The sequence below is a fragment of the Bacteroidia bacterium genome, from assembly GCA_016218155.1.
In the GTDB taxonomy this organism is placed as follows: domain Bacteria; phylum Bacteroidota; class Bacteroidia; order Bacteroidales; family GWA2-32-17; genus GWA2-32-17.
On record JACREQ010000105.1, the window covers coordinates 115,343 to 230,685 of the forward strand.

At 31.8% G+C, this 115,343-nt stretch carries 91 protein-coding genes and 5 tRNA genes (2 of these 96 running past the window's edge); 19 read left to right on the forward strand and 77 right to left on the reverse strand.

Annotated features, from left to right (window positions below; translation table 11 throughout):
- Positions 1 to 348, forward strand: partial view of a hypothetical protein gene (locus HY951_16950; protein ID MBI5541751.1) — the 3' portion only. 120 nt of this gene lie to the left of the window's left edge; 348 of the gene's 468 nt are visible here — the last part of the coding sequence; its start codon lies off the left edge, out of view; its stop codon occupies positions 346 to 348.
- On the opposite strand, the gene HY951_16955 is transcribed toward HY951_16950, so the two are convergent.
- The 5 genes from HY951_16955 to HY951_16975 are packed head-to-tail and all read right to left on the reverse strand — an operon-like array spanning position 345 to position 4,374.
- Positions 345 to 1,202, reverse strand: coding sequence for a UbiA family prenyltransferase (locus HY951_16955; protein ID MBI5541752.1), 858 nt, complete (start codon positions 1,200 to 1,202; stop codon positions 345 to 347). The genes HY951_16950 and HY951_16955 overlap by 4 nt on opposite strands.
- Before the next feature lie 42 nt (positions 1,203 to 1,244).
- Entirely contained in the window at positions 1,245 to 1,748 is a 504-nt protein-coding gene (locus HY951_16960) for an O-acetyl-ADP-ribose deacetylase (protein MBI5541753.1), read from the reverse strand.
- 2 nt (positions 1,749 to 1,750) lie between these two features.
- Positions 1,751 to 2,281 (reverse strand): DNA-3-methyladenine glycosylase, encoded by a 531-nt coding sequence (locus HY951_16965; GenBank protein ID MBI5541754.1) that lies wholly within the window; start codon positions 2,279 to 2,281, stop codon positions 1,751 to 1,753.
- The gene (locus tag HY951_16970) at positions 2,281 to 2,730 is read right to left on the reverse strand and encodes a nucleoside deaminase (GenBank protein ID MBI5541755.1); all 450 of its coding nucleotides are present in this window, start codon (positions 2,728 to 2,730) and stop codon (positions 2,281 to 2,283) included. The genes HY951_16965 and HY951_16970 overlap by 1 nt, the downstream gene beginning before the upstream one ends.
- 57 nt (positions 2,731 to 2,787) lie before the next feature.
- Positions 2,788 to 4,374, reverse strand: coding sequence for an O-antigen ligase family protein (locus HY951_16975; protein MBI5541756.1), 1,587 nt, complete (start codon positions 4,372 to 4,374; stop codon positions 2,788 to 2,790).
- Between the two features lie 258 nt (positions 4,375 to 4,632).
- On the opposite strand from HY951_16975, the gene rplM reads away from it, so the two are divergent.
- From rplM to HY951_16995, 4 genes are all read left to right on the forward strand, one after another.
- A complete protein-coding gene (rplM, locus tag HY951_16980) occupies positions 4,633 to 5,088 on the forward strand; it encodes a 50S ribosomal protein L13 (GenBank protein MBI5541757.1) in 456 nt (151 codons plus the stop codon).
- Positions 5,089 to 5,093: 5 nt separating this feature from the next.
- Entirely contained in the window at positions 5,094 to 5,480 is a 387-nt protein-coding gene (rpsI, locus tag HY951_16985; GenBank protein ID MBI5541758.1) for a 30S ribosomal protein S9, read from the forward strand.
- A gap of 100 nt (positions 5,481 to 5,580) precedes the next feature.
- The gene (rpsB, locus tag HY951_16990; protein ID MBI5541759.1) at positions 5,581 to 6,498 is read left to right on the forward strand and encodes a 30S ribosomal protein S2; all 918 of its coding nucleotides are present in this window, start codon (positions 5,581 to 5,583) and stop codon (positions 6,496 to 6,498) included.
- A gap of 19 nt (positions 6,499 to 6,517) precedes the next feature.
- Complete coding sequence (locus HY951_16995) at positions 6,518 to 7,348, forward strand: elongation factor Ts (GenBank protein MBI5541760.1); 831 nt, start codon at positions 6,518 to 6,520, stop codon at positions 7,346 to 7,348.
- A gap of 50 nt (positions 7,349 to 7,398) precedes the next feature.
- Here HY951_16995 and HY951_17000 read toward each other — a convergent pair whose 3' ends face one another.
- From HY951_17000 to HY951_17025, 6 genes are all read right to left on the reverse strand, one after another.
- The gene (locus tag HY951_17000; GenBank protein ID MBI5541761.1) at positions 7,399 to 15,201 is read right to left on the reverse strand and encodes a PKD domain-containing protein; all 7,803 of its coding nucleotides are present in this window, start codon (positions 15,199 to 15,201) and stop codon (positions 7,399 to 7,401) included.
- 65 nt (positions 15,202 to 15,266) lie between these two features.
- On the reverse strand, positions 15,267 to 16,499 hold the full coding sequence (locus HY951_17005; GenBank protein MBI5541762.1) for a PKD domain-containing protein: 1,233 nt from the start codon (positions 16,497 to 16,499) through the stop codon (positions 15,267 to 15,269).
- Complete coding sequence (locus tag HY951_17010) at positions 16,480 to 17,064, reverse strand: sigma-70 family RNA polymerase sigma factor (GenBank protein MBI5541763.1); 585 nt, start codon at positions 17,062 to 17,064, stop codon at positions 16,480 to 16,482. Before HY951_17010 ends, HY951_17005 begins: the two co-directional genes overlap by 20 nt.
- Before the next feature lie 96 nt (positions 17,065 to 17,160).
- The gene (locus HY951_17015) at positions 17,161 to 17,325 is read right to left on the reverse strand and encodes a rubredoxin (protein ID MBI5541764.1); all 165 of its coding nucleotides are present in this window, start codon (positions 17,323 to 17,325) and stop codon (positions 17,161 to 17,163) included.
- 130 nt (positions 17,326 to 17,455) lie between these two features.
- Entirely contained in the window at positions 17,456 to 17,635 is a 180-nt protein-coding gene (locus HY951_17020) for a hypothetical protein (protein ID MBI5541765.1), read from the reverse strand.
- Positions 17,636 to 17,792: 157 nt separating this feature from the next.
- Positions 17,793 to 18,383, reverse strand: a complete 591-nt coding sequence (locus tag HY951_17025) for a sigma-70 family RNA polymerase sigma factor (protein MBI5541766.1) — start codon at positions 18,381 to 18,383, stop codon at positions 17,793 to 17,795.
- A 173-nt stretch (positions 18,384 to 18,556) separates the two neighbouring features.
- Between HY951_17025 and uvrA the strand changes: the two genes are divergently transcribed.
- Positions 18,557 to 21,352 (forward strand): excinuclease ABC subunit UvrA, encoded by a 2,796-nt coding sequence (gene uvrA, locus HY951_17030; protein ID MBI5541767.1) that lies wholly within the window; start codon positions 18,557 to 18,559, stop codon positions 21,350 to 21,352.
- A gap of 106 nt (positions 21,353 to 21,458) precedes the next feature.
- On the opposite strand, the gene HY951_17035 is transcribed toward uvrA, so the two are convergent.
- Together HY951_17035 and HY951_17040 are read right to left on the reverse strand one after the other, a co-directional pair.
- Positions 21,459 to 21,920: a hypothetical protein gene (locus tag HY951_17035; protein MBI5541768.1), complete on the reverse strand. Its 462-nt coding sequence runs from the start codon at positions 21,918 to 21,920 to the stop codon at positions 21,459 to 21,461.
- 9 nt (positions 21,921 to 21,929) lie between these two features.
- Positions 21,930 to 22,835, reverse strand: coding sequence for a hypothetical protein (locus HY951_17040; protein MBI5541769.1), 906 nt, complete (start codon positions 22,833 to 22,835; stop codon positions 21,930 to 21,932).
- A 160-nt stretch (positions 22,836 to 22,995) separates the two neighbouring features.
- Here HY951_17040 and HY951_17045 point away from each other — a divergent pair, with 160 nt between their 5' ends.
- Complete coding sequence (locus HY951_17045) at positions 22,996 to 23,493, forward strand: hypothetical protein (protein ID MBI5541770.1); 498 nt, start codon at positions 22,996 to 22,998, stop codon at positions 23,491 to 23,493.
- Here the strand turns inward: HY951_17045 and HY951_17050 are convergent.
- The 11 genes from HY951_17050 to HY951_17100 all read right to left on the reverse strand — a co-directional run bounded on the left by HY951_17050 (position 23,483) and on the right by HY951_17100 (position 37,309).
- A complete protein-coding gene (locus HY951_17050; GenBank protein ID MBI5541771.1) occupies positions 23,483 to 24,163 on the reverse strand; it encodes a YggS family pyridoxal phosphate-dependent enzyme in 681 nt (226 codons plus the stop codon). The two genes, HY951_17045 and HY951_17050, sit on opposite strands and share 11 nt — an antisense overlap.
- A 158-nt stretch (positions 24,164 to 24,321) precedes the next feature.
- Complete coding sequence (locus HY951_17055; protein MBI5541772.1) at positions 24,322 to 25,569, reverse strand: DUF1015 domain-containing protein; 1,248 nt, start codon at positions 25,567 to 25,569, stop codon at positions 24,322 to 24,324.
- A gap of 45 nt (positions 25,570 to 25,614) precedes the next feature.
- Positions 25,615 to 25,989, reverse strand: coding sequence for a GxxExxY protein (locus HY951_17060; GenBank protein MBI5541773.1), 375 nt, complete (start codon positions 25,987 to 25,989; stop codon positions 25,615 to 25,617).
- Positions 25,990 to 26,036: 47 nt separating this feature from the next.
- Positions 26,037 to 26,957, reverse strand: a complete 921-nt coding sequence (locus HY951_17065; GenBank protein ID MBI5541774.1) for a 3-phosphoglycerate dehydrogenase — start codon at positions 26,955 to 26,957, stop codon at positions 26,037 to 26,039.
- Positions 26,958 to 26,994: 37 nt separating this feature from the next.
- The gene (serC, locus tag HY951_17070; GenBank protein MBI5541775.1) at positions 26,995 to 28,062 is read right to left on the reverse strand and encodes a 3-phosphoserine/phosphohydroxythreonine transaminase; all 1,068 of its coding nucleotides are present in this window, start codon (positions 28,060 to 28,062) and stop codon (positions 26,995 to 26,997) included.
- Between the two features lie 139 nt (positions 28,063 to 28,201).
- Complete coding sequence (locus HY951_17075) at positions 28,202 to 28,921, reverse strand: 2-phosphosulfolactate phosphatase (protein MBI5541776.1); 720 nt, start codon at positions 28,919 to 28,921, stop codon at positions 28,202 to 28,204.
- A gap of 62 nt (positions 28,922 to 28,983) precedes the next feature.
- The gene (gene gcvT / locus HY951_17080) at positions 28,984 to 30,072 is read right to left on the reverse strand and encodes a glycine cleavage system aminomethyltransferase GcvT (GenBank protein MBI5541777.1); all 1,089 of its coding nucleotides are present in this window, start codon (positions 30,070 to 30,072) and stop codon (positions 28,984 to 28,986) included.
- Positions 30,073 to 30,139: 67 nt separating this feature from the next.
- Positions 30,140 to 32,113 carry a PD40 domain-containing protein gene (locus tag HY951_17085; protein MBI5541778.1) on the reverse strand — a complete coding sequence of 658 codons (1,974 nt, stop codon included), beginning with the start codon at positions 32,111 to 32,113 and terminating at the stop codon, positions 30,140 to 30,142.
- A gap of 5 nt (positions 32,114 to 32,118) precedes the next feature.
- A complete protein-coding gene (locus tag HY951_17090; GenBank protein MBI5541779.1) occupies positions 32,119 to 34,182 on the reverse strand; it encodes an OmpA family protein in 2,064 nt (687 codons plus the stop codon).
- 14 nt (positions 34,183 to 34,196) lie between these two features.
- Positions 34,197 to 35,249: a tetratricopeptide repeat protein gene (locus HY951_17095; GenBank protein MBI5541780.1), complete on the reverse strand. Its 1,053-nt coding sequence runs from the start codon at positions 35,247 to 35,249 to the stop codon at positions 34,197 to 34,199.
- 107 nt (positions 35,250 to 35,356) lie between these two features.
- Complete coding sequence (locus tag HY951_17100) at positions 35,357 to 37,309, reverse strand: PD40 domain-containing protein (protein ID MBI5541781.1); 1,953 nt, start codon at positions 37,307 to 37,309, stop codon at positions 35,357 to 35,359.
- A 308-nt stretch (positions 37,310 to 37,617) separates the two neighbouring features.
- Between HY951_17100 and HY951_17105 the strand changes: the two genes are divergently transcribed.
- The 5 genes from HY951_17105 to HY951_17125 all read left to right on the forward strand — a co-directional run bounded on the left by HY951_17105 (position 37,618) and on the right by HY951_17125 (position 43,797).
- On the forward strand, positions 37,618 to 40,098 hold the full coding sequence (locus tag HY951_17105) for a PD40 domain-containing protein (protein ID MBI5541782.1): 2,481 nt from the start codon (positions 37,618 to 37,620) through the stop codon (positions 40,096 to 40,098).
- A gap of 5 nt (positions 40,099 to 40,103) precedes the next feature.
- Complete coding sequence (locus HY951_17110) at positions 40,104 to 40,676, forward strand: YfiR family protein (GenBank protein ID MBI5541783.1); 573 nt, start codon at positions 40,104 to 40,106, stop codon at positions 40,674 to 40,676.
- Between the two features lie 28 nt (positions 40,677 to 40,704).
- The gene (locus tag HY951_17115) at positions 40,705 to 42,561 is read left to right on the forward strand and encodes a response regulator (protein MBI5541784.1); all 1,857 of its coding nucleotides are present in this window, start codon (positions 40,705 to 40,707) and stop codon (positions 42,559 to 42,561) included.
- A gap of 109 nt (positions 42,562 to 42,670) precedes the next feature.
- The gene (locus tag HY951_17120; protein ID MBI5541785.1) at positions 42,671 to 43,018 is read left to right on the forward strand and encodes an Hpt domain-containing protein; all 348 of its coding nucleotides are present in this window, start codon (positions 42,671 to 42,673) and stop codon (positions 43,016 to 43,018) included.
- 17 nt (positions 43,019 to 43,035) lie between these two features.
- Positions 43,036 to 43,797 (forward strand): toxin-antitoxin system YwqK family antitoxin, encoded by a 762-nt coding sequence (locus HY951_17125; GenBank protein ID MBI5541786.1) that lies wholly within the window; start codon positions 43,036 to 43,038, stop codon positions 43,795 to 43,797.
- Positions 43,798 to 43,869: 72 nt separating this feature from the next.
- Here HY951_17125 and HY951_17130 read toward each other — a convergent pair whose 3' ends face one another.
- From HY951_17130 to HY951_17160, 7 genes are all read right to left on the reverse strand, one after another.
- Positions 43,870 to 45,057 carry an FKBP-type peptidyl-prolyl cis-trans isomerase gene (locus HY951_17130; GenBank protein MBI5541787.1) on the reverse strand — a complete coding sequence of 396 codons (1,188 nt, stop codon included), beginning with the start codon at positions 45,055 to 45,057 and terminating at the stop codon, positions 43,870 to 43,872.
- 1 nt (position 45,058) lies between these two features.
- Entirely contained in the window at positions 45,059 to 45,913 is an 855-nt protein-coding gene (locus HY951_17135) for an FKBP-type peptidyl-prolyl cis-trans isomerase (GenBank protein ID MBI5541788.1), read from the reverse strand.
- 223 nt (positions 45,914 to 46,136) lie between these two features.
- Complete coding sequence (locus HY951_17140) at positions 46,137 to 47,096, reverse strand: T9SS type A sorting domain-containing protein (protein MBI5541789.1); 960 nt, start codon at positions 47,094 to 47,096, stop codon at positions 46,137 to 46,139.
- A 54-nt stretch (positions 47,097 to 47,150) separates the two neighbouring features.
- Positions 47,151 to 47,384, reverse strand: a complete 234-nt coding sequence (locus tag HY951_17145; GenBank protein MBI5541790.1) for a T9SS type A sorting domain-containing protein — start codon at positions 47,382 to 47,384, stop codon at positions 47,151 to 47,153.
- Positions 47,385 to 47,553: 169 nt separating this feature from the next.
- The gene (gene rny, locus HY951_17150) at positions 47,554 to 49,089 is read right to left on the reverse strand and encodes a ribonuclease Y (GenBank protein MBI5541791.1); all 1,536 of its coding nucleotides are present in this window, start codon (positions 49,087 to 49,089) and stop codon (positions 47,554 to 47,556) included.
- Between the two features lie 233 nt (positions 49,090 to 49,322).
- Positions 49,323 to 49,628 carry a cell division protein ZapA gene (locus tag HY951_17155; GenBank protein MBI5541792.1) on the reverse strand — a complete coding sequence of 102 codons (306 nt, stop codon included), beginning with the start codon at positions 49,626 to 49,628 and terminating at the stop codon, positions 49,323 to 49,325.
- 9 nt (positions 49,629 to 49,637) lie between these two features.
- Positions 49,638 to 49,868, reverse strand: a complete 231-nt coding sequence (locus HY951_17160) for a hypothetical protein (protein ID MBI5541793.1) — start codon at positions 49,866 to 49,868, stop codon at positions 49,638 to 49,640.
- A 236-nt stretch (positions 49,869 to 50,104) separates the two neighbouring features.
- Between HY951_17160 and HY951_17165 the strand changes: the two genes are divergently transcribed.
- From HY951_17165 to HY951_17175, 3 genes are read left to right on the forward strand one after another with little or no spacing between them, the layout of a single operon-like run.
- Positions 50,105 to 51,205 carry an anhydro-N-acetylmuramic acid kinase gene (locus HY951_17165; protein ID MBI5541794.1) on the forward strand — a complete coding sequence of 367 codons (1,101 nt, stop codon included), beginning with the start codon at positions 50,105 to 50,107 and terminating at the stop codon, positions 51,203 to 51,205.
- Positions 51,206 to 51,217: 12 nt separating this feature from the next.
- On the forward strand, positions 51,218 to 52,354 hold the full coding sequence (locus tag HY951_17170) for an iron-containing alcohol dehydrogenase (GenBank protein ID MBI5541795.1): 1,137 nt from the start codon (positions 51,218 to 51,220) through the stop codon (positions 52,352 to 52,354).
- Between the two features lie 14 nt (positions 52,355 to 52,368).
- A complete protein-coding gene (locus tag HY951_17175; protein MBI5541796.1) occupies positions 52,369 to 52,611 on the forward strand; it encodes a CDGSH iron-sulfur domain-containing protein in 243 nt (80 codons plus the stop codon).
- Positions 52,612 to 52,642: 31 nt separating this feature from the next.
- On the opposite strand, the gene HY951_17180 is transcribed toward HY951_17175, so the two are convergent.
- The 5 genes from HY951_17180 to mltG form a co-directional block, all read right to left on the reverse strand.
- On the reverse strand, positions 52,643 to 53,209 hold the full coding sequence (locus tag HY951_17180; protein MBI5541797.1) for a hypothetical protein: 567 nt from the start codon (positions 53,207 to 53,209) through the stop codon (positions 52,643 to 52,645).
- A complete protein-coding gene (locus HY951_17185) occupies positions 53,206 to 54,324 on the reverse strand; it encodes a T9SS type A sorting domain-containing protein (protein ID MBI5541798.1) in 1,119 nt (372 codons plus the stop codon). The genes HY951_17180 and HY951_17185 overlap by 4 nt, the downstream gene beginning before the upstream one ends.
- A gap of 99 nt (positions 54,325 to 54,423) precedes the next feature.
- Positions 54,424 to 55,884: a hypothetical protein gene (locus HY951_17190; protein MBI5541799.1), complete on the reverse strand. Its 1,461-nt coding sequence runs from the start codon at positions 55,882 to 55,884 to the stop codon at positions 54,424 to 54,426.
- Positions 55,885 to 55,906: 22 nt separating this feature from the next.
- Complete coding sequence (locus HY951_17195) at positions 55,907 to 57,322, reverse strand: phosphoglucomutase/phosphomannomutase family protein (protein MBI5541800.1); 1,416 nt, start codon at positions 57,320 to 57,322, stop codon at positions 55,907 to 55,909.
- A gap of 214 nt (positions 57,323 to 57,536) precedes the next feature.
- Positions 57,537 to 58,598, reverse strand: a complete 1,062-nt coding sequence (mltG, locus tag HY951_17200; protein MBI5541801.1) for an endolytic transglycosylase MltG — start codon at positions 58,596 to 58,598, stop codon at positions 57,537 to 57,539.
- A 115-nt stretch (positions 58,599 to 58,713) separates the two neighbouring features.
- On the opposite strand from mltG, the gene HY951_17205 reads away from it, so the two are divergent.
- Positions 58,714 to 59,445 carry a DUF2807 domain-containing protein gene (locus HY951_17205; protein MBI5541802.1) on the forward strand — a complete coding sequence of 244 codons (732 nt, stop codon included), beginning with the start codon at positions 58,714 to 58,716 and terminating at the stop codon, positions 59,443 to 59,445.
- On the opposite strand, the gene HY951_17210 is transcribed toward HY951_17205, so the two are convergent.
- The 26 genes from HY951_17210 to HY951_17335 form a co-directional block, all read right to left on the reverse strand.
- Positions 59,442 to 60,626, reverse strand: coding sequence for a glycosyltransferase family 2 protein (locus HY951_17210; GenBank protein MBI5541803.1), 1,185 nt, complete (start codon positions 60,624 to 60,626; stop codon positions 59,442 to 59,444). The genes HY951_17205 and HY951_17210 overlap by 4 nt on opposite strands.
- A 93-nt stretch (positions 60,627 to 60,719) precedes the next feature.
- The gene (locus HY951_17215) at positions 60,720 to 61,547 is read right to left on the reverse strand and encodes a hypothetical protein (GenBank protein MBI5541804.1); all 828 of its coding nucleotides are present in this window, start codon (positions 61,545 to 61,547) and stop codon (positions 60,720 to 60,722) included.
- A 69-nt stretch (positions 61,548 to 61,616) separates the two neighbouring features.
- The gene (locus HY951_17220) at positions 61,617 to 61,937 is read right to left on the reverse strand and encodes a DUF3467 domain-containing protein (protein MBI5541805.1); all 321 of its coding nucleotides are present in this window, start codon (positions 61,935 to 61,937) and stop codon (positions 61,617 to 61,619) included.
- 9 nt (positions 61,938 to 61,946) lie between these two features.
- A complete protein-coding gene (rpoC, locus tag HY951_17225; protein MBI5541806.1) occupies positions 61,947 to 66,233 on the reverse strand; it encodes a DNA-directed RNA polymerase subunit beta' in 4,287 nt (1,428 codons plus the stop codon).
- 51 nt (positions 66,234 to 66,284) lie between these two features.
- On the reverse strand, positions 66,285 to 70,094 hold the full coding sequence (rpoB, locus tag HY951_17230; GenBank protein ID MBI5541807.1) for a DNA-directed RNA polymerase subunit beta: 3,810 nt from the start codon (positions 70,092 to 70,094) through the stop codon (positions 66,285 to 66,287).
- Positions 70,095 to 70,190: 96 nt separating this feature from the next.
- Positions 70,191 to 70,562: a 50S ribosomal protein L7/L12 gene (rplL, locus tag HY951_17235; GenBank protein MBI5541808.1), complete on the reverse strand. Its 372-nt coding sequence runs from the start codon at positions 70,560 to 70,562 to the stop codon at positions 70,191 to 70,193.
- A 36-nt stretch (positions 70,563 to 70,598) separates the two neighbouring features.
- Entirely contained in the window at positions 70,599 to 71,114 is a 516-nt protein-coding gene (locus HY951_17240; GenBank protein ID MBI5541809.1) for a 50S ribosomal protein L10, read from the reverse strand.
- A gap of 19 nt (positions 71,115 to 71,133) precedes the next feature.
- The gene (locus HY951_17245; GenBank protein ID MBI5541810.1) at positions 71,134 to 71,826 is read right to left on the reverse strand and encodes a 50S ribosomal protein L1; all 693 of its coding nucleotides are present in this window, start codon (positions 71,824 to 71,826) and stop codon (positions 71,134 to 71,136) included.
- Between the two features lie 13 nt (positions 71,827 to 71,839).
- Positions 71,840 to 72,283 carry a 50S ribosomal protein L11 gene (rplK, locus tag HY951_17250; protein MBI5541811.1) on the reverse strand — a complete coding sequence of 148 codons (444 nt, stop codon included), beginning with the start codon at positions 72,281 to 72,283 and terminating at the stop codon, positions 71,840 to 71,842.
- Positions 72,284 to 72,301: 18 nt separating this feature from the next.
- Positions 72,302 to 72,847 carry a transcription termination/antitermination factor NusG gene (gene nusG, locus HY951_17255; GenBank protein MBI5541812.1) on the reverse strand — a complete coding sequence of 182 codons (546 nt, stop codon included), beginning with the start codon at positions 72,845 to 72,847 and terminating at the stop codon, positions 72,302 to 72,304.
- A 16-nt stretch (positions 72,848 to 72,863) separates the two neighbouring features.
- Entirely contained in the window at positions 72,864 to 73,058 is a 195-nt protein-coding gene (gene secE, locus HY951_17260) for a preprotein translocase subunit SecE (GenBank protein ID MBI5541813.1), read from the reverse strand.
- Positions 73,059 to 73,072: 14 nt separating this feature from the next.
- Positions 73,073 to 73,145: transfer RNA gene (locus tag HY951_17265), tRNA-Trp, on the reverse strand.
- A 43-nt stretch (positions 73,146 to 73,188) separates the two neighbouring features.
- Positions 73,189 to 74,376, reverse strand: coding sequence for an elongation factor Tu (gene tuf, locus HY951_17270; GenBank protein MBI5541814.1), 1,188 nt, complete (start codon positions 74,374 to 74,376; stop codon positions 73,189 to 73,191).
- Between the two features lie 56 nt (positions 74,377 to 74,432).
- Positions 74,433 to 74,504, reverse strand: a tRNA-Thr gene (locus tag HY951_17275).
- A 7-nt stretch (positions 74,505 to 74,511) separates the two neighbouring features.
- Positions 74,512 to 74,584 (reverse strand) — tRNA-Gly (locus HY951_17280).
- A 7-nt stretch (positions 74,585 to 74,591) separates the two neighbouring features.
- Positions 74,592 to 74,674, reverse strand: a tRNA-Tyr gene (locus HY951_17285).
- Positions 74,675 to 74,699: 25 nt separating this feature from the next.
- A tRNA-Thr gene (locus tag HY951_17290) sits at positions 74,700 to 74,773 on the reverse strand.
- Between the two features lie 198 nt (positions 74,774 to 74,971).
- Positions 74,972 to 75,271, reverse strand: a complete 300-nt coding sequence (raiA, locus tag HY951_17295; protein MBI5541815.1) for a ribosome-associated translation inhibitor RaiA — start codon at positions 75,269 to 75,271, stop codon at positions 74,972 to 74,974.
- Between the two features lie 25 nt (positions 75,272 to 75,296).
- The gene (locus HY951_17300) at positions 75,297 to 76,178 is read right to left on the reverse strand and encodes a tyrosine-type recombinase/integrase (GenBank protein ID MBI5541816.1); all 882 of its coding nucleotides are present in this window, start codon (positions 76,176 to 76,178) and stop codon (positions 75,297 to 75,299) included.
- 84 nt (positions 76,179 to 76,262) lie between these two features.
- Positions 76,263 to 76,457 carry a 30S ribosomal protein S21 gene (locus HY951_17305; protein MBI5541817.1) on the reverse strand — a complete coding sequence of 65 codons (195 nt, stop codon included), beginning with the start codon at positions 76,455 to 76,457 and terminating at the stop codon, positions 76,263 to 76,265.
- 62 nt (positions 76,458 to 76,519) lie between these two features.
- The gene (locus tag HY951_17310; protein MBI5541818.1) at positions 76,520 to 77,452 is read right to left on the reverse strand and encodes a helix-hairpin-helix domain-containing protein; all 933 of its coding nucleotides are present in this window, start codon (positions 77,450 to 77,452) and stop codon (positions 76,520 to 76,522) included.
- A gap of 55 nt (positions 77,453 to 77,507) precedes the next feature.
- A complete protein-coding gene (fbaA, locus tag HY951_17315; GenBank protein ID MBI5541819.1) occupies positions 77,508 to 78,587 on the reverse strand; it encodes a class II fructose-bisphosphate aldolase in 1,080 nt (359 codons plus the stop codon).
- A gap of 52 nt (positions 78,588 to 78,639) precedes the next feature.
- On the reverse strand, positions 78,640 to 80,700 hold the full coding sequence (locus HY951_17320) for a BamA/TamA family outer membrane protein (protein ID MBI5541820.1): 2,061 nt from the start codon (positions 80,698 to 80,700) through the stop codon (positions 78,640 to 78,642).
- Between the two features lie 329 nt (positions 80,701 to 81,029).
- Positions 81,030 to 82,223, reverse strand: coding sequence for an OmpA family protein (locus HY951_17325; GenBank protein ID MBI5541821.1), 1,194 nt, complete (start codon positions 82,221 to 82,223; stop codon positions 81,030 to 81,032).
- Positions 82,224 to 82,385: 162 nt separating this feature from the next.
- Positions 82,386 to 83,213 (reverse strand): hypothetical protein, encoded by an 828-nt coding sequence (locus HY951_17330; GenBank protein ID MBI5541822.1) that lies wholly within the window; start codon positions 83,211 to 83,213, stop codon positions 82,386 to 82,388.
- A 280-nt stretch (positions 83,214 to 83,493) separates the two neighbouring features.
- A complete protein-coding gene (locus HY951_17335) occupies positions 83,494 to 89,685 on the reverse strand; it encodes a hypothetical protein (protein MBI5541823.1) in 6,192 nt (2,063 codons plus the stop codon).
- Positions 89,686 to 89,776: 91 nt separating this feature from the next.
- Between HY951_17335 and HY951_17340 the strand changes: the two genes are divergently transcribed.
- Positions 89,777 to 91,843, forward strand: a complete 2,067-nt coding sequence (locus HY951_17340) for a glycosyltransferase family 39 protein (protein MBI5541824.1) — start codon at positions 89,777 to 89,779, stop codon at positions 91,841 to 91,843.
- Between the two features lie 321 nt (positions 91,844 to 92,164).
- Here HY951_17340 and HY951_17345 read toward each other — a convergent pair whose 3' ends face one another.
- From HY951_17345 to HY951_17360, 4 genes are all read right to left on the reverse strand, one after another.
- Positions 92,165 to 93,958, reverse strand: coding sequence for a T9SS type A sorting domain-containing protein (locus tag HY951_17345; GenBank protein MBI5541825.1), 1,794 nt, complete (start codon positions 93,956 to 93,958; stop codon positions 92,165 to 92,167).
- Positions 93,959 to 94,139: 181 nt separating this feature from the next.
- Positions 94,140 to 96,077 (reverse strand): OmpA family protein, encoded by a 1,938-nt coding sequence (locus HY951_17350; GenBank protein ID MBI5541826.1) that lies wholly within the window; start codon positions 96,075 to 96,077, stop codon positions 94,140 to 94,142.
- Positions 96,078 to 96,087: 10 nt separating this feature from the next.
- Positions 96,088 to 96,711, reverse strand: coding sequence for a 7-carboxy-7-deazaguanine synthase QueE (locus HY951_17355; protein MBI5541827.1), 624 nt, complete (start codon positions 96,709 to 96,711; stop codon positions 96,088 to 96,090).
- A gap of 292 nt (positions 96,712 to 97,003) precedes the next feature.
- Complete coding sequence (locus tag HY951_17360; protein MBI5541828.1) at positions 97,004 to 98,506, reverse strand: NapC/NirT family cytochrome c; 1,503 nt, start codon at positions 98,504 to 98,506, stop codon at positions 97,004 to 97,006.
- A 279-nt stretch (positions 98,507 to 98,785) separates the two neighbouring features.
- On the opposite strand from HY951_17360, the gene HY951_17365 reads away from it, so the two are divergent.
- Positions 98,786 to 101,176: a cytochrome b/b6 domain-containing protein gene (locus tag HY951_17365; GenBank protein ID MBI5541829.1), complete on the forward strand. Its 2,391-nt coding sequence runs from the start codon at positions 98,786 to 98,788 to the stop codon at positions 101,174 to 101,176.
- Positions 101,177 to 101,280: 104 nt separating this feature from the next.
- On the opposite strand, the gene ygiD is transcribed toward HY951_17365, so the two are convergent.
- The 11 genes from ygiD to HY951_17420 form a co-directional block, all read right to left on the reverse strand.
- Positions 101,281 to 102,114, reverse strand: a complete 834-nt coding sequence (gene ygiD, locus HY951_17370; protein ID MBI5541830.1) for a 4,5-DOPA dioxygenase extradiol — start codon at positions 102,112 to 102,114, stop codon at positions 101,281 to 101,283.
- A 213-nt stretch (positions 102,115 to 102,327) separates the two neighbouring features.
- Positions 102,328 to 105,198 (reverse strand): T9SS type A sorting domain-containing protein, encoded by a 2,871-nt coding sequence (locus tag HY951_17375; protein ID MBI5541831.1) that lies wholly within the window; start codon positions 105,196 to 105,198, stop codon positions 102,328 to 102,330.
- Between the two features lie 136 nt (positions 105,199 to 105,334).
- Positions 105,335 to 108,121, reverse strand: coding sequence for a cytochrome c3 family protein (locus HY951_17380; protein MBI5541832.1), 2,787 nt, complete (start codon positions 108,119 to 108,121; stop codon positions 105,335 to 105,337).
- Between the two features lie 440 nt (positions 108,122 to 108,561).
- On the reverse strand, positions 108,562 to 109,431 hold the full coding sequence (locus HY951_17385; GenBank protein MBI5541833.1) for a hypothetical protein: 870 nt from the start codon (positions 109,429 to 109,431) through the stop codon (positions 108,562 to 108,564).
- 36 nt (positions 109,432 to 109,467) lie between these two features.
- Positions 109,468 to 110,364, reverse strand: a complete 897-nt coding sequence (locus HY951_17390; protein MBI5541834.1) for a CxxxxCH/CxxCH domain-containing protein — start codon at positions 110,362 to 110,364, stop codon at positions 109,468 to 109,470.
- 194 nt (positions 110,365 to 110,558) lie between these two features.
- On the reverse strand, positions 110,559 to 110,873 hold the full coding sequence (locus HY951_17395; GenBank protein MBI5541835.1) for a cupin domain-containing protein: 315 nt from the start codon (positions 110,871 to 110,873) through the stop codon (positions 110,559 to 110,561).
- Positions 110,870 to 111,049 (reverse strand): (2Fe-2S)-binding protein, encoded by a 180-nt coding sequence (locus HY951_17400; GenBank protein MBI5541836.1) that lies wholly within the window; start codon positions 111,047 to 111,049, stop codon positions 110,870 to 110,872. Before HY951_17400 ends, HY951_17395 begins: the two co-directional genes overlap by 4 nt.
- A 1-nt stretch (position 111,050) precedes the next feature.
- Positions 111,051 to 111,383, reverse strand: a complete 333-nt coding sequence (locus HY951_17405; GenBank protein ID MBI5541837.1) for a cupin domain-containing protein — start codon at positions 111,381 to 111,383, stop codon at positions 111,051 to 111,053.
- 110 nt (positions 111,384 to 111,493) lie between these two features.
- Positions 111,494 to 113,173, reverse strand: a complete 1,680-nt coding sequence (gene hcp, locus HY951_17410; GenBank protein MBI5541838.1) for a hydroxylamine reductase — start codon at positions 113,171 to 113,173, stop codon at positions 111,494 to 111,496.
- A gap of 84 nt (positions 113,174 to 113,257) precedes the next feature.
- Complete coding sequence (locus HY951_17415) at positions 113,258 to 114,106, reverse strand: 4Fe-4S binding protein (protein ID MBI5541839.1); 849 nt, start codon at positions 114,104 to 114,106, stop codon at positions 113,258 to 113,260.
- A gap of 309 nt (positions 114,107 to 114,415) precedes the next feature.
- Positions 114,416 to 114,814, reverse strand: a complete 399-nt coding sequence (locus tag HY951_17420; protein MBI5541840.1) for an Rrf2 family transcriptional regulator — start codon at positions 114,812 to 114,814, stop codon at positions 114,416 to 114,418.
- A gap of 271 nt (positions 114,815 to 115,085) precedes the next feature.
- On the opposite strand from HY951_17420, the gene HY951_17425 reads away from it, so the two are divergent.
- A protein-coding gene (locus HY951_17425; GenBank protein MBI5541841.1) for a manganese efflux pump crosses the window boundary here: on the forward strand, positions 115,086 to 115,343 show its 5' end (the start). Its footprint extends 300 nt past the window's final position; the window shows 258 of its 558 coding nt (coding positions 1-258); the start codon lies at positions 115,086 to 115,088; its stop codon lies beyond the right edge, outside the window.

Genomic DNA, 115,343 nt, shown 5'->3' on the forward strand with positions numbered 1-115,343 from the left:
GCTACAGTTAAGGCTGTTGAAGGCGAAGGAGCCGAAATAGTAAGAATGGAATTTGACCTTATTTTTAAAGACGGATCAAAAGAATCACAGCGTTGGCTATTTCCTGATTACACATATGGGATTATGGTTTGGGGCGATTACAGAATTAAAAAGATGGCGATAAATGTTTATAAACAAAATGCAAGTGGAGGTTGGGATTTTGTATCAACCGGTGAAATGAAAGATTTTATTTCAACTGCATTTATTACACCTACAGAAAAAGCACTTTATAAATTTGAAATTATTGCTCCTGAATTTTTTGAAGGATTTACCGCAGGTCACTACGGTCTTTTATTATTACACAACTAAAAATATAACGAGGAGATAACAAATCCTCCGAACAGCACTCCGGCAACGCCATTAACAACGGCAAATGCCATATTAACCCGGCTTAAATCACCGGGTTTTACAATTAAATGTTCATACAATAACATTCCTGAAAAAACAAAAAGACCTATCCAGAAAATTATCGAAAATGGTCCGGTAATCCCTGCATAAACAGCAATTCCTATTGTAACAACATGGGCTAAAGAAGAAAATAAAAGTGCTGTTTTGCGTCCAAGACTTACAGGTAAAGAATGAAGTTTTTGACTTTTATCAAATTCATCATCCTGCAATGCATATATAATATCGAAACCTCCTACCCATAACAAAACAATAAAAGAAAAAAGTAAGGGTAAAATATCAAATCTGGCTGTTACAGACAAATAAGCACCAATTGGCGCTAATGCGAGTCCAAGGCCCAAAACAAAATGACAAAGAGAAGTAAATCTTTTTGTAAAACTATAGCCAAAAATTACAATTAAAGCAACAGGTGAAAGATAAAACACCAAAGAATTAATAAACCATGTTGTAACAATAAACAATATAGAACTTAATGCAACAAAAACTGAAGCTGCAAAAAGAGAAATTTGCCCCGAAGGAATTTCGCGATTTACAGTTCTCGGATTTCTTCTGTCATACTGCACATCCACCATTCTGTTAAATGCCATTGCAGCACTTCGTGCAAGAACCATACATAAAATCACAAGCAAAAACACTTTTAAATCAAAACCGAACCCAGCAGTTTTTATTCCTAAAAAATATCCTATTAATGCAAATGGCATTGCAAAAATAGTGTGACTAAATTTTACTAATGATAAATATTTTTTGACCTCACTCATATAAAACAAAAACCATATTTTTAAATAAACTACAAAGTTATTTTATTTTAATAGTTTTTCATAAATACTATAATTTTCATCATCAAAAGCAACAAAAATAACTTTATCAATCTGATTATGTTCTTTTAAAAATAATTCTACTGCATGAACAGCTATTATAGCAGCACGATTTTTAGGGAAACCATATATACCGGTACTTATATTTGGGAAAGCAATTGTTTTAATATTATTCTTAATTGCAAGATCAAGACTATTCTTATAACAACTTGCCAGATATTTGTCTTCATTGTTTTTACCACCAACCCATACTGGTCCGACAGTATGAATAATATAATTTGCAGACAAATTATATCCTTTTGTTATTTTTGCTTCACCGGTATTACAACCATTCAGTTTTTTGCATTTCTCTAAAAGTTCTTCACCTGCGGCCTCATGAATTGCACCATCAACACCACCTCCACCAAGCAAACTGCTATTTGCTGCATTAACAATAGCATCAACATTTAACGTTGTTATATCCGATTTTATTAATTCGATTTTTTTCATTTTTATTGTTTTTGCAGCTTTTTACTTTCTAGAATAAATCTCCATGGTTTATTTTTCCATTCTTCTCCGGCATAATCAATTCCTATTCTGGTTGATGTAATAATATTTGAAGTTAATACATTATTTTCAATCCATAATCCATTTTCGGATTTTAATTTTTTGCCATAAAATTCTCCGCTTATTTGTAATGCTTTTGTGAGTTTACCCGGTCCGTTATATTTCTCAATCCCACGGATTAAAACTGCCTGTGGTTCATTTTCATCTCCTGTAACAATGTTTAACAACCAATACATTCCATAAATCAGATAAACATAAATTTTCCCTCCTTCGTGATACATCACTTCGGTTCTTTTAGTACGACCTTTACTTGCATGACAAGCTAAATCCTCTTCTCCACGATAGGCTTCGGTTTCGGTAATAATAAATTTTTCCACTTTATCGTTTTCTAATCTTCTACACAAAATCTTGCCTATTAAAGCTGGAGCAACTTCTAGTACATCTTTCTTAAAGAATTCCTCTTCTAAAACCGCCATTAATACTCTGTTTTATCTTCTTTTAATGACCATTTTTTAAAAGCCTCCAAGGCTTCTGTTTGCAATAATTGAGAGATTGGTAATTTTCTGTTTTTTAAAGGAACAAGAATTTCATCATAAATAAACGCATCATCAAAACCAATATTTTTTGCATCAACCTTAGTATTTCCATAATATATTTTATCAAGTCGCGACCAGTAAATTGCACCTAAACACATAGGACATGGTTCACAGGAAGTATAAATTTCACAGCCACTCAAATCAAAATTATTTAAAACTTTTGCAGCTTCGCGAATAGCAGTAACCTCGGCATGTGCAGTTGGATCGTTATTAACAGTAACTTTATTTACTCCCTTTGCTATAATTTTCCCATTTTTTACTATTACTGCACCAAATGGACCGCCACCATTGTCAATATTCTCTGTTGAAAGCCTGATTGCTTCCAACATAAATTCTTTATGTTCCTGACACATTGTTTTATTTTTTTGTAATATGCAAAGATAATCTTATTGTTCTGTATGAACAACTTCTTGTTTTCCTGAAAAAAGAAATAAGCAGTAAAACAAAACGAAAAATGTTACTCCTGCCTGAGATTCTAAAGTATCTTCATTAAAAAATGACAAAAACATAATCAAGAACAATACAGAAAAAAGAAAATCTTTATAACCTTTTTCTTTTATTACAGGATAAAATAACATGAAAATGAAGAAAATAAAACCAAATACTCCAAAAGTAAGAAAGAAAGTCACAAGTTGATTATGTGCCCTTAATCTCCACTCCTTATCAAGTTTACTTTGCATTATCTCATATTGCTTATCAAATGAATGCTGAACGTTTCCGGTGCCCACCCCAAAAAAGAAATTTGCTGAGATTATTTCTTTTGCTGCTTTTAAATATTCAATCCTTTGTGCTACTGAATGACCACTGGCCTGTTTATTATATTTATATTCATACAACTCCCAAATAACATTATATACTATTGGATAAATTTTCCATTCGCTAAGAAACAAATAATTTGGAACACCATTTTCTATAGCATTTATTTCTTCAGAATTTAATCTGGAAATACCTGCAGAATCTTTTCTTAAACCTTTAGATGTTAAAAATCTTATAAGAGTAAATCTAAGATCATTTCCATTTCTGTCTTTATCAAAATAATCAATTTTACTTCTTTTTTGCCACTCTGACATAAGTTCATTTTCGCAAACATAAATCCAAACTAGTTTCCCGTTTTCTACAGATTTTGCATCAGGAACGAACGTATAATATTTTCCCGACTCTGTTCTTGTATCAACACTAGAAAAATCTATTTCTTCAATTTTTGTAAAATTTATCAGGACATTATATATATAAATGCTAGGAAGAACAGGCAAGACAATCAAAAACAGAAAGATTACCCATTTAAGCCAATGCTTTATTTTAAAAGCTAAAAACCAAAAAATTAAATAAGAAATAATTCCAAAAATAACTATGCCTGTTAAACTTTTTAAAAGTATAAGAAAAACTATCAACCAAACAGATGCTATTAATGCACATATTTTCCATATACCTTTAAAAGCTGTTTCATTTTTATTAAAAGAATAATACATGAAAATAAAAATTGAAAAAGCTATCATTAAAGAAAACCTGATATGAGAAATAAATGGAGAAAGATCTCTATAGTTTGTAATATTTACAGATTGTTTAAAAATAAAGATTGTTATACTTATTAATGTACCAAGCAAAACCCCAGATGTAAAAAACAATAATATTGACTTTAACAGCTTTTTTGTCAATGCATACGAACTACCTATTAATATTGGTAAAACTAATATAGGTACCTTAACTTTCAAATCGTTAAAGGCATAATTATAATCTTGAGGTGGTAGCAACCAGATAACATGAACAATAAAAATTGACGAAAAAAATAAAATCCCATTTTTAGATTTTAATTTTGAGAACTTTTCTTTAAAATTACCTTCAGCTATCCAATTGCCCAATAATATTAATTCTGAAATACTTGTTCCAAAAGAAGAAAGTGGTAATGAAAATGCAAGGAGAGCTAATCCAAACAAATAAATATAACGATGAATAGTTGGAGTAAATAAAGGCATTAATAAATTTTAATAATGTTCGGAATAACGAAAAATGATTCTTTTTATTTCAAAAGGCAAAATTAATAATTTACATTTCATTATACATAAATTTTACACGCTGATTATCAGCCATTAACCAAGAGCCGCATTTTAACTGCAAATTATTTAAAAATTTAATCTCTCATTATTGGCATATTATAAAAATAATTGTATTTTTGCAGTCCGTATTTTCAAACGGTTATCGTATAGTTAATAAAGTAATAATAAGTCAAGAAAGTGGACGCATTAAGCTACAAAACAGTATCTTTAAATAAAGCAACTGTAAAAAAAGAATGGTTAGTTATTGATGCTACCGATTTGGTAGTTGGTAGACTTTGTTCAACCATTGCAGTAATTCTCAGAGGAAAACACAAAGCTGGATTTACTCCTCATGTTGATTGCGGTGATAACGTAATTTTATTGAACTCTGAAAAGATTCAATTTACAGGTGATAAATGGGCTAACAAACGTTATGTTCGTCATACCGGATACCCTGGTGGTCAACGCCTTATTTCTCCAGAGAAACAAATGGCTAAAGATCCAAGAAAGATTATCGAGCATGGTGTAAAAGGTATGCTTCCTCGTAATCGATTATCAAGAAGATTAATTCATAACCTGTTCATTTATACAGGCACTGAGCATCCACATGAAGCTCAAAAACCAAAAGTAATAAATATTAATACAATTAAATAAATAGTATGGGAATTGTAAACGCAATAGGTAGAAGAAAAGCTGCAATTGCACGCATATACTTAAAAGAAGGAACTGGAATAATAACTATCAATGATAGAGAATTTAAAAATTATTTTCCAACTCCTCAACTTCAGCATACCGTTATTCATCCACTTCTCACAATTCAGGCTGAAAACAAATTCGATATTAAAGTAAACCTTGATGGTGGTGGAATTAATGGTCAGGCAGAAGCGCTTCGTTTAGCAATTTCAAGAGCTATTGTAAAAGCAACTCCTGAACTAAAACCAGCATTAAAAGTTAAAGGTTTCTTAACCCGCGACCCACGCGAAGTTGAACGTAAAAAACCAGGACAGAAAAAAGCACGTAAAAGATTCCAGTTTAGCAAACGTTAATGGATTCTATTATAGTTTAGTATCTAAATTGTCAGGACTTCTTTTTAAGAACTACCTGACAATTGCATTAATAATAAGAAAGTAAACTAAAATAAATAACATGTCAAAAGTAACATTCGAACAATTATTAGAAGCAGGTGTACACTTTGGTCACCTTAAAAGAAAATGGAATCCAAACATGGCTCCTTATATTTTTATGGAGAAAAATGGAATTCACATTCTTGATTTACACAAAACCGTTGTAAAGCTTGATGAAGCTTGCAATGCATTAAAACAAATTGCAAAATCTGGACGCAAAATTTTATTTGTAGCTACAAAAAAACAAGCAAAAGATATAGTTGCAGAAAAAGTAAGTAAAATTAATATGCCTTATGTAACTGAGCGTTGGCCAGGTGGTATGTTAACAAATTTCCCTACAATTCGTAAAGCTGTTAAGAAAATGTCTACCATTGATAAAATGGCTACAGATGGCACTTTCGATAACCTTTCAAAAAGAGAAAAACTTCAGATTAGCCGTAAACGTGCTAAATTAGAAAAGAACTTAGGTAGTATTACAGACTTAACCCGTTTACCAGCTGCTCTTTTTATTATTGACGTTTCAAAAGAACATATTGCAGTAAGAGAAGCAAAACGTTTAAGTATTCCATTATTTGGAATGGTTGATACTAACTCAGATCCTAATAATATCGATTTCCCAATTCCTGCAAACGATGATGCATCAAATTCAATTGCATTAATTCTTGATACAGCAATAGCTGCTATTACAGCTGGTCTTGAAGAACGTAAATTTGATAAAGAAAAAGAAGTTGCTCAGCCAAAAGAGAAACCTTCACGTAACAGAACAAAACACGAAGAAACTGAGGAAGTTTCTAACGAAGAAGAAGTTGTTGCTGATGATTCAGTAGAACTAGTTGAAGCTACTGCTGAAGAAATTGCTGCTTTAGCTGCAAAAAAGAGTACTGAAGCAAAGAAATCTCCAGCAAAAAGAACAACAATAAAGAAAAACATTAAAGAATAACAAAATAAGAATTTTTAATATGGCACAAATTACAACTGCAGATATTACAAAATTACGTCAACTTACAGGTGCTGGAATGATGGATTGTAAAAATGCACTTACTGAATCAGAAGGTGATGTTAATATTGCAATAGAAATTATTCGTAAAAAAGGACAGGCTGTTTCGATGAAACGTGCTGATCGTCAAACTACCCAAGGTTTAGTAGTTGCTGAAATCAGTCCAAACGGAAAAGATGCTGCAATTATTGCTCTAAGTTGCGAAACTGACTTTGTTGCAAAAACTGATGGTTTTATCGAACTATCTAAAATTATTGCTCAAAAAGCTTTGGAGGCAAAACCTGCAAATATTGATGAATTAAAACAAATTAATGTAAACAACCTTACTATTCAGGATATGATTATGGATAAGGTTGCTGCTATTGGCGAACGTATAGATGTTACATATTACGAGCATATTTCTGCTGAACATGTTTTCTCTTATATTCATCAGGGAAGTAAAATTGGAACTCTTGTTGGATTCAACAAAATGGTTTCAAACCAGCAAATAGGAAAAGATGTTGCAATGCAAATTGCAGCAATGAGTCCAATTGCTATTGACAAAGATGATATTTCAAAAGAAATGGTAGAGAAAGAAATTGAAATTGGTAAAGAACAAGCTCGTGCAGAAGGAAAACCAGAAGCAATGTTAGAGAAAATTGCAATGGGTAAACTTAATAAGTTTTACAATGAAAGCACTTTATTAAATCAGGAATTTGTTAAAGATAATAAAATGACCGTTCGTCAGTATATCCAAAATGGCGACAAAGATCTTTCTATTACAGTTTTTAAACGTTGTTCTATTACACTTTAAAAATAGATTAATCTAAAATAAAAAAAGCTGCTCACGCAGCTTTTTTTATTTTATCTAATTACGGTTACAGGACCGGTTTCTTCATGTAAGGTTCCATTTACATCCTTCACTTTAATATACCAGGAATAAGTCCCTACAGGTACTAATTTATTTACATTATTCTTAAATCCACCATTCCATCCACCTGGTAGCCATCCTGAATTTAGATTAGCCATATCCTGAACTTCATTTGGCGTTAATGCAGTTCCTTCGGGATAAGTAGTTGTTTCAAATATTATTTGACCCCATCTATCATAAATTGCCAAATAGTAATTACTCTTATCAAAGCCTCTTCCTTTTGGATAAAAATATCCGTCAGCTGAACCTGTTCCTGGATAGAATGCAGTAGGAACCCATATAGTATAAATTTCATTTACTCTTAAAGTATGTTGAACTGTATCAATACACCCTTCTTCAGTTCTTACAAATAAAGTAATAGTATAAACCCCGGGATTTTCATAAATGTGAGTAGGAGTTAAAGTACCAGCAGCTGATTCACCATCACCTAAATCCCACACTGTTTGATTTGCAGGATCTGTTTCTGCATTAAATTGAACTTCACCTTGCAATGCATCTATCACATTAGGAGAATATGAAAAATCTGCAGTTGGTATCGGATAAACTTCAACAAGATCGTTAAATATCCGGGTCATTTCACAACCATAATTCGCTGATGATAAGGTTAATGTTATAGCATATGAACCTGGTAATCCATAAATATGAGATGTAATACTATCTGTTGATAAATTAGCATTACCTGTAGAAGGATCACCAAAATTCCAGTTATAGCGAACAGAATCATTCGCAGGAACTGACACAACTGCATCAAAATTAGCTAATAATGGAACACATCCACTTTGATACCTTGGATCGCGGATAAGGCGTGGCGCCTGTCGTACAAATATTGTCATTGTGGCTGTTCCAGGAGGAGTTCCACAACCGTCAAACACCTGAACAGTATATGTTGTAGTATCTGTTGGTGTAACTGTATTCGGGTTTCCTGCCCCAATATTCCAAACATAATTATATGGAGGACCTATTCCACCAAATGCAGTAACATCAATATTGTAATTATCTCCTTCACAAATAGTTGTATTCATAGAAGTACTTGCATAAATTGCAGGATAAACATATATACCAACAATACCTGGGTTTTGAGAAATACAACCATTGGCATCATATGCATTTACAAAATAATTTGTAGTACTGTCAGGTGATACCATTTGAGTTTGAGCACTAGGATTGCCAAGTCCTGAACCAGTCCATAAATAAGTAAACGGTGGAGTTCCACCTGAAGCATTTGCTGTAATATTAACAGAATTATTACCTATACAAATTGAATCTACTCCATTAGCATAAACTATAATTGGGTTTGGTTGACCAACAATAGTAGAGTTTGCAATAGTACATAAGTTTGCATCAGTAACTGTAACTGTATATACACCGGCACCAACACCAGAAGCTATTTGAGTTGATTGCAAATCAGACCACAAATATGAATATGGCGCTAACCCACCAACTACGTTTGCTGTAATTGAACCGGTAAATGAACCAGGGCAAATTGCATTTGTAACATTAAATGTTAGTTGAGATGGTGGGGCTATTTCAGGCACATTAACATTTACAACTCCACCGCAACCCTGATTGTCTGTAACCTGAAGCTGATAATTACCGCTAATTAGATTTGTTATTGATGTAGCAGTTGAATTTCCAGGAGACCAATGGTAAGTATAATCAGGAATTCCTCCAACAACAGAATCAACCTGAGCTGAACCGTTGTCAAATCCACAATGTGCAGGATTTGAAGAAGCATATACATAAATTAAAGAAGGTTGGTCTACAGTAAATGAAGATATTGCTGTACAACTCCAGATGTCGGTTACAATAACAGAGTAGGTTCCTGCTATCAAATTTGAGGTTATTGAACTTGACCCAACTGCAGGTAACTGCCAATTATATTGATATACCGGAGTACCACCAGATGCACTTACTGATATCATACCATCTGCATTTCCATAACAGTGAGCATCTGTAACAACTCCTGTAATGTCTAGTGCCGGTGGTTCAGTAATAGTTACAACATTTACGCTTGTACATCCATGTGCATCTTCCGCAACAACAGTATATGGTCCTGCACATAAATTTGTAGCTGTTGCTCCTGTTTGACTGATTCCTAACCAATCATATGTATATGGTAATATTCCTCCACCTGCAAGAACTGAAGCTGTTCCCAAACAATTACCAAAACAATGGTTATTAGTTGAATTACTAATAACGGATACAAAGGCAGTTGGTTCGTGAACATTAATAAACCCTGACGATTGGCATCCGTTAGCATCAGAAACAGTTACATAATACATATCACCTTCTAGCCCACTAATTGTATCACCAGAGAAAGAACCTCCGCCTAGATTTGTCCAACTGGAAATATATGGTGGTGCTGCTGGACTTGAAGGTGTATAACTAACTATTGCAACACCATCATTCATTCCGGCACAACTAACTGAGTCAGCTAACAATGTAGTAATTTGAGGACCAGCAAGATTTTGTATAGCAATTTGTTGAGTAGCTATACACCCGTTTTGATCAATTAATGTAACTGTTGCAATACCTGCAGGCATACCTGTTTCATGTACACTATTTCCACCAGTTGTCCATGAAATTGAATACCCAGTTAAACCTCCTTGAATACCTATAGTAGCCTCACCATTAGCAACTCCACAAGTTGCTGGCACCACATTAAGTACATCAATTTGTAATAATGGGTTACCAGTTACAGTAGCGTTAGACGAAATTGTACAACCATTGTTATCAGTTATTGTTACCACATAATTACCGGGACACAAATTATTGATTAATGATGTATTTAATATATTTGACCACAAATATGTATATGGTATTTGACCTCCTGAAACATTTGCAGAAATACTCCCATCGCAAAATTGAAAACAGGTTTCATCTGTTTTTATTAAATTTAAATTAAGTTGAGGAGGTTGACTAATAATCTCAGAAGTTGTAATATTACACCCATTCTGGTCTGTAACAGTTAAAAAATATGTGTCCTGAGGTAAATTACCAATATTTTGCGTATTAGCACTATAAGTTCCTAAAGCATTTGTCCATTGATATGTATAACTTGGGGTACCACCTGTAACATTTGTTGAAATACTTCCATCATTTGCTAAATAACAAGTCAAATGTGTTGGTATAACGCTATTAAACACCATTGGGTTAGGGGTGCCTACAGTAACAGATATTGTTTCAGTACAGTTATGCGAATCAGTTACAGTAACTGAATATATTCCACCTGCTAAACCAATAGCAGTGTCATTAGTTTGTCCTGCAGCATTTGCATCCCATTGAAATTGATATGGCGGCACACCTCCAACTGTAGATACGCTGGCAGTACCATTATTCAATCCACTACAAGATTCATCAGTATGCGAGGTGGTTAATGTTATAAAAGTAGGCTCAACAACTGAAGTAGAACTACCAACTGTGCAACCATTAGCATCAGTAACTAAAACAGATAAATTTCCACTACAAATGCCAGTAGTCATTGAACTTGTTGCATTTAATCCACCAAATGGCGTTCCTCCAACCCATAGGTAACTATATGGAAGTGTTCCACCTGTAGCTAAAACACTTGCTGACCCATTACAATTTCCATTACATAATGGACTTACACTTGATATTGTTAAAACAGATAAAACTGAAAGTTGAGTTATCGTCACATTTACTGATGAGACACAACCTACGCCATCTGTTGCTGAAAACGTATAAGTGCCAGCGATTAAATTAGTTGCCGTTATTGAATTTTGTCCATTACTCCATGAATAAGTAAAAGGTGCAGTACCACCTGATACTGAACCCTGAGCTAAACCATTAGCTAAACCATTACAGGTTACATTAGTAGACGAAGCAATACTAGCAACCGGTCCAGCAATATTTGAAACAGTATATGATCCCGTTTGAGAACAGCCTTTAAAATCAGTAACAGTAACATTATACACACCAGCAGGAATATTTACCAAATCTTCGGTTGAACCCGAAGGCGACCAAATATATGTAAAAGGAGCAGCACCATTAGTTACTGTTAAATCCAAAGCTCCATTACTTTGATTACAATTTGCACTAGTTGGAATAGCACTTAAAACTATAGGTGGTACAGCAGTTATTGAACTTGTTCCAATAACACTACATGTATGCGAATCAGTTACTGTCACTGTATATGATCCGGCACATAGATTATTATTTACTGAACCTGCAAATGAATTACTCCACATATTAGAATAAGGTGGTGTACCACCAGATGGAACGGATGTTAAAATTCCTGTACATTGACCAGCACAACTAACATCGGCAATAGTAATATTAACAGTTAAAGGTGTTGGACTACTAATAACTGCTGTAGCGGTTGAAGTACAACCATTTGCATCCGAAACAGTTGCAATATACGATCCGGCACATAAGTTTGTTATAACACTTGTAACTCCTCCACTTGACCAATTATAACTATAAGGTAAAGTTCCTCCTCCCATTGATACAGTAGCCGAACCATCACAAATACCTGAACATGACACATTGGTAAAAGTAGAAATAGAAGCAGTACCTCCAGGAGTGTTTCCAACAGTAGCATTTGCAATAACTGTACATAAATTAGCATCACTTACAGTTACAGTATAGCTTCCAGGTAGTAAATTTGTTGCAGTTTGTGTTACTTGAGCACCTCCACTCCACAAATAAGTATAACTAGGAGTTCCACCCGCACCAGTAACAGTAGCAGTTCCATCAGCATGACCACAATGTGCATTAACCGTAGTTGTGCTTGCAGTTAAAACAGTTGGTTGACTAATTGTTACAGAAGTTACAGCAGAACATAAGTTTGCATCTCTGACTGTTACAGAATATGTACCATTACATAAACCAGTTGAGTTTGGAACAACTTGACCATTTGACCACAAATATGTATATGCAGGAGTTCCGCCACCCGCAGTAACTGTTGCAGTACCATTGCAAATACTATTACATAATGCATTTGAGAAACCTGTTATATTTGCTGTAACAACGGATGGAGCAGTAATCGTTGCAGTTGCAGTTGATGTACATAAATTTGCATCAGTTATTGTAACAACATAAGAACCTGCTGATAAATTTATTGCAGTAGCAGATACCTGACTTGATGCACTTGGTGGCCATAAATATGTATAAGGACCATTTCCACCAACACCTGAAGCCGTTGCTGTACCATTTGCACCACCAAAACAAGAAATATTTGTAAAACCAGAAATTGAAGCTACAACTCCGGCAGTATTACCAATTGTTGCCGAAACTGTAGTTGTACAGCTTTGATTATCTGTAACAGTTGCAATATAAGTTCCGGGTGCTAAATTTATTGCAGTAATTGTATTTTGATTAGCAGCAGTAGCAGGCCATAAATAAGTATAGCCTGGAGTTCCCCCTGCTGGAGTAATTGTTGCAGAACCATCAGAATTACCGCAATGTGCTGCTATAGGTGTAGTTATTGCTGATACTACTGTAGGTTGAGTAACAGTTACACTTGCAACTGCACTACATCCTAAATTATCAGTAACAGTTACAGAAGAATTTCCATTGCATAAATTACTTGCAGTATTTGTTGTAACAATAGTACCCATAGTAGAAGATCCTGTTGACCAAACATAATTATATGGTGGGTTTAAAGTACCACCAATAGATACTGTTGCAGTTCCATTACATTGTCCAAAACAAATAGGATTTGCACTTGCACTTATTGTTGCAGTAGGTGCACCACTACTTCCAACATTTACTGTAGTCGTATTTGTACATCCATTGCTATTTGTTACAGTAACAGTATATGCACCAGCTGTTAATCCGGAAATAGTATTAGTTGTTGATGCAGTTCCCATTGTAGGAGGTCCACTAGACCAAACATAATTATAATTAGGAACCCCACCAGAAGTAATATTAACAGTTGCTGTTCCATTAGCCATTCCACAAGTAGCAGGAACACTTGAATTTGTTAAAGTTATTGGTGCAGGTGCAGTTAAAATAACACTTGCTGTTTGCGTACATCCAGCAGACGCATTATCTGTTACAGTCACTGTATAAGTTCCAACACATAATCCTGTAATACTTGCAGTTGGTCCAAGAGTTGACCATAAATAACTAAATGGGCCTATTCCACCAGCAACTGTAACATTTGCAGTTCCATTACATGCTCCATTACAAGTAGGATTTGTTCTGGTTGCATTTAATACTAGTGCTGCTGGTTGTGTAATTGTTGTACTATTAGTACCTGTACAACCTAAATTGTCAGTTACTGTTACTAAATATGTACCTGGACATAAAGAAGAAATAGAAGGCGTATTTGGACCAGTACTCCAATGATAAGTATACGGTGCAGCACCTGCACTACCGGCAGCTATAGCACTACCATTACAAGCACCAAAGCATGTTACATTTGTAGGAGTTGCTGATACAGATGGCTGTGGATATACAGTAATATTTTGAGTACTTGTTGCAGTACAAGTTCCTATAGTAACAGTTTGTGTAACTGCATGTACTCCTGAAGTACTAAATGTTACTCCTGTTGGATTTTGAGCTGTAGAAGTTGCCGGAGTACCACCTGCAAATGTCCATGAATAGGTTGCTCCTGAAGATGTACCAGTATTTGTAAAATTAAACGAGTTTCCACTTAAACATTGATTACTGTTATATGTAAATCCAGCTAAAGGATTAGAGAATGTTATCGTCATATTATCAGTACATGTAACACTACTACTATTTGTACCTACCCATGTTAATGTATAAGTACCAGCTGCAGCAGCAGTAATTGTTGATGTAGCAGAATTTATATTACCAAAAGTAATACCTGCAACAGGATTCCAATGATAAGCAGAATAACCTGCCTGACCTGCAGTTGCTGCAAGAGTTGCTGTTAATCCACAGACAGATTGATCAACTCCTGCATTTACAGAGCACGCATTACATGCTGCCGGTGCAGTGAAGTTAGAGGTCCAAGTACATGTAGGTGCAGCAGAAAATACCCCGGTTACAGAATATCCAGCACCATTAGCTGGAATACCCGCAATAGAAAAACAACTGGTTCCTACAAAAGGTGGTGTAAAAGTCTGAGTATACCCACCCGGATTAACAGTAACAGTTAAATTACCTGTAGTGGGTGGATGATCTAAAGGTAAATTATTATAATCCACACATCCAGTTAAAGTAAATGTATTACCTGGAACACAAGCCCCAGGAAATGTAGTAATTCCAGTTATATTACAATAAACAACATTACAATTTGTTGAACCAGCTCCGGCACCACTGTTTGTTTGACTAAATACAACATTAGTTGTTGTATTGGCAAAGTTTGTGATAAGCATCATATAATACTGACCCGATATCGCATTAGATATATTACAATCTTCCTGTGCAGCAGTTGAATAACTACAATCAACTGTATTTCCTGATGTTAAATTATTGCAAACATTTGTAAGTGAAGAAAAAGGTCCCCAACATGTAAAATCAATATCTGTACCTGCAGAAGAACTCATATGTATATCAATATTACCAGATTGGTCAATTAATAAAAAATACCATACTGGACTTGGAGTAGTTAATAAACAAGTATAATTTGGACCGGCTTGAGCTTGTGGACCGCCTCCTGCACCAGAACCATCATAAGCTAATGGGAAATTATAAGTTGTTCCAGTACAAAATGGGTCTGCTGTAGCACAATTATTTGTATACTGTGAATGCGCAAAAAAAGTAGTTATTGATAAAAATATCAATAATAATAGCCTTTTCATAAGTTTCATATTTTTTAGTAAAAATATTATAAAATCTTAATAATAAAAATCTTTGTTAAAAACTTTTATTTTAACAGATTAATAATGCCATTTCTTTCGTCAACATTTCCATATTTATCTATAGATTTTAGTTTATATAGATAAACACCTACCTCAGCCTGTTGACCATTATTTTTATTAATACCATCCCAATTTACATTATTTCCTTTAGCACTAAACACTAATTGACCTGTTTTACTAAATATCTCAAATACAAAATAATATTCTTCAGAATTTTCTACAATTGGTCCAAATGTACTATTCTGCCCAGCTATATTTGGAGTAAAGGCATTTGGAATGTATAATGGATGGTTAATTTTAATATCAATATTTTTATTTATCGTATCCGAGCAACCTGATTTATTAGTTGCAATTAATTTAACAGAATACTTACCATTTTTAGTAAATGTTTTTTCTGTATTTTCTTCAAAAGATTCTGAATCATTAAAAACCCATTTAAAACTATTAGCGTTAACTGAAGCATTTGTAAAACTCACAACGGAATTATCTGTTTCTGTGGCAAATAATGCTGTAGGAGTATCGTTTACTTTGACCAAATACTGTCTCATGTTTGAAATAACTGCTTCGGATTTAAAATATTTAACAATTAACAAAACAGAATAATTACCGGCTCTTTTATAGGTATGATTAGGCATTTTTTCAGTAGAAATATTACCATCTCCAAAATCCCAAGAATAAATAGTAGAATCTGAAATTTCAACAGGAACAAATTTTGTTGTAAACGGAACACAACCTTCTGTTTCTCTACAAATAAAGGTAGCATTTGGTTTTGCAGCTTTAGTCACATTAACGGGATTAATAAAATCAGGATCTTTTGTACTATTTACATTTTCCTTTTGGTCCTCAACAACGTTTACTAAAATATCGTTATTTTTAACATTGTTATCAATTACACTTACCACATTAGAAATTGGCGTATTTGTCTTATTTTCAACATTATTCACATTTGTTTTAATTTCATTTTCCAGTGTAAAAGAGTTTGGAATTACTGAATTTGTAATAGTATTAATTATACTACAATTACCTGATTTATCGTTTGAATTAAAATACCAAAATAAACCAACAACTGTAACAATAGCAACTGTTAACGCTGCAGCAATACCATAAAATGAGCTCTTACCAGGAATTTGTTTCTTAAACTTTTTCCAGGAAGCAGCATCATAACTATACTCGAACGACTCAAGCTTCTGCCCAACTATTCGTTCAAATTCACCCTTGTTATTCATATTCAAATTCATTCCTATGTTGTTCTACCAATTCTTTTAATTTAATCTTAGCCTTTGCTAAGTTTGATTTTGAAGTTCCTATACTAATATTCAATGTTTCTGCAATTTCTTTATGCTGCATATTTTCAACAGCAAATAAGTTAAAAACCATTCTATATGCCGGAGAAAGTTTTTGCATTAATCCTATTAATGTTTCTGCTTTCATTCTTTGAATTTTTTCCATTTCTTCAGTCTTTTCAGAATCATCAACAATATCATCTATCAAGAACTCTTGCTCCTCTTTAATGTAAAAATCTTTTCGTGTTCTAACAGAATCAATTGCACTATTTACAATAATTCTCCTTACCCAACCTTCAAAAGAACCTTTATTTTCAAAACTCTTAAGTTTTATAAAAACTTTTATTAAACCATCATGCAAAACATCTTGTGCCTCTTCTTTATTTCTTGAATATCGCATACAAACTGCAAGCATTTTTCCATAGAACGTTTTATATAACAACTCCTGACTCTTGCGATTACCTTTAATACAGGAATCAACTAAATCTTTAACAACTTCTTTATTTGTTAAATCAATCATTTGCTGTTAAACATTAATAAGACGTTAGCTTTTTTTGTGGGTTGCCTATAATTTATCACACAATAAATCTTTTTGACGAAAAACTGTTTCTTCAAATTAATCATCTGTTTCTTCAAATTCTTCAATACCTACGCTACAAACAGGACATTGCCAGTTTTTAGATAAATCTTTAAAAAGTGTTCCTTCAATTATTCCAGAAATAGGATCACCCTCATTTTCGTCATAAATATACCCACAAACTTTGCATTTATATTTTTTCATAATTAATTAAAAATCTTACCCACTAATACTTAAAATTACAATCAGAAAAGTAATTATTTTTTTTGATTTAAATTAATCCCAGCAAATTTAAAAATAAAAAAAGGGACCTGATTTTTGGTCCCTTTTGTTTTTACATTGATTGCACCATCTTAATGATGCGATTTACGAGATAATCCGGAGGTTCTACAGAAACTCTGTCAAGGATTTCATTTATACTTTCAGAATTATCATTTATGTTAGTTACATCGTTGATTAATTTTGCTGAAGAAGTATTCTCGTAAGTAATTAATAGAGTAGAAACTTTTCCCATAGGCTATTTTAAAATTTATTGTTTGATTCATAATGACCATAAAACGCAATAGTTTTTATAATATTATGTAATATTAAAAATATTTTACAATTTTATTTAAGAACATATTGAGAATTATCTGGTTTACACAAACCAAATAAATCTCAATAGATTTATATTATTCTATAACCAAATTCATTTGTTTTTCATCAATAATTCTGCGCATATTAATTAAAGCATAACGCATTCTACCTAAAGCTGTATTTATACTTACCCCTGTCTCTTCTGCAATTTCTTTAAAACTCATATCCATAAAATGTCGCATAATAACAACTTGCTTCTGAACATCAGGAAGTTCTTCAACTAATCTGCGTACGTCATGTTCTACCTCATTTTTCACAACTACTTGCTCAGAAAATGATTCGGAATACTTTCTCTGATTAAAAATATCGTATTCATAATCATCTCGTGAAACAGTTTTAAGTCTTTTATCTTTTCTCACATTATCTATAATAAGATTATGAGCAATTCTCATAACCCAACCAAGAAAACGTCCATCATCGGTATACTTGCCTTCTCTTAAAGATTTAAAAACTTTCAAAAAAGTTTCCTGAAACAGATCTTCTGCCTGCTCCTTGTTTCTTACTATTATTAAAATGTAGGTAAAAACTTTGCGTTTATGACGCTTAATTAGCTGTTCTACAGCCTGCTGATTTCCTGCAATAAACTGATTAACAAGTTCGTTGTCAGAGATTTCTGGTAGCTTCATTTCCACTCGAATTAATTGGTTAAGTGGTAGAAGTAAAATCTATATGCAGCCCTCCTTTAGTTTAGTTTATAAATTACAGTCACAAATATATTAATTTTCTACGGAAATAATTTAAGAAAGATTGGTTTTTCTTAAAATTATTTAAAATTAACTTTTCATTTTTAACAACAATTATGCCTAAGAATAAAATATCTGACGAAAAGTTTATTGAAATAATAAAAGCACGTGAGCACAACTTAAAGAATATAAGCACTAACATTCCTAGAGATAAATTTGTAGTTATTACAGGATTATCTGGTTCCGGAAAATCTTCTTTAGCTTTTGACACCTTATACGCAGAAGGGCAACGACGATATGTTGAAAGCCTTTCATCATATGCGCGACAATTTCTTGGAAAAATTTCAAAACCTGACGTAGATAATATTAATGGAATTCCTCCGGCTATTGCAATAGAGCAAAAAGTAAATACACATAATCCACGATCTACAGTAGGAACTTCTACAGAAATATACGAATACATTAAACTTTTTTTTGCAAGAATAGGAAAAACTTACTCACCCATATCAGGAAAAATTGTAAAGAAACATGCCACTGCTGATGTTATCGATTTTCTGACTTCTCAAAAAACCGGAACTAAAGCAATGCTGTTAATTCCTTCTTTTAACAAAGCAACTTTTAAACCCAAAGAATACCTGGGCACTCTTCTTCAACAAGGATACTCGAGAGTTGAAATAAAAAACAAGATTGAAAAAATTGAAAATATAATTGACTTAAAAGATCTTAGTTTCGAAAAATTTAAACTTGTAATTGACCGTTTTGAAATTAACAACGAAGAAGAATTAATTAATAGAATAGCTGATTCTGTTGAGACTGCCTTTTTTGAAGGCAACGGAACCTGTATAATTAAATTAGACGAAAATTCAAAAGAATATCAATTTTCAAATAAATTTGAATCGGATGGAATGCTTTTCGAAGAACCTTCTGTTCACATGTTCAGCTTTAATAGTCCCGCCGGTGCATGTCCAACTTGCGATGGGTTTGGTCAGACAATTGGGATTGATGAAGATTTGGTTATTCCTAACAAATCACTCTCAATTTATGAAGATGCTGTTTTCTGCTGGAAAGGTGAAGTAATGAGCGAATGGAAAAATAAATTAATTTATAGTGCAGATAAATTCGGATTCCCAATTCACAAACCATTTTACGAATTAACCACCGACCAACAGAAACTACTATGGGAAGGAAATAAATACTTTAATGGCATTAATGATTTCTTTAAATTCTTAGAAGAAAATCTATATAAAATTCAATATAGGGTAATGCTTGCCAGATACAGGGGAAAAACTCTTTGTCCTGACTGCAAAGGCTCGCGCTTGAAAAAAGAAGCTTCATATGTTAAAATTAATGGAAAAGCAATTTCTGAGATATCTGTAATGACAGTTACCCAACTAAGCCAGTTTTTTCAAAACATAAAACTTTCAGAAGAAGAAAATAAAATTGCGAGCAGATTGTTATTAGAAGTTCAATCAAGACTTAATTATTTAGAAAATGTTGGTCTTGGATATTTAACATTAAACAGAAACTCAGCTTCCCTTTCTGGTGGAGAATCGCAAAGAATAAATCTATCAACTTCTCTTGGCAGCAGTTTAATTGGTTCTTTATATATTCTTGATGAGCCAAGTATAGGACTGCATCCCTTAGATAATTTAAAGTTGATTTCAGTTTTAAAAAATCTTAGAGATATTGGCAACACTGTTGTGGTTGTTGAACATGATGAAGAAGTAATGAAATCTGCAGACTATATTATTGACATGGGACCAGGCGCAGGATCTCTTGGGGGTGAAATAGTTTTTGAAGGCAATTATGAAGAGTTGCTTAAAAGCAAAGAAAGCCTAACTGCAGATTATATAACAAATAGAAAAAGTATTTCTGTTCCAAGAATAAGAAAAAAATGGAATAACTTTATTGAGATAAATGGAGCACGTGAAAACAACTTGAAAAATATTAATGTAAAATTCCCATTAAATAACTTTACAGTCATTACAGGCGTAAGCGGATCAGGAAAATCAACATTAGTAAAGAAAATTCTTTTCCCAGCTCTTAAAAAATACTATGGAAACGGACTTACAGAAAAAACAGGTTCTTTTGATAGTTTAAAAGGTGATCTGAATTTAATAAAAGATATTGAACTTATTGATCAGAATCCTATCGGAAAATCATCTAGATCAAATCCTGTAACATATATCAAAGCATACGACGAAATAAGAAGTCTTTTTTCTAATCAGCAATTATCAAAATTAAACGGCTTTAAACCTTCGCATTTCTCATTTAATGTTGATGGTGGCAGATGCGACGAATGTCAAGGTGAAGGCTCAATAAAAGTAGAGATGCAGTTTATGGCAGACGTTAATCTAGTTTGCGAAAGTTGCGGAGGAAAAAGATTTAAACCAGAAATTCTGGAGGTTGAATATAACGGGAAAAACATTCATGATATTTTAGACTTAACAGTTGATGACGCGATTGAATTCTTTAATAAAAAGAAAGGTCTTACTGAATCAAAAATATCTGAAAAACTTGAAGTTTTAAAAAATGTTGGGCTTGGATACGTTAAACTTGGACAATCATCGAGTACATTAAGTGGTGGTGAATCGCAAAGATTAAAGCTTGCAACTTTTTTAGGAAAATCAACATCTGCTCAAACCCTTTTTGTTTTTGATGAGCCAACAACAGGATTACATTTTCATGATATTAAAAAGCTGCTGGCTTCATTTGAAACACTCATTCAACAAGGAAACAGTGTTATAGTAATTGAACATAATTTAGATGTAATTAAGTGTGCCGACTGGATTATTGACTTAGGACCGGGAGGTGGTAACAGCGGTGGTGAAATTGTATTTTGCGGAACACCTGAAGATTTGGTTAGAAACAAAAAATCGTATACCGGACAATATTTAAAAGAAAAACTTTAGTAATTATTCGTCAATATTCGATCGGAGTTATAAACTCCGATCAGTAGTTCAAGAAAATAAAAAAAGCCGTTGCATTGCAACGGCTTTTCTTTAATACTTTATATTATTAGTCTTGTTTAAAAGAGTTTTCGATATTCATAAAACCAACTAGAACAGATACACAACCACTTAAAATCTGGTCGGAAAGTTCGTCAGAGGTTTGAACCTGAATAGAAATAATCAACTGTTTACTTGATTCTAATTTAAAATCGAAGCTTTTTGAAAATTGATGTTTTTTATTATCGTACAAAACATTTCTTTCAGCATCTAATACCTGAAATTGAATTGGAGGTAAGTTTTCATCACCACAAATTGTGATTCTGTATTCTTGTCCGGAATAGAATGTTTTATATAATTCAGCGGTTTCGCCTTCTGATAATACAGTTGCATTATAAATTCCATCATGTACATAAGGCAAAAGTTCAAGTTTGCAAATTTTCTTTGCAAAATTTTTGCATTGTGCGTCAGCTACATTTGGAAGCGCCGCAATCATTAGTGCAACAATAGATAAAATTAAAATTTTTCTCATGGCTTCCAATTATTTTATAATGTTTGACCTAATCTCTGTCACTGTTTTACAAATTTCAGCAAAAACTTCAGGAGAAACTTTTACTTCTGATTTTGAAGATATAATTGATTTTCCATCTTTTTCTACAACTTCCATTTTAGAAGAAGAAGTTTGAATTTTGTCAAAAATAGTTTTTAGCTTTTCCATTTCAGGAAGTACAGCCTGTATATTAGGATCAGTGTTATATTCACTCATTAAACTGATTAATGTATTTAATGATAAGCGCTGGTCAGCAATACGCTCAATAAGTTCTTTATTTGAAGCAGTGTTCTGAGCAACTTTACAACCAACATAAAGTCCTTCTAACCATCCACCTGCTAAAATAATAGCAGCAATTTCTGCACGGTCATTTTCTTTTAAGAAAGAATTCGAATTCATAAATGTTTCCGAAATAATTTCCATTAAAGAGTCGCGATTATTTATATTGGTTTCCATACGGGTAATAATGCTTTTATCAATCGCATTTAAAATACCTAAATCATCAGCTAATTTTTTTGTTGCTGATAAGTATTTAATTGAAGCCTGTGATTGATCAAACATACTAGCAAAACTTAAATCGGTGCTATATACACCCAAATTTAATGCCATGCTCTTGGTAGTAGTATAATTGCCTAAATTGGTTATCGGATTTAAATAATCCTGATTATACTTTGCACCTGCTCTTTTCATTAACATTGCAGTTTCTATTGGCGACGGTATGCCATAGATAACTTGTTTTGCTTTGTTAAATTCATCTGCATTGTTACCAGTTGCAACTGAATCTTCAATTTGGTCTTCAACATTCGCGTTATCGCCATTACATCCAACCATCATGATTGCTGCTGCGAATACGGAAAAAATTGTTAATTTGCTAATGTTTAATAATTTAACGTTCATACAGGTTCCTGTTTGTTTTATGTACAATATTAAGGATTATCGCAAAAATAACAAATTTTTTAGAAAAAATAATTTTAGAAATAAAATATCATCTATAAATTCACATAATTAATATTTTAAATTACTTTTGATTTCTAAATTAATTATTACACTAAGTGTTATGAATCACAAGATTAACTTACAAAGAAAATTATTTTCTACAAATGAAAAAGAAGTTATTGAAGTATTAAAAAATATTTCTGAAAAAGGTTATCCCGAAATTGTTACAGATTTAATTGGCTTGTATTCTTCTACAACATTTGAAAGTGTAAAAAGTAAGATCTATTATATTCTTTCTAATTTAAAAGACAAAAACTCTGTTAGTTATTTTATGGATGGTCTTAAATTACAAACTGATTCAGAAATCAGAAATCAATTAATATCAGCATGCTGGCAAAACGGTCTGGATTTTTCTGAACACCTCGAATATTTTATTGAAGTAATTTCAAAAGAAAATATGTTTAATTCAATTGAAGCCTTCTCTGTTATTGAAAGTAATTATACAAGTCTTGAAGAAAACAAACTTGCTGAATTAAGAAATCACTTGAAAGAAATAATAAAAACAACTTCTGAAGAAAATATGAAATTGCTCATTGAAGTTGAAAGTCTTATTTCTTAAGGTATTGCCTTTCTCCAAAAATAGAGCTACCTATTCTTACCATTGTACTCCCTTCTTCTATTGCAATTTTATAATCACCCGACATTCCCATAGAAATTTCACAAAAATCGGGATCAGTTATATAAAACGATGATTTTATATTATCAAAAATCGTTTTTAAAGATTTGAATTCTTTTCTGGTTAGTGACTCATCGTTTGAAAATGTTGCCATTCCCATTAATCCACGAATTTTAACAAAACTAAGATCCTGAAATTCAGAAGAATTCAACATCTCAATTAGTTCATCTTCATTAAAGCCAAACTTAGATTCCTCCTTTGCAATATACACTTGAAGTAAACATGAAATGATACGATTATTTTTTTCTGCTTCTTTATTAATTTCCTTCAATAATTTAAATGAATCTACAGATTGAATTAAAGTTACAAATGGGACTATATATTTAATCTTATTTGTTTGCAAGTGACCAATCATATGCCATTCTAATGGAAAATTAATTTCTGCGTGCTTTTTAGCCATTTCCTGCGCTCTGTTTTCACCAAAAATAAATTGACCGGTTTTATGTGCTTCAATAATATCTTCAGAAGGTCTGGTCTTAGAAACAACAACTAACTTTACATCAGCAGGAAGTGATTCTAGAATTCTATTAATATTTTCTTTGATAGCCGACATTATAAAATCCTGTTAATATTGAGCAAAGTTAGAATAAAATTAAAAGAATATTTATAGTAAAAGCGTGGACACTTTCTATATAATGAAATAACAATGTAGAGCAAACGATGACACTTGCTTTACATTGTTAAACAGTATTAGTTTTTAAAAAGTAAAATTTATTCTAATGAATGAACAACTAATCCGCTTCTTAGCTTAGGTTCAAACCATGTTGTTTTTGGAGGCATAATATTTCCTGAGTCGGCAATATCTAGCAATTGTTTCATACTAACCGGATAAAGTGAGAAAGCTACTTTCATATCACCACTATCAACACGTTTAACTAATTCTCCCAATCCACGAATTCCTCCAACAAAATCGATTCTTTTATCAGTACGTAAATCTTTTATTCCAAGAATTTCATCAAGAATTAATTTACTTAACACAGTAACATCAAGTACTTCAATCGGATCATTATCATTATAAGTTCCTGGTTTTGCAGTTAAGGAATACCATTTTTTATCTATATACATTCCAAAATTATGTAAATGAGTCGGTTTGCACAACTTACATTCCCATTCCTGAATTTCGAAATTCTTTTTAAGTTTTTCTATAAATTCAGATGTACTTAGTCCGTTAAGATCTTTTACTACTCTGTTGTAATCAATAATTGAAAGTTGATTATCAGGAAAATGAACTGCTAAGAAATAATTATATTCTTCGCTCCCATTATAATTAGGATTTTGCAAACGTTTTTCTTTTCCAACCAAAGCAGCTGCGGCAGTTCTATGGTGACCATCGGCTACGTATGTGGCAGGAATTTTTGCAAAAAGATCAATTAATGTTTTTATTGTTTTTTCGTCACGAATTACCCAAAAATGATGACCTACATTATCAGAAGTTGTAAAATCATATTCTGCTTTTTGATTTTTAACAATATTCTCAACTATCTCATCAATTTCTTTAACTGCACGATAAGAGAAGAATACAGGTTCCATGTTAGCATTTGTTACACGTACATGCTTCATTCTATCTTCTTCTTTATCTTTTCTGGTAAGCTCGTGCTTTTTAATAACGTTATTTAAATAATCATCAACACCTGCACAACCAACCAAACCATATTGAGTTCGGCCATTCATTGTTTGTGCATATATATATAGGTGTTCTTTTTCATCAACTTTTAACCAACCTTTTTCAATAAATAATTGAAAATTTGATTTAGCCTTGTTGTACACTTCTTCAGCATGCTCATCAATTCCTTCTGGCAAGTCAATTTCAGGTTTTGTAATTCTAAGTAACGAATACTGATTTCCACTTGCTTCAACTCTTGCCTCCTTTGAGTTTAACACATCATATGGACGGGCAGCCAAATCCTTAGCTATTTCTACAGTTGGACGAAGTCCTTTAAAAGCTTTTAATATTGCCATAACACTACATTTTTAAAATTACTGACACTAATTTCACCAAATTATTTATAAAACAACTCTTTTATATTCTAAAGATTCCTGACCAAAATTTATAATTAATCCAACCTTTAATTTTGACGCAGCAAGATAATTTAAGGTTTGACCAATATGTTCAGAAACAATTCCTTCACAACTTTTTACTTCAATTATTATTTTTTCGAATACAACAAAATCAGCATAATATTTATGCGGTAAAATTATGCTTTTGTAATTAACTAAAAACTCTTTTTCTCTTTCAAAGAAAATATTTTTTTGTTTAAATTCATATTCAAGGGCATCCTTGTATACAATTTCAGAAAAACCTTTTCCTAATTGCCTATGCACTTCCATGCATTCTCCAATAATTTCATAAACTTCTTGTTTGAAAATTAATTCTGGCATTTGTTATGAATAATTAGTGCAATTCGTGTCTAAATAAATTTAGAGTCTTACTTATTAACCTGAAAAGTTTTATCTCCCGACTTTAAATAACCTACTATTTGTTTTGCAGCTGCTATACCTGCATTAATATTGGCTTCTGAAGTTTCTGCACCTTGTTTTTTTGGTGTTGAATAATAACGATGCTCAAATGCTAACAAATCTGCATGACAAGCTGGAGCAATATCAGAAATATATTTAAAATCTTCGCGAGCAGCAAAAATACGTTTTAATGAATCTTCGCAAACTACTTCTTTTCTTGCAGTATTTACAAGAGTTCCACCTTTTGGCATTTTTGATAACAAATCGAAATTTATTGAGTTCTTTGTCTTATCATTTGCAGGAATATGCAATGAAATATAATGACAGGTTGAATAAAGTTCTTCAACAGAACCAACAACTTTCACTCCGTCTTTTTCAATTTGTTCTTTTGCTACAAAAGGATCGAAAGCAAAAACATTCATTCCAAAACCTTTTGCAATTGTAGCTACACCCTTACCAACATAGCCGTATGCATGAATTCCGATATTTTTACCTTTAAGCTCAGTACCTGAAATTCCTTTATAATTTCCACGAGCCATAAAAACCATCATACCAATTGCTAATTCAGCAACTGCATTAGAATTCTGCCCCGGAGTATTCATAACAACAACCCCTTTTGCAGTAGCAGCAGCTAAATCTACATTATCATAACCTGCACCTGCACGAACAACAATTTTCAAATTCTTTCCTGCTTCAATTACTTCTTTTGTTGCCTTATCGCTTCTAACAATTAAAGCATCAACATCTGCAACAGCTTTTAAAAGATCGTTGTTATCAGTATATTTTTCAAGTAAAACCAATTCAAACCCTGCATCTTCAACTACTTTTCTTATTCCATCCACTGCAGCTTTTGCAAATGGTTTTTCGGTTGCAACTAATATTTTTGACATATCTAAAATTTAGGATTTAGGAATTTCGATTTAGGATTTAGTTCATTTTTTCAAATTCCTGCATACAATTTACTAATGCCTGAACAGATTCAATTGGTAAAGCATTATATGTTGAAGCTCTGAAGCCACCTACCAAACGGTGTCCTTTTAAGCCAACCATTCCTTTACCTTTTGCAAATTCCATAAATGCATCACTCTTATCTGCATATTGTTCGGCCATTACAAAACAAATATTCATTAATGAACGTGAATCTTTTTCAGCTGTTCCAACAAACATTTTGTTTCTGTCTATTTCATTATAAAGTAATGTTGCTTTTGCAATATTCATTTCCTGAATTTTCTTAACTCCACCGATACTCTTTAACCATTTTAAAGTTTCTTTAACTGTAAATATAGGTAATACAGGAGGTGTATTAAACATTGATCCTTCTTTAATATGAGTGCGGTAATCCAACATAGTTGGTAATATTCTTGATACTTTTCCAAGTATATCTTCACGAACAATAACAACAGTTACACCAGCTGGTCCGATATTTTTTTGAGCACCACCATAAATTAATGCATATTTACTTACATCAACAGGGCGACTTAAAAAATCAGATGACATATCGGCAACTAAATTTACCGGACAATCATAGTCTGTATGAATTTCAGTTCCGTATATTGTGTTATTTGTTGTGATATGGAAATAATCTACATCTTTAGGAATTTCATAACCTTTTGGAATATATGTAAAATTTTTGTCGACAGAAGAACCTAAAATCTGAACCTCGCCAAAAAGTTTTGCTTCTTTAATAGCTTTTTTAGCCCAAACTCCTGTTTCTAAATAAGCAGCTTTTTTCTCTAATAAATTGAATGGCACCATTGCAAATTGTGTACTTGCGCCACCACCAAGGAAAAGAACTTTGTAACCGGCAGGAATATTATATAATTCTGTAAATAATGCTACAGCTTCATCAAGAACTGCTTCAAAATCTTTAGTTCTGTGAGAAATTTCAAGAATTGACATTCCAATTCCGTTGAAATCTAAAATTGCTTTTGCGGTATTTTCAATTGCTATTCTTGGAAGAATTGCTGGTCCGGCATTAAAATTATGTTTTTCCATTTTTATTAAGAATTTACTAATTAGTATTTTTAATTAAAATTCAGTTTAAAATTTAAGGGTGCAATTTTGCAATTTCTTTTCAATTTACGAAGAAAATTGTCATGCTCTTTAATAGATTTACAATTGTTTAATGACATATCTATTTTGCAAGGTAGTCTGTAATAACCTCGTTCTTACACATAGGTAATACTTTTACAACATCAAGGGTATGACAATATTCAACTATTTCATCTGAAACAATTCCGCGTAAACGATGACGATGTGCTGCCTTTTCTATATAAGTCATTATATCATCTTTAGCAATATTCCACAAATCAATTGAGGCATAAGAAGAATCGCATATAGTTGAAAACTTACCAGACTCTATTAATTTTGTAGCAATAGCTCCTGCACAAAGAGTATCTTCAATATTAAATTTCTTTTTCCAGCCCGAACAGAAAATTACCACATCGGAATTATCAGAAATTAAAAACCTTACAACTTCTGACAAATTAATAAACGCTCCGATTATTACATGCTTTGAATCTTTTGCCATGTTTATTGCCTGAGTTCCGTTGGTTGTGCTGTAAGCGATAGTTTTTCCCTTTACTCTTTCGGGAGTAAAAAGATTTGGCGAATTACCAAAATCTGCAAAATCCAGAACTATTCCATCTCTTTCGGCAGCTAAAATATAACCGGCCTCTTTCATTTTTTTTGCATCCTCGACTGTACCTACCGGAATAATTTTATCGGCACCTGCCGCAAAAGCTGCACAAATTGAAGTTGTAGCACGCATTATATCAATAACTACAACATTTGCCTGGGTATTATGATATAAATTATATAAAGCCGGAGTAAAACAGATTTCTATCTTTTTCATTTCATTAAAAAATAATTAATGCAAAGATATAAAAACAAAAAAGAGGCTTATGCCTCTTTTTTTTAATTTTTATAAATCGGTAGTTTCACCACTTTTGCTTTAAGCAGTTTATCGCGAACTTTTACAAATATCTCTGAGTCAACTTTTGAGAATTCAGATTTCACATAGCCCATACCGATTCCGATTTTCATCATTGGTGATTGTGTGCCTGATGTTACATGTCCGATTTTATTTCCTGCAACATCACAAATTTCGTACTCGTGACGAGGAATACCACGGTCAATCATTTCAAAACCTACTAATTTTGTAGGAGTACCATTTTTCTTTTGTTCCAAGAAAATATCTTTATTTACAAAATTCTTAGTATCAGTGAACTTTGTTATCCATCCCAAACCAGCCTGAATTGGTGAAGTTGTATCATCAATATCATTTCCATATAAGCAGAAACCCATTTCTAAACGTAAGGTATCGCGTGCTGCTAAACCAATGGGTTTAATACCAAATTCTTTTCCTGCTTCAAAAACAGCATCCCATACTTTTTCGGCATCTGCGTTTGCAAAATAAATTTCGCATCCTCCTGCTCCGGTATATCCTGTTGTAGAGAAAATAACATCTTTAACACCTGCAAAATCTAATTTCTTAAAAGTATAATACTCCATATCTGTAACGGTAGTATTTGTTAATTTTTGCATTGCTTTTAATGCGAGCGGTCCCTGAACTGCAAGTTGTGAAACCTCATCGGATGCATTATATAACACAGCACCCATATCGTTCTGAGAATTTATCCAGTTCCAGTCTTTCTCGATATTTGATGCATTAACAACTAACAAATAAGTTTCTGCATTAACACGGTATACTAATAAGTCATCAACTATTCCACCTTTTCCATTAGGAAAACATGAATACTGAACTTTACCATCTACCAAAACTGATGCATCATTTGATGTTACTTTTTGAATTAAATCTAATGCTTTTGGACCTTTAACCCAAAACTCGCCCATATGCGAAACATCAAAAACCCCAACACCTGTTCTAACTGTAAAATGTTCTTCTATATCGCCGGTATATTTTAACGGCATATAAAAACCAACAAAAGGAACCATTTTAGCTCCAAGTTTTTCATGAATGTGCGAAAAAGCTGTACGTTTCATTATATAATTTTTTTAGGTTAACAAAAATAATTTTTTCTATACTATTAATTAGTGATAAAAAGCACATTTATTTACTTAGTATTTTAAATTCAACGCGTCTGTTTTGCTTTTTACCTTCTTCGGTATCATTTGAGGCTATTGGTTGTGAAAAAGCATATCCTTTATACTCCAAACGATTTTCGGCAATTCCTTTATTAATTAAAAACTCGACTACAGATTTTGCTCTTGCAGTTGATAATCTTGTATTTGTTTCAAGCGAACTCTGATTATCTGTATGTCCTGATATTTCGATACGTATATTCGGGTTTTCAACTAGCAGGTTATATAAATTCCCAAGTTCTGTAATAGACTCATCTTTTATTCTATCACTGGCATAATCAAAAAACATATTTCTTAATATAATTTTAGAGCCAACAGAAAAATTCTCAAGTTTAATATTTAATGTAACCTCAGAAAAAGCTGCTGATTCGGAAATATCAAAATTTTCAGAATGAAACAAATATCCTTTTGCCTTAACAGAGATACCATAATTTTTTCCTGAAGGTAAAGATATAAGATATTCACCGGTTGCTGAATTTGAAGTAAATATTGCTACAAGTTCATTTTTACTGTTATCTGTTATTTCAATCTCTGCTTCTATTGCAGAACCAGTATAAGCATCTTTTATAACTCCCATAACAATAGTCACAGTAGCAATGCCCATTGGAGATTCTACTTCAGTATAATCTATAAGATAAATATCTTTATCGCCCATACCTTCGGATCTTACTGATGAGAAGTATCCATGCATACCGCTTGCAGACATTGTAAAATATATATCGTCATCCGGAGTATTTATCGGATAACCTATATTTACAGGTTCACTCCAGATTCCATCAGGTTGTAAAACTGAATAAAAGATATCATACCCACCCATTGTTTTATGACCCTTTGAAGAGAAATAAAGTGTTTTGTTATCAGGGTGAATAAAAACTCCTTCTTCGTCAAATTGTGTATTAATAACATTGCTTAACTTTTCCACATTGTCCCACTTACCTTTACTATCCTTTGTTGATCGATAAATGTCGCGACCTGTATTTTTATCCCTATCACTAACAAAGTATATAGTATTACCATCTGATGAAATACTGGCTGACGATTCTTTAAATTCTGAATTAATTGGCTTTGGTAAGGCATGAAGATCGCTCCATTTCTCTCCTTTAAGTTTACATGTATATAAATCGCCTCCATTATCACCCTTATAAATATATAGCTCTTGTCCGTCAGGAGATAAACCTACTGTAGCTTCATGATTCTGAGTATTAATAGGTGTTCCTATATTTTCAGGAGTTGACCAGCCTGCATCAGTATTTTTGCTAAAGTAAACATCTTCAAAGAAGTTTAAGTCATTTTCATCTCGTTGCCCACCAGTAGTATTTGCACGTCGTGAAGTAAAAATCATAAGCTTTTCATCAGCAGAAATAAGTGGGCAATAATCTGGGAACTGCGAATTAACAAGATTAAGATTAATAATCTTACCTTTTACAACTGTATTAGCGAGAATAAAACCGTTTTTACATTCTTCTATTCTTTTGTTAACATTACTCTCAATTTCAGCTTTTTTTGCCTCATTTTTATTTACATTTTTATGAATAATAAATTCTTCAATTGCTTCGTCAAAACGCAATGAATTTTGTAATGCAAGACCTAATTGAAAATGAATATCGTCTGCAACTGTTTTATCAAGACTAAAAGCTTTTTGAAGAAAAGCAAAAGCTTTATCTTTTTGAATTGAATTTAAATAACAAACTCCAATTTTATAATTAAGCAATGCATTTTCCGGGTTAAATGCATTTGCTTTTAAGTAATGTTCAAGTGCAATACTATAACAACATTTACGATCTACAAATAATTCATTTCCTTCTAAAATACTTCTAAGTGCTGTTTTAAGTCCTTTAGTATCTTTTGAAAAATTATTTTTGGTAAACTCAACATTGGTCTGAGCAAACAAATTTATTGCAAAAAAACAAATTATTAATATTATGCAAAAGTGTTTTAACATTATACTTAATTTTGAAGAACTTTAAACTCAACCCTTCGGTTTTGCTGACGTCCCTCTTCTTTATCATTAGAAGCAATTGGCTGTAAATAAGCGTATCCTTTAAATTCTAATCTGGAAGTTACTATACCTTTAGAAATTAAATACTCGACTACGGCTTTTGCTCTGTTTTCTGATAATTTCTGATTGGTTTGTAATGAACCCTGATTATCGGTATGACCTGAAATTTCTATACGGATATTCGGGAAATCGGTAAGCATTTTAACAAGTCGGTCAAGCTCAGGGAAAGATTCAGGACGTAATGTTGCCTTTGCGTAATCGAAGAAAATGTTTTTAAGAATAACTTTTTGTCCAACAGCCATTTTATTAAGTAGTATATCCTTTGTTATTTCCTGATAATTTGTTGCTGCAGGAATATCAAAATTTTCTGAATGGAAAAGATATCCTGTTGCCTTAACAGCAATTCCGTAATTTCTTCCAGATGGCAACGAAATTAAATAACGACCGGTTGAGCTGTTTGATGATGATGTTGAAATAACTTCATTTTTAACATTATCTACAATTTCAATCTGAGCTTCAACAGGATTTAATGTTAATGCATCCTTTATAGTTCCTTTAAGTATTGTTAAACGGGTTGTTTTAATTTCTACCTGCTCGGCAATAATACTTTCTGCAACAGGTTCTACATTTGCTAACAAATTATCTTCATTATGTAAAACAGGAGTTTTTTCAGGACCACGAAAAGTTATCATATAAATATCATAGTCGCCTTGTCCATCATCACGTGAAGAACTGTAATAACCATGTTTACCACTTGCATTCATTATAAAAAACAAATCATCGTCAGGAGTATTAACAGGGTATCCAAGATTTTCAGGCTTTGTCCATGTACCATCATCACTAAGTGTAGTTTTAAAAATATCAAAACCACCCATAGTATTATGACCCCTTGAACTAAAATAAAGTGAACGACCATCAGGATGCATAAAAACACCTTCTTCATCATATTCGGTATTTATTGCACTTCCCATATTCTTTGGTTCTGCCCATCTCTCTTTTTCGGAATCCCAACGGGTTTCCCAAAGATCGTGTGCTCCAAAACCATCGGGTCTGTCACTTATAAAATACATTGTTCTGCCATCAAACGAAAATGATGCTGAAGTTTCATGATAATCTGTATCTATGAATTTTTTTAAAGGTGAATCATCAGGGGATGTCCATTCAGAACCTTTAAGACTGGAAACAAAAATATCACCATTATTAGTTTTTCCATTAAAAGTAAAAAGCTGTTGCCCATCAGGCGAAAGACCAACGGTTGCATCATTATTATTAGTATTTAACGGCTTACCAACATTTTTAGCAACTCCCCATGAATTTCCATCATTATATGATAAATAAATATCCTCAAAAAATAAATTGTCTTCAGGATCACGGCCCCCACCATATGTATCTTCGCGACGTGAAGTAAACATCATCATTGACTCATCAGCTGAAATAAGAGGACTATATTCGGGATACATTGTATTTATTGTTGGTCCAACATTATCAATAAAAACGCGAATAGGATTTTTTATAAGGTCTTTACCAACGTTACACTCTACAATTCTTTTATCAATATCTTTTCTTTTTGCCTGAAGATCAGAAGGAGAAAGAGAATTTTTATATTTTGTATAAAGTTCAATTGCCTTGTCGAATTCAATATTAAGATGGTAGCCAGAAGCTAATACCCACATAATATCAGGTGCAATACCCGGATTAACACTATAAGCTTTTTTATAATACTCGATACATTTCACACGCTGTATTGAATGTAAATAACAATTTCCTATTTTATAATTCAACATTGCATTATTCGGCAATTTCTGAACAACAGGCAAATAAAAATCAAGAGCTCTTCGTAAACCTCCTCTTCCAAGTGCATAATAATCTTCGGCCTGTTTCAGATTATCTTTTGCAACTTTATAATCATCTTTGCTAACAAAGTCCTCTTTTTTAATTTCAACTTCCTGAGCTTTTACAATACCTGTAAACACTATAAAAACAACAGTCAATAATATTCCTATTTTTTTCATAATTCTAAATGTTATTAATTACATTCTGAAACAAAAACAGAAGCAGCTTTAATACCTAATTCGTCTGCTTTCTTCCAATCATCACAGGCTTCCTTTACCATTCGAAGTTCTTCTTTTGCAATACCACGATTTAAATAAGCATAACCATAACTTGCATCTTTCTGAATTAATTTATTAAAATCATCTATTGCGCCTTTATAATCTTTCATTTTAATTTTTGCAGAACCAAGATTATTATATGCAGCCAGATAATCATCTTTTAACATTATTGCCTTGTTAAAATCTTCTATGGCACCTTTAAAATCTTTCTTTTCGAATTTTGCACTACCTCTGTTGTTATATGCAATAACATAGTCAGACTTAATTTTAATAGCCTGGGAATATGCATCTATTGCTTCATCATATTTATCTTTTTTACGCAACACACTACCCAGATTATTATATGTAAAATCTAAGTTAGGGTCAATTGTTAGTGCTCTTCTATAATCGCTTATCGACTCATCAAATTTTTCGAGTTTTCTATATGCACTTCCACGATCATTATATGCTAATGCATATCTTGAGTCAATTTGAATTGCACCTGTATAGTCCTCAACTGCTCCCTGATAATCATCTGCCATAAATTTAAGCATGCCTCTGTAATAAAAAGCTTTAGCATCTTTTAAACCTTTATTTATTGCTAATGTATAATCAATTACTGCTCCCTGATTATCTTTTAGCTGTTGTTTTGCTCTTGCACGTGAGTAATAAGCAGTAAGCATAGTAGAATCATATTTTAAAGTAGCATCAAAATCTGAAATTGCATCCTGCAACATTTTCATTTCTACTTTTACACTTCCACGATTAAAATAAGCTTTTGCAAAATCAACTTTATAACTAATTGCTTCGGTAAAATTATTTACAGCATCCTGATAAAGTTTATTTTTATAATTCTCAATACCTTTATTATATGCCATTTCAGCTTCCTGATTCTCGGCAACAACTAAAGTAGTATCACCCTGAATCTGTGCTATAACAGTAATTCCGGTACAGAAAAACATAATAATAAATGGAAATAGATTTTTCATACACGCATTTTTTAATTCAGTTTACGAATAATGCGTGCAATTTAAGTAATTATAAAATAAATTAAAAATTGAATAAATTAAAAATTACTAAGACTTCTTTAAGTGCTTTAAGACAACATATTAATTAAAACTTTATTAAGCGGATACCATGACAATGTGTTAATAACTTCGCTGATATGTACTCTTTTACCATCTTTATATACAACTATCCATGCATCAGGGGTTCCACAACTTATTCTTTCTTGTTTAGCACTAGAATATTTGTCGTAACTACCAATTAAATATTTATACCAACCTTCATGATTTTCCATTGAAATCTCTCTTTTCCCCGGATATCGCTGATGTAGTTCTGCATATGGAATTTCGCGATGACAAGCTCCAACCTGAACCTTAAAAGCAACATTTGATGAACTTATTATCTGATCTGATTTTGTTTGGTTTGTATCATCGTTTTTTGCTACAACATCAGTCTTAACTTCATTACTAACAACTGCCTCTGATTTATTTTCAACAATAGGGTCATTATTTAAAACAGGTTGTATTTCAGTTTTATTTTCTGATTTTATTGTATCTTTTTTTTCTTCACCTCCATTATTAACATTCACAAATAAATTTGATGGTTCACCATTATCAACCGGAATACGATAATTATCAGGATTATCAACAGTATCGGTTTTGTTTACCATTGCAAGGTCCTGAATCTTTTGAAAAGAATAAATGTCAATAAAACCTAAGCCATCTTTTCTTATTGCAGAAAAATATCCATGTTCGTTTTCATTTTCTCCAAATACCTGACAATACATTTCATTATCAGGAGTATTTAATGGAAATCCTAAGTTTTCGGGTTTTGACCATTTTCCATCAACTAAATTTGTACGAAACATATCAAATCCTCCCATTGAATTATGTCCTGTTGATGAAAAATATAAAGTTTTACCATCTTTAGATAAGGAAACACCTTCTTCATCATAAATAGTATTTACATCACTACCCAGATTTTCTGGATCAGACCAATCTCCATTATCACTTAAATGAGACACAAAAATATCTCTTAAACCAAAAGTTTTATCATCTCTATTACTAACAATATACAATGTTTTTCCATCATCAGAAATACACGCAGATGACTCATGTGAAGAAGTATTTATTTTGCTTAGTGCTTTTGGCGATGACCATTCTCCATTATTAAATTCATACTCATATAAATCGCCACCATTTATTAAACCACGGTAAATAAATAACAATTTACCATTAAAAGATAAACCAACACTTGCATCGTGCGAAGAAGTATTTACATTTCCATTAATTTTTTGTGGCATCAGCCAACCATTTTCTCCTTTTGTTGACTGATAAATATCTTCATAATATTCCAATTCATTTGGATCAATCTCTCCACCTGTGCTACCCTCACGTCGTGATGTAAATATCATTAATTTCTCATCAGAGGTTATTAACGGTGCATAATCACTATGAACTGAATTTACGATGCTATTGTTTTCGATTTTAACATTTACCGGATTAGAGACCAACAATTTTCCATTCTCACATTCTGAGATTTTTTTATTAATCTGTTTTGAAATTTCGGTTTTATCAGAACCAATATATGCACTTTCAAATTTCTTATAATGTTCAATTGCATTATCAAACTGTAGATTATAATGATACCCTTGACCAATTGCATATTCAATTTTTGAGTCAACATCTGATTTTAGGCTTTGAGATTTTAAAAAATAATCTAGTGAAGCAGCTTTATCTGATGAATTTAAATAACAAACTCCTATTTTAAAGTTTAAAATTGAATAATTTGGATTAAATGAATTTGCTTTTAAATAATATTCGAGTGCCTGAGGGTACAACCATTTCTTTTGTTTAGAAAATAAATCATCGCCTTTTTTAATATTTTGTACCGCTTGATTAAATCCGGTTTCGTCTGTAAAATTCTTTTTCTTAAATTCAATATCCTGTGCATTTACATTTACAAATATCATTAAATTAACAAATAGAAAAAACACAACAAATTTTACAGATGAACCAAAAGATAATTTGGAGATAAATTTCACTTGCATATTATTAAAATTATAATGAATTACTATATTATTAAATCATCAATATAGTATTTACCCATTTTACTTATACTAAAGTAACAATGTGTTAAATTTATTAAGTACACATTATTAGAAAGTTATAAACTGCTAAATGTTAAGAAATATCTTACATTAGTTTTTGACAGTCATGTTATTATACTAAAACAAGATTATCATTTTAAATTTCAAATTCTTTTTATAAACTTAAAATAAATGCGTTAATTCAATTAACTTTTATAAAACACAAACGTATAAACAGCAAAATTGAAAGAATATAAATAAATATGACTAATCATCTGTTAATCAAAATAATATTTTTCTTTATTTTATTCCTTAATTTTAATATCTTTTCAGAAAGAATTAATGCTCAGGATATACCCCAAAATAGAAAAAAACTTCAGAAGCTTGCAAATGAACATTTTAACAATGAAGAATTCAGTAAAGCCTTGCCATTATTATTAATACTTGACAGTTTAACTCCGGATAATTTTGAGATTAAATATGAGATTGGTGCTTGTTATTTAAATACTCCTTATGAAAAAACCAAAGGAATTCCATATCTTGAGTATGCATTAGAAAAAGGGGGTAATCTGTTACCAAATGTTGTTTTTTACGATTTAGGTACTCTCTATCATATTAATTACCAATTTAACGAAGCAGAAAATCAATTTAAAAGATTTTTAGAAATTACCGAAAAAAACAATCACTTAAGATTGTCTGCCTCAAGAATGATTACTATTTGCAATAATGCAAAAGAAATATATTCTAATCCAATTCTTACCGAAATTTATAATATTGGTGCTCCTATTAATTCCGATAATAGCGAAACAACTCCGTTAATTTCTGCAGATGAAGAAATAGTATTTTTCACAAGATCTTTTTCTAAAACTTATGGTCAGTTAGATATAGAATTTTTAAAAAAAATATATTGTTCGGTACTAAAAAATAAAAAATGGCAGGAGCCATTTGAAATTAATATCGAAAACCCAATTGATGGCATGCAAATATCATTGGCAGGTACATCCCCGGATGGTGAATTATTGTTTTTTTCAATTGGCAATGAGACGTCTTCAGACATTTATTTCTGCAGAATAATAGACGGAAAATGTAATAATTTTAATAAAATGCCTGATGTTATAAATTCATCTTTCTGGGAAGGGAAAGTGAGTATAACACCTGATGGCAATACTCTGTATTTCTCGAGTAACAGACCTGGCGGATTTGGTGGAAAAGATATTTATGTTGTTACAAAAGATGAAAATGGAAATTGGGTTGATTTAAAAAATTTGGGTTCCTCTGTTAATACTGAGTTTGACGAAGATGCCCCATTTATTCATCCTGATAACAAAACTCTATATTTTTCATCAAATGGTCACAATACTATGGGTGGCTATGATGTTTTTACAAGTGTTAAACAAGATACAACCAACAACTGGACAGAACCGACAAATTTAGGTTATCCAATAAATACAACCAGTGATGATATTGGTTTTGTGATTTCTGCCAACGGAAATAATGCATATTTGTCTTCGGCACATGATAACCAGTATGGAAAACATGATATTTACAAAGTTGTTTTACATAAAACCATTCCGCTTACTTTAATTAAAGGCGTAATAATGGGTGGCGATCCTCCCAAGCCTGTAAAAGCAAAAATAAAGGTCATTGATCACGAAACAAAAGAAAGACTAAGATATGTGTATAATCCGAGCCCTAAAAACGGAAAGTACCTTCTTATTTTTCCACCAAATAAAAATTACGATATGATTATTGAAGCTGAAGGTTATTACCCTCAACTTATTAATATTTTCGTTCCAAATCAAACCTATTTCTATGAACTTTTTCAGGAAATATATCTTAAACAAGTTAAAATCAACGAAAAAGATAGCGTTATTGGACAAGAAATAACTATAACAAATACTTTCTATGATATATATAAAACAAAGGCAGCAGATAGCCTGACAAGCGAAGAGGAATCTAACAAAGTACACAAATTTGACGATTTACTAAAAACAGTTGAAAATATTATAAACTCTACGGACAGCATAGGATTAGATGCCCTTGATAGCCTTGCTGAGAATAATAACATTCTGGAAAATAAAAACAACAAAAAGTCATCTAACAAAGAATATAATGACTTATTAAATTTAATCGAAAACGCTATTGAAAAAACAGACTCAATTTCATTACTTCTTTTAGATGCCAATACCATTTATAATGATATAACAAGCAGTGTTTACTTTTTTGGAGTTGATAATATATCAAATAATTTAGAAAAGGTTATTGTAGACAATGACACAATATATACACTTCCTAAATTAAATACTATTAAAAATAAAGAACAAAACAAAGTTGAAATAAAAAATGAACGAATTTTTGAATTTAAAACATCATCAGAAAATAGCAGAAAATATGTTTACATCAATAATATATACTTTGACTCAGGGAAATCAATTATAGATAAAAAATATTCACAAATATTGAATAGCATAGTTGAACTATTGTTAATTAATAAAAATTTAGGTATTGAACTTCATGGATATACAGACCCAGTCGGAGATGATGATGTTAATTTAGAATTATCAAAAACCCGCGCATTTAATGTTATGGAGTTTATTGTTTCGAAGCAGGTAGAGTCAAACAGAATTATAATGAACGGACATGGCGAATCTGGGAATGACTCAAAAGGTAAAATAAATGAAATGCAAATGTTAAGGAGAGTAGAACTTAAGATTTTTGAAGTTAAAAACCCTTCTCAGGAGTAATATTTATGAGGCATTTCATTTCACATATAAGTCAAGTTATATTTTTATTATGGATAGTTGCATTCATTAATTTACCAATTAAAAGCTACTCTCAACAATATACAGAATACGAATTAAAAGCCGCATATATTTTTAATTTTGGAAAATTTGTACAATGGCCAGAAGAAGCGTTTAAAAAATCAACTGATCCTTTCATTATTGGCATTTTTGGCAACGATCCATTTGGTGATATACTACAACAAACCATTCAAAACAAATCACTTCAAAACAGGCCAATAATTATTATTAATATTATAAATATTGAAGATGCATCAACATGCCATATTCTTTTTATAAGCAAAACAAATAAATTTAATTTAACTCAGGTAATTCAATCTTTAAACAATAAACCAGTTCTTACAATTGGCGATAACATAGAAGAATTTTGTCAAACCGGTGGAATAATAAATTTTACCGGGCAACACTCACAAAAAAGATTCGAAATAAATAATAAAGCTTCGGCAAGGGTAAATTTAATAATTAGTTCTAAACTTTTAGTATTATCAAGAATTGTTACAGAAGATGAAATTAAATTTTAGTAACATATCTTTTAAATATAAAATTATTTTGGTTATTTTATCAGTAACCTTAATTACTCAAATAATTGCAGCCTACTTTTATGCAAGATATGACAAAAATGAATTTGTTCAGAAAAACATACAAAGTCTTGAAATAATTTCACAAATAATTTCTAGTAATTCTACAGCAGCAATTTTATTTAACGACTCCAAACAATCTGCAGATATTTTAAAATCACTTAAAGCTGAATTACACATAAAATCAGTTTGTATATATAATGACAAAAAGAAACCATTTGCTTATTACAGAAGAGACAGTAATATAACAATTCCCACACAAGCAATATTTACAACTAAAAATGGCACAACATTAAGTGAAAATTATATTACACTTTTACGACCAATTTTTGACGAATCAGACAATAAAACAATCATAGGTTACATCTTCCTGGATCGCGACTTAGCAGACTATGATACAAGATTTTCCAAATCATTATTAGTTTTAATAATCATTACATTTTCATCATTGGTTTTTGCATTAATTATTTCCACCCAAATGCAAAAAATAATTTCAGTACCAATAAAAAAACTTTCTCAAACTGTTAAGAATATTACAGAAAATGGTGATTTTTCTGTAAGAATTGAAAAAAAGGGAAATGACGAAGTCGGTGAACTAACAGGAGGTTTTAACGGAATGTTATCCAAGATAGAAGAGCAGAACGAAGCACTTATATTAGCAAAAGAACAAGCTATCGGTTCTGCAAAAATAAAGGAAGTATTTTTAGCTAACATGAGCCATGAAATAAGAACTCCAATGAATGCGATTGTTGGAATGTCAAATCTTATACTTGGAACACCAATAAACGACGAACAACGCGATTATTTGCAACACATTAAAACATCTGCCGATAATCTTCTTATTATAATAAATGACATTCTGGATTTCTCGAAAATTGAAGCAGGAAAAATTGAATTTGAGAATATCAGGTTTAATATAAACGATACATTAGAAAATATACGTAAAACTTTTGACTTTAAGCTTAAAGGACATACGCTCGACTTTATAATTGAAAAAAATAACAACGTTCCAGATTATTTAATTGGCGATCATGTCAGATTAAACCAAATACTTCTGAACCTAGTTGGGAATGCAATAAAATTCACCGAAAATGGAAGTATTAAAATTAAAATTGACAAAACAAATGAAAATGATGATCTTGTAGAATTACAGTTTAGTGTAATAGATACAGGGATTGGAATACCAAAAGATAAATTAGATTTTATATTTCAGAGTTTTAGTCAGGCAGCTAGCGATACAACTAGAAAATACGGTGGCACAGGGCTTGGATTAACAATTTGCAAGCAATTAATTGAATTACAAAAAGGAAAAATATGGGTTGAGAGTGAGCAAGGAAAAGGAAGCTCTTTCTGTTTTACAATACAATACAAAAAAACATCTGCACCTAGCTTATCAGAATTACAACAATTATCAATTCAAAATATTATTACTGTAACAAAAGATATTTTAGAAAATTCAAGAATATTAATTGTTGAAGATAATCCACTTAATTTATTGTTAGCTAAAACAATTCTTAAGAAACAAAATTTCAAAAACATCGACTCTGCTGAAAATGGACAAGAGGCAATAGATCTAATTAAAAATAATGACTATAACGTTATTTTAATGGATCTTCATATGCCAATTATGGATGGTTATCAAGCAACACTTTTTATAAGAGAACATATGAGTGAAAAGAAAAGACAGGTACCAATAATCGCTTTAACAGCTGCAGCTATTAAAGGAGAACAAGAAAAATGTTTCGAAACAGGAATGAACGACTATATCTCAAAACCATTTAAACCGGAAGAATTATTTTCAAAAATCATACATTTCTTACAACCTTAATTATAACCACATTAATAATTTTAATGTGTTATAAAATTAAATTTTATTAATTTTAAAGAAATATTAAAAAGCATATTACCTGATAATTAATTTACTGTAAATTACCAAAATGGAAATAAACTTAGATTTAAGCTATTTAGAAAATATGGCAGCAGGCGACAATAATCTTATAAAAGAGATGATTGAAATTTTTAAAGAACAGGTTCCAGAGTTTGTTTGCGAAATGAATAAAGCAATAAGCAATAATGATTCAAAAGCACTTGCTTCTATTGCACACAAAGCAAAATCATCTGTTGCAATTATGGGAATTATAAGTCTTATTGAAGATTTGAAAGTACTCGAAAATATTGCTGCAAATAATGAGAGAACAGACGAATACCCCGAATTTGTTAACAGATTTATTTTAAATTCTAAGGAAGCAATAATAAAGTTAAATGAAGTCTCATCAAAATTATAAATAATTAATTCTGCAATATGTTAAAATCAGTTTTAAAATATTTCACCCTATCTTTTATTGTTTTCACAATGTTTGCATGCTCGGTTTTCACAGCAAAACAAGATGATATTGAAGAAAAAGAGGGGTTAACATATTTAAAAGGAACCAAAAAACTTTTTACCGGTGAAGTGTTAGATAATTACGAAAACGGGAAAAATAGTATTTCTTATAATTATAAAGATGGAAAGAAAGATGGCGTTTCAAAAGCCTGGTATGAAAGCGGTCAATTAGAATACGAAGGAAGATATCTTTCAGGATTAAAAGACGGAGAATTTAAAGGTTACTTTAACGATGGAACATTAGGTGCAGTTAGAAACTATTCAAACGGAGTAGAAAATGGTGATTGGAAAATATGGCATGAAAACGGAAAATTAAAAGAATCTGGTCACTTTACAAAAGGACAGAAAGATAGTTTATGGAATTGGTATTATGAAAATGGTCAAAAATGGATTGAAATTAAATTTAACAATGGTAAAGAACAAGGTTTGTGGAAAGCATGGCACGAAACAGGCCAACTACGTGAAGAAATAAATTACCAGAACGGAAAAAAAGAAGGACTTTGGCAGGAATGGAATAAAGAAGGTCAAATAATTTCGAAAGGCTTGTACTCTCAGAACCACGAAAACGGAAACTGGTATGGCTGGTACGACAATGGTAAACCACGTTTCGAAAAACTTTTTAAGAATGGCGATATTATTTATGACAAAGAATGGGATGAAAATGGTAATCCTATAAAATAATATATGTCAAATATAACGAAGCGAAGTATCTACATTATAAATACTTCGCTTCGCAATTTTTAAAAGAAAATTCTACTTCACTCCCATTAATTCAACATCAAAAACAAGGTTTGATTTTGGAGGAATTGCACCAGGATAACCATTTTCTCCATATGCTAATTGATAAGGGATTAATAATCTTAGCTTATCTCCCACTTTCATTAATCCAATACCTTCATCCCAACCTTTAATTACCATACCTTTTCCTAAGTCAAAATCAAGAGGCTGTCCGCGTTGAACTGAAGAATCGAAAATATCTCCATTTTCAAAATAACCGGTATAGTGAACAGAAACCTTTTTTCCTGCTTCTGCTTTAACAGCATCTTTTTTACCTTCGCTAACAACAATATATTTTAATCCTGTTGGTGTTGACAAAGTATCTTTACCTTTTGTATCAAATAAAGCTGGTTTAACTTCAGGTGTAAAATCAACTAATTCAACATCAAAAATTAAATTTGCTTTTGCAGGAATAACAGGTGAACGACCTGCTTCGCCATATGCTAATTGATATGGAATTAATAATCGTGCCTTATCTCCTACTTTTAAAATTGAAATACCTTCATCCCAGCCTTTAATAACCATACCTTTTCCAACCTGAAAGCTTATAGGTTCACCACGTTTTACTGATGAATCGAATATTTTTCCATCTTCAAAATAACCTGTATAATGAACTTTTACTGTTGATCCTTTTGGTGGTCTCTGATTATTCTTATTTGTCTGAGAAACCAAAATTAATTTTAAACCTGATGGAGTTTTTAATGTATCTTTTCCTGCTGTATTATATGGTTCTACCTTTACTTCAGGTGTAACTTTCATAAGTTTTACAGTAAATTTTAGAGTAGAATTTGCGGGAATAGAACCCATACTTTGCGATCCATAACCTAATTCTGCAGGAATAATAAATACTGCTGAATCACCTTCATTTAATAAAGCTATTCCTTCGTCCCAACCTTTAATTACTTGACCTTGTCCAAGTACAAAAGCAAATGGTTGTCCGCGTTTATACGAAGTATCAAAAATTGTATCATTCATTAATTTGCCCTCATAATGTACTGAAACTCTATCGCCTGGTTTTGGTTGCACACCTTTTCCTTTTTGAAGAATAACGTATTTAAGCCCTGAAGCTGTAGTTTTATAATCCTTTTCCTTTATCTGACTCATGGTTTGAAATGTTATAAGATTAATTGCTAAGGCTGTTAGCCATAAAAATTTTATTTTCATATTATTCAATGTTTATTAGTTCTATTTCAAAAATTAATGTCGAAAAAGGTTGTATCATTTTAAACTGCTGATCGCCGTAAGCAAGACCTGAAGGGATTATTAGTGTTGCCTTTCCACCTTTTTTCATCATACCAATACCTTCTTCGAGCCCGGGGATTACTTCTTTTTCGCCAAACTTGAATTCAAAAACTTCGCCACGTTTTAAAGAGGAATCAAAAACTTCGCCACTAACAAAAGAACCAGTATAATGAACTTTTACTTTTTGTCCAACCTTTGGATAACTTCCCTTTCCTGCCTTATCTTCGATATAATAAAGTCCGGTACTTGTTGGTTTTACAGTAATATTTGCATTTTCAATAAATGATTCCAGAATTTTTTGTTCCTGTTCGGCTGTCATTAAATCTGCAGCCTTTTTCTCTTCTAAAAATTTATCATAACTAAAAATTTCAACAAGCTTAATATTAAAAACTAGCTTATCTCCTTTCTTAATAAATTCAGGAATTGCACTGTTTTTTGTTTCTAAAAAGAATCTTTCGGCATCTACAACAAACTCTGCACTGTCGCCTTCATGCATTAATGCAAAAGCATCATCAATAGTTCCTCCGTTTTTTGAAGCAGCATTCATTTTCATTCTAAAAGGCTGCCCGTTAAATTCTTTAGTATCAAAAAGTACTGAATCTTTCTCAGTTGTGTATTTCATTTTAATAACAAGAATATCGCCAACAACAGGTTTCTTATTATTATCGTTTCTTACAAAGAACTTGTATTTCATTCCTGAAGTATCAGTAACATAACCATCAGAATTACAAGAGTAAGCTACTATAATAAGAGCCAATAAATAAAAAATATTCTTCATCAATTTATTGAATAAGCGGACAAAGTTAATTTTAAAATTGAAATTGAGATTATTGCCTTTTTAAAGTTTAACTATTTTTAAATGAAAAATTGACTTAAAGTAAATTGCGGTGGATTAATTTGACACATTAGATTCATCGTTTCGTTGCACTACACTCATAATTACAAAGGAGGACATAGTCATTCAGAACGAAACAAAGTGAAGTGAAGAATCTATAAGCCTACTACTTTGTTATCTTTTTCAACGCAACAGTTTTACCATTCTCCACCTTTACCAAATACAACCCCTTTGCCAACTTCTCTGTATTGATCACAAACTCATTTTCCTTAGTTATTGTTTGCAAAATTACTTTGCCCGTAATATCTAAAACACTTAAAGTTGTATTTTCACTAGGTATATTGTTAAACTTTACATTAAGGTGGTTAACCCATGGGTTTGGGTAAATTGTTATATCTTCTGTGTTTTTTACTGTTTGCTCACTTACCCCCAACCAATTCTCGCAAAAAAGAGAATCCGGGCTAACACATACATCATCTATATAATAATATGCATAATTATTATTTGTAGGCGATAAGTTTAAAGTATCAGTATGTGCATCATCAAAAAAATTGCCTAACAGTATATACGAATAAGCCGAATCGGCAATAAAAGAACCGCTTATTCTTGTCCATTTAGCAGTATCGGTAATTATTGTATTAGTATAAAAGTGCGCTGTGTTATTTATTGGAGCAGGGTTAGAATATGAATAAGGAATTGTTGAAAATTTAATGCCTATTTTATTTGAGGCAATTGTTGTACCTAAATTAATTCCCCCAGAAAGGTTTACATAAAATGAAAAAAAATATTTTTGATTAATCACAAAGGAACTTACTAATTGTGAACCTATAAACTCTCTGTTATTTTGGGGTATTGGAGTAAAAGTTATTAATCCTAGAAAAGCGTTCCCTGAATGAGAATATTGATAACCTGCAGAACAATTTGGTGGTACAATATCTAAAAAAGAAGAACAAGAGTTATAATAATCTGGAGTTTCTCTACAAACAAACCAATTTTGACAATACAATAGTTGATCCATATAATTTGGACAAAAACTATATTGCTCATAACTTGGATTGGAAACTAAATTTTGAGTAAAACTATTAAAAGGGAAAAAAAATAACAATAAACATAATATTTTATTCATATGAAAACAAGAATTTGAAAGCCTGATTTTCACAGGCTTTCAAATTTACAAGATTTATTTAACAATAATGCATTTTTTAATATAAACGTTATTTGTTGTAGAAATAGAAATAAAATAAGTACTTGCGGGTAAGAATGAGAAATCATTATTTACTTCAAAAAGCTCACTATCAAAACTCTTATTAAATACAATTCTACCTGTTATGTCACTAACGATAATATTTGTGATAACTTCGTTAGTAATTGATGAAATAGTAATATTACCATTTGATGGATTTGGATAAACAATTACATTAGAATTTTCTAATTTTTGCGCAAGTTTTCAACTTGTGCCAAAACTACTATCTTTTTAAATTTTAATGTTGTATAGTAGCACAAGTCACAGACTTGCGCTACTATTTGAAAAATAAAAAAAGCTGTCCTTTTGAGGCAGCTCTTAATTTTTTTTAATTTGTTATTTACTTAGCGTATGCAACAGCTCTTGTTTCGCGAATAACAGTTATTCTTATTTGTCCTGGATAAGTAAGTTCATCCTGAATTCTGCGAGCTAAATCATATGATAATGTTTCAGCATCTTTATCGTTAATCTTTTCGCTGCCAACAATTACTCTAAGCTCACGACCAGCCTGAATAGCATATGTTTTAAGCACACCAGGATATGAAAGCGCAAGATTTTCTAAATCTTTTAATCGTTTTACATATGATTCGGCAACTTCACGACGTGCACCCGGGCGAGCTCCACTAATGGCATCACAAACCTGTACAATTGGTGAAAGTAAACTTGTCATTTCGATTTCATCATGATGCGAACCAATTGCATTGCATATTTCTGCTTTTTCTTTACAACGCTCAGCAATGCTTGCACCAAGTAAAGCATGAGGTAATTCAGGATTTTCGTCAGAAACTTTACCAATATCATGAAGTAAACCAGCACGTTTTGCAGTAACCGGATTTAATCCAAGTTCTGATGCCATAATAGCACATAGGTTAGCACATTCGCGTGAGTGATGTAATAAATTTTGACCGTATGAAGAACGATATTTCATTTTTCCAACCAAACGAATAAGTTCTGGATGTAATCCATGAATACCCAAATCTATTGTTGTGCGTTTACCGGTTTCAACCATTTCTTCTTCAACCTGTTTGCGAACTTTCTCGACAACTTCCTCGATGCGTGCAGGGTGAATTCTTCCATCGGTAATCAACTGATGAAGAGCTAAGCGTGCAATTTCTCTACGAACCGGATCAAAAGCAGAAAGCACAATTGCTTCAGGGGTATCGTCAACAATAATTTCAACACCTGTTGCAGCTTCCAAAGCTCTAATATTGCGACCTTCGCGACCAATAATACGCCCTTTAATTTCATCATTTTCGATATGAAAAACTGTAACAGAATTTTCAACAGCAGCTTCTGAAGCAACACGCTGAATAGTTTGAATTACAATTCTTTTAGCTTCTTTAGAAGCAGTCATTTTTGCTTCTTCCATAGCTACATTTACAAAAGCCATTGCAGAAGTTTTTGCTTCATCTTTTAAAGATTCAATCAATTGAGATTTTGCCTCTTCAGCTGAAAGTCCGCTGATTGTCTCAAGTTTTTCTAAATGTGCATTTTTCTGTTTTTCAAGCTCTTCTTTTTTCTTTTCAACCTTTTCGGTTTGCAACTTAAGATTATTCTGAAGTGTTTCAACTTCTTTACGGTTTCTCTGAACTTCTTCAATTTTCTGAGATAATGAAGCTTCTTTTTGAATTACACGTTGCTCAGCCTGAAGTACTTTCGCACCCTTTTCGTTAACAAATTTTTCGTGATCAGATTTTAACTGGAGAAATTTTTCTTTTGCTAAAAGTTCTTTTTGTTTTCTTATAACTTCGCCTTCTGCCTCTGCTTCTTTTATAGCTTTTTGTGCCTTTGTTGCCAATGCTTTATCCCATAAAAAATAAGAGACAACACCACCAGCAGCCAACGCTATAATTCCAACTACAATTGTTAGTACCATATTATATATTTAAAAAAAATTAATAAAAAAACCCGTACTGCCTTCTTTATCATTTTAGAAAACCCAATATCACATGGGCGGGGCTAACCGTTTGCTTCTGGTTTCCACTGTTCCAAAAGGAATCTTGCAAGCAAGATGAGGCCTACCATAGACATCTCGAGAATCACCCCTAGTTTGATTCTGTTGATTTTTAAAACGAATAAAGAATTACGTACGGGCTGTATCGTTTTATGTTAAAGAACGTTCTGCTCTTTTTGCAGGTAATCTTCCAACTCTTTGTCAATCTCTTTAATTTGTTCTACGAACGGAGCGATATTTTGTTTTTCTTCAAACTCAGTTAATTTAGTTACATACTGCAAAACTGCCATAGCTAAAAAATCCTGTCCATCCTTATCTGTATACAACTTCTTATATTGTAACACAGTATCATTTATTCGCTTCGCTGCTTTTCTTACCTGCTCTTCTTCCATTTTTTTTATTGTAAGCGGATAATACCTGTCGGCTATATTTACTCGTATTGTGAGTTTTTCGTCGTCCATATTATCTTTTTACTTGTTTAAAAGAGCTATACAATTATCAACCTCCCGCACAATTCTATTTATTTTTATTTGGGCATCATGTATTTCTGATCCCGAAATATCAATTATTTTACCAAGTTTAAGGTTTTCGTATTTTTGTTCAACTTGCTGAATTAAAAGCTTTTTTTCATTAAGTTGTAACTCCAATTCTTCCTTATTTTTTAAAAGAACGTTATTTTTTGTTTTTTCTTCGTTTACCATTACAATGAGTTTGAATATCTTGTCTTTTAGAGAAATAATCAAATCATCGTAGTCAGTATTCATTTATTCCATTTTAACACAAAGATAATGTTCAATAAGCAAAAAAAAAAGGAATTATTCTTATAAATCTTATTTGTCTTATATATTGCAACTTATACCTAAATTAAAATTTAGTATTTTTTTAAAAGAAAGCATATTATAAAACCCATTTTATTTCTATTTTTATGGTTGTATAAATGAAGATTCAAAACTCATATTATTCTATTGGGATAATGTCGGGCACATCGCTTGACGGAGTAGATATTGCATTATGCCTTTTTGATTATAAATTAAACGTATGGCATTATAAACTTTTAAAATCAGCAACTTTTGCATATACAAAAGAATGGAAAGACAAATTAACCAATGCTCCAAATCTAAGTTCTTATGAATTTATAAAACTTCATAAAGAATATGGAATTTATCTGGGGTCATTAGTAAACAGATTTTTAAAAGGGTTACCAATAAAAATCAGTTTAATTGCCTCACACGGACATACAATTTTTCATAATCCAGCCGAGAATATTACTTTTCAAATTGGTGACGGGCATTTTATTGCATCTGAAACTGGTATAACAACAATCAGTGATTTCAGAACTATGGATGTTGCAATGGGTGGACAAGGCGCACCATTAGTTCCAATTGGCGACGAAATGCTTTTTGCAAATTATGATTTTTGCCTTAATCTTGGCGGGATTGCAAATGTTTCATTTAAAAAAGATGAAAAAAGAATTGCTTTTGATATTTGTCCAGTGAATATGGCTATAAATTATCTTGCAAACAAAGCTGGAAAAGAATTTGATAAGGATGGTTTTATTGCAATGAAAGGAAAAATAAATATTGAATTATTAGTCACACTAAACACACTAAATTTTTATAATTTACCTACCCCAAAGTCGTTAGGAAGAGAGTGGTTTGAAACTGAGTTCTTACCATTAATTAAAAACGAGAAGATTAGTATAGAAGACAGGATTAGGACGGTTTGCGAGCATGTTTCAATTCAGATAGGCAAAGTGTTGCCTGGAGATAAACAACGTTCAATATTAACAACAGGTGGTGGTGCATTAAATAAATATTTGGTGCAAATTCTTGAACAAAACTCCATTCACCAATTTGTTGTTCCTGTAAGAGAAGTTATTGAATTTAAAGAAGCTATTATATTTGCTTTTCTGGGTGTTTTAAGAAATCGTAATGAAATTAACATACTTGCATCGGCAACAGGTGCTAAAACAGATTCAATCGGAGGTGTAATTCACAAAATTAGCGCTGAACACACACCTATTAAGAAATTATTCTAATTATTTAACATTATGGAAAACTTTACTGTAAATAATCCAACTCGATTGGTATTTGGGAAAGGAGTTTGCGAACAAATACCCGGGCATATTATAAATTATGGCGAAAAAGTATTATTAGTTTATGGAAAAGGGTCAATAAAAAATAATGGCATTTATAACGAAGTAAAACAACAGTTAGAGAAAGCAGGTAAAATAATTTTCGAATTTGAAGGAATAAAATCAAACCCTTTAGTAAGTGATGTAGAGAATGCAATTAAAATGGGAATTAAAAATAATGTAGATTTTATTTTTGCTGTAGGTGGTGGAAGTGTAATTGATTCTGCAAAAATAATTGCTATTTGTATTCCCGAAAATCATGATCCATGGCAGGTAATGAAATTCAAAGTTAAACCAACAAAAGCATTGCCTTTAGTAACTGTATTGACACTTGCTGCTACAGGAACTGAGATGAATCAGTTCTCTGTTCTGCAAAATCCTATAACAAAAGAAAAAGTGGGCTTTGGCTCACCATTAGTTTACCCAGCAATTTCATATTGCGATCCGTCTTTTACATTAAGCGTTTCGAGAGATTATACCAGCTATGGTATTGCCGACATTATTGCACATTCATTAGAAGCATATTTTGGTGAAGGAGACGCTGTGCTTTCTGATAGATTTGTTGTCAGTATTATTAAAGAAATGGCTGAGGCAGGTCCAAAATTACTGAACAACCTAAACAATTATTTGCTCAGAGCAAGGGTTTTGTGGGCTTCAACATGTGCATTAAATGGTTTAACTTTTTATGGAAGAAAATCAGGTGATTGGGGAGTTCATGATATTGGGCATGTAATTTCATTACTTTACGACACACCACACGGAGCTTCATTGTCCATTGTTTTTCCTGCCTGGATGAAATATAATTCAGAAAAATTAGATGCTAAACTTTTATGGTTAGGACAAGAAATATTTAATGTTACAACTGTAGATGAAATAATAAGTTCTTTTGAAGATCTGTTTACAAAATTAAACTCTCCCATAAGACTTTCACAAATTGGTATTTCAGATTCGATGAAAAAGGAAATCACGGATTTACTTATTAAAAACAATGCAACAGGCATGACAGTTAAACTTGACAGCAAAGCACTTGAAGAAATAGTAAAATTAATGTAATTTGTTATAGACTGATGGAATCACCAAGAAAAGCAGGAAGTAAACCAATAGAAGTTGAACTAATTAATGGACGTATTTATTCCTGGTGTTCATGTGGTTTATCATTTAAGCAACCATTTTGTGACGGAGAACATATGGGTACAGGAATTAAACCAAAAGTTTTTAAAGCAGAAAAAAGTGGATCGCATCATTTATGCATGTGTAAACAGACTGGCAATATTCCATTTTGCGATGGTACGCATAATACAAAAATTTAATTTATCACATAACAATTAGCCCAAATTTTAATCACTTCTTAAAATAAAACTCCATATTTTTATCGGGCATAAAATCTTTTTTATTCCAGAAATAAATTCTTATTTCATTAAATATTTGAGTGCTATCAGGGCTATATGACATTTTTGTAATTTCTAGTTTTACTGGAACAATTAATTTATAAGATACATTCTCGAAAGGTTTTCCCCATTTCTGAGTAGTTTTTAATATATATTCTGCTTTATTTTTATCTATTTTTTGCCTGTAATAAATACGATATTTTGCTATACCGTAAGCGTCAATATTTATTTTAAAAGAAGCTCCTTTTTGAGATTTATTTGTAATTATGTTTACATTGTCAGTTTTGACGTTTGCAGCAAAAACCGTATCAACATTCCCATATAAACTATCAACAGGGAAAGGATAAAACAATATCTGATTTATTTCTTTATTACCATTGTTACAAAAATGATAAATTCCATCAACATAAAGATAGTTGTCTTTAATTTCAAATGTTAAATCTTCTTTATAAAACTGAAGACCTTGAGAATATAAGAATTTTGGAAAAACAAATAACAAAATAACAACTACTATTTTCACTTTGTGATTATAAGTTTATTTGTTGCAACTTTTTTTCCGTCAAGCTCAAGATTATAATAATAGACACCTGAAGCAACTGTTTTATTATAACATTTTCCATCCCATTCAACCGAATACTTATTTTGTTTACCAGAAATATCTACTGGCAATATCCGTATCATTTCACCTGTTGAATTGTAGATTTTAATCAATGTATTTGAATTGTGAGTATTATCAGGCAATTCAAATGAGATTGCAGTTTTTCCATTGGAAGGATTTGGGAAACAGCTTAATGAAAAATTTTGATTTATTGACATTAATACTACACGGTTTAAAAGAGTATCTAAAGTAAATTCATAATAATTTAGAGAATCAGGTTCAATAAAAACTATAGTATCTAAAAGCAAAGAGGATGTGGTAAAAAGTTGAATAAGTTGCTTTCCACTTTTTAAATAAACATTAAACTTACCAGAAGTATCTGTAACACCATGGTCAAATTCAATTTCACAAGCTCCCATACCTGCATAATAGAAATCATGATTATTGCTTATGAGAATACCACTAATTGGATTATGCATTAAATCGAAAACTTTACCTTTACAAGTTCCCATAAAATCGGTAGCCTGATGAGCATTAATACCAATACTCGGAATATTTTCCTTTACTAAACGATAATTTGTTTCAAATTGTCCCAACATAAAGCTCCAACAACTATAAGTTTGATTTACAATAGACTGTCCGGCAATAGGAGAACTTATAGAATAAGTAAGATTACTGCCAAAGCTAATTCCATCAATTAAATATGTATCAGAAAATATTGTTTTTTCAATATTAATAAAATCTCCTGTTCTAAATATTTTAAGCAGTGTTTGCAAACTATCTTGAGTAATCACAATAATACTTCCCTGTGTTATATGAATCCCATTTTTAAAAAGAGCAGTTCCAAATGAAGTTGTAATCTGATATCCATCAAGAATTGTATCATAATTAAAAGTCGGGTTGAAACACAATTCGAGGTACCAAATGGAATCGTTAACTAAATAGAATTCACTTATTATAGGAGGTGGAGTTATTGGATTTGCCTTAATAATGCCTATAGAAAATAAGAACATTAATGAGATAATTATTTTTTTCATATATAACCTTTATAATTCAGACAATAAAGATATTCAAAAAGATGCAACTTAAATATATGTTATTTAACAATCTAAATAAATTCTCCGTTCTTATTAAACTTATTTTGAATTAGTCAATTTATATCTGCACAATGTTGCATTTGCTAAAACAAAAGGTTCTTCTTGTTTTATTAATGTTCTTCCAAATTGAACAATTGTGTCCGGATATGATTCAAACCACAAATCTTTAATAAGATAAATTTTTTCTTGTTTAAAAACTTCATCAACCAATTTATAATTCCTTACACACGCCTGATCGTGAGGGGTAGCTTTAATTACATCAGGTTTATTAATTGAACAAATATATGAATTCCAATAATCTCCGATAATACCTATTTCGCCTAACTTATCAAGCTCTGAGATAATTTCAGAATATGGTTTAAATGGGTGAAACCAAATATATTTTACAGTAAAAAGAGTACCGAAACTACCTATAATTACAGTTACTAAAAGAACATATTTTACTAAATAATATTTAATTTTGCTTAATTCAAGATTCTCAAAAAGAACAAGAATAGCAACTGAAAGCGAAATATAAGTGCAATTAAAATATCTTCTTGGAACACCATTCATAAATGTCCATTTAGTTATCATAATTACAATAAATATTACAATAACATCAATTAACAAGAATATAAAAAGTCTTTTTGATAACAACTCCTTAAATCTAATATTTTTCGAAAACCAAATAAATAAAGCCACCGTAAATAGTGCCAGATATGAATATATACTGGTAAATGTTTCATTAATTTTAAAAAGGAAAATGTCATTTAAAGATTTTGCGAAAATTTTAAAAGTCTCAATAATTTCTTCTGGTTTACTTAATAAAGTATAATCGGTTCTGTTGGCTGAATTACTTTTAGCATAGAAGATAAAACATGAACCTAACAACGTACAGAACAACAGATAATAAATAAATTTATTATTTAAGATTGTTTTTAATGAAAAGTCTTTAAGGAAATAATACAAATACAGAAACACAAATAAAGCAACTGAAACCAATGCCAGATCTGAATCCCAGACAGCAATAATAAATGATAACATTGCAAATAGAAAAAAAAGGTGACTCTTAATATTGCTACTATTTTGTTTTAAAATAAAGTAAATACCTAAAAACAAAAACATATACTGAATACTCAAAGTTAATTGAGTAACTTCAACTTCCCTTGCCGGTGGCAAAAACAAAATTAACGCAAGCATTAACTTCGTGAAATAGTTCTTAAAAAAAGATGAGATTGAGAAAAATCCGATTATTAAAATTAAATAATGAACAATGGCTTCAGAATAAATTGCAGATAAGTGAAATAACTTGTTTGGTATTTGAGCAAACAATGGAATAACTGAGCCCATTCTATCCTGCCCCCAGAAATAAATATCATCTGGCAAATTAAAATAATGAACCATTAAAATGGTAACGGCATTATCAGAATTTAACCCTGGATAAAAGACAGAAGAATATATTCTAAACGAAATAATAACAATAATCAAAAAAGTTAAATAATATGCAATCTTCTTAATCAAGTTATTATTATTTGCTAATTCTTTAAGTATTTAAACTATTGACTGCCTTTAAAGCCTCTTCATGAAATTTAATTAACCTTTCCGGAGTTGAAGTCTCGGCATATAATCTCAATAAAGGCTCGGTTCCTGAGGGGCGAATCATTATCCACTCATTTTCATTTATAAAATATTTATATCCATCAAGTGTTTCAAGATGCTCAACTTTAAACTCTCCAAACTCTTTAAACATATCGTTTTTACAAGCCTGAATAACTTTATTCTTTACCTTATCTTCAATTTTTAAATCGTTTCGACTATAAAAGAAAGTGCCTGTTATTTTGTAAATCTCATCTATTATTTGCGTAATGTTTTTTCCGGTTTCATTCATAAATTGCCAGATTGTTAAACCCATCCAGACTCCATCACGTTCAGGGATATGACCTTTGCAAGTAATACCACCAGACTCTTCGCCACCAACAAGAACATCTTCATGCAACATTACCTTACAAATATCTTTAAACCCAATTTTAACACGCTGCACAGGAATATTGTATTTTTCGCAAAGCTTCTCAACTTTTACAGTACTTGAAAAACCTGTAACAACTTTCCCTTTTAATTTCTTATATTCTGCAAGATAGTATGTTAAAATTAATATAATAAGATGTGAATTAATGTAGTTTCCTTTGCCATCATAAAGTGCAATACGGTCAGCATCACCATCTACAGCTAAACCACAATCAATTTTTCCACTGTTTGCTATAAAATTACTGAATTCTAATAAATTTTTATGTAATGGTTCAGGTGCAATACCGCAGAATGAGGGGTTATTTTCGCAATGCAAAAGAGCTATATCAGGAAAAAGTTTTCTCATAACATTTTGCCCTGCACCATACATTGCATCAAAAGCGAATTTAAATTTTGATTTGCGAAGTGCTTCAATATCAAAGTTTGCATAAACATGATTTAAATACATTTCTTCTAAATCAACTACTTTAATAAATCCAGTTTTGATTAATTCATCTATTTTTAAAGACTCAAGAACCAATCCATGTTCTTCAGGAATTATTGCCTCAATTTCTTTTGTTCCTTCTTCTAACAAAGGACCTCCGTGATCACCCTTTAGTTTGTAACCATTATAATCAGGAGGATTATGACTTGCAGTAATCATTATGCCAATCTGAGCTTTTTCCTTCACAACAGCTAACGAAACAGCAGGAGTAGAAACAGCAGAATTGCATAATTTTACTTTTATTTCATATTTTGCTAATACTGTTGCTACAGTTTCGGCAAACATTTTTCCACCAAAACGAAAATCATAACCAACAACTGCAGTAGGGTTTTTATATTTTTTATTTAACCAGATAGCAACCGCAACACTTACTTTAGCTACATTATCTACAGTAAAGTCTTTTGCAATAATAGCCCTCCAACCATCTGTTCCAAATTTAATTTTTGTCATAATTTATTATGTTTTTAACCATAAAGCGCTAAGTTCGCAAAGGTATTTAAAATTTTGTTTAAGTTATTTGTGATTCTTTGTTGATTGTCCAATATTTTTCTTTCTAAAATATTATTTATTTGCGTCTTTGCTTGTTTTTTTTTATTTTCTCGCAAAGATCGCTAAGGTCGATAAGATATTTTGCGTTGCGCTCTTTGCGTCTTTGTGTAATATTTTATTTTATCTTTCTTTTATTTAATGCATTTCTATACCTAGTAGCATTTTTCTCGTGCTCATTTAATGTTTTAGCAAAATTATGATACCCCGAGAAATCTTCTTTTGCACAGAAATAAATATACTGATGTTTAGTATAATTTAGAACTGCATCTAAAGTTTTTGGCCAGGGAATACATATTGGTCCCGGAGGTAAACCCTGATAACGATAAGTATTGTAAGGTGAATCTGTCTCAAGATGTTTTTTTAATACACGCTTCAATGTAAAATCTCCAACTGCATAAATAACAGTAGGATCTGCCTGCAAAAGCATTCCCTTTTTTAAACGATTAACATAAACACCAGCGACATCTGACATTTCATCATTTTTATATGTTTCCTGCTGAACTATAGAAGCTAAAATTGAAACTTCAGTCTGAGTCATTCCAGCATTACTTGCATTTTGTTGCCTTTCGTCATTCCAGAATGCTTTATACTCTTTTGCCATTCTTGCAAAAAACTCATCAGCAGAGGTATTCCAATTAAATTCATATGTATTTGGAATAATCATAACCATAATAGTGTTTTTTGTAAAACCAAATTTCTCGGCAAAACTTTCACTTTCAAACAAATCAACAATTGTTGCTGAATCAACTTCAAGATTTGCTCCTATTTTACCGGCTAATTCTTCCTTTGTTCTAAAACCTCTTATTACTAGATTTACAGGCTCTTGCTCACCAGATCTTAATAAATTAATGAGTTCATTATTACTCATATCATTACTTATTTTATACTTACCGGGCTTAATGTGGTCAACATAATTTTTTTGCTCGGAAAGCCATTCAAAGGATGAGACATCTAACAATAAACTATCCTTGTTTAAAATCTGAAGTAAATCATTAAAGTTAGAACCTGTTGGAATATACAAATATGTTTTTTGTTTTGTAGTTTTTACATTGGGGAAATAAATTTTTTTATAGTATGAATATCCAGTAATCCCACCAATTATAATTGACAAGAACAGAATACTTAAAATAATTTTAAGTATAAATTTTAGTTTTGATTTTTTCTTTGCTTTTGCCACTTTAAAAAATAATTACAAAGATAAACCGATTTAATTTTAAGTTTCTAAAATTTGACATAATTATTAACTATTCATATTTCATGTATTTTTAGTAATTTTAACTTTCGCAAAAATTATGTATAAACTTTATTACTTGCTAATTCTGGTCATAGTTTTTGGTTCGTGTTCAAAAGGACATCGTTGTGATTGTTTTGTGTCTAATGGCAAAGAATTAGAAGAAGTTAGAGAGTTGTCAGACTTTACTGAACTTGAAATTGAAAATGTTTTTGATATTAAATTAAAAGTTGATACAATAAATCAGATTAGAATAATTACAGGCAAAAACTTGATTAAAGGTATAGAAACTGTAGTTGAAAACAATCGACTTTATATAAAGAACACAAATAAATGCAATTGGTCGAGAAAATTTATTGGAAAAATAAAACTTGAAATTTCGCTAAATAATATTTCTTACATAAATTTAATGGGAAGCTCAGACATTAGTTGCACAGACACGCTTTATGGCAACGAACTTAAAGTTGATGATTGGGCAGATATTTCAAATGTGAATCTTACTCTAGATTACAATTCGTTAATTTATGCTCTTCATGCAGGTACTGGTAACATTATACTTAAAGGAAAAGTTATTTCAGCAAACTATTGGAATAACGGCTATAGTAATTTTGATTTTAACTATTTAATTACAAATAATTGCAATGTAATGTCAAACTCAACCGGATTTACAAAAATTAATGTAAAGGACGAACTAAGCGCAAAGCTTTTTAATTCAGGTAATATATACTTGGAAGGTAACCCATCAAAAATTACATCCACACAAAATGGGTCGGGTGAGTTAATAAGGAATTAACTAGACCGTTTGGCACGTTCCCAATTTACTGATTGGTTACCTTTTATATATCTAAACAAACCAAGCCAGGAAGCATAATTCATCATAAAAATATAATATGGAACAAAAAGTATTTTTAATTTAATATTCATACTTTGCATTATCCATCCGAGTAATGTTATAATATAGTACAAAAGTTGCAATAAAAATAAAACTGAGTAAACAGTTAATTGATTATAACCATCAAAATATACTAATAATAAATTAATAATAAATAATAGTGGTAATGCAAATGGAACAATAAGCCAACGAGAAATCTTATGCGAAACAAACTGAAAAGTCAATCTAAAATCATGAAAAGGATTTAATGCTTTTGTTAAACGAAAAGTTGACTGAACAGCTCCGGCAGCAATTCTTACCTTTCTTTTCAATTCTTCTTTTACATTTGCTGATGAAGATTCATAGGCATATGCTTGAGGTACATATTTTATCAAATTGCCATTAATTGCAATCCTCATCGACATTATAAAATCATCAAGAAGTGTATCAGGTTCTACTTCATTAAAAAGCTCTGTACGAATTGCAAAAAGCTCACCTGCAGCACCAACAGTAGTATAAAACTCAGAATCCATTTTCTTTAAAAAAGATTCATATTTCCAATATATCCCTTCACCCGATCCTGCTGCGGAATCAACTGATTTATCAAAAATTCTTTTTTCACCGGCAACACAACCAACTATTGGGTCATCAAAAGCTCTTACAATCTCTTTAATGCTATTTTGCGATAGCATAGTGTTAGCATCACAGAAAACCACAATTGGAGTTTTAATTGTTTTCATACCACGATTAATGGCATTTATTTTTCCTGCTCTTTCAGAATTATGTAAAACAGTTATATTATTATATGTTGAGAGTAATTCAGGAGTTCCATCATTTGATCCATCAGTGACCCATAAAAAGTGAAGTTTCTCTTTTGGATAATTTAATAGAACACTGTTTTTTACTTTCTCCTCAACATAATCTATTTCATTAAATGCTGCAATAAAAAGTGTGACTTCTGTTTCTTCGGAATTTATTTCTGGTTTATTTTTACTAAACAATCTTTTTAAGGCAACTAAAATATATAGCAAAAGCCCATATCCTACATAAGAATAAAATACCATTATCAGCAAAAACCAGAATAATATCTGAAGGGTTAGCATCAAAAATCTTTTTGGTAAAGTTATATAGTTAAAACATAAAAAAAAACCTCACCTGAATTAAGGCAAGGCGTATTTTATTTTACTATAAAAATATCAAAAATCTATATCAACTGAAATGCCATTAATGGTCACCATGGCTTTTCTATCACATTCACCATTTCCAAAATCAATTATTCTTTTAGCGATATCCTGAGGAATCAATTCAAGCTTACCTTGAGTGATTGTGCTATTCAGACATGAATTATCAAATTTTAAAGAACTTGTTATATTCGATTCATATCCTTTACCATTACAATTAATTCCAGTCTTATTCCCAGATAATAAAAAAACATCATCACTAAAATTATCTATTGTATTTAAACCTGTTACCCATTTTGTTGTATTACTAGAACTCCATTGTGTATGCTTTCCGTTTTCAAAAATTAATTCTGCATTACTAGTAGCTAGAGTAAATGACGGAACACTATCCAAGAACCCATTGAACAAAACCGAAAATGTTCCAATTATTTGAACATTGTTCTCGTAATAATTGTTAGTAGTAATTTCTGCTGAAATTGGACTTGAGGATGGCTCAATCTCCCATTTACTATTTATTACAGCGATTAATTTTCCTTTACGTAATTTACCATCAGAACAATTTATACCATTACAATAATCAAGAATTAAAGTTTTTGGAAAAGAATCTAAAGGGTAAAGTGGAGTAATTGAAACAATAATATTAGAATCAACATTTGTTTGCTTTGCACCTAAAAATACTAAAGCATAGCTATTTACCGTTGAAAAAACACTCTGAACTGCATTGTCAGCACTTATATCATCAATCACTGACTGATAATCATTATCAACAACCAACTCTTCTTTTTTACAAGAAAATTGTAAAACTAATGAGAAAATAAAAATTATGATTGCCAGTTTCTTCATTTTTTTCTATATGAAACACAGCAAATAGACTTATAATATAATACTAAGGTTGCACTAATAAATAACGATTTATGCTTCACCTGCAGGACCTCCAAAGGTCATTGGCATAATTGGTCCCTGTTCGGTAACTTTTACGTTACCAAACTGAGACTCAAATTTTGCTACATTTTCCTTAAGAGCTAAAAGTAAACGCTTTGCATGTTCAGGAGTTAAAATAACTCTTGATTTTACTTTAGCCTTAGGTACACCAGGCATTATTCTAACAAAATCAATAACAAATTCTGAACTAGAATGTGTAATAACCGCTAAATTAGAATATACACCCTGAGCGGTTTCCTCATCCAATTCAATATTTATTTGCCCTGTGTTAATATTTTTATTGTCTTCCATATTTATTTACTATTCTGAAACTTCAACTCCGCGTTTACGAGTAGTCATATTTTCTAGTTCTTGCTTAGAACCTACAATCATTTTTGAGTATTCGCGTAATCCAGTACCAGCTGGTATTAAATGTCCAACAATAACGTTTTCTTTTAATCCTTGTAAGTAATCTATTTTACCTCTGATTGCTGCTTCGTTTAGAACTTTTGTTGTCTCCTGGAATGATGCAGCAGACATAAAACTCTTTGTTTGAAGAGCAGCTCTGGTAATACCTTGTAAAACCTGACTTGAAGTTGCTGGAACTGCGTCTAAAGCGGTAGCAAGTTTCTTATCTTTACGTTTTAACATTGAATTTTCATCACGTAATTTACGAGCAGTAATAATCATACCTGGTTTCAAAACTTCTGAATCGCCAGCATCTGTAATGATTTTTTTGTCGTAAATCCAATCGTTTTCTTCCATAAAATCAAGTTTATCAACTAATGATTTCTCTAAGAAACGAGTGTCGCCCTGATCTTCAATATGTACTTTACGCATCATTTGACGTACAATAATTTCAAAGTGTTTATCATTAATCTTAACACCCTGAAGTCTGTACACTTCCTGAATTTCATTTACAATATATTCCTGAACAACAGTTGGTCCTTTGATTGATAAAATATCATTTGGTGTTATTGCTCCATCTGATAATGGTGTACCAGCACGAACATAATCACTTTCCTGAACAAGTATCTGTTTTGATAAAGGAACAAGATACTTTTTAACCTCACCGGTTTTTGAAGTAATTACAATTTCGCGATTACCTCTCTTTATTTTACCATAAGATACTTCACCGTCAATTTCGGCAACAACAGCAGGATTTGACGGGTTACGAGCTTCAAATAATTCGGTTACTCTTGGTAAACCTCCAGTGATATCACCAGATTTTCCAACAGCTCTTGGTATTTTAACAAGTACAGTACCTGTCTTTATTTTATCGCCCTGATTTACAGAAACGTGAGAACCAACAGGGATACTGTAGTTTTTAAGTACATCGCCTGTTGTTGTAACAATTTTAATTGTTGGGTTCTTAGTTTTATCACGGGTTTCAATAATAACTTTTTCCTTAAATCCAGTTTGTTCATCAGACTCTTCGCGGAAAGTAACACCTTCAATCACATTCTCGAAATCAATTTTTCCGGTAGCTTCTGAAATAATTACAGCATTATATGGATCCCATTCACAAATGAGCTCACCTTTTTTAACTGGGGTATTATTTTTAACATATAACTTAGAACCATAAGGTAAGTTATGTGTCATTAATACGATACCTGTTTTCTTGTCAACAATTCTCATTTCAGCTAAACGACTAACAACAACGTCATATGAAGCATTCTTGTCTTCACTGTATTCAACTGTTCTAAGTTCGTCAACTTCAACTATACCTTCATAACGAGCTACAATATTTGATTCAGATGTAATATTAGCTGCAACCCCTCCAACGTGGAATGTACGAAGAGTAAGCTGTGTTCCTGGTTCACCAATTGATTGTGCTGCAATTACACCAACAGCTTCACCCATTTGAACCATTCTACCGTTTGACAAGTTTCTGCCGTAACATTTAGCACAAACTCCCTTTTTAGATTCACAGGTTAATACCGAACGAATTTCTACATGTTCTATTGGTGACTCCTGAATTACTTTAGCTATATCTTCAATAATTTCTTCACCTGCTTCAATAATTAACTCACCTGTATTTGGGTGATATATGTTATGAACAGAAACTCTACCCAATATTCTATCATATAATGTTTCTACAACTTCTTCACCTTTTTTAAGTGTTGATGCTATTAATCCACGTAATGTTCCACAATCATTCATAGAAATAATAACATCCTGTGAAACGTCAACTAATCTACGTGTTAAATATCCAGCATCAGCTGTTTTCAAAGCTGTATCTGCAAGACCTTTTCTGGCACCGTGAGTAGAAATAAAATACTCAAGTACTGAAAGCCCTTCTTTAAAGTTAGCTAAAATTGGATTCTCAATAATTTCAGAACCAGTTGATCCTGATTTTTGAGGTTTAGCCATAAGACCTCTCATTCCGCATAACTGACGAATCTGTTCTTTAGATCCACGAGCTCCGGAGTCAAGCATCATATAAATCGGGTTAAATCCCTGATTATCTTCTGAAATTTGTTTTAAAACTAAGTTTGTAAGCTTAGCATTTGTATGTGTCCAGATATCAATAATCTGATTATATCGCTCATTGTTTGTGATGAATCCCATATTATAGTTTGACATCACTTCTTCAACTTGCTGATAACCATCATTTACTAACGTTTGTTTTTCAGCAGGAATGATTACGTCATTTAAGTTGAATGATAATCCACCTTTAAACGCCATTTGGTATCCCATACTCTTGATATCATCAAGAAACTTTGCAGCACTTGCAATACCAGTAACTTTTAAAACATTAGCAATAATATCTCTTAACGATTTCTTAGTTAAAAGTTCATTAATATATCCTACTTCTTTAGGTACAACTTCATTAAACAATACTCTACCTACTGTTGTTTCGATTAGTTTTAATTCTATTTTTCCATCAACTAAATCGTAGGTTTTAACTTTAATGTTAGCATGAAGTTCAGCAGCTCTTTCGTTATAAGCAATAATAACTTCTTCAGGAGAATAGAAAATTAATCCTTCACCTTTAATTGGTTTTTCAGGAGTACTTTTTCTAGCCTTTGTAATATAATATAAACCTAAAACCATATCCTGAGAAGGAACTGCAACCGGAGCACCGTTAGCAGGGTTTAGAATATTATGTGAAGCAAGCATTAATAATTGAGCTTCTAAAATTGCGGCATTACCTAAAGGCAAATGAACTGCCATCTGGTCACCGTCAAAGTCAGCGTTGAAAGCTGTACAAACCAAAGGATGCAACTGAATTGCCTTTCCTTCGATAAGTTTTGGCTGGAATGCCTGAATACCCAAACGGTGCAATGTTGGAGCACGGTTTAGTAAAACAGGATGTCCTTTTAGTACATTTTCTAAAATATCCCAAACTACAGGATCACGGCGGTCAACAATTTTCTTTGCAGATTTAACTGTTTTAACAATACCACGCTCAATAAGTTTACGAATAACAAATGGTTTATATAATTCGGCTGCCATATCTTTTGGCAAACCGCATTCGTGTAATAACAAATCTGGTCCAACGACGATTACCGAACGAGCTGAATAATCAACACGTTTACCAAGTAAATTCTGACGGAAACGACCTTGTTTTCCTTTTAAGCTATCACTTAATGATTTTAACGGACGGTTAGCATCGGTTTTTACAGCATTTGATTTACGTGAGTTATCAAGTAAGCTGTCAACAGCTTCCTGCAACATACGTTTTTCATTTCTTAAAATAACTTCAGGAGCTTTAATATCAATTAATCGTTTTAGACGATTATTACGAATAATTACTCTTCTGTATAAGTCATTTAAGTCACTAGTTGCAAACCTACCACCATCAAGTGGAACAAGAGGCCTTAATTCTGGTGGGATAACCGGAATAACTTTTAAAATCATCCACTCAGGACGATTTAGATTTTTAGATTCACGGAAAGCCTCAACAGTTTGTAAGCGTTTTAAAGCCTCGTTTTTACGTTGTTGTGAAGTTTCGGTTTTTGCCTGATTACGTAAATTGTAAGAAAGCTCATCCAAATCAATTATTGAAAGCAACTCATGCAATGCATCAGCTCCCATTTTTGCAATAAATTTATTTGGATCTGAATCTTCAAGAAATTGATTGTCTTTTGGTAAAGCATCAATTATTGCAACATATTCTTCTTCTGTAAGAAAATCCATTTTCTGTAAGCCGTCAGCAGCTTTAAAACCTGGATTAATTACAACATAACGCTCATAATAAATAATTGCATCAAGCTTTTTGGAAGGTAAGCCCAATAACGCTCCAATTTTATTTGGCAATGATCTGAAATACCAGATATGTGAAACAGGAACTATTAATTCAATATGACCTATGCGTTCACGTCTAACTTTCTTCTCAGTTACTTCAACTCCGCAACGGTCGCAAACAATACCTTTATATCTGATTCTTTTGTATTTACCGCAGTGACATTCAAAATCCTTAACTGGACCGAAAATTCTTTCGCAGAATAATCCATCACGTTCAGGCTTATATGTTCTGTAGTTAATTGTCTCGGGTTTAATAACTTCGCCACTGGAACGTTCTAAAATTTCCTCAGGAGAAGCTAAACCGATAACGATTTTCGAAAAAGTACTTTTAACTTTATTATCTCTTCTAAAAGCCATGGCTTAATTTTTTTAAAGTGAAATTCCGGAGTATTTTACTCCGGAAAAAAACTATTCTAAATTAATACTTAATCCTAATCCACGTAACTCATGAATGAGCACGTTAAGCGATTCTGGAATACCAGGTATTGGCATTGGTTCACCTTTAACAATAGCTTCATAAGCTTTTGCACGACCAATAACATCATCTGATTTAATAGTAAGTATTTCCTGTAATATATTTGCAGCTCCGAATGCTTCAAGAGCCCAAACCTCCATTTCACCAAAACGCTGACCTCCAAATTGCGCTTTACCGCCAAGTGGTTGTTGAGTAATAAGTGAATATGGTCCGATTGAACGAGCATGCATTTTGTCGTCAACCATATGACCAAGTTTTAGCATATAAATAATACCTACTGTTGCAGGCTGGTCAAATTTTTCACCAGTACCACCATCGTATAAATAAACACGACCGTATCTAGGTAAGCCAGCTTTATCAGTATATTCATTTATTTCATCAAGGTTTGCACCATCAAAAATAGGAGTAGCGAAAGTCATTCCTAACTCACGACCTGCCCAAGCAAGAACTGTTTCATAAATCTGTCCCAAGTTCATACGAGAAGGTACACCAAGTGGGTTTAGAACGATGTCAACAGGTGTTCCGTTTTCAAGGAAAGGCATATCTTCTTCGCGAACGATTCTTGATACGATACCTTTATTTCCGTGACGACCTGCCATTTTATCACCAACTTTTACAACACGTTTCTGAGCTACATAAACTTTTGCAAGTTTTACAATACCTGCTGGTAACTCATCACCAATTGTAAGATTGAATTTTTTACGTTTAACTTCAGCCTCAATTTCTTTATATTTAATAATATAGTTATTGAGTAAGTCTCTGATTATGTCATTCTTTGCTTTATCGGTAGTCCATTTATTTGGATTAATATTGATAAAGTCAACTATCTGAAGCATTTTTAATGTAAACTTCTCACCTTTAGCAATTACATCAACATTATAGTAATCTTTAACACCCTGAGAAGTTTTACCATTAACTACAACAAATAATTTCTCTATTAAACGTTGTTTAAAGTCAAGGTATTTTTTACTTGCTTCTTCATCAATTTTGTCAAGAAGAGTTTTCTCAGCAACTTTTACTTTTCTGTCTTTTATCTGACGGGCAAAAAGTTTTTTGTCGATTACTACTCCATACATTGATGGTGGAACTTTTAATGATGCATCTTTTACATCACCAGCTTTGTCACCAAAAATCGCTCTAAGTAGTTTCTCTTCTGGAGAAGGATCTGTTTCACCTTTTGGTGTAATTTTTCCAATCAAGATATCTCCTGGTTGTACATAAGCACCAATACGAATTAATCCATTTTCATCAAGATTTCTTGTAGCTTCTTCGCTAACGTTTGGAATATCAGAAGTTAATTCTTCAACGCCACGTTTTGTATCACGAACTTCAAGAATAAATTCATCAATATGCAAGGAAGTAAAAGCGTCTTCTTTTACAAGCTTTTCGTTGATAACGATAGCATCCTCAAAGTTAAAACCTTTCCATGGCATGAAAGCAACCATCAGGTTTCTACCTAATGCTAATTCACCACCTTTAGTTGCATAACCTTCTGTAAGTACCTGACCTTTTACAACTTTCTGTCCCTTTTTTACTACTGGTCTTAAAGTTATTGTTGTATTCTGGTTAGTCTTACGGAATTTTAAAATATTATAAACGACAACGTCATCATTAAAGCTAACGAATCTTTCTTCGTCTGTACGTTTGTAACGAACAACGATTTCTTTTCCGTCAACATATTCTACAACGCCATCAGCTTCTGCCATCAATAATGCACGTGAATCAAGTGCTACTTTTTCTTCTAATCCGGTTCCAACTATAGGAGCCTGTGGTTGAAGCAAAGGAACAGCCTGACGCATCATGTTTGAACCCATAAGAGCACGGTTCGCATCATCATGTTCTAAGAATGGTATTAAACTCGCTGCAATAGATGCAATCTGATTTGGAGCAACGTCCATTAACTGAATCTGATCTTTATCTAGAACTGGAAAATCTCCACGGAAACGAGCTTTAACCTTAGCACTTAAAAACTCACCTTTTTCATTTACTTCAGCATTAGCCTGTGCAATGATTTTTTCTTCTTCTTCTTCAGCACTTAAATAAACTACGTTCTCATCAACTAAGTCAACGCTTCCGTTACCAGCCTGACGATATGGAGTTTCAATAAATCCTAGAACATTGATTTTTGCATAAACGCAAAGTGAAGAAATAAGACCGATATTTGGTCCTTCAGGAGTTTCAATAGGACAAAGTCTGCCATAGTGAGTGTAATGAACGTCACGCACTTCGAATCCTGCACGTTCGCGGGTTAAACCGCCTGGTCCAAGTGCAGATAAACGACGTTTATGAGTCATTTCAGCTAATGGATTGGTTTGATCCATGAATTGTGATAGCTGATTAGTTCCAAAGAATGTATTAATTACTGAAGATAAACTCTTAGCATTAATAAGATCAATTGGAGTGAAAACCTCATTATCACGAACGTTCATTTTCTCGCGAATTGTACGTGCCATACGAGCTAAACCAACACCAAATTGCGCTGATAATTGCTCACCAACTGTACGAACTCTACGATTACTTAAGTGGTCAATATCATCTACATCAGCTTTTGAATTGATAAGCTCAATTAAATATCTGATGATGTAAATAATATCATTTTTGGTAAGAATTTTTGTATCAATTGGAATATCAAGTCCCAATTTTTTATTGATACGATATCTTCCTACTTCACCTAAATCATACCTTTTTATTGAGAAGAACAATTTGTCAATAACGTCACGAGCTGTTTCTTCATCAGGTGGCTCAGCATTACGTAACTGACGATAAATATACATTACAGCTTCCTTTTCAGAGTTACAAGGATCCTTTTGTAATGTATTGTAAATAATTGCAAAATCAGCTAAATTCTGATCTTCTTTATGCAATAATATAGTTTTTGAACCTGAATCAACTATTAGATCAATATGATCTTTATCAATAATTGTTTCACGATCAATAATAATTTCATTTCTTTCAATTGATACAACTTCGCCGGTATCTTCATCAACGAAATCTTCAATCCATGTTTTTAAAACACGAGCAGCAAGTTTTCTGCCGATAAGTTTTTTGATAGCAGCTTTTGATACTTTTACCTCTTCAGCTAATCCGAAAATTTCTAAAATATCTTTATCGCTTTCAAAACCTATAGCACGAAGCAAAGTTGTTACTGGTAATTTCTTTTTTCTGTCGATGTAAGCATACATAACATTGTTAATGTCAGTAGCAAACTCAATCCAAGATCCTTTAAAAGGGATAATTCTTGCAGAATAAAGTTTTGTACCATTTGCATGTACACTTTGTCCGAAAAATACTCCTGGTGATCTGTGTAACTGAGAAACAATAACTCTTTCGGCTCCATTAATTACAAAGGTTCCGCGAGGTGTCATATAAGGAACTGTTCCTAAATAAACATCCTGAATTACTGTATCAAAATCCTCGTGATCAGGGTCGGTGCAATACAACTTAAGCTTAGCTTTAAGAGCTACGCTATATGATAATCCTCTTTCAATACATTCATTAAGTACATATCGTGGAGGATCTACAAAATAATCAATAAACTCTAACACGAAATTATTTCGTGTATCTGAAATCGGAAAATTTTCCTGGAAAACTCTATGTAAGCCTTCCATTTTTCGTTTTTCAGGTGTGGAATTTAATTGAAAAAATTCCTCAAAAGACTTTACTTGAATCTCAAGAAAATCAGGATATTCATACTGATTCTTGGTTGAAGAAAAGCTTATCCTATTATTATTTTTAACAGACATGTAAAACTAAATTAGTTGAAATTCAATAAATATAACGACAAAAAGGCTTAAAGCCTAAACGGCTTTAAACCTGTAGTTTTTGATTGAACTTCCTTTTTATTTAAGTTCAACTTCTGCGCCTGCTTCTACTAATTGAGCTTTTAATGATTCAGCTTCTTCTTTAGAGCAGCCTTCTTTTACAGCTTTTGGTGCAGCGTCAACTAAGTCTTTTGCTTCTTTAAGTCCAAGACCTGTTAATTCTTTTACCAATTTTACTATTTGTAATTTAGCACCACCTGGTGATTTTAAAATCACATCAAATGAACTTTTTTCGGCTGGAGCAGCAGCTTCAGCTGGAGCAGCAGCAACTGCAACTGCAGCAGCAGCTGGTTCGATGCCATACTCGTCTTTTAAAATTTGTGCTAACTCGTTTACTTCTTTTACTGTAAGGTTAACTAATTGTTCTGCGAAAACTTTTAAATCTGCCATTTTTCTGTTTTTATAAATTAAAAACTTGATTAATTATTATTTTTCTGAAAGAGTTTTTACGACTCCTGCTAATATGTTCTTGCCTGATTGAAGTGAAGACATAACATTGTTTAATGGTGATTGTAACATTAAAATAATATCACCAATAAGTTGTTCTTTACTCTTAATCGCAACAAGTTTATCAACCTGGTTGTCGCCAATATATACTGATTCTTCTACAAAAGCACCTTTCAATAAAGGTTTTTTATTTGTTTTGCGGAATTCTTTTATCAGTTTTGCGGGAGCGCTTGCTGTGTTTGAAAACATTACTGATGTTCCACCTTGTAAAACATCAAATAATTCGTTATATTTCCCATCAAATGACTCCATTGCTTTACGAAGCAATGTGTTTTTTACTACAACTAGTTCGATGTCTTTATCAAAACATTTACGACGTAAGCTGCTTGTATCAGAGGCATTTAAATCAGAAATATCAGCAAGATAGAAATGACTGAAGTTTTGTAAACGACCGGTCAAATCTTTAATGATTTTATCTTTATCTTCTTTTATCATGTGTTCCTTTAGATTTAGATTAATCTACTGATTTTGAATCAATCTGAATACCCGGACTCATGGTACTAGAAAGATAAATACTTTTCATGTATGTACCTTTTGCAGCAGTTGGTTTTAATTTAATAATGGTACGAATAAATTCTTTTGCATTATCAATCAACTGTTCTTCATTAAAAGATACTTTTCCAATAGAAGAATGAATTATACCATATTTATCAACTTTGAAGTCGATTTTACCCATTTTCACTTCTTTTACTGCTTTTCCAATTTCCATTGTAACAGTACCGCTTTTTGGGTTTGGCATAAGTCCACGAGGTCCAAGGACTTTTCCAAGGGCGCCTATTTTTGCCATTACTGATGGCATTGTAATAATAACATCAATATCTGTCCAACCGCCCTTAATTTTTTCGATATAATCTTCAAGACCTACATAGTCAGCACCTGCTTCAGTAGCTTCATTCACTTTATCTGGTGTACAAAGAACTAAAACACGTGTCTGTTTTCCTGTACCATGAGGAAGTGTAACGATACCACGAACCATTTGATTGGCTTTGCGTGGATCAACACCAAGTCTGATATCAAGATCAACTGAAGCATCGAATTTTGTAAAAGTCAGGGTTTTCACAAGCTTAGCTGCATCATTTAAGGTATATGACATATTTGCGTCAACCTTAGAAAGAGCAACTTTCTGGTTTTTTGTAATTTTTCCCATTGTTACTTTTTGTTTATTTCTTTAAAGGAGATTCTCCCTGAACTGTAACACCTAAACTTCTTGCTGTACCAGCTACCATTGACATAGCAGACTCGATAGTAAAGCAATTTAAATCGGGCATTTTATCCAAGGCAATAGTTTTAACCTGATCCCAAGTTATTGAACCTACTTTATTTCGGTTTGGTTCTTTTGAACCTGACTGAAGTTTTGCAGCTTCAAGTACTTGAACCGATGCAGGAGGCGTTTTAACAACAAAGTCGAATGATTTATCAGCATATACTGTAATAAGTACTGGTAAAACTTTTCCAGCTTTGTCTTGGGTTCTGGCATTAAACTGTTTGCAAAACTCCATGATATTAACTCCTTTAGATCCTAAAGCTGGACCTACTGGAGGAGATGGGTTTGCAGCACCACCTTTAATCTGTAACTTAATATAAGTTTCTACTTGTTTTGCCATAACACTTAATCAAAATTTCTATTCTTTTTCAACTTGCATGAAACTAAGTTCTAGTGGAGTTTTTCTTCCGAAAATCTTTACCATAACTTTAAGTTTCTTTTTTTCTTCGTTAACCTCTTCGATAATTCCTGTAAATCCATTAAAAGGTCCATCAATAACCTTAACGGCTTCACTAACAAGGAAGGGGCTGTTAATTTCCTCATCGCTTTCAGCTAATTCATCTACTTTTCCAAGTATCCTATTCACTTCGGAAAGCTTTAGTGGGATAGGATTGCCTTCTTTGGATGCTAGAAATCCCAACACACCAGTAACATTTTTGATAATGTGTGTAATTTCACCAGCCAAAGTAGCTTCTAATAAAATGTAACCTGGAAAGAAGCTACGTTCTTTACTAATTTTTTTACCATTTCTTATCTGGTAAACTTTTTCAGTAGGCACAAGAATTTGGGAAACAAATTCCTGAAGGTTAAAGCGATTTATTTCGGCTTCAATATACTCCTTAATCTTTTTCTCTTTGCCGCTTATAGCTCTAACTACATACCAATGTTTCACAATTTCTGCCATGCTCTTCTAAAATGTATTAATAGAACATACTATAAATTAGCCTCATGATGTTACTGAAACCGAAGTCCATTAACGAAACGATGAGCGCTATAATAAAGGAAGCAACCATTACTACTATTGCACTTGATTGAAGCTCTTTCCAAGTTGGCCATGTAACCTTCTGGGTTAGTTCCAAATAAGCTTCTTGTAAATACAACTTTATTTTGTTCATTTTAAAACTCTTTGCACGGGCGGAGAGACTCGAACTCCCAGCCTATAGTTTTGGAGACTACCACTCTACCAATTGAGCTACGCCCGTGTTTTGCCTAAAGAGCCCGTTAGGGCTCTTCATGCAATATTAATTATTCAACAATTTCTGTAACCTGACCAGCACCAACTGTTCTACCACCTTCACGAATTGCAAAACGCAATCCTTTATTAATAGCAACTGGGTAAATTAGGTCAACCTGAATAGTGATGTTATCACCTGGCATAATCATTTCTACACCTTCTGGAAGAATTACTTCACCAGTAATATCTAAAGTACGAATGTAGAACTGAGGACGATAGTGATTATGGAATGGAGTATGACGTCCACCTTCTTCTTTCTTAAGAATATAAACTTCAGCTTTAAATTTAGTATGAGGTGTAATTGATCCTGGTTTTGCCATTACCATACCTCTTTTAATTTCATTTTTGTCTACACCACGAAGTAATAAACCTACGTTATCACCAGCTTCACCTCTATCAAGAATTTTACGGAACATTTCTACTCCGGTAACAACTGTTTTTCTTTTCTCTAATGTAATACCTACGATTTCCATTTCGTCGCCTGTATTTACAACACCTAATTCAACTCTACCTGTAGCAACTGTTCCGCGACCGGTAATTGAAAATACGTCTTCAACTGGCATTAAGAATGGTTTTTCATTCTCACGAGGAGGAATTGGAATATATGAATCAACTGCATCCATTAATTCCATAATTTTTTCAACCCATTTTGGGTCTCCGTTTAATCCACCAAGAGCTGATCCACGAATAACAGGAGCGTTATCACCATCAAATTTATAGAAACTTAATAGTTCACGTACTTCCATTTCAACAAGATCAAGCATTTCAACGTCTTCAACACTGTCTACTTTATTAATAAAAACTACCATTTTTGGTACATTTACCTGACGTGCTAAAAGAACGTGTTCTCTTGTTTGAGGCATAGGACCATCTGTTGCAGCAACAACAAGGATAGCTCCATCCATCTGAGCAGCACCGGTAACCATATTCTTGATATAATCGGCGTGACCAGGACAATCTATATGTGCATAGTGACGAGTAGCTGTTTGATACTCGATATGAGCTGTATTAATAGTAATTCCTCTTTCTTTTTCTTCCGGAGCGTTATCGATAGAATCGAATGAACGGAATTCTGAAAGTCCTTTTTCGTGTAAAACTTTTGTAATAGCAGCTGTCAAAGTAGTCTTACCATGATCGATATGACCAATTGTACCTACATTCACATGCGCTTTACTCCTATCAAATTTTTCTTTTGCCATAATAATTGAAGGTTTTTGTTGAATATTTAATTGAACAATTTATTAAAAAATTTATGAGCCAATGATGGGAGTTGAACCCATGACCCCTTCCTTACCAAGGAAGTGCTCTACCACTGAGCTACATCGGCAAACCAGAGCGGGAAACGAGACTCGGACTCGCGACCCTCAGCGTGGAAGGCTGATGCTCTACCAACTGAGCTATTCCCGCTGGTTTGTGGAGAGAGGAGGATTCGAACCTCCGAAGTCGTACGACAGCAGATTTACAGTCTGCCCCAGTTGGCCACTTTGGTATCTCTCCAGGTAAAAAATGTTCTCAATAGATGAGCCGGTGGAGGGATTCGAACCCCCGACCCGCTGATTACAAATCAGCTGCTCTGGCCAACTGAGCTACACTGGCATCTCAAAGAACGTAATTTTTGTTTCTGATTTTGTTTCTAAAAATCAGACCGCAAATGTACAATAACTTTTTATTACAGCCAAACATTATTTTAATTTTTTTGTATAGTTTTTGATAGGGTAAAAAACAATGTTTTTATAATAAAAAAGCTGACATTGAAAATCAATGCCAGCTTTTTGTTTTTTAAACACTTAGCTATTATTTGCCAATTCTTTTTTCTTTGTATTTTTTTAACTGACGTTGCAAAGCTTCTACTGCAGAATCTGCTGCTTCTTCAAAAGATTTTGATTGTTTTTTTGCAAAAAGGTTATTTCCTGGCACCTCAAGTTTAATTTCTGCAATTTTATTATCCATTGTTTGAGCTTTATCTAATTTTAATGTAACATCAGCCAAAACAATATTAGAATTTTTTGAAATTAACTTATCCATTCTCTCATGAATAAATGCTTCAAGATTTTTGTCAGCATCAAAATGTAGTGTTTGAATGTTTACTTTCATAATCTGTCCTCCTATTTTTATTGATTTATGCTCGTGGATGAGCTTTTTTATAAATATTTCTGAGCTTTTCAAATGAATTATGCGTATAAACCTGAGTAGCTGCAAGATTTGCATGTCCTAACAGTTCTTTTATAGCATTTAAATCTGCACCATTATTTAATAGGTGTGTTGCAAATGTATGACGAAGAATGTGTGGACTTTTCTTATCAAGAATTGCAACAATTCCTATATAATGATTAACAATACGATATATTAGTTTCGAGTACAATTTTTTCCCCTTCTCCGAAATAAATAAATTTTGATCTGATGCACCTATCTGGGTTCTATATATAATGTATTTTTCAATATCAGTTTTTAATTGCAACCCAAAAGGAATTATTCTTTCTTTATTTCTTTTACCAAGTACCTTAATAGTGTTATTATGTAAATCCACATCACTAATTTTTAATGATATTAATTCAGATAATCTTATTCCGGTACTATAAAATAATGCTATTATTAATTTATCTCTTTCACCTTTAAATCCTTCTCCAAAATCTACTTCCTTTAATAAATCGAACATTTGTTTTTCTTCAACAAAAACAGGCAGTCTTTTTTTATTTTTTGGCGGAACTATTTTTTCGGTTGGGTTAAAGTTAACAATTTTCTCGCGAAGTAAATATTTATAAAAGCTATTTAATGCCGAAAGTTTTCGATTAACTGATCGGGCTTCGTTAGAATCTTCGATTAAACTTACAACCCATGATCTAACATGCCTGAAATTAGCATTAATTGGAGTCACATCAGAAAATGACGCACTTAAAAATGTAATAAATTGAGAAATATCGCGAAAATATGCGTTAACTGTGTGATCAGAATAGCGTTTTTCGTATTTAATATACCCTACAAATGAACCAACAACATCCATCTACCCGGAGATAAAATTTATATACTATTAAACGAAAAATATTAAAAAATAGTTTCGAATAATATAGTTACTCCGACAAGAAAATTATTTTTCTTCTGAACGGTGAAGTTTTTGAATATAAACAGCATTTAGAATCTCTTCTCTACGACGAATAGAAGGTTTTTGGAAAGCTTTTCTTGCGCGAAGTTCTTTCATAATGCCAGTTTTTTCAAATTTGCGTTTGAATTTTTTTAAAGCTCTGTCAATGTGTTCGCCTTCTTTAATTGGAATAATAATCATAAAAGGTTTTTTAATTTGAGTTGCAAAAGTACAAATAATTTCAATACAACCAAACAGAATTTTTAAAAGTCTGAATAAGATTTTATTTTATCGGCCTGATCTTGTGTAATCATTTTATTATAAACCATTTCCTGAACATTCTGTATTTTGCCTTGTATTTTTCTATATTCAATAATTTTATTTGTTACATCTTTTGGAAAATATGGATGCTTAATTAATTGTTTCCATTCTGCTTTATTCAGGTTTATTTTTTTTACTACTGACTGATCTATTAATACAAGATTCTCAATTTTAGAATACATCTCCGTTGTAAATCCGAATACTTCAAGCAATTGTTCTTTTTTAACAAAACCACCCAACAAATCCCTATACTTTACAATTCGTTTTGCATATCCCGGGCCTATTCCAGGAAGTGTACATAAAACAGTTGTATCTGCATTATTTATATCAATTGCAGTTTTTGTTTTTTGTTGAAATTTATTTTCGGGATAACTAGTTTTTTGATTGTTATAATTTGATTTATCTTTCCTAGTATTTTCAGAAAATTTATTTGTCTTCTTTTCAGGGATTTCTATAAATGGCTGTATTTTAACAAAAAGAGAATCTGTCATCCCATATATTTTTTTCACATCATCTTTATCATAAAACTTACCACCCTTACTTCTAAAGTTTACAAATGTTTTTATAAGTTTTAAAGAAAAACCTAATTTTTGCAAATCGTTTTCGGAGACAGTATTAGGATTAAAATAAAAATAATCTGCTTTAATAGTATCTGAATAACTACCAGAGATCATACTATCTGATTGCCTAATATTTGAAACAGAAATAAATTCATTTATTTCTGTTTCAAAAGAAGTATAATCAACCTTTTCTCTTTTAAAAAATAAATCGGCAATCTGTGATATAACAATTAGTACAACAATTATAAATAATAAAACTAAAATGCCGTTTCTTTCTGAACGGGTAAAAGTAAAATATTCGCGAAACTTACTCATTATAAAATAAAAAAGGTTACTTGCTTCTTCACAAATAACCTTTTAAAGAATTTATTTAATTTCTGTTATCAGCATTTAAATCTGTAAATGCCACTTTTAGTCTTTCGATAACAGCCTTTTCGCCTTCGCGTAACCATGCACGTGGGTCGTAATACTTCTTGTTTGGTTTTTCATCACCTTCCGGATTACCAATTTGTCCTTGTAAATACGCCGATTTTTTCTTGTAATATTCATTTACACCACTCCAGAAAGCCCATTGAGTATCAGTATCAATATTCATTTTTACTACTCCATAAGAAATTGCTTCACGAATTTCTTCGCGTGCAGAGCCCGAACCACCATGAAAAACAAAGTTCACTGGTTTGTCTACAGTATTAAATTTCTTTTGAATATATTCCTGAGAATTCTTTAAAATAACCGGTGATAGTTTTACATTACCTGGTTTATAAACACCATGAACATTACCAAATGATGCAGCAATAGTAAAATTATTACTAATTTTACTTAATTCTTCAAAAGCATATGCTACATCCTGAGGTTGAGTATATAATTTAGAATTATCTACCTCGGTATTATCAACTCCATCTTCTTCACCTCCTGTAACACCAAGCTCAATTTCCAGAAACATTCCGATTTTTGACATACGTGTAAGATATTTCTTACATATTTCAATATTTTCATGTAGTGTTTCTTCACTTAAATCGAGCATATGAGAAGAAAACAGTGGTTTACCATATTGTGCGAAATATTTTTCACCAGCATCAAGTAATCCATCAATCCATGGAAGTAATTTTTTTGCAGCATGATCGGTGTGAACTACTACAGGTACACCATATAATTCAGCAACATGGTGAATATGCATTGCACCTGAAATAGCACCTGCAATTGAAGCTTCTTGTTTTTCATTTGCTAAACCTTTTCCAGCATAAAACTGTGCTCCCCCGTTTGAAAATTGAACTATTATTGGGGAATTAACAACTTTAGCTGCTTCAATTACTGCATTTACAGTATCGGTACCTACCACATTTACAGCAGGAATAGCAAAATGATTTGCTTTTGCAATACGGAAAATTTCTTTTAAACTATTTCCCCAGGCTACACCCGGTTTTACTTTATCGAATATTTTTTCTGACATATTAATTTTGGATTTAATTGACCAAAATTAAAAAAATATAATCAATAAAATATCAAAATGGGTAACCTATTCCTAAATTAAAAGCATTGAATGAATAATTAGATGGCAAAGTATTCTTATGCCATTGCACCCATCTCTCTCCTACAGGTCTTGATGGATCTCTTCCTTTGATTCCCATATCGATTCTAAAAACAAAAAATGAAAAATCAAGCCTCAAGCCCATTCCATAACCAATTGCAATATCGTTATAATAATTTTTACCTGTAAATGCAGCTCCATCTCTACCTTCAGTTTTATGTAAATCCCAAATATTACCGGCATCAATAAATAAAGCACCTTCAATAACCCAAAACAGTTTAAATCGATATTCAAGATTTGCTTCCATCTTAATATCAGCAGTTTGATTTGGTATTGCAAGAGTGTCTTTATAAGAACCGGGTCCAAGACTTCTAACAGCCCATGCTCTGATACTACTTGCCCCACCACAAAAGTATCTTTTTTCGAAAGGTAACACATTCATATTTCCATATGGAATACCAATTCCAGCAAATATTCTATAAGCCATTTTTGTTCCTTTAGTTACTTTATGAAAATACCTAAAGTCAGCTTCTGCTTTAACAAATTGAGCATATTTTGTATTTAGCAATTGGTAACTACCATCAACTTTTCTAGATTTATTAATATCATTATATGCAGACAAAATATTACCTGCAGATTCTACCTGTCCCCTTATATAAACATTATCATGATGTTTACCAAAATTTGCATCATTAAACAAAAATCCATATGAGGTTGTAGTTACCATGTGGTTTGTGTAACTATTTTCTAAAAAAGTTCCATTTATTGAATTCCGAAAACGCCATGAAATGTAAGGTAGGTTTACATAATTTATTTCTATAGGATTAAAAAAGTGTTTTAAATTTTTATTTCCCTGCCAGATATATCCAAATGAGATATTTGAAATTGTTCTTGTATAATCTGGTCTTTGCTGATAATTATATGCTATAGTAATATTAGTTTTAGGATTTCTTCTTTTTATAAATTCTTCAGAAGGAAATGGCATTAAAAAAGTAGAAAAATACAATTTTGACTCACCCCCTATTTCAATTGTATTAAATGGCAAATATTCCTGAATCTGTTGGTCATTTTCTCTAATTACTGAACTTTGTCTTTCAATAGCACCCCTAATTTTAATATCAAACAATTGGGCTCCTCTAAATAAATTTCTGTTCTGATACAGCACATTACCAGCTATTCCTAAATTTCCGGAAGAGTTAGTTCCCTCGGCTTCTAATTTATATGACTGAACACTAAGCGGGGTTAATTCAATAAATGAGTTTAAATAGTTTTGACGTGTTGATTTAGCAAATTGAATATTAGTTAACCTAAATGTTTTTAGAGATGTTAAATTTCTATATGTTCTATCTACATCACGTACATCATAATACACACCTTTCGACAAGTAACAAGCTCTGATTAATACCTTTGGTTTTATCCTTACTCCATTTTGAGAAACAAAAAAATAACCATCTTTTTCAATTGTATCTAAAGTAACAAAATATTTCTCCTGTTCCTGTAATGCCAGCTTTGGATCATAGTCAGTAAAAAAATAAACTGAATCAATCAGGTACTGTTTATGATTTTCTTTAATAATACGTCCATTATCCAACTGTTTTTCTGGATTCTGTATAACAACGTTTAAATTAACATAATAATTTCCAATGGCTGTATCCACATCAAATGTTATGTACTCTTTATTAAAGAAATAATAACCGTTTGATTTCAATTTTTCAGTTATTCTTACTCTTTCGTTTTGAATTATATCAGAATCAAAATAAACACCTTTATTTAATAAGGTTGAGTTAGTATCGGGAATAACAAAGCTCTTCAATTTTTCATCATCAATTTGATAGTTTACTTTATTAATAATATATGGTTTTCCGGTTATAATTGAATATGTAACTTTTGCTTTTTTCCTCTTGACATTTATAGAATCTTTAACAAAAGAATAGTAATAACCCTTATTTCTTAGATAAGATTTTATTTGTGAGCACGATTTATTTGTTTTAACAGGATCTAAGATTACAGGTTCTTCGCCTACAATATTACCCATTTTTGTTTTCCATTTCCTTTCTTTGCCCAAATGCGCTAAGTTATAAACAGTAAGGTGAAACCTGAGAAGTAATAGAATTCTCTTGTTAGGTTTTTGTTTTATATAACTTTCAGTCTGTTCTAAATCAATATTCTTATTATCACATTTTACCTTTACCCTGTTTAATAAATACTCGTTATCAGACACAAATCTGGCGGGTCTGCAAGAAATTATTGTTAAAGCAACAATTAGAAAAATAATATACGATTTTGCAATGCGCAGAATTATTGTTTTTTGAAACAAAGATAATTTGAAATTAATTGTGAAACTAAAAGCTAATTTTAATGAATTTATTTTGATTGATTGTCTTTAACTTTTAGATTATCAGGAATAACAATCTCTTCAATCTTTACTTTGGTTTGATCTTCGTTAACAAATTTAATTTGTACTCTTCTATTATACTTACGCCCTTCCTTGCAATCAGAACCATCATTCATTTTATTTAATGCAATTGGGCTTTTTTCTCCTTTTCCATAGGAAATCATTCTTTCTGCTGATATCCCCTTTTCTTTTAGATAATTTACAGCAGATTTTGATCTTAGCCTAGATAATTTTTCATTATAAGTTTTTGATCCCTTAGAATCGGTATACCCTGTCAACTCAAGCTTCATTACTGGATTTTCCTGCATAACGCTAATCATTTTATCTAATACTTTAGTTGACTCTTCGGTAAGTTTAAAACTGTCAAAATCGAAAAATAAATTATTAACTATTAATACTTCCTGTCTTTTAATAACATTTGGATTTAATGTTACATTTAACTTTAAATCAAACAATGAATCATTCCCGGTAACAGAAAATGGTTCAACATATTGTCTGTATTCATCAGATGTTACTAAAATATTATATTTTCCAATATCTAATTGTTGTTTATATGTAAATTTTAAACTTTCAGGATTATATGTATTAAAAGTATTTATCATCGCAGAATCAACAATAGAAATTTTTAATCCTTTTGGTATTTCACTTTTATTATCTGATAAAATAAAATTACCATCAATAGTAACAAAGTACGATAATTGAGTCACTTTCTGAGAAGTGTCAATATTGTTATCCTGTGGAGCCTCCCTAAACTTTCTGAAAACACCTTTTAATCTGAAATTTGGATTATTATAACCCCTTTCATCTTTATTCTCTGTGAAATATACCTTTCCATCAACTGCAAAACTTATATCATCATCATTATATTTGGCAGTATCATTAATATTATCCATTATAAAAATGGATAGGTTGGCAAAACCCCAGTTTTTAAACTTCCATAAACAATCCCATTGACGAGCTTCTTTTTTCTTTTTTGTTTTAAAAACAATTATATCAGCATCTGATTTTTTATCTACTTTTAATAATACTATATCGGCATCAGTCGGATGAGTCATTTCAATTACAGTCTGTCCAACCGATTGCAAACTAAAAATAACAAATGATAACAATAGAAGAAAAAATCTTCTTTTTATTAATTTTAAAGAATCTATTAATACTTTCATGTTCTAAACCACTATTTACATTATGCTGTCAATTAGAATATTGCAGCATTGCTTTAAAAAAAAGCACCATAAAGATAGAGAAAATAATTAAAAAAGTATTACAAATATAATTTTTCAAAATGCCAAAAAAGATAAGAAATTGAAGCAAAATTTATCTTAAAATTAAGTCAACATATATATAAAAACCGCATTAAATGGAAAATTTGATAACATATTAATAACTTCAGAAATATGAACTCGTTTTCCGTTTTTATATACAACAATCCAGGCATCAGGAGTACCCGTTAAAACCTTTGCCTGCTTTGCTTCTGAATATTTACTAAAATTGCCAATTAAATATTTATACCAGCCATCATGCATTTCTATTAAAATATTTTCGCTTCCAGGATATCTTTTATGCAATTCTTTTTCAGGTATTTGTCTGTGGCAAGCTGCTACCTGAACTTTAAAAACAATTTCATCTGAAGTTGAAATTTGAGCATAATTAACATTCTCACTTTTTGTGCTATCAAGAACAATAGAATCATTTTTTAAGTTAAGTATACTATCATTATTTGCACTTGCTAATACTTTTGATGATTCAATATACATCGAGTCGGTCATATAGGATTTTCTTATCAATCCTTCAATTTTAAAATTTAAATCTTTATATCCTCTTTCCTCAATATTATTTGTAAAAAAAACATTAGCCTGTATTCTGTATTTTGTATCTTCATCCATATAAAGGGAAGTATCTTTATCATCGGTATAAATAAAAATTGACAAATCAGAGAAACCCCATTTCTTAAATAACCACATACAATCCCATTGTTTACTTTCACTTGTTTTTGTAGTTTTATAAATAACAATATCAGCATCAGCTTTTTTATCAACTAACAATAAAATAATATTCGCATCAGCAGGATCAGTTACTTCTATAACAGACTGACCTATGACACTATAACATATTGATACAAACAAATAAATAAAGCATAAAAGCCCTTTACTCATGCAAAAAAGTGAAAATAAAAATGAATATTAATAATCAACTTATTTAAATACCTTTCTAATAAATTGATATAAAAATAAAAAAATAAATTATAATCAAAACGACTAACAAATGCTCTAACAACAAAATATGATGTAGTTAAAGGCGATTCTACCAATTTCTCAAATAATTACATCTTTAACTAAAGATGTATATAGTTTTATACCAACACATTATGCGCATATCAAAAATAGACAAAAAGTCAGAGTAGTTAACATTAACATGTTAATACTTTCCTTTAAGCTATTCAATCTTAACTCTTTCACCTTGAGAATGAGAAGTAAATTCAGGCGCATACATACATTGTATAGTGGTTATACCATTTGAAAAATCTCCTTTTTGAGCAACACGCAAAGGATATTCAAACACATATGTACCTTTTGGTAAATTATCCATAAAGAAATTTGTACTTGCATCCTTTGTACTCTCATAATAACCCAAGCCATCCTGATATTTATATACAGAGAATACATTTATTGGTTCAAAACCAGATGCACGCATATCTTTCATGTGAACGAACTCCATTGTTCTGTCAACTCTTAGTTCAATACGAACAATTACCTTATCACCTACTTTAAGAATTGCAGGAGCCTTAATTGGTTCAATTACTTTTCCTGATGAAGTAAGTCTTTCAACAAAAAGTTCTTTTTTAAGTTTTAAAGGAGTTTCGTGTGGAGTAATTTTATCAAGCTGTTCAAAGTATTGCCAATAAACCGATCCCCAAGCAACACCTTCAGTATTTTTAGTAATTGTAACTTTTCCCATTTCAGGTTTAACATCACTACCTTGCCAACTAGTTTTAAAGTATCCTGTACCTGCCTCTATCTGTACATTATCCATTTTTTTAGGATCAATTTTCTGAGTACCTATAACAATATCCACTAATTGATCATTCGCCAATAAATCGGTTCCTTTTAATAACAATGAGTAAATTGCTTCAACTGTTGCCTTTGTTGTTCTCCAATCCTGTGTCTGTTTTTGTTTTAGTAACCATATTTTCAGTTCTTCAACTGATTTCTGATCATTTGCAACTTCATCAAATGCTTCAATCAAAAGTGCCTGAGTTTCTATCGGAGCATTGTACCAGTAATAACCGGCTTCAACATCTTTCCAGTACATACCTAACTCATCATGAGTAATAGAATTTTCGCGAAGGGATTTAATTATATCCAAAGGAACTTTCTTACTCTGATAGCGATGAAGTCCCAATGCCATCATTCCCTGCAAATATTTATTTTCACTTAGCCAGTATTTTTCTGCCTGTCCTTTAAAATATTCAAAAGCAGTTTTACTGTTGTTTGGTATCGGTATTTCTGTAAAGAAACTACGCGCATACAAGTATTGTACCTGAGTTGAACTAATATGTTTTTTTAGAAGTTCTTCTTTTGTGTAGTATCTTAACAAATCATTATAATCATCCCTTATTCTTTTATCAAGATAGTTTACACCTTCTTCAACCATTTTTTTCAAATCCTTATCTTTTGCATAATCTATAACTTTTAATTTCTGGAGATGACCAAAACCTGTTATCATGTGCTGTGTTATATATCTATTTTCTGGCATTCCCGGGAACCAAGGCCACCCACCATTTGCAGACTGTGATTTCTCTAATTTTGTAAGTGCAACCTGCATTTCATTCGACATTCTGTTTAAATCAAAAAGCAACCCTATATTTCTTTTTCTTTGTGTTTCGTCCTGTGCATCTAAAACCCAAGGAGTTTCCTGTAACAATACAGATTTTAATTCCTGATTCTTTTCAAGATTTGAAAGTAATGCTTTTGAATCGGGCGTATTTTTCCATGAATCAAAAACCGCTTTTATTTTGGGCGATGAATTAGCAATATGTGTTGCAAGACTGTTTGCATAATAACGACTAAAAATTTGCTCGTTACATTCATATGGATATTCTATAAGGTATGGCAATGCCTGAACAGCATACCACGCTGGGTTTGAAGTAAACTCTAGTGTATATTTAAAACTTTTTAATGTTGATGAATTTCCTGACTCCAACAACTTTTTAAATTCAAAAGTTTTAGATGAATTCCCTCTTATTGGCAATGGCATAGATTCGGTAACCATCATTCTGTTACTCATAATTGGAACAACAGTTTGTTCTCCATCGCTAAAATTTTCTGCTGTTGCAACAATTTTCACAGAAACAGCATTTATTCCTTCTGGAATATTTAAATTCCATGTTACATTAGTATTTCCTTTTTTGTCGACTGAGAATTTTTGCACATCATCCTTGTTACTTAAAATCCCTTCAATTGTCTTCATTGTTACAGGATCTATAAGTTCAATTTTGGTCTGTCCCTTTAATTCTTTTTCGCTTAAATTACTAATTTTTACAGACAATTCTATTTTGTCATTTTCTCTAAAAAAACGAGGAAGATTTGGAACAACCATCAACTCTTTCTGAGTTACCAATTCATTATTAATAAAACCATATTCCAAATTTTGTGTATGTGCAAAACCCATCATTTTCCACGATGTTAAAGCTTCGGGAATAGTGAATTTCACAATAACTTCGCCATTTTCATTTGTCATTAATGTTGGATAGAAGAATGCTGTTTCATTTAAATTTGTTCTAGCTTTTACATTTCCAAGAGGATTATCTATAGCCTGTTGATTTGATTCTAACAGCCTATTTTTATCTTTTCCAGCAATATCAATAACACCATTTGCTTCTTCTTTTGAAACAATTCCGGTATTTCCTGAAACATCAGATTTTTTTTCTGATTCATCCATCTCACCAGCCATTGCAACTGACGGTGCTGCCTCGGTTTGCGACATTACCATTGCATTTTTAGAATATCTTTTTCCTCTTGAACCACCTTCTCTACCATAACCATAATAATTTCTGTTACCATAAAAATAAAAATCGAACCAGTTTAATGCATCATATGTCTGATATGGCATTACAGGATAGTTTTTATAATTCCTAACAATTTGCTTAGATGAATTATAACTAAATAAATCAGGACTTAAATACAGACTCATATAATCATAAGGATATACATTAAAGCCCCAATAATTTGCTTTTAATGCATCCAACGACTTATCATATAAAGCAGCTACCATTTCAGCTGCAACTTTTTCGCCTTTTGGACCAGTAATTTTTAATCTCCACTCCTCCTGTTGTCCAGGTATTAGTTTATCCCTGAATGTTTCAAACTTAATCTTCAGCTCTTTGTTAGAATAAGGTACATTAACAGTCTCGTCATAAGAATATATTCTGTTATTTGCCACTAATCTGAAATGTACAGAAAAGTTACCACGATATTCTTCTTTAACCGGAATTTCAACAATAGATTGATTATTTGAAATATGAGTCCAGTACCTTAATATTATTTTATTTCTATGTTCTATTTCACATAATAAATTCACATTCTGGTAACTTGACCCGACAACAAATTTTGCAGTTTCACCAGGCTCACAGTATTTTTTTACTGCAGCATGCCAGAAAGGAGTTGCATATGGGAGTTTATATGAATTCTCGCCAAATACAGTAATGTATTTCTTGTTTATAACTTTTTTTCCAAAGGAATCTATAGAATTTATTTCTATTACATACCTTCCTGGTTCCCATTTTGCAAGGTCTTTTATCTCAAATTTTTCTTCTTTACCTGTATCAAATCCATAATTATAAACCTGTTTAATTACTTTCAACTTTGAAATATCGGCTTCATTATCATATACATTCCCAGGGAATTTATTCGCCCACTCTTCATTTGTGTAATAAAACTTCTCGGGTTTCTGCCATAATCTGTTTCTTAAAACTTCTTTTTCATCTTCTAATTTGGATATTGTTATTTTTCCTGAAGCAGAAATTTTTTCTCCATTTAAGTTTGTTGAATAAATATAGTATTTTTCTACTTCCGAAGAATTCAACATCTCGGGAACATTAACATTTAACAATAAGGTTGTATAACCAACTGTTATTGACTTTGAATCACTTTGAGTTTCACCATTTATATCTGTAATATCTATGTAAACCTGATAATCAAAATCAGTATAATCATCAGCTTTTACAGACAAATCGGGAATTGCTTTAAACTTAAATTTAAATTCTCCTTTATCATCAGTAGTTATTTTTCCATTTGTTATTTCAACAGAAGTTTGTCTGAATGGTCTCCACCACCAGCCACGCCATATTGGAGTACGAACAACGCGATATGTTACAACAGCATCAGAAATATTTGCTCCCGAATATGCAGCTCCTTTTCCAGAAACCTCAACAGAATCGTTTAACCGGTAATTACCTTTAAATGGATTTAATTCTGCCTGAAACTTTGGTCGCTTGTATTCTTCTACCGAAACATAAATTGAACCATCAGGTGTAGAAAGCTGAAAATTCCCATTTAATAAGCCTTGAGGTATCTGTAATGTTCCACTAAAAGTTCCAAAGTCATTTGTTATAAAATTTGTTTGACTAACCGTTTGATAATTTGGGTCAATAAACGACAAAGTTGATGAATATTTTTTGGCAATGGTTCGTTTAGTACTGTCAACTTCAACAACAATTCCTTTATAGTAAATTGTTTGTCCGGGACGATAAATAGCTCTATCAGTAAAAATAATGGTACTATATGTTTTAAATCTCTCATTATTATACCTGTAATTATAAAAATTCTGACGAGTTTTTAATGTTTGTTTGTTCCATTTAAATTCTAATCCAACATTATACACATCTTTTATATATGTTTTTAATATATTGGTAAAACCGTCTTTATCTGTAGTGTATGTATCACCTTTTACATTATTATACTTTCTGGTTACATAATTATATTTTGAATAATATTCTGTTACCAAAACACCACTTAATGGCTCACCTGTATTTCTATTTGTTACGAAAACATCATAACTGCCATCTGTTAAACGACGATACATATAACTAATATCAGAAACCATGAAATCATCATAATCCATAGCTTCATCATCAAATTTAAACTCCTTGTTTTGTGAAGCAAAAATAACATAATGCCCATATGGCAAAGTATCTAATACAAATTCTGTAGAATGGCTGTTATAATCCTGCTCATAAGGAAGATTTACTTCATAATTCTTTACAGGTACAGCTGTCTTTAAAAGTTTATCTACAAAATCAACTCCGTAATTACTTTCACTTAAACGCTCATAGTCTTCAACATCAATTTTTGAAACTTTTATCCAAATTTTAGAAATATTCTGATAATTAATTCTTGTTGCAAATGATTTTCCGGGTATCTGAACCTGCTCTGAATTAAAATTTAAAGTTTTGTTTTCAATCTGTACTTTTAAATTTAAGCATTTTGCTGCTCCTGTTGAATTTTGAAATTGCGCTATAGAAGAATTACAAATAGCAATAGCCTTAATTTTATAATCTTTATATTTAAAGGTGGTAGAGTCTTCAGCATTAAAATTAACAGAAAGATTGTTTAAACATAAAGCTTGTTGATACGCAACTTCAGTTGAAAATTGGAATGTATTATATTTTTTGTGCAATTTATTTAATGCACTTAAATACAGATCATCTTTTTGAGTATTAACAGAATTCGCATAAACAAATTTTAATCTGGCCAAATCTGCGTCGATAAATGCTTCGGGTTTTGCATCATTTGCATGAAACTGTAATAGTTTTTGAATTACCTTAATTCCATAAAACTGTAATGACAAAGTATCAGAAGTATTTACTTTAATAGTCATAAATTCAGACGCATCAGAAAAATAAAAATCTTCTTTCAACTCAAAACTATCAGCCGGCTTTGATAATGCAATCTCTTTATTTGAGAAAAAATTAATTGCTCTGAACGCGAGAAAATCATATAATGTTGGTCTAAGACCATCAGTTCCTGATCCTAAATCAATAACGGCTTTTATTTCTGAGATAGGGGTTCTCTTTAAACTATCCTCATTCTCTAAAGACTTCATATAATGCTTAATACACGCATCTGCCAATCTGTTTAAATCCCAGGTCTTAATATCATCATTCTGAAAATTAACAGTTTCACTTCTTTTATTAAATTTCCATCTATTATTCTGGTAATACATCCAATACATTTCTGACGCAATTGAGTGATAAACCGGACCATAAGGGAAACGCATAATTTTAGCATCCTTAATTAAATCATTCAGAATATTTTCGAATGCGTCTTCTTCTATCATATTTCGATACTTAAGCTGATATATTCTTGCTTTAATAACCTGAGCTGCATTATTTTCGGCAAATGCTTTTTTATAAATTTTATCAACTAACTCTAAAGCAGATTTAGGTAAACCTTTATCATCCAAGCTATCAACTGAAGCCCATTCTTTGTTATAATCTTTTGTGCTGTTAAAATGCAAAGGTTTGTCGTCTGGTTTCATAGTTTGTTTATTAATATTAACTCCGGCATACATTATTGAAAAAACAATAACCACTGAAGCTGCGATAAGTAGAACTTTTTTGGTAAACATATTTTTAATTTTTTTGATTGCTTAAAAACGAATGAAAATACTGATAATTATTTAATTTTGAAAATCAGATTCAGAAAACATAAAATTCCATATGACCGGTAAAAATATTTTTTCAGATAAAAAAAGTTTACGTTGGCTTATATTCATATTAATTGCTACTGTAGTAATCTATTTACCAATGCTTAAAAACGGATTTACTTATTACAGTGACGATAATTATGTACTCAATAATTCTACCATTCAAAATTTAAACTGGAAAAACATTTCATTTTTATTTTCATCCTTTTTTGATGGACATTACCATCCTTTGACAATGCTTTCGCTTGCTTTTAATTATAAAATCAGCGGGAATAACGCTTTTTCTTACCAGTTATTTAATCTTATTCTTCACTTAATAAACACATTTCTGGTTTTTGTAATAACAAGAAAATTATTTGGTAACGATATTTTAGCAATAATTGTAACTATACTTTTTGGAATTCACCCTATTCATGTGGAATCTGTTTCGAGAATTACTGAACGTAAGGATATGCTTTACTCTGCATTTTTCTTTATCTCTATGTGGGTTTACATGAACTTTCTAGAAACAAAAAACAATAAAACTTATCTTATTTGTATCGGTGTTTTTGTTTTATCGTTGCTTTCAAAAGGTCAGGCGGTAACACTCCCTTTGTCATTATTGTTAATAGATTATATAAAAAACCGGAATTTTAAAGATAAAAAAGTATGGATAGAAAAAATTCCGTTTTTTGTTTTATCAATATTCTTTGGAATATTAACATTATACGCACAAAAATTTACCGGATATTATTTTGAGGTTCCAAAGATGCCATTTTACGAACCTATTTTACAGGCACACTATGTGTTTACGCATTATATCTCAAAATTAATATTGCCAATTTCATTATCGGCACACTACCCTTACGTTTATACTCCGGGAACTACAATACCTTCGTACTTTTGGTTATTTATTATTGTTACGCCCATTATTATTACATTATTATATTTTTTCAGAAAAAACAAACTGGTTATCTTTTCAATATTATTTTATATTGTAAATATTTTTATAATGTTACGAATTGTTCCTGTTGCCGGAAATATGAGCCCGGACAGATATAATTATATTCCTTCTTTTGGTTTTTTTATTATTATAGGATTAATTTCATTATGGGCTATAAAAAAAGGAATAAATTCAATTTTAATTTATAGTTTGTTAGCAGGTTATTTTATTTTTATCGGATATTTATGTAACGATAGAGTTAAAGTATGGAAAAGCGGCTCTACCGTATGGAATGATGCATTAAAAAAGTATCCCGATTGTACTTCTTTGTGGCAAAATATGGGCGATGTATATCTTAGAGAAAACAACCCAACCGAAGCAATAAAATCTTTGAATAAATCTTTAGAATTAGACAAACAAAATTTTATGACTTACTTCTCACTCTCAAAATATTATTCGGGAACAAATAATTCAAAAGATTTTAATACAACTTTTAATAAATGTAAAAATACTACAACAGGTTCAGCGCAGGATTACACTAACAAATCGAATATTGCTGCATTAAACAAAGATTATATTTTAGCACTGTATTATGTTACAAAAGCTCTTGTGTTAAACCCCTATGAAGCAAAAGAATGGTTTAACAGAGGTAATGTTTTTAGTATGGAAAAAAAATTCAACAAATCAATAAAAGATTACACCATTTGCTTAAGCTACCGACCATCTTTTATTTCAAATTGCCTCTATTTTAGAGCCATTGCTTATTTCCTTACAGGTGATATAACAAATGCAGAAACTGATATTAAAGAAGCAATAGAATACAATCCAAAAAAAGAAGATTACAAATCGTTACTTGGAAATATATTATTTATTAAGAACAATCAGGATACTACTTTTTTAAAAACCACAGCAGATTATATTTCAAAAGGAAATACTTTTTTATCTAATAACGGTTACTATTTTGCAATACCATTTTACGAAAAAGCATTAAAATCGGGCTCAACTGATTCTACTTTAATAATGAATTTAGCAAGTTGTTATTATGAGACAGGCAGCCCAACAAAAGCGATTAATATTTTAGACAGCAATAAAAATAACAATATATACATTTCAGCAAAAAAGCTTGAAAAAGAATATTCTATATATTTTAAAGATTAAATTATTTAACCGTTGTTATTATAACATGAGTTCGATATAAAATAATAGAATACCTAGTTTTGTTACTTCGCCGCGGCGAAGAGTGGATTTTCGAAGAAAATTTGTATCGAAATGAACAAAACGACTAGTTTTCGATACGAAATTCTGAAAGAATTTCACTCTTCGCCGCGGCGAACTAGCATCGTTTTCTTATATCGAACTCACATTATAATATATTCTGTTCTTCTGTTAATGTTTTCTGCTCATATCCACGGTCTGTGTGTAACAGACAACATAACCATATTTTGGTATTCAACCATTCGACAAGCTCAGGATGACTACTTACAACTTTACAAATCTCTCTGTAATATTTATGTTCGTTCCAGTTACCCTAATACCATACACACCCTGTTCTAACCCACTAACATCAATTATTGATTCTCCGCCTGTGGCGGATTGTTTAGTTGTTATTTGTTGAACAAGTTCCCCCTGCATATTGTAAATTGTTATAGATACCGGAGAGTTTATTGCTGTACGTATTTTTACATGCAACTCGTTATTAGCAGGGTTTGGGAATATCTCTACTTTCTTTGGATACCAAGCTTCTTCCAATACTCCGGCACCACAGTTTTTAACAAACATTTGTACTGTATCACTTTGGTTCCACCCCCAAGGATCTTTTACTTTTATTATTACCTGTTGCAATCCCAGTGTTGTTGGTTTATATGGAACAAGAGTATCTATCCATAAAGGTAAGGTGTTAGGATAATAAATACTATCCAATGCAAGTGTTGTATTTGCATAAACAAAGTAAGGTGCACTTCTTCCTTTAAATTTTACATGTAACCATGTTGTATCGTTTTTACAGACTGTATCGGAAGCTTGTAATATTGTGCAAACCAAAGTAGTATCATCACAACTATGAAAACCATCACAACCTAGACTATCGGTTTTTACAAGCCATGCTTCCATGTTAGGACCCATGTTTGTTGTATCTATGGCAGAACCGCAAAAGGCAAATCCTTTATCATTTGTTTCAATTATATCCCATGCCCGGTATCGTATGTACTGTGTTGTATCACCTTGGTAATAATCTCTTGACCAGAGAATATTTCCGTTGTTATTGAATTTTGTAACCTGGGAATATATAGAATTATCTTCAATTACTGGTGATCTTTGTGTTAATAACACTTGGTTCCCATCGAATGTTGAAATTATTTTTGAAACTGTAACACTTGGAATAGTTGTTCCAATATTCTTTGTCCAGATTGTATTAAATTGTCTGTCAACTTTTACTACAGCTGAAGCCCAGTAATAATGAAATAATCCAGTATCATATTGATAAAATATTCCGGAAATAAAATAACAACTGTCTGAAGACAATGAAAGTGATCTTATCCCATCATTATCAGATTGATTTAATGTACCATAAAAATACTGCCCTAAAACCTGCCCTGTTGTATCGGTATTTACCAAATACCATTTCTCATGGCTACCATCAGGTACTGAAATCCCACCTAATAATAAATTATCGTCAAAACCAATCATTATTCTATTAACACCTTCAGAATTAACAGTACCTATACTCTTTGTAGAAATAGTAATAAAATTTGTATCTGTTTTCCAAAACATAATATTTGAATTAGGTAAACTATCTCCATTATCATTGTACCAGGTAGCGCCAGTAAAATAATAACTATTATTTATTTTGCAATTACCAAAAAGTTGAGAATATTTTTGAGAATATATGGAATCGTTATATCTTACAAGGTTAGTATCAATATACAACATATACTGCCTCCACATATTTGAAGTTAAATTTACATGTTGAGTCAAAACCAGGAGTTTATTATTTTGTAGAGGAATAAAATTTTCTATAAAGTACTTACCCGTATCAGTACCGTATATAGCAGTATCTATAATATTTCCAAGATAATCTGCTTTTAATAGAAGGATTTTTAAATTTGGATTATATGTTGAACCATTAACAAAAATCTCATTATTAAAATCAATTAAATTAAGAAATATTGGATAGTTTGTACTACCAAAATCATAAGTTTTAAAAAACTCAATAGACTGAGCAAGTCCATTGAGTTTTAAAATAAGAATAAATAATATTGAAAATATTAATTTCACTTTTGAATGTTTAGGTCTTTACTGCATTGCGTTTCTCCATTAATATACAAACTTAATATATAATTGCCTGTAATGCAAGTATTACAATTAACCTGCAGCTCTCCTTTTGTATCAGGCAGTTTAAAACTGTTCATTATTTTTTAACCTCTGGTCAGTATGTCACATACCACATAAGATTAAATTATTTAATAGTTGTTATAATAAATTCCGTTCTTCTGTTAAGTGCCCTTCCTTCTTCCGTATCATTTGTTGCAATAGGTTTAGAAAAACTATATCCTTTAGAACTCAGTCTGGTTGAAGCAATACCATGTTCAACCAAATAAGTCTGAACAGATTTTGCACGGTTTTGCGAAAGCTTTAAATTGTGTTCCTGCGAACCAACATTATCAGTATGTCCACCAATTTCTATAGATACTCCCGGATTTTCTTTCAGGAAAGAAATTAGTTTAGATAGCTCTGTTTTAGATTTTGGTTTCAGATTTGACAAATCAGTATCAAAGAAAATATTTCTAAGAACAACAGCAACACCTGGTTTTATTGGTGTTAATGGAACATCCAGATTATAAGGTTTTGAAAAATCTGTTAACCCCTCTAAAGAGAAATTACCACTATAAAAAACATAACCTTTTTTAGCAACATTTAAAGCATAATTTTTTTCGGTAGGAATACAAGCCAGATATGCTCCGGTTATAGGATCAGACTTTAAACAGGTAACAGATTCTGAAGTTTCAAGCTCTAACATTTCAACTTCTGCTTCCAATTTTTGCTTTGTTATCACATCGTATACAACACCTTTAACCCATGTTACTACCTGTGGTCTGGCTTCGGGATAAAGCTCAAACTGAAAAATATCCCAATCTCTTGAACCATCTCTGTTTGATGAATACATTGCCAGATTACCATGAGCATTAACAGTCAACCCAAAATCGTCGGCAAAAGTATTAATAGGGTAGCCAATATTTTTTGGCGTACTCCATGTACCGTCTTTTTTAAGTCTTGAGTAAAAAATATCCTGTCCGCCCATTCCAGGCCATCCATCAGATGAAAAATATAATGTTTTACCATCCGGATGAATAAATGGTGCATACTCATTTTTTTTAGTATTAATGCTATCTCCTAAATTTACCGGCTCTGTCCATGTTCCATTTTCATTTTTTCTTGTAAAGTAAATATCACGTCCTCCTTTTGAATCAGGTCTTCCACCCGAAGCTAAAAAAAGCACTCTTCCATCAGAAGAAGGAGCCGGATTTGACTCCCAATAACTCGTACTTATAGGTGGTCCGATATTTTTTGGAGTACTCCACCTGTTGCCCATCTTTTCAGAATAATAAATATCACATGAACCAAAATCTTCTTTACGATTGCAGGCTGTATAAAAAAGAAAACGACCATCGGCAGAAATTCCCTGTGCTCCCTCATTATCCTGCGTATTAATTGGCGAACCAACATTAAGAGATGGTGACCATGTTCCGTCTTCAGTTTTATGTGTAATAAAAAAATCTTCCTGCATTAACACACTTCCGTTTGGCATTCTGTATTTTGTTGGCAATTGAACTGTAAACATCATAGTATTTTCATCAGCAGTTAATGAGGGCCAATAATCCTTAAATTCTGTATTTACATATGGTCCTAAATTAATCGGATTAAAAGGTACAGGGTGCTTAATTGCATATGCCCCGAACTCGGCTTTAACCAGATATTCTTTTGCTGAATTTGAAATACTTGTATCTGAATCTGAAAACGAAATACATTTATTAAGATGCACAACAGCATCGTCATAACTTCCAATTTTCATTTCAGATTTTGCAACAAAAAAATACATTTTAGAATTATATTCCGGATTTATTTCAATTACCTTTTTTAAGGCAGCAATTTCTTCCTTAAAATGATATTGTTCATTTTCCAAATCTGCTAACAATAAGTACGGTTCAATAAAATTGGGATCTTTTTCTAATGCAAACTCAATATAATTTTTTGTGTACTCTAAATCACCTTTGTTATAATACCCTATTGCAATCTCAAAAAACTCAATTGCTTTTTTATTTGTTGAAGTATAATTTCCCTGAGAATATCCTGTAAGAGAAATAAATAACATTAAAACAACTACTAATATTCTCATAAATTTTATATTATGGTATATGCATAAATTTATGTGCCTGAATAGAAATATTCCATTTTGGATTTTCTTTTACATACGAAACAACATCTTCAATAATTTCGCCAAATTTACTCCATTCGGGCTGCAAAAATAATTTACAGTTATTATTCACCTTTTTAGCATTTTCTTCGGCCCATAAAAAATCATCAGAATTTTGAATAATAACTTTAAGTTCGTCAGCTTTATTGTAAATATCTGCTACAGGTGGGTTCTGCTTTTTAGGTGAAAGGCAAATCCAATTCCAGTTCCCCGATAATTGGTAAGCTCCGCAGGTTTCAAGATAAGTTTCTATTCCTTTATCTTTTAAACTACTACAAAGCACATCAAGATTATAACTTAGGGGCTCACCACCAGTTACAACAACTGCTTTTGCAGGAAATTCAGAAGCAATTTCTACAATCTCATCAACACGCATTAACCATTCTGGATGATTATTCCATGAAAATTTTGTATCGCACCAATCGCATGCTATATCGCATCCTGCTATTCTAATAAAATAAGCTGCTTTTCCTGTATGATAACCCTCACCCTGAATTGAATAAAACTTTTCAATAATTGGTAATTTTATTCCCGAATCTTTTTCTAAAATAGTCATGTTAAGCTAAAATCTAATACAAAAGTAATCTTATAATTTATTTTCTTAACGTGAGTTCGATATAAAATAATTGCATACCTAGTTTTGTTACTTCGCCGCGGCGAAGAGTGGATTTTCGTAGAAAATTTGTATCGAAATGAACAAAACGACTAGTTTTCGATACGAAATTCTGAAAGAATTTCACTCTTCGCCGCGGCGAACTAGCATCGTTTTCTTATATCGAACTAACGTTTTCTTAATAAAAAAGGCTGAATGTACATTCAGCCTCTTAAATAACAGTTAAAATATTCTGTTAAAAAGGTTCTAAATGGCATTCTGAACAATTAGTAGTTTTCCATTCTTCACCAATGTCAACAGGATGTTGGAATTCTAAAGTGCTATTTATTGTTGAATATTTTATTGAATCTGTTGCTCCTTGTCCAATAATAGTATGACAAAGATTACAATCTTTAGAAATAACTTTTCCATCAGCTGATTTATGTTTATCATCATGACATCTGAAACATCCGTTAAATTCTAAGTGACCAATATTCATTGGATATGCAGTATATCTAACTTTCATTTCAGGGAAAGTATTATAAGAGAATTCTGTTTGAATTGCAGTAATTGCTGATTTAATTTCTTTCTGATATTTTGTAAATAAATCAGGATAAGAACTTTTATAAAATTCTGTTATTTGCTTTTCAATACCCATTCTGGCTGAATCTTTTGTAGAATACACATCATTTAATCCTTCCATTGCTGCAGCTTTTAAATAAGGAACTGATTTTGAAATCTGATTTCCTGCAAACAAACTATTTACATAATTCGAAGGTGCTAAATATCTATGTGAAGGACGGTTATGACAGTCCATACAATCCATTACTCGTTTCTCAGAATTTGCAACTTCTTTTACAGTTGGGTGAATAGAAGTATCTCCTTCAAGAAAAATTGTCTCTTTACCGGTTTTCTTGTTATAGTATCTAACCCAAGGAATAGTTTTACGTTTTTCGTCTGACTGATATGTAATTTCTACATCATTATTTATGTGCCAGTGAATTCCTTCTGTATTACCCAATGCAGAATGATCAGATCCGATACGCATTTTCATAATCACATTCCATTCTGTATTTGCTGAATCGGCTAAATAATATTTTTCATTTCTGATTTTATTTGTATAAAATTTCTGTGGCCAGTGACATTTTTCGCAAGTCTCGCGAGCAGGTCTTAAATTTGCAATAGGAGTTTCTATCGGCCTGTTGAATGTACCCAAAAAGTTTTTATACACCTGTCGTAAACCTGACATTTTTGATTTTACATAAAAATCAACACCTTCACCAACGTGACATTCTGCACATTTAACTTTTGCATGTGGTGAATGCTGATATGCAACATACTCAGGTTCCATTACATCATGGCAAAGAGTACCACAAAATTCTACAGATTCTGTATAATGAAATCCTTTATAGCTTCCCATTATTGTAAAAAGAACAAAGAAAACTGTAACTACAGAAAAAATAAAAAGGGCATTTCTTGTTTTTTTATCTTTTAAATCAATCACTAATAATTTATCATCCGAGGTTTGAGTACCTTTTTTTATTTGTCTCTTTTTACGCCACATTCCAAAAGGAATTAGAATTAATCCCAATACTAAAAAACCCGGAGTAACCATATATGCAAATAGATCAAAATATACATTCTCTACTCCAAAAAGATTAATCTGGATTACAAAGAAAATAATTGTAATCCAAGCTATTAAAGCTGTAATTGTTCCCAGATAGGAAATGTAATTGTAATAGGTACGTGGTAATTTCATTTTAAACTAGTTAAATTGTTTATATTTCAGATCGTAAAAATAAGTAAAGACTTGCTTATATCAAGACTTTTTTAAAAAATAATGACTAATTTAGAAAGTTTCTATGTTTTACAACATAGTTTTTAAACACAGCTATTTATGTTTTATAATAGTTTATAGTCCTTAAAAGACTTCTAATTTTACACAAAACAATATTCCATTATGATTATTAATAACTTTATGTTAATATAACCATATGTAATTCTATTGTTTTTTAACACCTTACATAAATATTTAATTATGAAATATATTAAATTTATTCTATTAAACGTCGCTTTATTACTTTTCTTTTTCAACTTTCAGGTAAAAGCTCAGGAAGTAGTTTGCCTGGATTGTCATGAAAATTTAGTTGAAAATACAGTTCACAACAAAGTTATAAAATGTGGTGACTGCCATCGTGATATAAACACTACAGAACATGGAGCGGGATCTGCAAAAAAAGTGAATTGTGCTAATTGCCATGCTGCTTTAAATAATCAGATGAATCATGACGTACACAGAAACGTTTTTAATGTTGATGAAAAAGATGCTCCAAATTGTAAATCGTGTCATGGAACTCATAAAATTAAGTCTCCTTCAAAAATTGAAAACAAACAAAAAGAATATTGTAGTAAATGTCATAAAACTGATGTGCTAAAATCAGTTTATCATACAAAAAGCGAGAAGGATTATAACTGTAACAAATGTCATAATGATGCTTTACATAAAAATAATTTAGCAAAATCTGTACATCATAGTTTGAGTTGTTCTAATTGCCATAGTTATGTTGTAAATAATATTGACAATCATAGAAAAGCACCAAAAGACGGAATTTTAGCAGATTGTTACATTTGCCATAATGCAATTGCAAACGAGCATAAAGAAAGCATACATGGTATTTCAATATTAGAAGGAATTAACGAAGCAGCACAATGCTGGGACTGCCATGGATCACATTCTATTGACTCTGTTTCAAATAAAAACAGCTTAGTATACTCAACAAATTTAGTAAGCACATGCGGTAAATGTCATGATAATCCTGACTTTACTAAAAAACATGCATTTGCAATTAAATCGCCGGGCAAAATGTACTCACAAAGTGTACACGGGAAATTAGTTGCAAACGGAACAAATGCTGCAACCTGTATAACTTGTCATGGTAAACACAATATTAAAAACAGAATACAGGAAGGTTCAAAAATTGCAAGTACAAACATTCCTGGCACATGCGAAGAATGTCATGCAGAAATAACAAAAGAATACAAACAATCTATACATTGGATTGGTGTTAAAAAGGGAATAAGAGAAGCACCATCTTGCAATGATTGTCATAGTGAACATAATATTCACCAAATAAATACTGCCGATAAGAGAGAAGAAATAAAAAGAATACAATCCCAAACATGTCTGGAATGTCATAACAATCTTATGCTTTCCGAAAGATATGGAATGTCAGGGAATAGTGCAGGAAATTACGAAGACAGTTATCATGGCCTTGCCGCATCACGTGGAGAAGATAAAGCAGCATTATGTGTAGATTGTCATGGAGTACATAAAATTTTACCAAAATCTCATGCTGAATCATCGATTAATAAAAACAATATTACTGCAACATGTAAGAAATGTCACGAAAAAGCTAACGAAATTTTTTCTATCAGCTACTCTCATACTACGCAACTTGATTCTGCAAAAAACATTGAGGACATTGTTACATTTGTTTATTTCTGGTTAATTGTTATTGTTGTAGGATGGATGTTTGTACATAACCTATTAATATTAATTCATGAATTAAGAAAAAGATATAAAAAGTCTAAAAATGAAATCAGGATTCCAAGATTTACAACTAATGAATTAATTCAGCATACTGTTTTACTGGTTTCATTTATTGTATTAGCAATTTCGGGCTTTCAGTTAAAATATCCCGATAGCGCATTTGGCAAAGGATTATATGCTTTAGGAATGGACGAAAATATTCGTCAATGGGTACATAGAATCTCAGCTATAGTAATGATGGCACTTTCTGTATATCATGCTATTTATTTAGTTATAACAGCCAGAGGACGTGATGTACTAAAAGGATTATTCCCAAATTTCAGCGACTTAACTCAATTAATAAATAATTCATTATTTTATTTACACCTAAAAAAGAAACAACCAGAATTCGACAACTATAATTACATGGAAAAAATGGAATACTGGGCATTAATTTGGGGAACATTGGTAATGGGTGCAACAGGTATTGTTCTTTGGTTCCCAACAATTGGTGGCGACTGGGCTCCGGTATGGTTTATTAAAGTAAGTGAAATTATCCATTTCTATGAAGCTATACTTGCTACTCTGGCTATTGTTGTATGGCACTGGTTCTTTGTTATTTTCCACCCAAAAGAATATCCTTTAAACTTTATCTGTATTGATGGTGAAATTACTATACATCATTTTAAAGAAGAACACAAATTAAAATTCTATAAGGTAATTATTGAGTGGCTTGAAGTAAAGAAAGGTATTCGCACTCCTAAAAAAATGAACCATTATACAAAATTATTTATTAAAGCTGTTGAAAAAGGTGGTGTTACAATGGAAAGCCTTGTAAATTCTGAGCTTAATAAAGACGAAAACTTAAAAGCTATGGCTGAAAAACAAAATTTGATTTAGTGTTGATTGACTTAATTTTTAAAGCCTCGATTATATAATCGAGGCTTTTCTTTTGATGTCAGGTCGAAAGACCTGACTGCATAACAAATACCATGATTGCAAGATTATTCTTTATCTATCTTAACAGATGTCATTGTTAACGACCCTCCCACCAGTTTATCGTTAAAGAAAGTAATATTCTCATTTTCTTCTTTTAATGCCAATGCATATAACAAAGGTAAATAATGCTCAGGTGTTGGTATTGCCAACTGAAATGCTTTTCCCTGCGATTTAAAATTAATCAGTTGCTTATGATCATTTGAAAGAATAAATTTTTTCATTTGCTCATTTGCTTCTATTGCCCAATCGTAACCATAATCTATTTCATTCAATTTTTCCCAATCTATCATTCCCAGATTGTGCACCATGTTACCACTTCCAATAATCAATACACCTTTCTCGCGTAAAGATGAAAGTTCTTTTGCCAAATCATAATGATATTGTGGAGCCTGATAATAATCAAGGCTCATTTGAATTACAGGCACATCAGCATTGGGATATAAATGCTTAATAACTGTCCACGCACCATGATCGAGTCCCCATTTATCATCTAGCCCAACTTCTGTTTTTTTAATCAGCGATTTTGTTTGTTTTGCTAATTCTGGACTTCCTGGTGCAGGATATTGCACATCAAATAATGCCTGAGGAAAACCACCAAAATCGTGAATTGTTTTCGGCTTTTCCATTGCTGTAACAAATGTTCCTTTTGTTTCCCAATGTGCCGAAATACATAAAATGGCATTTGGTTTAGGTATGGTTTTACCAATATTTCTGAACCCTGTTACAAATTCATTTTCTTCAATGGCCGTCATCGGGCTGCCATGCCCCAAAAACAACACAGGCATTTTTTCTGTGTTGCTAAGGGAATTTGTTATACTATTTATTTCGTTAATTTTCATTGCTACTTAAACTATATCAATAAAGTTATTCATTAATGCAAGTTAGTGAAATAATAAATAAGCTACTGTAATTTATTGAGTTCTTTCTTAGAGTTCAAGTTGCCCATCCGCCGCGGCGGACAGCCTGCTAGATTTTAAACGTGTGTTACCCCACTGGTCGTTCTTCTTCTCTATCATAATGTCGGCAATGTGCCAGACTGTGTTTATTTGCTATTATTTTATTATTTTTTTAAATTCATAAATTTTACCATTTTCAAGTTTAATAAGATATACACCAGGTTCAAAATTACTTGTCTGAACCGTAGTCTTTTCAACTAAATTTCCTTTGAAAACTACTTGTCCAATTGCATTTGAAATTTCAAAATGTAATTTTTCTTTATTGCCTTCTATTACTATGACTAATTCATTTGAAAAAGGGTTAGGAAAAATATCAATTTTCAAACATTCCTTGTGCGATAATATTCCGGTAACAATTTCAAAATTAGCCACAAAAGCAGTATCAGAAACAACGGTAAAGTCTAGTGTGTCATTTGTTGAAATAACATTTCCGTTTTCGGTCCAGTTCACAAACTGGTAGCCCACATTGGGTGTGGCAATTAATGTAACCGTTTCGCCATGATTGTATGTGCCCGCTCCGCTTATTGCTCCTGAACTTATAGGATTTACATTTGCCGCAACCGAATAGCTGTTTAATTCAAAATTAGCTACAAAAGCAGTATCGGAAACAACGGTAAATTCAAGCGTATCATTTGTTGAAATAATATTTCCGTTGTCTGTCCAGTTCACAAAGTGGTAGCCCACATTGGGTGTGGCAACAAGTGTGGCAGTGGTTCCGGTGGGGTGATTTCCCGAGCCAGTTACAATTCCACTGTTTGAGGGATTAACGGTGGTTGTTATCAATTTTGTAAAATACCGGTTGTACAGATACAATTCCACAGAGTCGCGTTGTTGAGGTGTAAGCACAGTATTGTAAATAAGAACTTCGGCCATGTCGCCGTTAAAAAATAAGGAAGTTCCTTGTCTGCTGCCTAGAAACAGATTTCCGGCATTTGAAGAAAGAACATTACTGCCTGATGTTATACCATCTGTTTCATCAACACGCACTGCTCCCCCACTTGCCGATGCTCTTGCTCCAAAAATATGTGCATTTCCATTGGTGTAATCTCCGGAAATTCCTTTATCCAAATAGATTCCCGTAGTTGGAATAAACCTTGCGCCTACTCCGTTAAGATGATATTCGAATTGCTCATAATTTGCACCAGAAATCAGAAACTGAATGTTTGCTGAACCGGATTTTGCAACAATAAACATTTCATACGGATTATTAAATATTCCCAGTACAACTGATGGTGGCAAGTTTAAGGTGGATGCAGTTCCATCAAATCGAATCACCGAATGCCCGTTTATCACATTTTCGACTAGAATAGGTTGTTTGTTAATAATACTTTGACTGGCATTATTCGTGTTGCCCGAAACATCGCCCCAATATGAAACGGAAGACCCAGTTGTGGTTACATTCATATCGGCACGAAGACACGTTTTTAGGTGAGTGGTTGGAAGAGATGATAACAAAATGCTTTTCATTGCACTTTGGTTCGTTCCTGCAACCAATTGAAAATAGTAAACCGATTCGGGTGTTAATCCGCTTACTGTGGCACTTACCGTGGCATCCTGAGTTGACATAATGGTGATTTGTTGCGATGTTGTGCTTTGGTTCAAATTATTTGGGTCGGTACCGTAAATAAAATAATAATCCAGTGTTTCGTTTTGAGCGGGATTGCAATTTATGGTTCCGTTCGCGGTAATTGCTGTTGGTGAACTAGCCACTAATGATGTAATATCAGGCATAAGTGGAACTATTGCTGCAGGTGTTGCGGTGGCTAATTTTAATTTGCCGTTAATGGCATAAGCAGGATCGCCAAACGTTTCGTCAAAAGGTAAGCGTCCAAACCCAGAGGAATTATACTCCACAGGATTGATATCATAAACTGAGATTAACACATCCCATACTTCTTTCGGAAGGGTAACATTATAGCTTTGGTTTGCGGGAACAGTGTAAGCGAACTCGTTTCCGGCTGCGTTTCGCATTACGTAAGTATGTGGTGCATTATCGCGATTATAAAGCTCGAAGGTGGCCGTAGTTGATGTTGATGAAATAGCGGTAACCTCAAGCCATGTCGCCTCTTCGTATATAAAATTGGATGCAGAGGCTATTGCAAAGGGAACTCCGTTATAATCAATCTGCATGTCCCATTTTCCACCGGTGACAACAAATGCGGCCGACAACGCGGGAATAGTGTGGGTGTATATATCCGCTACTATTTGAACGTTCACCGTAACGGGATAGGTATTTCTGTTTTCTATTTTATACAACTGCGATTGATTGCTGCTCAACGCACCTAAAGTGTAAATCTGGATTTTTTTATCGGGAGTTTCCGTTTCGGAACAAAGCTGATCGTTAGTTAAAGTTTGATTAAACATACAGTTCTCATAACTGAAAGCCGTAACGCTGCCTTTCGGCACAAAAATCTGCTGTGTTTGATATGAACCTATTATCGTATTTCCAGTAAAACCACCTCCTGCATTATAATACAAAGTAACATTTAATGACGGATCGCAATTAATCAAATCATAATTTGCCATGGTTGGACTATCTGAACAGGTTGCCAGTATTTGAATTCTTCGGGAAACATCGAAGGGTGCGGCAATATAGTTGCGCCCGTAAAAAGTACCGTTGGCATTTGTAACCACCAGGCGGTAGTTTATTTCTCTTCGGGAAAATCCGTAAATACTGCTAATGGAAACCGGAGCGCTTACACCTAAATCGGTGCTTCCGTTAACTGTGCCAACTGTTACGGTATTGCCATAGCTGGTCGTGTTGCCATACTCAAAACTTACGCTGCATGTGGTGCCGTTGGCGTTCACAATTCCCTGTAAAGTGGCATACAAAGGGCTGCTCGCACTGCAGGCAGGGCCTGTGCCTACCCAGGTGGCACTACGGGTGAGTACGGTAGGGGTTTGGGCTACAATTGAAAAAGTGGTTAGCATTGTAGCTGCAAAAATTAAAATAATCCGAATTTTCATAATCTTTTTTATTTTCAAATTTATCGAATTGGTAAAGTTAGGATTTTTGGCTTAAATGATAATATTATAATAAAAGCAAAAAAGCTGTATAAAAAGATTAACTTTTTATACAGCTTTTACATAATCAAATCAAAATTTAGTAAGTACCTGCTATTAAAGAATAAATTATTAATGCAACTAATACTAGTCCGGTAAATACGAATATAAATCCGAAAACTTTAACTGTTTTAATCCAATTCTGTGAGAATGCTTTTTTAACAATTACTTTATCTAGTTTACCTGCTTTTTCTAATTCTTCATATTCTTTAGGTCTGTCTGCTTTATATTCTTCAACTGGAACATGACCGGTAAATATTACTGTATCCATTGGGAAAGCCTCAGGACGTAAATGAGTATTAAAGAAGTGAATTGTAAATATAAATCCAACTGCTAATAAAGCCTCATCGCTATGTATAATTTGAGCAACATTAATTACCCAACCAGGGAAGAAATTTGTAAAGAATTCTGGTAACCATAAAATTAATCCCGAGAAACCAATTACAGCTACTCCCCAGAATACTGCCATATAATCAAACTTTTCCCAATATGTCCAACGACCATAATAAGGACGAGGACCTGCTCCTAAGAACCATTTTACAGTGCCAATAGCATCTTTTAAATCCTGTTTGTTAAACATTAAGGAATCTTTACCAAAAATAAAAGACATCAATTTGGTTTTATTTTTAATCTTCATTCTTATTAACGAGAACACATGGAAAATAAAATAACCAAATGTTATAACAGCTGCAAAACGGTGAATGCTTCCAGCAACATGAACTCCGCCTATTAATTTTGCAAGGTTATTTGCCCAAGGCATATGAGCAAATTTTAACATCATACCTGTTAAAGCAAGTAATAAGAAACTTACAATTACAAATAAGTGAGTAATTCTCTGACTCTTTTTAAATCTTCTAAAATATACAGCCTCGCCTTTTGGCTGTTTATGATGTTTTTTCTTTCTGGCTTCCATTATCGACCTTGGTATCCATAACAATGTATGAATTCCAAAAATTCCAAATACACTTAACAATAATGTTGTCATTATCCAGAAAGTATAATAAAGAACATCGTTATCATTATGTGTGGCATGTGTTAAATAACCGGTAAACTCAGCATTAGCATTTGGATGGCATTTTTTACAGGTTTTAACAATATTTTTCTGCCCAATCATTGATTCAGGGTTAGAAATTTTTAAAATCTTATGTGCACCATGACAATCAGAACATCTTGCTGCTTTTAAATATCCAAGCGTATAAGCTTTCCCATGATATGTTTCCATATATGTTTCTGAAAGCTTTTTATGACAACTTCCACACTGAAGAGTAATTTCATTTAAGAATTTATCTTTATCAATTTCGGTAATTGTATGAGCAGTATGACAGCTTGCACAAGTCGGGAATTTTTTATCTCCTGTACTTTCAGTAATGGCATGATCGCTTGTCATGTAATCATCAAAAATACTCTTATGACATTTCGAGCATGTTTTTGGAACATTTTTAGGATTAACAGTTGAGTTATCGTCTGATTCTTTCAGAATGTTATGAGATGTATGACAATCGGTACAAACTGCACTTGCAAGTAATCCTTTTTCCTTTAATCCTTTTCCATGAACACTTGAAGCATAATCACTATACGCATCAATCTCTTTTAATTTAGTGTTAATAACAGCTTTTCCGTTTTTATTATGGCATTTACCACATAAATCAGGAATAGAGCCTCTATATGTAGGAGATGTGTCATCATATCTTGTTTTTACTTTGTGCGTTCCGTGACAATCTGTACAATATGGAGCATTTGATTCTTTATTATTAAAATATGCCTGACCATGACCACTGGTTATATAAATATTAGAAACCTCTTCGTGACAACCGGAACAATCTACTTTTTTATTTGTTATACAAGGACGTTCAGTTTTATTTTCAACAGTTACTTCCGAGTGACATTTAGTACATGCAATTTTCTTATGTGCTGAATTAATTAAATCATCTTTGTTAATCTTTAAAGATACCTTCTGGCCATTTACCATCTTATGAGTTTCGGCATTCTCGTGGCATTTTAAACAAAGTTGATTCGAAACAGTTTCTTCAATTTTTTTAACCTTAACAATGTGCGACGGATGACAATCGCTACATGCAGGAACAGAACCTGCCTGCTTTTCCCATAGTTCTCTTTTAATTACTTTTGTATGTACTTCTTCAATTCTTGCATGACATTTCATACAAGTACCAGCAATTTTATTTGGCGAAATTGAAGAGTTAGGACTGGTGTGTGGTAATATCAAGTGGTTGCCATGACAATCATTACACGTTGCTGTAACAATTAGCCCACTTTTATATAATCCCTTACCATGAATACTTTCACTATAATGCTCAAGAATATTACTCTGAGGAATGTTATATAATCTTGCAACCGGCGATCCTTCTTTATGACATTTACCACAAAGAACAGGAATATTCATTTTATAAGTAAGTGACTTAGGATTTGTGTGTCTTAATATTCCATGCTGCCCATGACATTCCTTACAATCGGGTGCATATGGCGCGTTTAATTTTAATGCCTGACCATGAATACCTGTAAAAAATTGCATCTGTGCATTTTTATGACAACCTCCGCACTCAACAGGTTTTAAATTTTCGGGATGAGGAAATTCTGCAACAGCCGCATCTTTATGACAAGATGCACATAGAACACTTTTATGAACAGATTTATTCAGAATATTTTTATCAGCAAACAACGAAATTGTTTTACCCCCTTTTACCTTAGTTAAACCATGATCTTCATGGCACATCAAACAATCATCATTTGTTTGTGCGTATAAGCCATTAACAGCTAAGGCGATAGCTGATAACACTAATATTAACTTTCTGGAAATTTTATTTAGCATTTTAATAATATTTTTTAAACTTTATACCTTATTATATTCTTTACAAATGTAAAATCGCTTTGCATATTAAAAAATGTTATAGAACATCTTAGCAAGGGTAACCATTTAATAAAAATCATAATTACATGAATTGTTATTATTCCTTACATCAAATTTTGTATTTAATTAGCATTATGCTTCTTACAAAACATTAAATTAAATCAAATTGTATAATTTTAAATTATGACCTACTTACCATCCAAATCTTTAAATAAATATTAATTGTGTTTAATATATGCTTTGTTTAGGTTATATAGCAGTTTAACCAGAATAAAAATAATCTTAGTTCGATTTAAGAAATCTTTAATCAACTTCTAACTACTAAAATCATATAAAGATTAAAAATAAAAAAGACCATCTTTTAGGATGGTCTTTAAAGTTTTTATTTAGCTCTTTTCTGGTTAGAATCTAACTGTAATATTAAAGCCAATAAATAAATTACTCATATCTCTTAGGTTATATAAATAATTTTTTTGTGGAATAATGTTATTGTAAGTTGTAGCAAATAATTGGAATGCATGTGTACCTCCATTTTTTTCAAAGCCAAAAGCATAACCCGGCTTTGGTGCTCCTGGCACTTCATTACCTTCAGCATCTTTAGGATAAGTGATTGACTCAAGAGGTGAAACATAATTAAATTCTGCCATAAATGATATTTCATTCCATATTTTAAACCTACCACCAACACTAGCACCAAATGCCTGATTTGCATGTAAAGAATCTACTTTGTTGAAATGTAAAAAATATGGAGCAATTTCCATAGATAGCCTGTCGTTAAATTTTCTTGCAATTATAAGCTGGTGAAAATAAGAAATACGGTTTGTGAAACTATAATCATCTCCAAATTCAGCTTTATTGCTTGCATTTATAACAATATTTCCATAATAGGTAAGAAATACAGGTGTTCCTTCTTTCTTTTGTTTTAGTATAGAATACTTCCAAACTAACTCCTGCATTTTATTGAATTTTTCTGTACCAAATCCAATCATTAGATTGTCTGTAATACCGTAATTAAATCCAAGTCTTGCATTTGCGGGTCCATATATACCAAACAAATCGCTGATGTTTTTAATTGTACCGATTCTATGATGAATTACAAATTCTTTTGACTTTTTAGTTGGCTGAAAAGTGGTTTGATTATCAATTAACATAGTACATGCAAAAGCATCTTCTACCGGAGTTTTTACCTGAGTTTCTCCCTCTTGAGAAATAGCATATTTTACACTGATAATCAATACCAGACATAAAATTAACGATATTCTTTTTAACATAATCATTTATTTAGATTTTATTGTTTTTACTAATTATTACCAACATTTTTTACCAACTCCACAATGAGCTGCAGTACCATTACCTGAGTAACTCATACCATTAGCCATTGTTCCACCTGCACTTACATTAAGAGGCTTAAAGAATGTTTCACCATCAATATGATAGTTTGTACCGTAAGTTCCTTGCAAGATTGGTCCGTTTACACTTGTTACATCTGTTGCACTAGCAGTATGACACCAGAAACACTGAACTCCACTCCAGTAAGGAGTTGAATAAGGAGCCAATGAAAAATCTTTAGTATTTGACATGTGTGCATTCAATTGATGACTGCCAGATGTAGGATATTTACCTGCTGTCATTAAAATATCTTTTGTAACAAAATATGGTGAAGTCATATTTCCATTACCGTTGTGACAGAAAACACATTCTGTTATTTTACCGGTATCCCATCTAGGAGTTTGTGCATATACGGTTGTTCCAAAAGGCAATGCTGTTGTGTCTCCCCATGTATAGGTTCCATCAGTACCCCTATCAGCTGTAACACCATTACTATGACAATAAACATTTGAACAGGTTTTTGTATTTGAATCCCAGGCAGGAGTATTGCTATCTGATCCTTTTCTTGTAGCTAAGCCTGCAGGATCAAAAGTAACATTTTTTACAGCATCAATATGTGTTGCAGTCTCATAACCATGACCAAAATGACATTCATTACAATCGTATGCATATAACCCTATTGTATGTTTACTATGCGCGTTTGTAGAATGCCCGGGAAAAGTAGCATTATGACATGCTTCGCATTTATCAGGCAAAACAACTTCTTCAGGTACATTACCTTTAAAAGTGATTTTTTGTTTTTCGCACGATGCCAAAAAAATCACATTACATATAAGTAATGTAAAAATTACAGTTTTGAAATTTTCTCTAATCATAGATCTTAATATTTAATTTAAAAAAGAATTTAAGACTCTTAAAAATATAACGATAGGTATTTTACCTCAGATTATGTTTAATAATACAAATATATAATTTGATTTATAAATAAAAAAAAGAATTATACCTTTTAAAATAAAAGATATAATTCTTTAAAACATGTTTTTTTACAAAGAAAAAAAATAAAGTGGAGTTAATTACTAATTAGCTTTACAACTAATAATTCTAGCTTTTCTTCTGAAATATTTTTCCAACCTCTTAAATAATTTTTCTCAACAAATACAGATGAAAATGAAAAAGCTTCAACTTTCTCATCTTCAATTGACAATATACCCTTGCCGGATATCACATTAAAAATCACGTCATTTGGATTCTTATGTAACTCTATTTCTTCACCGGGCAATAAACTTAGTTTTATTATTTCTATATTATTATTAGAAAACATTTTTCTTGCCTCAATGTCAAAACGAACAGGAGAGGCATTTTCATAACTGGTAATTTTTATCATTTAGTATATTTATTAATAATTTCCTGAATTACAGGCCTACACCCTCCGCAAATCATTCCAGCACCTGTTTCTTCACATACTTTATCAATAGTTTTAATACCATTTTTATTAATAGTATTTACTATTTGCTGCTTTGTAATTTCAGCACATGTGCAAATAACTTCATTGGTAAGCATATCATTCTCCTTTAATCATTATTAAAAGCATCTTAAATCTTTCATTTGCGAAAACTGAGTGAGGAACATTTGCAGGCATTATAATAAACTGACCTGCATTAAGTTTATATAGTTTTCTATCAATCGAAATTTCAGCATTTCCATCCAATATCTGAATAATAGCATCAAAAGGTGCAGAATGTTCACTTAATCCCTGACCTTTATCAAATGCAAATAGGGATAAATTTCCGGTTGTTTTTTTTGTAATAGTTTTACTTACAACAGAGCCGTCTGAATAATCCACACTTCCCGATAAATCAAAGATTGTAGAATGTTGAAATGTTAGTGAATTCATATTCTTTTATTTTAACAAAGATGTCTAATTTAAATTAATTCTAAATAATAAAATTAATTCAAATTAGACCATTCTTTTTATTTATTTGATAAATGCACCATTTATCATGATTAATTAAGCTCTAACTCATATTCAGGTTGTAAAAACAGTTTTATGTCTTCATCAACTGAACCAATTCCTGCAATACCAAAATTATCAACCAAAACTTTTGCAACATTTGCTGAAAGGAAAGCTGGCAGTGTTGGTCCAAGATGTATCTTCTTTACTCCTAGTGACAATAATGCTAATAAAACAATCACTGCCTTTTGCTCATACCATGCAATATTATATGCAATTGGAAGATCATTTATATCTTCTAATTTGAATACATCCTTTAATGTTAAAGCAATAACAGCTAGAGAATATGAATCATTACATTGCCCTGCATCTAAAACTCTTGGAATTCCACCAATATCTCCTAAAGCTAATTTATTGTAACGATATTTTGCACAACCGGCTGTTAGAATTACAGTATCCATTGGAAGTTTAGCAGCAAATTCTTCATAATAATTTCTGTCTTTTTGTCTGCCGTCACAACCTGCCATTACAAAAAATTTACGTATAGCGCCAGATTTTACTGCCTCAACAACTTTATCAGCTAATTGTAAAACCTGATTATGAGCAAAGCCTCCAACAATTTCTCCGGTTTCAATTTCAGTTGGCGAAGCACATTTTTTTGCATGAGCAATAATCTCAGAAAAATCTTTTTTGCCATCTTTTGCTCTGTTTGCAATATGTTTTGCACCCACTAAACCTGATGCTCCAGTTGTGTATATTCTGTCTTTATAACCTACATTTTTTGATGGTGGAACAATACAGTTTGTTGTGAATAAAATAGGACCATTAAATGATTCAAATTCTTCACCTTGTTTCCACCATGCATTGCCATAATTTCCAGCCAAATGACTGTATTTTTTAAATGCAGGATAATATTGTGCAGGAAGCATTTCGCTATGTGTGTAAACATCTACACCAGTGCCATCAGTCTGCTCTAAAAGCTCTTCCATATCTTTTAAATCGTGACCACTTATAAGTATCGCAGGGTTTTTTCTAACACCAATATTAACTTTTGTTATTTCAGGATTACCATAAGCTGTTGTATTTGCTTTATCAAGTAAAGCCATTACGCTAACTCCATTTTTTCCACATTCTAAAACAAGAGCTACAAGTTGATCGGCAGTTAATGAATCGTCAGTTGTTGCTGCTAATCCACGATGCATAAATTCATACACTGCTTTATCTTCATAACCTAAATTATTCGCATGTTCGGCATAAGCAGCCATTCCTTTTATACCATAAATTAGAAGTTCTCTGAGCGAACGCACATCTTCATTTATAGTACTTAATATACTTGCCTGTTCAGCTTTCTTTTCGAACTCGGCAACTGTATTTGCAACCCATGATGCAGATTCGTGCAACTTTGATTTTTCGATTTTTAGCCCTTTTTCTTCAAGTTCTTTTTCAAACCGAGCTCTTAATTTTAATCCTTCTTCAACTTTTGCATTAATTGCAGATTTGTCGAAATTAGCATTAGTAATAGTCATGAATAATGCATCAAAAACATATTTATCTATTTCATTATTTTCGATATTGCTTTTTCTTGCTTCATTTGCAAGTATAGAAATACCTTTACACGCATAGATTAATACATCCATTGATGCGGATAAATCATCAGATTTTCCACAAACTCCATTTACTGTACAAGCAACACCTTTTGCTGCTTCCTGACATTGATAACAAAACATACTCATAATAATTTTAATTGGTTAATAATAATTTATATTGATTTTTTAACAACTTACAATAATGTATTACATTTAAATTTAAGTTATTTGTTACATCCAACTTTCCTGAATAATTTCACCCTGTAAACTAACAACTATTGATTTTACCGGAACTTTTCTTGTTGCTTTTTCGAGTGCAATCTGAGCCATTCTTAACAACCCACCACAACATGGAACCTCCATAATCATAACAGTAATTGTATTAATTTTTGACTCGTCGATCATTTTAACTAGTTTATCTATATAAACATCCTGATTTGCATCTAATTTCGGACAAGCAATTGCCAGACTTCTTCCTTTTAAATGAGTAGAATGAAAATTTCCCATAGAAAAAGGAACGCAATCTGCTGCTAACAATAAATCCGAATCCTTAAAATAAGGAGCCATTGGATTTACAAGATGCATCTGAACAGGCCATTGCCTTAATTCTGATTTTTGAGATCCTACATTTGTTTCTACCGTGTTTCCATCTGGCTTCGTGTCAAATGACATTGTTTTTGAGCCAGGACAGCCGCATTGTGAGTGATTTTCCATTTTACTTTCTGTTTTTAAATTTATACTGATATTATTTTCTTTTAAATACTCTAAAGCCTGATTGTAATACTCTATTTCACCATGATCCTTTAAGTGATTTAAATGAGCAATCATTGTATTTTCACCTTGTTTAGAAATTATCTCCATAACTTTTCTCTCATCATATGGCTCGGCTTCGCGTTCTTCAATAGAAATAGCACCTTCAGGACAATGTCCTAGACAGGCACCTAGCCCATCGCAAAACAAATCGCTGATTAATCTTACTTTACCATCTATTATCTGAAGAGCTCCTTCCTGGCAATTTGGAATACATAATGAGCAACCATTACACAACTCTTCATCAATCTTTACAATTTTCCGTTTCATATTCAGACAGTTAAAATTATACAGTATTTAAGTATTTCATTACTCAAATGTAAGATCAAAAATTTAATCTGCCAAATAAATTCGGATGTTTTTTAACATAACTGATAAAAATCATATTTACGAGATCGTTAAAAGTAAATTGCTTATAATTAATATATGCTTACAAAAATTGAAAAAAGTAAAATATTAAATGAAACGGAGGTAATTAAGAAAAGGAGTTTATTAACATATATAAAAGGAAGTACAAACAACTAAACTAAATAATATTAAATTAAAAAGTAAAACCGGAATATTCAATTGTAATTTTACTTATAAATATTTATCTAAAGTTTGCGTTTCCATATACTCTTTAAACTTAGTAGTTAAATTTAAAGTAATATTATTCATAAAACACATATTAAAAGGACATATCTGCTTATCCAGAAAACATTCAGATATCTCTATTTTACCTTCAATTGATTCATAAATATTTAATAAACTGATTTTTTTAGCTTCTTTCTTTAAAAGAAAACCACCGGTTGGTCCACGCTGAGAGGTTAAAAATCCTTCTTTAACCAAACGTTGAAGAACTTTTGCAACATGATGTTTTGAAGTTAATGTAGCATCAGCAATATCTAAAACATTAGTGACTTTATTTGATCTTGCAATTATTATCATCCCATGCATAGCAATGGAAGCAGCTTCTGAAATTGTGACAACTTTTGACATTGAATAATTTAAGTAATTGATTACACAAATATACTATATTATTTTTGGTTATAAAACACCCTTACTTAAAGTTTAATTAAAAATATTAAACATCACTTATTTTTAGTTCTATATAATTATAGAATTTCAGTTTGGTTAGTTTACTGCGGCAAACTAGCATCGTTTTATTATACCTAACTCGAGTTATTATACATTTTATCATTTGCATTTAATCTAAAACCTGTCTTTCTATTTTCAGAATACAAATGACTATTTTTGCAAAAAATAATTGATGGATTATTTGATAATTTTTCTTGTTGCAATAGGTTTGTGTTTCGACACATTTGCTGTTTCAATTAGTAGCGGTATCGCCCGACAGGAAATTGTTTTTAAAGATGCACTTAAAATTGCTTTAACTCTGGCATTTTTCCAGAGTGCTATGCCACTTGCAGGTTGGAGCTTAGGCGAACAGGTAAAACAATACATTTCAGAGTTTGACCACTGGATAGCATTTGGAATTTTAGTTGTTTTGGGAATTAAAATGATACTT

Excerpts from the sequence above, each read along its gene's own strand:
- HY951_17085 (MBI5541778.1), bottom strand. The coding sequence starts at position 32,113 with ATGTTAAAACACTTTTGCATAATATTAATAATTTGTTTTTTTGCAATA.
- HY951_17120 (MBI5541785.1), top strand. The coding sequence starts at position 42,671 with ATGGAAATAAACTTAGATTTAAGCTATTTAGAAAATATGGCAGCAGGC.
- HY951_16965 (MBI5541754.1), bottom strand. The coding sequence starts at position 2,281 with ATGGCGGTTTTAGAAGAGGAATTCTTTAAGAAAGATGTACTAGAAGTT.
- HY951_17060 (MBI5541773.1), bottom strand. The coding sequence starts at position 25,989 with ATGCCAGAATTAATTTTCAAACAAGAAGTTTATGAAATTATTGGAGAA.
- rpoB (MBI5541807.1), bottom strand. The coding sequence starts at position 70,094 with ATGTCTGTTAAAAATAATAATAGGATAAGCTTTTCTTCAACCAAGAAT.
- HY951_17135 (MBI5541788.1), bottom strand. The coding sequence starts at position 45,913 with ATGAAGAATATTTTTTATTTATTGGCTCTTATTATAGTAGCTTACTCT.
- HY951_17155 (MBI5541792.1), bottom strand. The coding sequence starts at position 49,628 with ATGGACGACGAAAAACTCACAATACGAGTAAATATAGCCGACAGGTAT.
- HY951_17360 (MBI5541828.1), bottom strand. The coding sequence starts at position 98,506 with ATGAAATTACCACGTACCTATTACAATTACATTTCCTATCTGGGAACA.
- HY951_17365 (MBI5541829.1), top strand. The coding sequence starts at position 98,786 with ATGAAATATATTAAATTTATTCTATTAAACGTCGCTTTATTACTTTTC.
- HY951_17075 (MBI5541776.1), bottom strand. The coding sequence starts at position 28,921 with ATGAAAAAGATAGAAATCTGTTTTACTCCGGCTTTATATAATTTATAT.
- HY951_16995 (MBI5541760.1), top strand. The coding sequence starts at position 6,518 with ATGGCACAAATTACAACTGCAGATATTACAAAATTACGTCAACTTACA.
- HY951_17025 (MBI5541766.1), bottom strand. The coding sequence starts at position 18,383 with ATGAAGCTACCAGAAATCTCTGACAACGAACTTGTTAATCAGTTTATT.
- HY951_17335 (MBI5541823.1), bottom strand. The coding sequence starts at position 89,685 with ATGTTTACCAAAAAAGTTCTACTTATCGCAGCTTCAGTGGTTATTGTT.
- serC (MBI5541775.1), bottom strand. The coding sequence starts at position 28,062 with ATGGAAAAACATAATTTTAATGCCGGACCAGCAATTCTTCCAAGAATA.
- HY951_17305 (MBI5541817.1), bottom strand. The coding sequence starts at position 76,457 with ATGATTATTATTCCAATTAAAGAAGGCGAACACATTGACAGAGCTTTA.
- hcp (MBI5541838.1), bottom strand. The coding sequence starts at position 113,173 with ATGAGTATGTTTTGTTATCAATGTCAGGAAGCAGCAAAAGGTGTTGCT.
- HY951_17130 (MBI5541787.1), bottom strand. The coding sequence starts at position 45,057 with ATGAAAATAAAATTTTTATGGCTAACAGCCTTAGCAATTAATCTTATA.
- HY951_17355 (MBI5541827.1), bottom strand. The coding sequence starts at position 96,711 with ATGACTATTTTAGAAAAAGATTCGGGAATAAAATTACCAATTATTGAA.
- HY951_17065 (MBI5541774.1), bottom strand. The coding sequence starts at position 26,957 with ATGTCAAAAATATTAGTTGCAACCGAAAAACCATTTGCAAAAGCTGCA.
- HY951_17055 (MBI5541772.1), bottom strand. The coding sequence starts at position 25,569 with ATGGCAATATTAAAAGCTTTTAAAGGACTTCGTCCAACTGTAGAAATA.
- nusG (MBI5541812.1), bottom strand. The coding sequence starts at position 72,847 with ATGGCAGAAATTGTGAAACATTGGTATGTAGTTAGAGCTATAAGCGGC.
- HY951_17005 (MBI5541762.1), bottom strand. The coding sequence starts at position 16,499 with ATGAATTTGAATATGAATAACAAGGGTGAATTTGAACGAATAGTTGGG.
- ygiD (MBI5541830.1), bottom strand. The coding sequence starts at position 102,114 with ATGAAAATTAACGAAATAAATAGTATAACAAATTCCCTTAGCAACACA.
- rplL (MBI5541808.1), bottom strand. The coding sequence starts at position 70,562 with ATGGCAGATTTAAAAGTTTTCGCAGAACAATTAGTTAACCTTACAGTA.
- HY951_17330 (MBI5541822.1), bottom strand. The coding sequence starts at position 83,213 with ATGAGTAAAGGGCTTTTATGCTTTATTTATTTGTTTGTATCAATATGT.
- HY951_16975 (MBI5541756.1), bottom strand. The coding sequence starts at position 4,374 with ATGCCTTTATTTACTCCAACTATTCATCGTTATATTTATTTGTTTGGA.
- HY951_17095 (MBI5541780.1), bottom strand. The coding sequence starts at position 35,249 with ATGAAAAATCTATTTCCATTTATTATTATGTTTTTCTGTACCGGAATT.
- HY951_17380 (MBI5541832.1), bottom strand. The coding sequence starts at position 108,121 with ATGCTAAATAAAATTTCCAGAAAGTTAATATTAGTGTTATCAGCTATC.
- secE (MBI5541813.1), bottom strand. The coding sequence starts at position 73,058 with ATGAACAAAATAAAGTTGTATTTACAAGAAGCTTATTTGGAACTAACC.
- uvrA (MBI5541767.1), top strand. The coding sequence starts at position 18,557 with ATGCCTAAGAATAAAATATCTGACGAAAAGTTTATTGAAATAATAAAA.
- HY951_17405 (MBI5541837.1), bottom strand. The coding sequence starts at position 111,383 with ATGAATTCACTAACATTTCAACATTCTACAATCTTTGATTTATCGGGA.
- HY951_17350 (MBI5541826.1), bottom strand. The coding sequence starts at position 96,077 with ATGAGAATATTAGTAGTTGTTTTAATGTTATTTATTTCTCTTACAGGA.
- rpsI (MBI5541758.1), top strand. The coding sequence starts at position 5,094 with ATGGGAATTGTAAACGCAATAGGTAGAAGAAAAGCTGCAATTGCACGC.
- HY951_17220 (MBI5541805.1), bottom strand. The coding sequence starts at position 61,937 with ATGGAAGACAATAAAAATATTAACACAGGGCAAATAAATATTGAATTG.
- HY951_17395 (MBI5541835.1), bottom strand. The coding sequence starts at position 110,873 with ATGATAAAAATTACCAGTTATGAAAATGCCTCTCCTGTTCGTTTTGAC.
- gcvT (MBI5541777.1), bottom strand. The coding sequence starts at position 30,072 with ATGAAACGTACAGCTTTTTCGCACATTCATGAAAAACTTGGAGCTAAA.
- HY951_17420 (MBI5541840.1), bottom strand. The coding sequence starts at position 114,814 with ATGTCAAAAGTTGTCACAATTTCAGAAGCTGCTTCCATTGCTATGCAT.
- HY951_17340 (MBI5541824.1), top strand. The coding sequence starts at position 89,777 with ATGACCGGTAAAAATATTTTTTCAGATAAAAAAAGTTTACGTTGGCTT.
- rny (MBI5541791.1), bottom strand. The coding sequence starts at position 49,089 with ATGGTACTAACAATTGTAGTTGGAATTATAGCGTTGGCTGCTGGTGGT.
- HY951_17300 (MBI5541816.1), bottom strand. The coding sequence starts at position 76,178 with ATGGATGTTGTTGGTTCATTTGTAGGGTATATTAAATACGAAAAACGC.
- HY951_17385 (MBI5541833.1), bottom strand. The coding sequence starts at position 109,431 with ATGTTAAAAAGAATATCGTTAATTTTATGTCTGGTATTGATTATCAGT.
- HY951_17140 (MBI5541789.1), bottom strand. The coding sequence starts at position 47,096 with ATGAATAAAATATTATGTTTATTGTTATTTTTTTTCCCTTTTAATAGT.
- HY951_16960 (MBI5541753.1), bottom strand. The coding sequence starts at position 1,748 with ATGAAAAAAATCGAATTAATAAAATCGGATATAACAACGTTAAATGTT.
- HY951_17035 (MBI5541768.1), bottom strand. The coding sequence starts at position 21,920 with ATGAGAAAAATTTTAATTTTATCTATTGTTGCACTAATGATTGCGGCG.
- HY951_17375 (MBI5541831.1), bottom strand. The coding sequence starts at position 105,198 with ATGAAAATTCGGATTATTTTAATTTTTGCAGCTACAATGCTAACCACT.
- HY951_17040 (MBI5541769.1), bottom strand. The coding sequence starts at position 22,835 with ATGAACGTTAAATTATTAAACATTAGCAAATTAACAATTTTTTCCGTA.
- raiA (MBI5541815.1), bottom strand. The coding sequence starts at position 75,271 with ATGAAAGTAAACATTCAAACACTACATTTTGATGCTGACAAAAATCTT.
- HY951_17000 (MBI5541761.1), bottom strand. The coding sequence starts at position 15,201 with ATGAAAAGGCTATTATTATTGATATTTTTATCAATAACTACTTTTTTT.
- HY951_16970 (MBI5541755.1), bottom strand. The coding sequence starts at position 2,730 with ATGTTGGAAGCAATCAGGCTTTCAACAGAGAATATTGACAATGGTGGC.
- HY951_17245 (MBI5541810.1), bottom strand. The coding sequence starts at position 71,826 with ATGGGAAAAATTACAAAAAACCAGAAAGTTGCTCTTTCTAAGGTTGAC.
- HY951_17010 (MBI5541763.1), bottom strand. The coding sequence starts at position 17,064 with ATGATTGATTTAACAAATAAAGAAGTTGTTAAAGATTTAGTTGATTCC.
- HY951_17310 (MBI5541818.1), bottom strand. The coding sequence starts at position 77,452 with ATGAGTAAGTTTCGCGAATATTTTACTTTTACCCGTTCAGAAAGAAAC.
- HY951_17320 (MBI5541820.1), bottom strand. The coding sequence starts at position 80,700 with ATGGGTAATATTGTAGGCGAAGAACCTGTAATCTTAGATCCTGTTAAA.
- HY951_17160 (MBI5541793.1), bottom strand. The coding sequence starts at position 49,868 with ATGGTAAACGAAGAAAAAACAAAAAATAACGTTCTTTTAAAAAATAAG.
- rpsB (MBI5541759.1), top strand. The coding sequence starts at position 5,581 with ATGTCAAAAGTAACATTCGAACAATTATTAGAAGCAGGTGTACACTTT.
- HY951_17210 (MBI5541803.1), bottom strand. The coding sequence starts at position 60,626 with ATGCTAACCCTTCAGATATTATTCTGGTTTTTGCTGATAATGGTATTT.
- HY951_17400 (MBI5541836.1), bottom strand. The coding sequence starts at position 111,049 with ATGCTTACCAATGAAGTTATTTGCACATGTGCTGAAATTACAAAGCAG.
- HY951_17045 (MBI5541770.1), top strand. The coding sequence starts at position 22,996 with ATGAATCACAAGATTAACTTACAAAGAAAATTATTTTCTACAAATGAA.
- HY951_17185 (MBI5541798.1), bottom strand. The coding sequence starts at position 54,324 with ATGAAAAAAATAATTATCTCATTAATGTTCTTATTTTCTATAGGCATT.
- HY951_17090 (MBI5541779.1), bottom strand. The coding sequence starts at position 34,182 with ATGAAAAAAATAGGAATATTATTGACTGTTGTTTTTATAGTGTTTACA.
- HY951_17325 (MBI5541821.1), bottom strand. The coding sequence starts at position 82,223 with ATGAAAGTATTAATAGATTCTTTAAAATTAATAAAAAGAAGATTTTTT.
- HY951_17105 (MBI5541782.1), top strand. The coding sequence starts at position 37,618 with ATGACTAATCATCTGTTAATCAAAATAATATTTTTCTTTATTTTATTC.
- HY951_17015 (MBI5541764.1), bottom strand. The coding sequence starts at position 17,325 with ATGAAAAAATATAAATGCAAAGTTTGTGGGTATATTTATGACGAAAAT.
- HY951_16955 (MBI5541752.1), bottom strand. The coding sequence starts at position 1,202 with ATGAGTGAGGTCAAAAAATATTTATCATTAGTAAAATTTAGTCACACT.
- rpoC (MBI5541806.1), bottom strand. The coding sequence starts at position 66,233 with ATGGCTTTTAGAAGAGATAATAAAGTTAAAAGTACTTTTTCGAAAATC.
- HY951_17175 (MBI5541796.1), top strand. The coding sequence starts at position 52,369 with ATGGAATCACCAAGAAAAGCAGGAAGTAAACCAATAGAAGTTGAACTA.
- tuf (MBI5541814.1), bottom strand. The coding sequence starts at position 74,376 with ATGGCAAAAGAAAAATTTGATAGGAGTAAAGCGCATGTGAATGTAGGT.
- HY951_17165 (MBI5541794.1), top strand. The coding sequence starts at position 50,105 with ATGAAGATTCAAAACTCATATTATTCTATTGGGATAATGTCGGGCACA.
- HY951_17125 (MBI5541786.1), top strand. The coding sequence starts at position 43,036 with ATGTTAAAATCAGTTTTAAAATATTTCACCCTATCTTTTATTGTTTTC.
- HY951_17020 (MBI5541765.1), bottom strand. The coding sequence starts at position 17,635 with ATGGGAAAAGTTTCTACTCTATTAATTACTTACGAGAATACTTCTTCA.
- fbaA (MBI5541819.1), bottom strand. The coding sequence starts at position 78,587 with ATGTCAGAAAAAATATTCGATAAAGTAAAACCGGGTGTAGCCTGGGGA.
- HY951_17110 (MBI5541783.1), top strand. The coding sequence starts at position 40,104 with ATGAGGCATTTCATTTCACATATAAGTCAAGTTATATTTTTATTATGG.
- HY951_17415 (MBI5541839.1), bottom strand. The coding sequence starts at position 114,106 with ATGAAACGGAAAATTGTAAAGATTGATGAAGAGTTGTGTAATGGTTGC.
- rplK (MBI5541811.1), bottom strand. The coding sequence starts at position 72,283 with ATGGCAAAACAAGTAGAAACTTATATTAAGTTACAGATTAAAGGTGGT.
- HY951_17205 (MBI5541802.1), top strand. The coding sequence starts at position 58,714 with ATGTATAAACTTTATTACTTGCTAATTCTGGTCATAGTTTTTGGTTCG.
- HY951_17195 (MBI5541800.1), bottom strand. The coding sequence starts at position 57,322 with ATGACAAAAATTAAATTTGGAACAGATGGTTGGAGGGCTATTATTGCA.
- HY951_17390 (MBI5541834.1), bottom strand. The coding sequence starts at position 110,364 with ATGATTAGAGAAAATTTCAAAACTGTAATTTTTACATTACTTATATGT.
- HY951_17215 (MBI5541804.1), bottom strand. The coding sequence starts at position 61,547 with ATGAAGAAACTGGCAATCATAATTTTTATTTTCTCATTAGTTTTACAA.
- HY951_17170 (MBI5541795.1), top strand. The coding sequence starts at position 51,218 with ATGGAAAACTTTACTGTAAATAATCCAACTCGATTGGTATTTGGGAAA.
- HY951_17050 (MBI5541771.1), bottom strand. The coding sequence starts at position 24,163 with ATGTCGGCTATCAAAGAAAATATTAATAGAATTCTAGAATCACTTCCT.
- HY951_17240 (MBI5541809.1), bottom strand. The coding sequence starts at position 71,114 with ATGATAAAAGAAGATAAAGATAAAATCATTAAAGATTTGACCGGTCGT.